Origin of the sequence: Actinomadura sp. NPDC048394 (assembly GCF_040651755.1) — a bacterium.
GTDB lineage: Bacteria > Actinomycetota > Actinomycetes > Streptosporangiales > Streptosporangiaceae > Spirillospora > Spirillospora montaniterrae.
Genome location: NZ_JBEZJL010000037.1, coordinates 1 through 101,335, shown reverse-complemented (window position 1 = coordinate 101,335; position 101,335 = coordinate 1). Strand labels below are relative to the sequence as shown.

Genomic DNA, 101,335 nt, shown 5'->3' with positions numbered 1-101,335 from the left:
AGGACCTTCAGCAAGCCCTATCCTCCCAGTTCAGGAGCACTTTTCTCATGTCAACGACCAGCCGGAATCAATCCGCCATGAAAGCGCGAGGTTAGCCGAGGCCGGTCTCGTCCGGTCCGGTGTGGGTGACGTGGGCGTGAACAGATGAGGGAAGGGCGTTTCCGGTGACGGTGCGCCAGAGGTCGTGCAGGGTTTCGACGCCCAGTTGCCGGGTGAGGCGCTGGAGAATGTAGGGCGCGGGCCCGGTGGCGGGGTGGGGATAGTCGTCGAAGAGGGCGACGCACCGGATCGTCCATTCGAGGGCTTGGCGAGGGGCGCCGCGGTCTGCGGCGAGCAGCCCGAGCTGCCCGTAGCCGCGGGCCATGCCGGGCCGGTCACGGAGTTCTTCTTTGATGGCGACGGATTGCCGGTACAAGTGTTCGGCCTGGTCCAGGTCTCCCTGGTCCTGGGCGGTGGTGCCGAGCTGGTGGTAGGCGGACGCCATGCTGAGTCGGTCATGAAGTTCTTCGGCGATGGCGAGCGACTGCCGGTACCAGCGCTCCGCCTGCTCGAAATCGCCGCGGTCCTGAGCGACCCGGCCGAGCTGATGGTAACTGCGCAGCATTCCGGGCCGGTCGCGCAGCTCTTCGCGGATGGCGAGCGATTCCCGGTACCGGTCTTCGGCCTGTTCCAGATCCCCGTGCTCCTGGGCGATGATGCCGAGCTGATGGTAGCTGGACGCCATTCCGGGCAGGTCGCGGACTTCTTCGAGGATCGCGAGGGACTTCTGGTACCAGTGCTCAGCCTGCTCGAAATCCCTCCGGTCCTGAGCGGCCCTGCCGAGCTGGTGGTAACTGCGGGCCATTCCGGGCCGGTCGCGAAGTTCCTCCAGGATGGCGAGGGCCTGCCGGTACCAGTGCTCGGCCTGCTCCAGATCGCCCCGATGCTGGGCGGTGATCCCGAGCTGGTGGTAGGCGAAGGCCGTGCGGGGCCGGTCCTGCATTTGTTCGAGGATGGTGAGGGACTTCCGGTACCAGTGCTCGGACTGGTCCAGGTCACCCCGCAGTTGCGCGACCATGCCGAGATGGTGCTGGAAGACGGCGGTGTCGATACGTGTGTGGTCAGTGTCGGGGAGTTGCTCGTAGGCGCGTAAGAGGGTGCGGTTGACGGTTTCGGCTTCGGTGAGCTGACCGAGGATCTGGTGGCGGGTGGCTTGGCCGTCCATGAGAAACGCCCACAGATTGCCGGCCGCGGTGTCGAGCGGGGGCGGGGTTCCGGGCGGGTCTTCGAGGACGTCCACCGCGCGGTCGACCCATGCCCGCGCCTCCTCGTACAGTCCCCGCAGGTCCCAGTAGCCGCTCAGGCATCGAGCGATGATCGTGGCGTGGCCCCACTGTTGTTGGGTGAGGGCGTGGCCGAGCATGCCGGACAGATTGCGGCGATGCAGCTCGGTCACGGTCACCGCGTCCTGCGCGTTCTCGCTGTTCCACTGCCCGCTCAGCCACCGGGCGAGAACGGTATAGGCGTCCAGCAGGGCCCGTTTCGCGGCGGCGTGCTCGGCGTCGAAACCGTCAGGGTCGAGCCGGCGCCAATGCGCGGCCAGATAGGACGGCAGCGCCGGGTGCAGGCGGTACACACCCATGCCGAGTTCCGACAGCAGGCCCACCCGGTGAGCCCGGTCCAGCATCGCCTGCCATTGGTCGGTTGAGAGCCCGCGAAACCGCTCCGGACACTCGGCAGATTGCGACATCGCGTCGAGGGCGACGCTGTCGGTGGTCGCGTGGAAGAGAGCGAGGGCGGTGATGGCCTGCCGGTCGCGGTCGGGGAGGTGCGCGAAGGAATAGGTGATGCTGGCCGCCAGGCTGTTGGCCCGGTCGCCCTCATCACCCGCAGGCAACGGCTCGATCCCCTTGAGCGCATTCAGGAGATGCTCCGGCGCCGTGCCGTCAAGGCGGGGAAGGATCAGGCGCATGCTGAGCGGATGCCCGTCCAGCCATTGCACCAATTCCTCGAACGCCCGCCGCCCGCGCTTGGCCCGCGTGCCCGGATACGGCGCGAGGAGCTGATCGGTGTAGAGGACGGCCTCGTCCCGGTTCAGCCCGCCGACGTCGATACGGCGGATCCGGGAGCCGAGCCATTCCTCGGGGCCACGGCTGGTGATCACGATCGCCGAGCGGCTCCGGGCGGCTACCCGATGCAGGAAATCACGCAGCTCGCCGGCCTCGTCCTCGTCCAGCGGCGGGGTGGCGCCGGTGGGGTCGGGCATGGAGCGGGCGGTTTCGAAGTTGTCCCACAGCCACAGCACCCGATAGTCGGCCAGGAACTGCTCGATCGTCCTGCGGCGCTCCAATGGGGTCAGGGCGGCGAAATCGGTGCCGAATACCCGCAGGCCGAGGCTGGTCACCAGGCCGTCCAGGCCGAATGAGGAAACGCCCGGTTCGAAGGAATCCCAGAACACCAGATCTGGCCGGTCGACCCCGCCGGTGTCGCGCCACCACCGCCCGAACGCCTTGGCCAGTTCCGTCTTCCCCGTCCCACCGGGACCGTGCAGGACGACGACGTGCTGAAGGCGCGCCGCCGTGTCCAGGGTGAACAGCAGACCGTCCCGGCCGACGAATTTCCCGTCCGCACCCAGCCCATCGCCGTCCGGGGACTCGTCGTGAATCCGAGCGCGGACCTCGGCCAGCATGGCCGCCTGGGATGCCGGCTGCGGCCGTTCGGTGACGAGGCCGGGAAAGGAGATGTCCCGGCGCATGTAATGGACGGGGACCATCCAGTCGTCCAGCGGCAACCGTCCTTTCGGGCTGGGACGGAGGTTGGCGACGTGCAGGTGCCGGCGTGCTCTGGTGACGGCGTCGCCGACGCTGTCACCGGAGAAGAGACGCTCATAGAACACGGCCATGAATTCGGCGGCGGCGACGGCGTAGACGCTGTAGGCCATGGCGACCACCGAGGCGGTGCCTTCGCGCAGGAGCCGCGTCGCGACCGCGGCCTCCACCTCGCTGCCGAGTTGCGCCGACTGGCAGGCGTTCAGCACGACGACGGGAACCCGCCCGGCGGCCAGGACGACCGCGACGCGCTCGGCCGCGACGAGGTCGGCGCCGCCTTCGGGTTTCTCGAACGCCAGCATTCCCCGCTCGCCCGCGGCCCCGTATTTCGCGGAGCCGTGTCCGGCCGGCAGGGAGGGCTCGCGGGCGAAGACGCCATGGCCGTCGAAATGCACGACCTGGAACGGCTCCCCGCGATCCACCGCGTCCTGAAGGACCGACTCGAATCGGCTGAGAGTGGGCGGCCGCAGAACGGTCAGCTCGACCGTGCCGCGGACGGACTCCAACCGTTCCAGCAGGGGCCGGGCGACCATCTGGTAACCCACGTCGGCCGTGCCGTCGGGCCGGGACAGGACCATCAGCACCCGCAGCCGCGATCCCGCCGGATCAGCGGGTTCGAAGGACTCGGTCAGGTCCGCGGACGGCATGGTCCGGATCAGCGGGACGCCTTCCAGCGCCAGCGGAGTCGGACGGCCCGGATCGCGCATCAATTCCCATGGCAGGCCGAGAAACCGTGCCGAAGCCGATTGGAGGACGATCTCCACGTCCCTGCGGCTCCTGGCCGCCACGTACGCCTCGCGGGCCGGGCCGGACTCTCCGAGCAACGCGGTGAACAAATCGCCGCCCCAGGCTGCCAAGCGGTCCCGGATGGCCGCGCCACGCTCCTCATAGACCGCGAAGGGGGCGGTCAGGTAGTCCTCCAGATACCAGCGCAGGTCCTCGAGAGCCGCATCGTCCAGCGGCCACGGCATTTCCCGGGAAGTGACGACCTGGCTCGCGAACTCCTCCCCCGCCAACCGGACCTGCACCGAGACGCGGCCGTCGGCGTCGACGGACACCAGGAGCCGGCTCCTACGGCGACCATCGCGCACATCGCACCCCGTTATCGCTCCCGGCCGTCCCGCGACGAGATCCGCGGCGGGATCCGCAGCGGGATCCGCGGCCGGCGCGAGATCTATCGCGCCGACCGGGCTCCAGCGTCACCTCGCAGAATAGACACTCCTATTCCTCGGAATCCGCCGAACGGCTTCCGGACGCCTGCCGTTCGGCCTGCCGCCGGAACAGTTCCTCGACGGCGCTCGGCAGGGTCGTCTCGAAGTCGATCAGTTTCGCCCAGGTCGGGGTGATGACGACGCGGACCATGCCGTCGTGGTAGAGCGAACGCACCCCCGCCTCCCATTCGACGCGTTGCTCGGCCGTCATCTGGTAGGTGCCGCTCGACTCGAGGTATTCGTCCGGGATGCCGTCGGTGACGTCGAGCTCGGCCCGGCCGCGGATGAGCAGCATCTTGGGCGGGTGCACCTCGGTGTCGATCGTCAGGGCGACCGCCGGGTTCTCGCGGAGGTGGGCGAGCTTCGGGGCGTTCTTCGCGGTGCATATGACGATCTCGGCGCCGTTCCAGCTGAACCCGACGGGGACGTTCCGCGGCGTGCCGTCCTTGGCGACGTACGCGAGGCGCGTCAGGTCGCGGGCCAGCAGCTCCCGGCTCAGCGGGCGGTTCAGGATCTCGGTGGTCTCGTCCGGTGTGGTCATTGCAGGTCTCCTTCTAGCTCTGGACGGGGAGGTCGTAGAAGCGGCGGGCGCTGGAGCCGATGCGGTTCAGGTCGGTGCCGTAGATGTGCAGGGAGACGGCGGTCTCGTCGCCGATGTTGCGGACGCGGTGGACGTCGCCGGGCGGGGCGAAGGCGCTGACGTCGCCGGTCAGGTTCGCGTTGTGGCCGGCCTCGATCAGGGACGTGCCGTCGTCGGAGAGGGTGTACAGGTCCTCGTGCTCGACGCCGGTCAGGACGCCGAACACGCACCAGGTCACGTGGTCGTGGACGCGGGTCAGCGCGCCGGGCCGCCAGGCGATCGCGACCATCGAGAACGAGCCGTCCGGCTCCACGTGCAGGCGGTGGCTGCTGTACGTGCCGCGCTCGCCGGCGAGCTGGTCCGCGGTGAGCAGGGCGGGCGAGGGCAGGTGCTCGCGGAGCGCGTCCCCCACGTACGACGCGGTGTCGCGCCAGCCGGCGTCGCGGGCGACGGCCGCGCGGACCGCGATGACCAGTTCGTCCAGCTCCGCTGCGGGGCGCGCGGTTAGGGTGTTCATGGTGCCTCCCTGTCGGGTGTGCTTCCAGCGTCCGCCCCGAGGGGATCCGCGGTCATCCGTGCCGGCCGCAGAGCACCACGGATGCCACCACGGAAAGGGGACACGGGTGGCGGAGCGGATCTCCGAGCGGGAGGCCGAGGTGCTGGCCGCGCTCGGCGCGCGGCTGTCCAACGCGCAGATCGCGAACCGGCTGCACATCTCCGTGCGCACGGTGGAGAGCCACGTGTCGTCGCTGCTGCGCAAGTACGGCATGGCCGACCGGTGGGCGCTGGCGGAGCTGGCCCGCGCCGGGGAGCGGGAGCCGGGCCGGGTGGCCGGGCTGCCGGTGTCCGGGACGACGTTCGTGGGCCGGGCGGCCGAGCGCGCCGCCGTGCTGGCCGCGGTCGAGCAGGCCCGGCTGGTGACGCTGCTGGGCCCGGGCGGGGTGGGCAAGACGCGGCTGGCGGCGGTGGCGGCAGAGGAGGCCGTGGCGCTGTTCCCGTCCGGCGGGGCCTTCGTGGATCTGGTGCCCGTGCGCGACGGGTTCGTGGCGCGCGCGGTCGCGACGACGCTCGGGGTGACCGAGGGCTCGCATCAGCCGTTGGAGGAGGCGGTCGCGGCGCGGCTCGGCACCGGGCGGTCGCTGCTGGTGCTGGACAACTGCGAGCACGTGATCGACGAGGCCGCCGCGTTCGCCGAGCGGATCCTGGCCGCCTGCCCGGGCACCCGCGTCCTCGTGACCAGCCGGGAACGTCTCGGCATCCCGGGCGAGCGCAGCGTGCCGATCGCGCCGCTGCCGCTGGGTTCGGACGCCGAGCGGCTGTTCCGCGACCGGGCGCTCGCCGCGGACCCGGAGTTCGTGGCCGACCCCGCGGTGGTCGCGGACCTGTGCGCGCGGCTGGACGGCATGCCGCTGGCGATCGAGCTGGCCGCGGCCCGGGGCGCGTCGCTGGGCCCCACGGGACTGCTCGCGGCGCTCGACGACGCGCTGCGGCTGCTGTCCGGCGTACGCGGCGGCGACGAGCGGCACCGTTCGCTGCGCGCGGTCCTGTCGTGGAGCTATGACCTGCTCGACGAGGAGGAGCAGGCGCTGTTCCGGCGGCTCGGGGTGTTCGTCGGGGCCTTCGACCTGGACGCCGCGACCGCCGTCGGCGGGGACCGCGCGGGCGTCGCGGACCTGCTCGGCCGGCTGGTCGACAAGAGCCTCGTGGTGCACGTCCGCGGGCGGGTCAGCCGGTGGCGGCTGCTGGAGACCGTCCGCGCGTTCGCGCTGGCGCAGATGTCGGCCGCGGGCGAGGAGGACAAGACCCGGGCGCACCACCTCCGGTGGGCCGCCGGCGCGGCGTCCGCCACGGAGGCCAGGATCGGCGACTCCACCTGGCGCGAGGACTTCGACGCGATGGCCGCGGACCTGCGCGCCGCGCTCGCGGCGGCCGGCGGCCCGGGCGAGGTGACGCACCGGCTGGCGAGCGCGCTGGCGCACCTGACCTACGCGCGCCGCCACCTGCTGGAGTCCTACGCCCACCACCGGACGGCTGCCGCGGTCGCGCCGGACGCGGCGTCGGCGGCACGCGACCTGCGCGCCGGAGCCGGGTGCGCGCACGTCAGCACCACGTCCAACCAGCACGTCTACGAGTTTCTGCTGGAGGCGGCCGAACAGGCGGCGCGGGCCGGCGACGACCGCGGCCGCGCGATCGACCTGGCCCGCGCGGTCGAGACGGCCTGCCGGTACCCCGAGGCGTTCGAGACCGGCGTCCCGTACGAGCGTCTGCGCGGCCTCCTCGACGAGGCGGTCTCGGCCGCACCCGCCGATGACCCGAAGGTCGCGGCGCACCTGGCGGTCGCCCGCGCGTGGCTGGCCGGCCCGGTGAAGGGCGCACCCGACCCCGCCCTCGCCGCCACCGCCCTCGCCACGACCAGGGCGGCCGCGGACCCGGTGCTGGTCAGCTCCGGCCTGTGCGCCGCCGGGACCGCCGCCCTGCACGCCGGACGGCTGCGCGAGGCCGACCGCGTCACCCGCGAACGCCTCGCGCTGCTGCCGTCCATGGACCGCGACGACCCGTACTGCGCACCGGAGATCTGCAACACCTACGGACGCGCCTGCATCTACGCGATCATGACCGGCGACCTGCCCGGCGCGATGGCCGCCGCCCGCGCCGGCATCGATGACGACCTGCTGCGCGACACCCACATCACGGCCAGCCGCCTCGTCCAGCCGCTCGCGCTGACCGGCCGCTTCCACGACGCGATCGAGCACGCCGAGCGGATGCTGGACCAGTGGGAACGCGCCGGACGCCCCGCCCCGCTCTGGATGCTGCCGGCCGTGAGCCTGACGGTGCTGGCCAGCGCGATGCTGGACGAGCCGGAGCCCACGGCGGTGGCGCGGTGGCGGGCGCACGCCGCGGAGATGGCCGGCGGCACGCTCGGCACGGCACCGGTCGCGGCGTTCGTCGACGCCCGCCTCGCCCTCCACGACGAGCGGTACGGCACGGCCGAACCCCTCGTACGCAGGGCCTTCACCGTCGACGCCCCGCTGGACAACTACCTCGCCTACGCGCGGGCGGCGGGCGCGGAGCTGGCCGTGGCCGCCGACCTGCCCGACGCGGCGGACCTGCTGGCGGCCGCCGCCCCGCTCGCCGAAGAGAACGCCTGGGCGGCGGCCTGCCTGGCCCGTGCCCGCGGGCGCCTCCACGACGACCGCGCCGAACTCGCCCGCGCCCTCACGGCGTTCCAACGCCTGGACGCACAGGCCGAAAGCGCCCACACCCGAGCCCTCCTGGCGCATCGGTAACCGCCCGGCCGTGTGCCGCGTGGAGCGGAAACGGGCGGAGGTCACGGCTCATCGGGGGTCGAGGGGACGGAACTCCGGGGGCCTCTTCTCCAGGTAGCTGGTGACGCCCTCGGCCGCGTCGGGCTGGTTGAAGGAGGCGACCATCAGGTCGTCGGCTTCGGTGACGGCGGTGGCGAAGTCGGTGTCGAGGGCCCGCATCACCTGCCGTTTGATGACGCTCATCGAGGTGGGCGAGCAGTAGGCGGCCAGTTCGGTGGCGTAGCCGACGGCGGCGTCCAGCAGCGCGTCGGGTTCGACGACCCTGTCGACCAACCCGAGCGCCCAGGCCTCCTCGCCCTTGACGATGCGGCCCGACAGCAGCAGGTCGAGGGCGCGGCTGGTGCCGACGAGGCGCGGGAGCAGCCAGGCGATCCCGTACTCGGCGATCAGGCCGCGGCGGGCGAACGCGGTGGTGAGCTTGGCGTCCGGGGTGCTGAAGCGGATGTCGCAGTAGAGCGCCTCGACGAGGCCGAGCCCCGCGGCGGCGCCGTTGATCGCGGCGATCATGGGTTTGCGGACGGTCAGCGGGAAGGTCCGCGGCCGGGCCCGCTCGACCGGCCCGACCTCGCCGGCGGTGCTGACCTCCTGGAGGGCGTCGAGGTCCGCGCCACCGCAGAAGCCGCGTCCGGCGCCGGTCACCACGATCGCGCGGACGCCGGGGTCGGCTTCGGCGTCGTCGAGCAGCGCGAAGTAGCGCTCCTCCAGCTCGTCGTTCCAGGCGTTGAGGCGCTCGGGCCGGTTCAGCGTGAGGAGCAGCACGGGCCCGCGCCGCTCCGCGAGGACCGTCTCATGCGTGTTCGGGGGCATCTTCGTTTCCTGTCGTCATGCTCGTCGCCGATCGCGAGGGTCGAGGGGGAGCCTTCCCCGTGTCAGGCACCGGCAGGGGTGCGGTGCTTGCGGAGTTCTTGCAGGGCGATGGCGCGCTTGTGGACCTCGTCGGGGCCGTCGGCGATGCGGAGGGTGCGCAGCTGCGCCCAGGCGTTGGCGAGCGGGAAGTCGTCGGTGACGCCGCCTCCGCCGTGCACCTGGATGGCCCGGTCGACGATCTTCAGCGCCATGTCCGGCGCGGCGACCTTGATCGCGGCGATCTCGGTGCGGGCGGCCTTGTTCCCGGCGGTGTCCATCATCCAGGCGGCCTTCAACGTGAGCAGCCGGGTCCGCTCGATGTCGATGCGGGCCTCGGCGATCCAGTCGCGGATGTTGGCGCTGTCGCTCAGCCGGTGCCCGAACGCGACCCGCTCGTCCGCCCGCCGGCACATCAGCTCCAGGGCGCGTTCGGCGACGCCGATCGCGCGCATGCAGTGGTGGATCCGGCCAGGGCCGAGCCGCGCCTGGCTGATCGCGAAGCCCTCGCCCTCGCCCTTCAGGACGTCGCTCGCCGACACCCGCACGTCCTCGAACAGGATCTCGGCGTGGCCTTCGCGGTCCATGTACCCGAACACCGGGAGGCTGCGGACGATCGTGATCCCCGGCGCGTCGATCGGGACGACCATCATCGACTGCTGCCGGTGCGGCGGGGCGTCCGGGTCGGTCTTGCCCATGACGATGAGCACCCGGCAGTTCTTGTGCATGGCGTTGGACGCGAACCATTTGCGGCCGTTGAGGACGTAGTGGTCGCCGTCGCGCTCCATCCGCAGCTCGATGTTGGTCGCGTCGGAGCTGGCGACGCCGGGCTCGGTCATCGCGAACGCCGAGCGGATCGTCCCGTCCAGCAACGGCCGCAGGTACTTCTCCTTGTGCTCGTCGCTGCCGAACAGCGTGAGCACCTCCATGTTCCCGGTGTCGGGGGCGGCGCAGTTGGTGGCCTCCGGCGCCAGGTGGGCGCTGCGGCCCATGATCTCCGCCAGCGGCGCGTACTCCAGGTTGGTCAGGCCCGGGCCCCACTCTGGGTGCGGGTGGAACAGGTTCCACAGGCCGCGCCGGCGCGCCTCGGCCTTCAGCTCCTCGACGATCCGCGGCTGGTGGTGCGGGTCCCCCGCCGCGCGCATCTGCTCCTCGTACACGGCCTCCGCCGGGTAGACGTGCTCGTCCATGAACTCCAGCAGGTCGGCGCGGTACCGCTTCGTGCGGTCGGAGAAGTCGAACGGCTCCACGGCGGGGCTCCCCTCCAGGTGACGTGCCGCCATGTCTACTTGAATCTGCCTTCAAGTTCAAGTGCGGTCCGGTACGCCGGCGCTGCTAGCCTTCGACCGACGAGTGCGCGACCGGACAGAGGCGAAGACCGGCAGTGGTTCCCGAAGAGACCGATCCCGGACGCAGGACCGGCGGCGAGCGGCAGGCCCGGATCACGCCGCGCAGCAAGCGCGGCGTGCGGACCAGGAACGCACTGATCCAGGCCGCGCGGGAGGTGTTCGAGCGCGACGGCTACCTCGACGCCCGCATCACCGACATCTCCAAGGCCGCCGGCGCCGCGGCCGGGTCCTTCTACACCTACTTCAACGACAAGGAAGAGATCTTCGCCGCGCTGGTCGAGCAGGTGCAGGAGGAGATGCTCCACCCCCACCTGCGCGAACGGACCGGCGTCAGCGACCCGCGCGGCGTCATCGAGGCCGCCAACCGCGAGTACCTGCAGATGTACCGGCGCAACGCCCGCCTCATGGCGCTGTTCGAGCAGGTCGCCCAGATCAACGAGAACTTCCACCGGCTCCGCCTCGAACGCGGCACCGCCTTCGCCGAGCGCAACGCCAAGATGATCCAGGAGCTCCAGGAGCGCGGGCAGGCCGACGCGTCCATCGACCCCCTGGTCACCGCGTACGCCCTGTCGGCCATGGTCAGCCGGATGGCGTACATGGTCTTCGTCGCCGGGCTGCCCATCGCCTTCGACGAGCTGGTGGAGACGCTGAACACGCTGTGGGTCAACGCGCTGCGCCTGGACCCCGCGGCCTGACGTCCACACCTGACGTCCACACCCGGACGGCCGTGGATCCGCGCCCGCACCACCTGAAACCCGTGCCCATGACGCGTAGATCCGCGCCCGCGGATACATGGACTTGAGTTCGAATTCAAGTATTGTCCTGCCCCGCCCGGCGCTGTTTCATGACGGCACCCGGCGCGCCGCACCGGGAGGCCTCACGGCCACCGCCCACCCCCACAGCCCGGACGGCCCCCGCCGTCGTGCCATGGGCTGCGCGGGCCCACCCCCAAGGAGAGACATGCGCCACTCGGGCAGGAAACCGACGCCCTGGCGACGGCTGGCGGTGGCGGCCGCCGCCGTCATCGCCGCGGCCGCCCCGGGCCTCGCCGTCCCGGGCACCGCCCAGGCCCGGCAGCAGTCCGCGCCCGCCGCACGGCCGGGGGACCTGATCAGCGCGGAGCCGTCGCTGTTCCGGGTGATGCCCGGCATCCCGACGCTCACCAAGGCGTGGAAGGTCCTCTACCGCTCCACGGACGTCAACGGGAACCCCGACGAGGTCTCCGGGACCGTCATCGTCCCGGACGACGGCCGTACCGGCACCCGCCCGCTGCTCACCTACGCGGTCGGGACGGTGGGCATGGGCGACCAGTGCGCGCCCTCGGCCAACTTCCCCAAGGGCACCAACGTCGAGGCGAGCGAGATCAACGCCGCTCTCCAGCGCGGCTGGGCCGTCGCCGTCACCGACTACCAGGGCCTCGGCACCCCCGGCGACCACACCTACCTCGTCGGCCGGCCCGAGGGCACCGCGGTGCTGGACGCCGCCCGTGCCGCGCAGCGGCTGCCCGAGGCGCGGCACGCGGGCGTCACCGCGGACTCCCCCGTCGCCGTCATGGGCTATTCCCAGGGCGGGCACGCCAGCGCGTGGGCCGCCGAGCTCGCCCGCACCTACGCTCCCGACCTGCGCATCAAGGGCATCGCGAGCGGCGGCGTCCCCGCCGACGAGCTCAAGGGAGCGGCTGGCGGCGGAGGCGTCGTCGGCCTGGAGCTGATGGTGGCCATCGGCCACGACGCCGCCTACCCCGAGCTCGACCTCGACGGCTACCTCAACGACGAAGGCCGCGCCGTCGTCACCAAGCTGCGCGGCGGCTGCGTCCTCGACAACGCCCTCGCCACCTTCGGCAAGTCCCTCGACGAGCTGACCGTGCGCGACCCGCTCGCTTCTCCCGACTGGCAGGCGCGCCTGGCCGCCGACCGGCTCGGCACCCGCGCGCCCGGCTACCCGGTGTACCTGTACCACGGCACCGCCGACGAGATCGTCTCCTACGACCTCGGACAGCAGCTCCGCTCGGACTGGTGCTCGCGCGGCAACGTCGTCCAGTGGCAGTCCATCCCGCTGGCGAACCACGCCGCCGCGGCCGTCGCCGGCGGCACCCCCGCCCTCGACTGGCTCGCCGCCCGCATCGCGGGACAGCCCGCGCAGGGCAACTGCGGCTGACCGTCCCGGTACGCCCGAACCGCCGCTGACCGGTCACCGGCCGGTCAGCGGCGCTCGCGGTCGCGGCGTTAGGCGTGGACGCCGGCGCGGGAGATGGGCATGTACGTCGGGGCGGCGTCGGTGGTCAGGAACGTCCGGACCAGTGCACGCACCGCCTCGGGGTGCTCCATCAGCAGCAGGTGGCTGGCGTTCGGCAGGACGGCGAGTTCGGCGGTGGGCAGCGCCCGGTAGAGCGCCACCGTGTGGTCGAGCGTGACGAGGTCGTCGTCCCCGGCGAGGACGAGGGTCCGGGCCGTCACCGCGCGCAGGTCGGACGGGTCCGGGGCCGGCTCGGTCGCGGCCGCGTCCGCGATCTTGCGGACGACGACCGGGAAGTGGTCGCGGCCGTCCGGGGACACCTCGGCGTAGGCGTCGACGATCGGGGCGGGCAGCGGCCCCTCCGCCGACGGCTTGAAGATCATTCCGTCGAGGTCATAGGCCGTGCTGATCAGGACGAGGCGTTCGACGAGGTCGGGGCGGAGCATCGCGGTGCGCAGCGCCACGCTGCCGCCGGCGCTGTAGCCGACCAGGCGGGCCGGGCCGCCGACCACCCGGTCCAGGAACGCGATGGTGTCGCGCGCCATGGCGTCAATGGTGATCGGGCCGGGCGCGTCGGGGGTGCGGCCGTGGCCGCGCCGGTCGGGCAGGTAGACGCGGAAGGCGCCGGCGAGGCCGTCGAGGTTGCCGGTGAAGCAGCGGCCGTCGGTCATCCCGCCGTGCAGCAGGACCACCGGGTCGCCCGCGCCGCGCTCGTCATGCCACATGTGAACGATGTCGGTCATGCACTACATACGGGACGGCGGCTCCGGAGTCATCGGCAGGCCGAACAGCGGGAACAGCGAGGGGTCGAGATACGTGGTCAGGGCGCCGATCAGCCCGTCCCGGGGCTCGATGACGACCAGGCCGAACGCCCGCCCGTCCCGGTACTGCGCGACGGCGGGCGAGCCGTTGGCCGCCGTGCGGACGAGCCGGTCATCGGCGCACGTCCCGCCCGCGCCGAGCAGCGCGGCGCGGATCGCGTCCCGGCCGGCGAGCCACCAGGCGAACGGCGGCATCGACATGGTGGCGTCCCGGTGCAGCAGCGCCACCAGGCCGTCGACGTCGTAGGAGGTGAACGCCTTGACGTACCGGTCGAGGAGGTCCTCGTCGATCTCGCCGCCCGCGCCGGTCGTGCCCATCGTGCTCGTCGCGCGCCGGTCGGACATCGTCGCGCGGGCGCGCTGCAGGGCGCTGTTGACCGCCGCCGGGCTGCTGCCGAGCAGCGCGGCGGTCTCGTCCGCCGACCAGGCGAGCACCTCGCGCAGGATGAGGACGGCCCGCTGGCGCGGCGGCAGGGCCTGCAGCGCGGCGACGAACGCGAGCCTGACCGTCTCGCGCTGGACGGCGAGGTCGGCCGGGTCGGCCGGGTCGGCCGGGCCGCCGCCGGACGGCAGCACGAGCCGGTCGGGGACGGGCCACACGAACGCGCCGGGGTCCAGCGGCGCGCCGAGGGAGCCCCCGGTGGACGCCGGGCCGAGGTCCATCGCGAGCGCGCGCCGCTGGACGGCGCGGGCCATGTCGAGGCACACGTTGGTGGCGATCCGGTACAGCCAGGTGCGCAGGGCGGCCCGGCCCTCGTCGAACCGGCCGGCGTTCTTCCAGGCGCGGACGAAGGTCTCCTGGACGGCGTCCTCGGCCTCGGCGGCGGAGGCGAGCATCCGGTAGCAGTGGGCGGTCAGCTCGATCCGGTGCGCCTCCAGCCGGTCCTCGAACCCCATCCGGCCACACTAGCCGCGCCCTCCGCGCGAGGGTGCCGCTCCGGCCGCGGTCAGGGACCGGCCCCGGCCGGAGCGGTTCCGCCCTTCTCCGGCGGCCCGGCGCGGCCCGCCTGATGGACCACGATCGCCGTTTCCACCGACGGGTAGATCGGGATGATCCGGGTGAAGCCGGTGTTCCGCAGGACGTGCCGGACGTGCTGGTTCACCGCCGCGACGGCGAGCGTGCCGGCACGCCGGCCCTGGTCGTCCGCCCGCGCCTGCCCGTCCGCCCGCGCCTGTCCGTCCGCCCGCGCCTGTCCGTCGGCTCGCGCCTGTCCGTCGGCCCGGGGCGTCTGGCCGTCGGCCCTCGCCCGATCGCCGGCGCTCGCCCGGCCGCCTCGATCGTCCGGTCCTGGCTGCCGCGACGGTCGCAGCAGGCGGTGGACGCCGGCCAGCACGCTGAGGCCGTTCGAATCGACGAACCCGACGTGCGAGAAGTCCAGGATGAGGTGGTCGGCGCCGTCACCGATCAGGGCGGCCAGGTGACCGCGCAACTGGGCCGCCGAGGCGACGTCCAGATCCCCGGCCAGGGTGACGACGGCCAGGCCGGAGCTCGCCGGCTGGAAACGGCTTTCCACTATCAAGCCCATGGCCCGCACCCCCCGAGGTCAGCGCGAGGCGAGGCGCCGCAGGGCGTGGGCGACGGTGGGGCTGACGCCGATGTGCTGGTCCAGGCCGGTGCGGGCCAGGATCCTGCGGCACACCTCGGGCGGCCTGGCCACGACCATGTCTCCGCGCTGGGACCGGGCCGCCTTCCATATGGCGATCAGGGCGTTCAGGCCGGAGGAGTCGCAGAAGCTCACCCGGTCCAGGTCGAGGACGAGCCGCGGCCGGGCGAACGGCGCCGCCGCCGAGGCGGCCCGTTCGCGCAGCACGTCGGCGGTCAGCACGTCGATCTCGCCGTGGACGTGCAGGACCGCGCAGGACGCGGCGTACTCGGTATGGATTCGCAACCGGCCTTGGGGTGCTCCCTCGAGGGAAGCGGCCATCTGCGTCATCCCGTCTCACCTCCATGTTGACCGGCTGTGTACCCGCCCGTAGCCGGAGCACTCGCGATCTATGGAGAGAAGCACCACGTGTGATCTACGAAACCCTGTAGTGATCGGGGTAGATTTTCGAAGCGACAGCGGGTACTGTTCCTGCTATCGAGAACAGATGAGTCCATGAGAAGCGGCAGCGGACGAGCTGCCGGACGTATGGATGAAGACCGGCCGGGGCGAGCCGGGGCCAGCGCAGTGCAAGGGGCTCCGGCGCCGGCCGGGACCGGCGGCCCGCGGGGCCGCCGGGAGCAGCACAAGGAAACACGCAGTACAGGTAGTCACGCAGTACAGGTAGTGATGTCGAGGAAAGGAGGGTTCGACGCCATCGGGATCGCCCGCAGCAGGCTCCAGTCACGCCGCGCGGGTACCGCAGCTCCACGGATTGGACGGTGGTCTACGGTCACGCATACGCGATCCCCGCGTCCCCGCCCTCGTCTGGGCGGCAGGCGCGGAAGACCGGTTCGTCAGAGCCGGTAGATGGTGTTGTACCTCTGGGCCCCGGCGCCGCAGTCTGGCGCCGGGGCCCCTGTTGTCGTCGCTGCCCCTCCGAGGCAGTACGGAAGGTTCAGTGAAAGCACCCGAGCCGGCCAGGGCCGGCGACCAGCAGGACCGGCACGACCCGCAGGACGAGAACGACCCGCAGGGCGAGAACGACCCGCAGGACGCCGGCGGGCTCCAGGACAAGTTCGACGACGAGGACTACCCCGCCTACAGCATGGGCCGCGCGGCCGAGATGCTGGGCGTCACCCCGGCGTTCCTCCGCAGCCTGGACACCGCCCGCCTGATCGTCCCGCAGCGTTCCGCCGGCGGGCACCGCCGCTACTCCCGCTACCAGCTGCGCGTGGCGCGGCGCGCCCGCGACCTGGTGGACCAGGGCACCGCCCTGGACGCGGCCTGCCGCATCATCATCCTCGAAGACCAGCTCGCCGAAGCCCAGCGCATCAACGCCCGGCTGCGGCAGGAGCGCGCCCCCCGGCAGAACTCCGAGTAGCACGCCCCGCCGCGGGCCGGCCTCGTCCCGGCTAGTCCGCGGTCCGGCGCTGCGGGCCGGCTCCCTCGGGGACCTCCTTGTGAAGGTGCGGGATGTAGACGAGCTTCTGCGTCCGGCCGTCGAGCAAGGTCGACTCGACGAGCTCCAGGTCGAGCTCGGCCCCGCCGTGCAGCAGGGCCGCCTCGCCGGCGCGGCCCGAGACGGCGGGGAACACGAGGACCTCGAGGCGGTCGACGAGGCCGGCGGCGAGCAGGGCGCGGTTCAGCGAGATGCTGCCGTGCGAGCGCATCGGGACGTCCGTGGTGCGCTTCAGCCGCTCGATCGCCGTCACCGCGTCCTCGTCGAGGACGGTCGAGTTCCGCCAGCCGAGCGGCTCCTCCAGCGTGCCGGAGAACACGATCTTCGGCAGCTCGGTCAGGCGGTCGAAGTAGGGCTCGTCGAACACGTCCACGAACTCGCGGAACTGCCGGAACGTCGTCGCGCCGAAGACGAGCACCTGGTCCTGCGCGAAGGTGCGCACCCGGTCCTCGCGGACCTCGGGGCCCTCCTTCCCCCAGTATCCGGGCCAGCCGTTGGCCATGCCGTAGCCGTCCAGGCTGCAGAAGAAGTCGACGGTGAAGGTGGTGCTCATGGTGGCGCTCCTGTCCCTCGCGCCGCCCCGGGTGGGCGGCCTTCACCTCCTCTACGAACACGACCGCCCCGATCCGACACACCGCCGCGGACGATTATGGGAGAGGCGCCGGAGCGTATTGCGCCGTGGGCATGCCGGGGCGGACGACCAGTTCGGTGCCGGGCTCGCCGGTGCGCAGGATCTGCTCGATGGCCGCGGCGACCTCGTCGGCCGCGAGCATGGGGATGCCCGCGGCGTGGAAGCGGTCGCGGGCGCCGGCGGTGAGCGGGGTGTCGACGAGGCCGGGGCACACGGCGCCGAGGCGGATCCCCTCCCGCGACAGCGGGACGGACAGGGCGCGGACCAGGCCGATGACGGCGTGCTTGGTCATGGTGTAGATCGGGTCCTGCTCGACGCCCTGGAGCGCGGCGAGCGAGGCGGTGACCACGATGGACCCGCCGCCGTTCCGGCGCATGACCGGGAGCGCGGCGCGCAGCCCGTAGACGACCGAGTGCTGGTTGACGCCGACGACCGCCTGGTACCGGCCGAGGTCCAGGGTGGCCGGGTCCTTGTCCGCGGAGTTGGTGCCCGCGTTGAGGACGAGCACGTCCAGCCGGTCGCCCGCGGCCGCGACGGCTCGCACCGAGGTCTCGGGGTCGGTCAGGTCGCCGACCACCGCGTCCCCGCCGAGGGCGGTGGCGACGCGTTCGACCTGGGGGTTGCGGTCCACCAGGACGCAGCGCGTCCCGGACGCCGCGAGCCGCCGGGCCGCCGCCTCGCCGATGCCGCCGGCCGCACCGGTGACGACGGCGGTCCGCCCGAGGCCACCGGTCGGGCCGGTTCCGGTCGGGCTGGGGCGAGCGCTCATGAGGTGTATCCGCTCGACTCGGCCAGGTCGGCGGCGTCCTTCATCAGGTCGAGCACGATGGGACCGAACGCGAGCAGCTTCTCGTCGTCGCCCGCGCGCTGGTAGCCCTGCTCCAGCACCACGCCCAGCTTCCATTTGGCGAGGACGAGGTAGTAGTCGATGTCGTCGACCTGGCGGCCGGACACCTCGGCGTAGTGCGCGAGGAGCCGGTCGCGCGACGGCATCCCGCGCAGGTCGACGTAGCTGGCCTCGGACGCCTCGGGGGCGCCGGTGTCCTCCGGCCAGCTCTGGATCATCCAGGCGAGGTCGAGCTTGGGGTCGCCGACGGTGCCCATCTCCCAGTCGACGATGGCCGCCAGCCGAGCGGGCGCGCCGTCGCGGAACATCACGTTGGCGAACTGGTAGTCGCCGTGCATGATGCCGGGGACGTAGTCGAGGGGGCGGTGGGCGCGCAGCCACGCGGCGGCGACGTCGAAGCCGGGGAGTTCGCGGCCCTTGATCCGGTCGAGGAAGCGCGTCCAGCGGTCGACCTGGCGCTCGTGGAAGCCGTCGGGGCGACCGAGGTCGTGCAGGCCCTTCGCCTTCCAGTCGACCCGGGACAGCAGCGCGATGCCCTCGGCGAGCTGGTAGCCGAGGCCGGCGCGGGCCTCCAGGTCGGTGTCGAAGGGGGCGGGCCAGCTCGTCCGGCCCATGGGGGACCAACCGTCGACGAACCCCATGAGGTAGAAGGGGCGGCCGAGCACCGAGGCGTCCTCGCACACGGCGATCGCCCTGGTGTGCGGGACGTCGGTGCCGTCCAGCGCCTCGACGATGCGCCATTCCCGCAGGATGCCCTTGTCGCGGTCCGGGGGCGCCTCCGGCGGCGGGATCCGGATGACGCAGCGCTCGCCGCCCCGGACGACCTCGTGGATCTCGTTCTGCGTTCCGCCGGACAGCAGCCGGTGCTCGACCGGGGCGCCCGTGCCGGGCAGCCCGGCGCCGTCCATCCAGGCGGCGAGCCGTTCGAAGTCGATCACTGGTACTCCACCTCGGTGTCGGTGCGGCCGGCGGGCGCGCGTCCCGGGTTCCGTCCCATTGCGCCCTCCTCTCGAGAGTGAGAATATCATTCTTGCAACAGAGAATACTATTCTGATCTTGGACGGTGGGCACCCGTGCAGCTCGGCGACCAGTTCCACCTCGGCATCGTCACCGCCGGCCTCACCGCGACGATGGACGCGCTGACCTCGGTGTTCGGCTGCGAATGGGGCCCGGAGGTCGGCGGGCCGACCACCGTGCGGCTGCCGTCCGGGGACGCCGTGCTCGACCTGCGCTGCGCCTTCTCGACGTCCGTACCGCGGCTCGAACTCGTCCGGTCCATCCCGGGGACGCTGTGGGAGCCGGCCCCTGGCGGCATCCATCACGTCGGCTTCTGGTCCGACGACGTGGCCGCGGACACCGCGGAGCTGGCGCGCAACGGCTACGTGCTCGAGGCGAGCAGGAACGGCCCCGACGGACGGCCGTTCTTCACCTTCCAGCGCAGCGCGACGGGGTTCCGCATCGAGCTGATCAGCACGGCCGCGCGCGCCGGCCTGGAGCAGTGCTGGGCGTCCCCGGCCCAGCGGACGGCCCCGGCCCAGCGGACGGCGGAGAGCGATCGTCCGTGACCCCTGGGGGCGGGACGGAAAGGATGGTGTGATGACCGAACCACATGAGGTGCGCACCCCGGCCGAACTGTTCGACCTGTCGGGAAAGGTCGCGCTCGTCACGGGCGGCAGCCGCGGGCTGGGCCGCGCGATCGTGCTCGGCTACGCCGCCGCCGGCGCGGACGTGGTGATCGCCAGCCGGAAGCTCGACGCCTGCGCGGCGGTGGCGCGGGAAGTGGAGGCGCTCGGCCGCGAGGCGCTGCCGATCGCCTGCCATGTCGGGCACTGGGACGAGCTGGACGCGCTCGCGGAGCGCTCGTACGAGCATTTCGGCCGGATCGACGTCCTGGTCAACAACGCGGGAATGTCGCCGCTGGCGCCGTCGTCGGCGCAGACGAGCGAGGAGCTGTTCGACAAGGTCGTCGCCGTCAACTTCAAGGGGCCGTTCCGGCTGTCGGCGGTCGTCGCCGAGCGGATGGCGGCGGCGGACGGCGGCTCGGTCATCAGCGTCTCCAGCACCGGCGCGCTGCGGCCGTCGCCGACCTTCGGCCCGTACGCCGGGTCCAAGGCCGCGCTCAACGCGATCAGCGTCGCCTTCGCGCAGGAGTTCGCCCCCAAGGTGCGCTTCAACGTCATCTCGCCCGGCGGGTTCTATACCGACATCTCCAAGGAATGGGCCGTCCCGGGCCGCGACGAGCCCGGCCAGCTCCTACGACGCTTCGGCTATGCGAACGAGATCGTCACCGCGGCGCTGTACTACGCGAGCGACGCGTCTTCGTACACGACGGGCTCCCTACTCAGGGTCGATGGCCTTGGCCCCGTCTGACCCGCGGCGGTGATCGCGTGGACGAGAATCCGGCGTCCGGCCGGGTGGGCGACGTCGCGAGCCGGATCGCGCAACGATCCCTCGCCAAGCGCGGCGCCGGCTACGCCGACGAGGTGCGGCGCCTGCTGGACGCGGCCCTCGACGTCATGAAGCAGCGCGGCACGACATCGCGTCCGCGCGTCGCCGACATCGTGACCGCGGCCGGACTGTCGAACGACGCGTTCTACCGGCACTTCCCCTCGAAGGACGCGCTGGTCGCGGCCCTTCTCGAAGACGGAACGGAGCGCCTTTACAGCTATGTCGCGCACCAGATGGGAAAGGAGCCGGCGCCGGAGGGAAAGGTGCACCGCTGGGTTCGGAGCGTGCTCTCCCAGGCTCACGCGGAAAGCGCCGCGACCACGCGGGCGGTGCTGTGGAACGCGGGCGCGGTGAGCGAGATCATCGGCTCCGCACCGCCGGTTCCGAGCGACCGTCTCGCCGAACTGCTGCGCGAACCGCTGCGCGAACTCGGCAGCGCCGATCCCGCCTTCGACGCGTCGCTGGCCGCCTATACGGCCTTCGGCAAGCTCGGAAGTTACGTGTGGAGCGAGACCCAGCCCACGGACCACGACATCGAGCGCATCACGGCCTTCTGCCTCCGCGCGCTCACGCCTCCCAATGCTCAGTCCACGGTCAGCAAGGCATAGAGGAAATAGAAGAACACGCCGAACGACAGCGCCGCCATCATGGCGAACTGCACGCACGCTCCGCGCCGCCGCCCGGCCAGCGACACCACGATGCCGGCGATCGGCGAGAGCAGCGCACCGCCGATCGCCAGGATCAACAGAATCCTGCCGACCCAATCCCAGAACGAATCGACATAGACATCGCCGTCGAAGAGCGCCGAGCCCGCCCAGAACGCGATGGGGAAGGCCAGCCACCAAGCGGTCAGACCAACGATGAGCCGTGACGTGACCCGTCCGCCGGACGGAACGCCGGCCAGAGCGGGATCATCAGGCACCATGCCCCCGATCCTAAGCGCGACGGCGCTATGGCTTTCCAGGCGTATCGGACCGCGAAGAGCGGCGCGGAAGTACCATTGGCCGCCATGCGAAAGCGGCTGATCGCCTTGGTGGCGGCCCCATGGCTGGTGGCGGGATGCGGCGCGGCGAATTCGGCGGTGCACGGATACCACCGGTACACCGATCCCAGCGTGGCGATGGAGCCGACCATCCATGCGGGCCGGACGTTCGACGCGCGTCCCGTCGACCACGGGGACTACCGGCCGAAGCGCGGCGACGTCGTCGTTTTCACGATGCCGTCCTGGCTGAACGGGCGCGACACGGCGCAGGTCAAACGGGTCGTGGCGATCCCGGGCGACCGGATCGCCTGCTGCTCCGGCGATGGGCGGGTCGTTCTGAACGGCACTCCGATTTCGGAGCCGTACCTCGCGCCGGACGCCCGCGAAACGCCTTTCGGACCGGTCTCCGTACCGGCGGGCCGGCTCTGGCTGATGGGCGACAACCGCGGGTCGTCAGCGGACTCCCGCGTCCATCTCGGCGACGGCGGCAACGGCACCGTGCCGGCGACCGCCGTCATCGGCGTCGCCGTGCTCAAGTAGCCCGACGTTTCGCACCGGGATGAATCAGTGGCGCCCCGCCCCCGCCGGACGTGATCATCGCGGCATGGTCTCGAACATGATCGACGCGGCGGCGGCGGGCACCTGGCGGCTCGGCGACCTGGTGGTCAACCGGATCGGCTTCGGCGCGATGCGCCTGCCGCAGACCGGCACGGCCCTCATCCCGGACGCGGTGCCCCGCGACCGCGAGCAGGCGGTCGCGGTGCTGCGCCGCGCGGTCGAGCTCGGCGTGAACCACATCGACACCGCCGCCTTCTACTTCTCGCCGCTGCGGTCGGCGAACGAGCTGATCAACACCGCGCTGGCGCCCTACTCGGACGACCTGGTGATCGCGACCAAGGTCGGCCCGGCGCGGGACGCGTCCGGCCGGTGGGCGCCGCACGCGATGACGCCGGACGCGCTGCGCGGCCAGGTCGAGGAGAACCTCCGCCAGCTCGGCCGCGACCATCTCGACCTCGTCAACCTGCGCGTCCTGCGGAGGCACGGCGAGTTCGCCGAGCGGTTCGGCGCGCTCGCCGAGCTGCGCAAGGCCGGGCTGATCCGGCATCTCGGGCTGTCGAACGTCGGCCCGGAGCATCTGGCGGAGGCGCAGGCCATCGCGCCGGTCGCGTGCGTCCAGAACCCGTACGGTTTCGGCGCCTTCCCCGAGCAGGAGCGGATGCTGCGCCTGTGCGGCGAGCATGGCGTCGCGTTCGTCCCGTTCTACTCGCTGGCGGGCACCCGCGAGGAGGAGGGCCGGTCCGGCGACGACCACCCGGCCATCAACACCGTCGCGCGCGCACACGGGGTCTCCCCCGCGCAGATCCGCCTGGCCTGGACGCTGCATCAGGGCCCGCACGTCCTGGCGATCCCCGGCACCGGCGACCTCGCCCACCTGGACCAGAACGTCGCCGCCGCCGCCATCCGCCTCACCGACGAAGACCTCACCACCCTCAACACCCCCTGATCAGGCGGCGTGGGACGGGGGTCTTTGGCTTGTGCGGGGAGCCCGCGGGGTGCGGGCGGGGTTATAGGTGGTCGCGGGCCGCGCGGGAGACGGGGGCGGTCAGCATGGCGACGCCCGCGTCCACCAGGTCCGCGGCGAGCAGGTCCGCGTCGGCGGGACGGCCGGCCTGGACCTGCCGTTCGTGGTTGGCGAGCGTGTGCAGGAACAGCCCGATGAAGAAGTCCAGCCGGTGGGCGCGCACGGGCGCGGGCAGCTCGTCGATGCAGGCGCTGATCCGGGTGTGGAGCTGGTAGAGGGCGCGGGTCCAGTCCTCGGCGCCGAGGTCGTAGGGCGCCATCTTCTCGACGTACAGGGCGTTCGCGACGAACCGCAGGAACCAGCTCGGACGGTCCGGGGTGCCGAGCCGCTCGATCATCGGCCGGACGAACACCTCGACGAGGGCGCGCAGGTCCTTGCCGCGCCCGCGGTCGTCGACCTCGGCGAGCCGGCGCAGCTGGAGCTCGTTGGTGGGTGCCAGCCGGTACCGGTAGATGGCGGTGACCAGCTTCTCCTTCGTGCCGAAGTGGTAGGCGACGGCGGAGGTGTTGCGCTGCCCGGCGGCGGCGGCGATCTCGCGCAGGGAGACGGCGTTGACGCCGCGCTCCGCGAACAGCCGCTCGGCGACCTCGATCAGGCGGGTCCGGGTGTCGGCTGCGGGCACGCGTCCAGTCTGCGGGGCCGGGCCGGTCAACGCAAAACCCACGTTTAACGCATGTGCTTTAATCGTGGGCGTACCACGGAAGGAGCCCCCCATGCCCGAACCGAGCGCCGCGCCCGCACGGCCCCGCGCCTCCCGCGACGCGCCGGACGTGATCGTGATCGTGCTGGACGACCTCGGGTTCGCGCAGTTCGGCGCGTACGGGTCGGACATCGCGACGCCGAACGTCGACCGGCTCGCCGCCGGCGGCCTGCGCTACAACCGCATCCACGTCACCGCGATGTGCTCGCCGACCCGCGCGAGCCTGCTGACGGGCCGCAACCACCACGCGGTCGGCATGGGGTTCCTGGTGGACCTGCCGGTCGACCAGCCCGGATACACCGCGCGGATCCCGCGGTCGGCGGCGCCGCTCCCCCGCGTCCTGCGCGACGCCGGGCACTCGACGATGGCCGTCGGGAAGTGGCATCTCACGCCGCGCTGGGAGCGGTCGGCGTCGGGGCCGTTCGACACGTGGCCGCTCGGGTCCGGCTTCGAGCGCTACTACGGCTTCCTGCAGGGCGACGCGAACCACTGGGCGCCGTGGCTGGTCAGCGACAACCACTACGTCGAGCCGCCCGCCGGGCCCGGGGACGGCTACCACCTCAGCGAGGACCTCGTCGCCACCGCGCAGCGGATGATCCTCGACCAGAAGCATGCGACCCCGGACAAGCCGTACTTCCTGTACCTGCCGTTCGGTGCGATGCACTCGCCGCACCACGTGGCGCCCGAGTGGTCCGAGCCGTACCGGGGCCGGTTCGACCACGGCTGGGAGCGCTGGCGGGAGGAGGTCTTCGCGCGGCAGGTCGCGTCCGGCGTCGTCCCGGCGGGCACGGTGCTGCCGGAGCGTCCGCCGTGGATCCCGGAATGGGACGCGCTGAGCGCCGGCGAGCGGCGGGTGTTCGCCCGCATGCACGAGGTGTACGCGGGGTTCCTCACCCACACCGACGCGCAGATCGGCCGGCTGCTGGACTTCCTGGAGCACATCGGACGGCTGGACGACACGCTCATCGTCGTCATGTCCGACAACGGGGCGAGCGCGGAGGGCGGGCAGCTCGGCACCCCCAACGAGCACCGCTTCTCCGCCCGCATGGGCGACACCCACGAGGACAACCTCGCCGCGCTCGACGAGTGGGGCTCGCCGGAGACCTACCCGCACTACGCGTGGGGCTGGGCGTGGGCGGGCAACACGCCGCTGCGGCTGTGGAAGCGCTACACCTGGCTCGGCGGGACCCGCGTCCCGCTGATCATGCACTGGCCGCGCCGCATCGCCGCGCGCGGCGGGATCCGCGGGCAGGTGGTGCACGCCGTCGACCTGATGCCGACGATCCTGGAGGCGTGCGGCGTGCCCGCGCCGGACGTCGTGGACGGGGTCGCGCAGCAGCCCGTCGACGGCCGCAGCCTGGTCCCCACCTTCGACGACCCGGACGCGCCGTCGCCCCGCGAGACGCAGTACTTCGAGATGCTCGGCTCCCGGTCGATCATCCACGGCCGCTGGAAGGCGACCACCGACCACGTCTCGCGCGGCGTCCTGGACGAGGAGCGGCTGATCCGGGGCAGCCGCGACTTCGCGACGGACCGCTGGTCGCTGTTCGACCTGTCCGCCGACTTCGCCGAGGCCACCGACCTCGCCGCCGAGCATCCGGAGATCGTCGCCGACCTGGAGGCGCGGTGGGCGGCCGAGGCGGAGCGCAACAACGTGCTGCCGTTGCAGGACTCGCTGCAGGACCGCCTCGCGCACATGGTCCTCCCGCCGTACGGGCTGCCGAGCAGGGCCGTGTACCGGCCGGGCGGCGGGCCCGTCCACGACGAGTCGCTGCCGCTGCTGACCGGCGGGTTCACGCTGACGGCCGACGCCGAGATCGCGGCCGGCGGCGCGGACGGCGTGGTCTGCGCGCTCGGCGACCGCATCGGCGGGTTCGTCCTGCGCGCGGACGGCGGCCGGCTCGCGTTCGCGTGCTCCCGCGCCGGCGACCTCGACCGCGTCACCGCCGCCGGTCCGCTGCCGGAAGGCCGCCACCGGCTCGGCGTCCGCGTCCACGGCGGCACGATCACGCTGCTCCTCGACGGCGAGGAGATCGCGTCCGGAACCCTCGGCGGGGAGTGGCCCGTCGTGTTCCAGCACGGCGGCGCAGGCCTGCGCATCGGCCACGACGCCGGGCTGCCCGTCGAGGACGGCTACCGGCCCCCGGCCCGCTGGAACGGCACCGTCCACGAGATCGAGATCGACACCGCGCCCGTCCCGGACCCCACCCCGCAGGACGGCCTGCGCACCGCCCTGCACAGCGACTAGACGCGCGAAGGCCGGACGGGCGGCGAGCCCGTCCGGCCTTCGCGCCGGGTTCAGCCTGCGTGGCGGGTCTGCTCGGGGACGTTGAAGCCGTTGACGCGGACGTCGGGCTTACCGGACGTGGCGGAGTAGCGGGCCGTGATGGTCTGCTGCTCGCCGGGCCAGAGCGTGACGTCGTTGTCGCTCCAGCGGATCGGCAGCACCTGCTTGCCGCCGGCGAACAGGTCGGCGCGGGTGAACAGGGCTGGGGCGCCGCCGTGGCCGACGTTGCGGACGGTCACGCTCGTCACCATCTCGCCGCCCTCGCGGCGGGTGGTGGCCTGGACCTTGATGTCGGCGGGCTTGAGGGAGCGCAGGCCGGTCAGGTCGGCGTAGCCGTCCTTCTGGAAGACCGCGAACCCGTTGGACGGGGTGTACTTGCCGGGCGCGTGGGTCTTCGGCCAGTCGACCTGGTCGGCCTTGGTGGACAGCCAGTACACGTTGCGGCTGACGACCTCGGAGCCGCGGGTGAGGGTGAGCTTCTCGAAGTAGGTCTTGGAGATCCCGGCGGGGACCTTCGGGTGCAGGACGGTCCGGACGTCCTGGCTGCCCAGGGCTCCGACGGGCGCGCTCGCGGTCGCGCGGACCTTGCCGTCGAGGTCGATGATCTGCGCAGTGGCGCGAAGGCCGTCCTGGCGGGCGCCGGTCAGGTTGGCGACCTTGATGGAACCGTCGTCGTACGAGTACATGACGTGGACGGGCTCGTTGGCCTTCTTGGCGCCGAAGTAGACGCCCGGCTGGTCGAAGTCGGAGCCGTACATGCTCCACTGCAGCGACGGCCACGCCTTGTTCAGCATCCAGTAGATGATTCCGGTGCTGGGGTTCGCCTTGTCGGTGGAGTTGCCGATGTACGACTCGAACTGCGCGCGCGTCACCTCGTACTGGCCGAGCTGGACGGTCTTCTGGTACGAGCCGGCGTCCTTCCAGGGGCCGTACCGGTGCCACAGCGGGGTGTTGTAGACGCCCATCCGGGACAGGCGCGTGTAGTCGGAGTAGAAGAACGTGTGGTACATGTCCTGGCCGGCGGTCTGGCCCTGCGCGGTCGCCGGGTCCCAGATCTTCTTCTGCTCATCCGGGGAAAGGAAGCGGTTCAGCGAGTCCTGCGTCGGGATCGTGTTCCCGGTGCTGACCTCGGTGTCGAAGCCCCAGGCGCTGCCGGTCATGCTGAGCGTCGGGTCGTTGGTGTTGACGGTCTCGCGCTTGTTGTTCCACAGGGCGTTCGGCGGGAAGTAGTTGTAGCCGCCCTCCTTGGTGCCGGCCGGCCCGAGCTTCGGCGACGACTTGTACTCCGCCGCGGCGACCTGCGGGAGCCGGAAGTCGGCCTTCGCGAACGCCTTGAGGAAGAGGGCCTCCTTCTCCGCGTCGGGCGCATCGTCGCTGCCCTGGAAGAAGGTGAAGACGCTCGGGTGGTCGCGGAGCCGCTCCGCCATCCTGCCCGCCTGGTTGGACGCGTTGGCCTTGACGTCGTCCGACCAGGTCGACGACTTGCCCTCCCACAGCGCGCAGCACTGCCAGCCCGGCATCGCGAGAACACCGGCCCGGTCGAGCTGGGCGAACATGTCGTCCGGCGGGAAGTTGCCCTCGAACCGGACCGCGTTGAGGCCCATGTTCCGGATGTAGGAGATCTGGTTCGACACGTTGGACGGGGAGTAGCGCAGGAACAGGTCCGGTGACCATCCGGCGCCGCGGATGACGAGCGGCTTGCCGTTGACGATGAACTGCCGGTAGCCGTCCTTGCCGTGCGTCTTGCCGGGGACGGGCTTGGTGAGCCGGGACGTGACCGTCCGGATGCCGAAGTCCTCGGCGGCGGTGCTGGAGACCGTCCCGCCCACGGACGCGTCCAGCGCGAGGTGGTACATCGGCTGGTCGCCCATCTGGTACGGCCACCACACGGCCGGGTTCTTGAGGTGCAGGCCGGGGCAGTCCGCCTTGGTGATCGTGACGGTGCGGGTCGCGTGCGCCGGCACCGTGGCCGTGGCCTTGCAGGCGATGCGGGTGGAGCCGTGCGTGATCGTCCCGGACACGGTCACCTGCTGCGGCGTCCCGGTGTTGTTGCGCACGTCGGCCTTGACGGTCAGGTCGGCGGTGGACAGGTCGGCGGCGTCGTCCTGGAGGACGTGCGCGTTGCGGACCGAGACCGGGCCCTCCTGGACGATCTGCGGCGCGTACTGCAGCCCGGTGTTCTGGTCGGGCGCCATCGGGTTCCAGTCGACCTGGTTCTGCGTCAGGTACCGCATGGGGGTGTCGAACTTGGTGATGTCCTCGTCGTTGCGGGAGACGTCGAGCGCGATCGCGTTCGCCCCGTCCCGGACGTAGGGCGTGATGTCGTACTCCAGCCGCGCGTACGAGCCCTGGAGCTGCGCGCCTTCGGCGATCCTCTTCCCGTTGATCCAGAGGTCGGCCTTGCCGGAGACGCCGTTCATCACCAGGAACGTGCGGCCGTCCTTGCGTGGGTGGACGGTGAGCTGCTCGCGGTACCACCAGTTCGCGTCGAACTGCTCGGCCGGGACCTTCTTCATGTTGTCGTTGTCGAAGATGTTCGGGTAGCGGCCGTTCTCCAGCAGGCCCGCCATCAGCGTCTCGGGGCGCGACAGCGGCAGCCAGCCCTTCGTGGAGTACTCCGGCTTGGAGATCTCGGCGCCGGTGTCGCGGGTGTCGGCGGACGACCGGATCGCCCAGCCGGAGGTCAGTTCCGTCGTCCCGGAGGACCGGATCTTCTGCGCGGTCGTCCGGTGCGGCGAGAACGCGTGGGTCGGCATTCCGTGGGTCGGCATTGCGTGGGCCGGCATCGCGGGGGCCAACGTCCCGGCGAGGGCGAGCGCGGCGCACAGCGCCGTGGTTCGAGTCCTGGACCCGCTCATGTGTCCGTCACTCCTTCGTGCGGCAGGAGCCGGGGCGCTTCCCGGCGGCTGGTGTGCCTTCATGCTCGTGCCGGGGGCACCCGCCGGGCCGTAGGGCCAGGACGCCAATGGGGGTAGTGCTAGGTCCACTTCGCGGTGAGGGCGGTGGCCTCCAGGAGCCGCCTGGTCTCCGGGTGGCTCGCGCCGTCGAGCGCGTGCGCGGGCACGTCCTCGACGATCCGTCCGGCGTGCAGGACGACGATCCGGTCCGCGATGCGGCGGGCGACGCGGAGGTCATGCGTGACCAGGGCGATCGTGATGCCGTGGTCGCGGCGCAGGCCGGTCAGCAGCCGCAGGACGCGCTCCTCGGTCAGGACGTCCAGGCCGCTGGTCGGCTCGTCGGCGAGCAGGACGTCGGGCTTCTGCGCGAGCGCGCGGGCGATCGCGACGCGCTGGCATTCGCCGCCGGACAGGGTGGCGGGACGCCGCGCCGCCATGGCGGGGTCGAGGCCGACGTAGCGCAGCAGGTCGTCGTCGTAGGGGCCCGCTTCCGCGATGGCCTGCCGGACGGTGTGCCGGGGGTCGAAGGAGGCGAGCGGGTCCTGGAAGACCAGGCCGGTCCGGCGGCGGACGGCGCGCCGGTCGCGGTCGCGCAGCGCCCAGACGTCCCTGCCGCCGCGCAGGACGGTGCCGGCGTCGGGACGGTCGAGGGCGGCGAGGGCGCCGACGAGCGTCGACTTGCCGGAGCCGCTGCGTCCGACGATCGCGACGGCCTCGCCGGGACGGACCGCCAGGTCGGCGCCGTCCAGCGCGACGGTGGTGCGGCGCCGGGACCGCAGGACGCGCCGCAATCCCCGGACGGAGACGGCTTCACCGTCGCCCGGCGGCGACGCCTCCGCCGCGACGGGTGCGGCGGTGGCGGCCGCGACCAGGTCCCGGGCCAGGTCGCTCCGCGGATCGCCGAGGATCCGCTCGGCGGGCCCCTGCTCGACGACGCGGCCGTCGCGCATGACGGCGATGTCGTCGGCCCAGCGCGCGGCGGCGGCCAGGTCGTGGGTGATGAGCAGGACGGCGCGGTCGCGGGCCTCCGCGCGGACGAGGTCGAGCACGGCCGCCTGCGTGACCGGGTCCAGGGCGGTGGTGACCTCGTCGGCGATGAGGACGGGTGGTCCGTGCACGGTGGCGAGCGCGAGCGCGACGCGCTGCGCCTGCCCGCCGGACAGCTCGAACGGGTGCGCGGCGGCCAGCGCCGGGTCGAGCCCGAAGCGGGCCAGCGCGGCGCCCGGGTCCCCCGTGCCGTGCGCTTTGACGGTCTCGGTGAGGTGCCGCCGGACGGTCACGGTCGGGTTGAGCGAGGCGAGCGCGTCCTGGAAGGCGTACCCGACGTCCCGCCCGCGCACCGGAGGCCGGCCGTTGACCAGGACGGTCCCGCCGTGCGGGTGCAGGCCGGCGATCGCGCGGGCGGTGAGGGTCTTGCCGCTGCCGCTCGGCCCGACCAGCGCGAGGACGCGCCCGGCCGGGACGGCGAGGTCGAGGCCGTGCACGACGCGGCGTCCGGGGACGTCCACGGTGAGCCCGTTGATCGTCAGGCCGCCGGCGGTCACCATGTCCTGCCTTCGTCGGAGGGGCCGGCGACCGCGCCGGCGACGGCGTTGACCGCGACGATGGTGGCGACGACGGCGGCGGCCGGGATCGCGACCGTGTACCACTCGCCGGTGAGCAGGTGCGACTGCGCCTCGGTGAGCAGGTTGCCCCAGCTCGGCCGGTTCGGCGGGACGCCGAGGCCGAGGAAGCTGAGCGTCGACTCGGTCAGCACGGCGTGCCCGACCTCGAACGCGGCGATGGACGCGACGGGCGGCAGCGCGCCGGGCAGCAGGTGCCGCCACATCACCTGCCACCGGGACAGGCCGAGCGCGTAGGCGGCGCGGACGTAGAGGCGCTCGCGGCGGCTGCGCAGCTCGGCGCGGACGATGAGCGCGACCGGCATCCAGCTCGTCAGCGCGATCGCCGCGACCACCAGGCCGAGGGACGGGCCCGCGACGGCGGCGAGCGCGAGCACGATGACCAGCAGCGGCAGCGCGAGCAGCACGTCGGCGGTGCGCGCGATGAGGCCGTCGAGCCAGTGCGGCGCGACCGCGGCGAGCCCGCCGACCAGCAGGCCGAGCCCGACCGTGATCGCGGCGGCGGTGAGCCCGACCAGCAGGGACGTGCGGGCGCCGTAGAGCATCCGGGTCCACAGGTCGCGGCCGAGCAGGTCGGTGCCGAGCGGGTGGCCGGGCGAGCCGGGCTTCAACGACGTCGCCGAGGTGTCGGTGGCGACCGGGTCGAGGGAGGTGAGCAGCGGCGCGAGGGCGGCGAGCAGCACCAGCGCCACCAGCACGGCGACGGCGGCGAGCAGCGCGGGACGCCGGGGCCGCAGCCGGACGGCGAGCAGCCCGCGCACGCGGGCCGGCGCGGAGGCGGGGGCGGAGGCGGGGGCGGGGGCGTCAGGCGGCATCGGCACGTCCCGTCCGGGCGCGCGGGTCCAGCGCCGCGACGATCAGCTCGGCGGCCAGGTTCGCGGCGATCACGATGAGGCCGGTGACCAGCACGATGGCGATGAGCAGCGGGTGGTCCTGGGCGCGGGCGGCGGTGATCGCCTCGCGGCCCATCCCGGGCCAGGAGAAGATCACCTCGGTGGCGTAGACGCCGGCGATCAGCGTGCCGACGCCGACGCCGAGCCTGGCGGTGAACGGCACCAGCCCGGGCCGCATCAGGTGCCGGACGACGACGGTCCGCCGGGGCAGGCCGCGGACGCGGGCGTTCTGCACGTGCGGCGCGTCCCGGAGCCGTCCGACGCCGTTCTCGACGAGCCGCACGTACACGCCGAAGTGGTGGCCGAACGCGAGCGCGCAGGCCGGCAGCACCAGATGGGCGAGCAGCCCGTACGCGGTGACCGGCTCCCCCGGGCGGCTGACCCCGCCGGACGGCATCAGGTGCGTCGCCGCCGCGAACGCGTACAGCAGCAGCAGCGCGACGACGAAGCCGGGCATGCCGCCCATCACGAACAGCAGGAGGTCGATGCCACGCCGCAGCCACGCCCGCCGGGTGAGCGCCGCGACGAGCCCGACCGCGAGCGCCGCGGCGAAGCTCAGCAGGACGGCGGCGGCGGTGAGCAGCAGCGTCCACGGGACGGTGTCGCCCAGCGTCTCGGTGACCGGCCGCCCCGACATGTACGAGGTGCCGAGGTCGCCGCGCAGGGCGTGCGACGCCCACCGCCAGTACCGGACGGGCGGCGGGTCGTCGAGGCCCATCTCCCCGCGCAGCTCGGCGACCGCCGCCGGGGACGGCGGGCGCCCGCCCGATCGCGCCTCCAGCACGGACGCGGCGGGGTCGCCGGGCGCGGCGTCCAGCAGTCCGAAGCACACCACCGACAGGGCGAGGACGACCAGCGCCGCCGTCGCCAGCCGGCGCACCGCACGCAGGGCCATCTAGTTGTAGCGCCAGGTCTCGGCGTTCCAGAAGAACCCGTAGCCGTGGTGGCCCAGCGTGCGCTGCGCGGGCCCGGTCAGGTCCTTCGGGACGGCGTTGATGGTCTTGAGGTAGGAGATCCACATGAACGGCGGGTCGTCCTGGAGCGCCTGCTGGAACGCGGTGTAGGCGGCCTTCCGCTTGGCGGGGTCGAGTGTGGAGCGGCCGTCCTCCAGCGCCTTGTCGGCGGCGGGGTTGCTGTAGGAGCCGTAGTTGGAGCCGCCCTTGGCGAGCGCCTGCGACGAGGCGAACGGCCCGTACACCGAGGAGTCGGGGTCATAGGGCGTGCCCCAGCCGACGACCATGCCCTGCAGGTCGCCCCAGTGCTTGCGCACCCAGTCGCGTGGACGCGGGCGCGGGTCGACGTCGAACCCCTGCTGCTTGAGCTGCGTGGCGGACACGTTCAGGATCGCGACGCGCAGCGAGTCCTCGGCGAAGGTCGTCAGCTCGAACTTCACCGTCCTGCCGTTCTTCGCCCACAGCCCCTGGGCGTTCTTGGCGTACCCGGCCTCCTTCATCAGGGACGCCGCCTTGGCGGGGTCGAACGCGAACCCGGGGGCGGCGGCGTACGGGCTGGTGTCCAGCGGCCCCTTCGCCGGGGTGCCGTAGCCGAGGACGACGCTCCCGGTGATGGCGTCGCGGTCGACCGCGTGGTTCATCGCCTGCCGGACGCGGCGGTCGGCGAACACCGGGTCCTTCATGTTGAACATGAGCGCCCGGTAGTCGGCGGTCGGATACACCTCCAGCCGGTGCCCGCCGGCCTTGCCCGCCTGCTGCGGCGCGAGGTTCGCGGCGTCGACCTCGCCGTTGCGGAGCTGGATCAGGCGGGCCGAGTCGTCCGGGACGTACTTGACGACGACCTTCTTCAGCCCCGGCCTGCCCTCGTAGTAGCCGTCGAACGCGGTCAGCTCCGCGTACTGGCCGTGCTTGTACGCGGTGAGGGCGAACGGGCCGGTCCCGACGGGCCGCTGCCCGAACCCCGGGTCGGTGAGCTTCTTCCCTTGCAGGAGGTGCTTCGGCAGCATGCCCATCGACACCGCGTCCAGCATCGGCGCGAACGGCTCGTCGAGCCTCAGCCGAACCGTGGACGGGTCGGGCGCCTCGACCGACCTCACCATCGTGAAGTTGCGCGACAGCGGCGAGTCCGCGCCCGCGTCGCGGACGCTCTCGATGGTGAACTTCACGTCGTCGGCGGTGAACGGCTTCCCGTCCTGCCAGGTGACGCCGGGCCGCAGCGCGAACGTGTAGGTCCTGCCGTCGGGCGCGATGTCCCACGACCTCGCCAGCGCGGGGACGACCTTGTTGTCCCTGTCGTGCCGGGTCAGCCCGCGGAACACGAGTTCGGTCACCGGGTCGGTGTGCTCGTCCTGCAGACCGGGGTTGAACGTCTCCGGCTCGTCCCCGATCGCGTAGGTGAGCGACCCGTCCCCCTTCCCCGAGGCGGGCTCGTCCCCCTGCCCGCACGCGGACGCGACCGCGGCCGCCAGGACAACGGCCATCACCGCCATAACCGGACGTTTCACCATGCCGGGCATTATTGCAAACTCTATGCAGTAGCGAACCGCACGCATCTACTGCCGGGGCCGGCGCGGGCCGCCGCACCCGCCCCGGCGGGCCGGGACGGGCCGGACGCGCGCGGCGGGCTCGGGGGCGGCGCAGCGGGCTCGAGGGCGGCGCAGCGGATCCGCTTTCCTGGCGCGGTCCATCCTTCTTTCCGTCGGCCCGCGAACGCCCTGAAAGGTGAAGGAAGCGAGCGCAATTAGAGGGCACGCGCGGGCCGCCTCCCGCCCCCAGGCGGACAATACGGATAAATTCGGACAGCAGAATTACATTCGGCCGAGGCCGAGACCGCCGTCCACCGGAAGTTGATCCGCATCCACCCCCGCAGTGGTGCGCTAAAGGACCCGGCGTGGTGCGCTAAAAGGCCCGCCGAGCTGCCCTTTCGCCGGGACGGGCGGCCGAAAGCGGACAGCAACTCGAACGTGACTTTCATGTCGAGATCGAAGTTCGCGAAGCGCCCCGGTCAAGCCCCGAAGGGGTCCTCTTGCGGACAGTTGACCGCCTCCTCCGTCACACCGGTCACAGCAGTCACACAGTTCAATGGAGCCGAAGAATATTCCCCACCAACCAGATAGGTTTGATTTAGAAAATGAGCGGCTGGATTTCTCGGCGACTCCGTGGTTAACGTGTTCCCGTTCGCCGAGAAGCACCGGCCGGCGCCGGAACGGGCGAACCCGATCAGGGCGGCATTCGATCTTTGCGTGCGTAGGGCGGCACTCTAAACGCGCAATGAGAGCGGAGATCCTCATGGTGGATTTCAATTTCAGTGTCTTCTCGGCTGCCCCGGCGGCCGCGGACGAGGACACGGCTCTCACCGATCTCCTCGCGGCGGCGATCGGCCGGGCGCCCTCCCCCGGGCGGTGGCGGACCGGCCGGGCCGGCATGTGGCGCACCGCCGTCCCGGACGGGGCGCCCCGCCGCTCGCAGGGCTGGAAACTGCACGTCACGGCCACCCCAGCGGCGGCGCCCGAGGTCCTCGGACGCTGCCTGGAGGTGCTGCTCCGGGCCGGCTCGGGGTTCAAGTTCGCCGCCACGACCGACTACGTCGCGGCCCTCAACGCGCGCAACGCGCCGCGCGGCCATTCGGGCAAGTTCATCACCGTCTACCCGGAAAGCGATGACGAGGCCGTCCGGCTCGCCGCCGCGCTGCACGAGGCGACCGCCGGGCTGCCGGGCCCCCGCGTCCTTTCCGACCGGCCCTACGCGCCCGGCAGCCTCGTCCATTACCGCTACGGCGCTTTCACCGAGGACCGGCGGCTCACCAATGACGGTTTCTACGCCTGGATGATCATCGACCCGGAGGGGAATCCGGTCGAGGATCGGCGCGTCGGCCGCTACACCCCTCCCCCCTGGGTCAGCTGTCCCTTTCCCGACAACGGCAGCGGCGTCACCCGCGCGGAAGGCGGTTCCCGAAAGGACATCGTGATCGGCGGCCACTTCGCGGTGAAGAACGCGATCCGGCACACCAACAAGGGCGGCGTGTACCGCGCCGCCGACGTCCGGACCGGGGACGCGGTGGTGCTCAAAGAAGCCCGGCCGCATGTCGCCGCCGATCTCGAAGGCCGCGACACCCGCGACCGGCTGCGCGCGGAGGCGCGCGCACTCGAACGGATCCGGGACCGGCGCATCGCGCCCCGCCCGGCCGGATTGTTCACGCAGAACGGGCACCTCTTCCTCGCGCAGGAGATGATTCCGGGAACGCCGCTGCGGGAATGGACGGCCGATTCCATCCGCGAGGCCGGCTGGGGCCCGCACCTCGCTCCCGCGCTGGAGATGGCGCGCCGGCTGGCCGACCTGATGATCGAGGCGCACGCCGCCGGGCTCGTCCTGCGCGACTTCAACCCCAACAACGTCATGGTCCGCCCGGACGGCGCGCCGGTCCTGATCGACCTGGAGCTGGCGGCCGTGGCCGGCAGCGGCGAGGAGGTGCCGCTGCGGGCGGGCACCCCCGCCTTCAGCGCCCCGGAGCAGTTCGACGGCGCGCCGCCCCACGCGACGGCGGACTACTACAGCCTCGGCGCGACGCTGTGCTACGTCCTCACCGGCGGGCCGCCCTACTTCCTGGACGAGCACCCGCGGCCCCGGCCGCTGACGCAGCGGCTCACCGAATGGCTCGCGGCCCGCACCCAGGGCCTCGACCTGCCGGAATCCGTCCAGGCGGTGCTCGTCGAGCTGATGGCGGACGACCCCGGACGCCGCTGCACGCCGGCACGGGCCCGCTCCGTCCTTGCCTCGTGCGCACCGTCCCCCGCCCCCGTCCGGGGCGGCAGGGACGCCGGGCCGGGCGCCGTGCCCGACGTCGCGCCGGACGCGTGGCTGCGCGAGGCGTGCGAGCAGGCCGTCAGGGGCATCACCGGCCGGCTGCTCGCCGCCATGGAACCGGAGTCGGCGCAGGCGCTGTGGCCGATGTCCTGCGTGCATGGCGCGCCCGACCCGTGCAGCGTCCAGCACGGCGCCGCGGGATGCATGGGCGCGCTGGTGCGGTACATGCGGCACACCGGCGATCCGCGCCTCCCGGACGCGTCCGCCACGGCGGCGCGCTGGATGCTGGACCGCCTGCGGGACGGCACCCGGCGGCCGTCCGGCCTGTACTTCGGGACGGCCGGCGTCTCGTGGGCGCTGCTCGACGCGGGCCTGGCGCTCGGCGACGAGGGCCTCGTCGAGGAGGCGGTCGCGGTGGCGGAGGCGCTCCCCGCCGCCGCACCCGGCCCCGACGTCACGCACGGCACCGCGGGCATCGGCATGACCGCCCTGCACCTGTGGGCCCGGACCGGCCGGCCGCTGTTCGCCGAGCGCGCCCTCGCCGCCGCCGACGCGCTGGCCGCGTCGGTCGAGGAGGGCCCGGACGGGCTCGTCTGGCGGACCCCCGCGCACGTGGAGTCGAAGCTGGCGGGCAAGTCGTACTACGGGTTCGCGCACGGCATCGCGGGCGTCGGGTACTTCCTGCTCGCCTGCGCGGAGGCGACCGGCCGCGCCGAGCACCGGGAGCTGGCCGTCCGGGTCGGGGACGGCCTGCTGGACGCGGCGGTCGTCACGCCCCGGTCGGCGATGTGGGGCGCCGGGACCGGCGACCCGCCCACCGCGCCGTACTGGTGCCACGGCGCGTCCGGAATCGGCACGTTCCTCGTGCGGCTCGGCGCCGCCACCGGCGAGGCGCGGTTCCTGCAGGCGGCCGACCTGGCCGCCCGCGCGGTGACCGACCAGTCGTGGCGCGCGGTGCTCGGGCAGTGCCACGGCCTCGCGGGCAACGGCGACTTCCTGCTCGACATGGCCGACATCACCGGCGACGCGCGGCACCGGGCCGCCGCGTGGCGGCTCGCCCGGATCATCCTCGCCAACCGCGCGCACCGCGACGGCCGGATCGTCCTGCCGGACGAGCGCGGGGACGTCTCGATGAGCTGGGGCGAGGGCCTGAGCGGGGTGCTGGCGTTCCTGGTCCGGCTGCGGTACGGCGCGGAGCGGCTCTGGATGGCGGACGCCGCGCTCGCGGCGAGCGCGGCCGAGGACGCGGTGGCCGGGGCGGCCGTGCGGGGGTCGGCGCCGTGAACGCGCCCGTGAACCACATCGCGGACGGCACCCCGGACGGCACCGTGAACGGCACGGCGGACGCCGCCGTGCCCGCCCTCCCCGGGATCCCGAGCCGGTTCGGCCTCGCCTTCTCCGCCGGCGGCCGGTGGGCCGCCTGCCTGAGCGCCGTCGACGACCACGTGACGCTGGAGCGGTGGAACCTCGCCCGCGCCGTGCCGTCCCGGCGGGTGTTCGGCGCCGGGACCATCGCCTCGGGCCCCGGCCGCCGGGAGCCCGTCGACCGGCACAGCCGCCCGCTGCCGCTGGACGACGGCCGCCTCCTCGTCGTGCGTCCCGGCGTCGACGCGCACGGCCTGCCCGCCGGCCACGGGACGGTCGTCGCGGCGCAGGCCGGGCACGGCGGCACGACCGTCGGCCGGTCGTGGTGGGTCCCGTCGATGCTCGCCGGGTACGCGCTGGCGAGCCCGGGCGCGCCGCAGACGGTCGTCCTCGTCACCGTCGAGGACGAGCACCGGTCGCGGATCTGGGAGCTGTCGCTCGCCACCGGCACGCTCGAACCGGTCATGGCGGTCCCCGGCGCGCTGTCGGGCGGCGTGTGGCTCGACGGCGGGCGCACGCTCGCCCTCGACCAGGCGACCCCGGACCACCGCGCCGACGGGATAGCCGTCGACCTGCGCGACCGCTCCTGGCGGCGGGTCTGGTCGGTGGCGGACGCGACGGCCGACCGGATCGTCGCGTGCGACCGCCGCTCGCGGACCCTCGCGGTGACCACCGGCCGCCCCGGCGCCGAGTGGACGGGCGGGCTGCGGATCGGGCTGTGGTCGCCCGGCGGCGGGCGCGTCCGGTTCCCCGCCGCGCTCAACCGGCCGGGCGCCGGCATGGTCCCGCTGACCTTCGACGACACCGGCGCGCGCCTGCTGCTGAGCGAGGTCGCGGGCGCCGCGTCCCGGCTCCTCGTGCACACCCGGGCGGACGACGGCGTCGAGCCGGTGGCCCTCCCGCCCGGGCTGGCGGGGCCGCCCGCCTCGTGGACGGGCGACCGCATCCACCTGCGGTTCTCGGCGCCGCACCTGCCGCCGACGCTGGCGACGGCGCACCGCCCGCCGCGGACGGGGTGGGCGCCGGTGCGGCGCGCGCCCGACGTCGCGGCCGCCTGGCGGACCGCCGAGCTGGTCGAGCTGGCGGGCCCCGCGGGGCCGATCGAGGCGATCGTCTACGGCGGTCCGCGCTGGCGCGAGCGGCGGCACCTCGTGCTGGCGCTGCACGGCGGCCCGCTGTCGGCGTGGCGGTTCGAGTTCGACCCGCTGTTCCAGCACCTCGCCGCCGCCGGCATCGCGGTGGTGGCGCCCAACCAGCGCGGGAGCACCGGCTACGGCGAGCGGCACCTGCGCGCGGTCATCGGCGACTGGGGCGGGCCCGACCTGGAGGACGTGGTCCACCTGGCGCACGGCCTCGCCCTGCCCCGGCGGGACGCCGGGCTGCCGGAACCGGTGGTGCTCGGCGGCAGCTACGGCGCGTTCCTCGCGCTGCTGGCCGCCTGCCATCGCCCGGACCTGTGGTCCGGCTGCGTGGCGCTCGCCCCGTTCACCTCCGCCGCCGGGCTGCGCCGCGACGCGCCCGGACCCGTCCGGGACCGGGTCGCGCGCCTCACCCGGCCCGGCGGCGACCCGGCGGCGGACGGCGCGCCCACCGGCGACGCGGCAGCGGGCGACGCGGCGGAGCCGGGCGCGGAACGCGACGTCCTGCGGGCGTGCGCCGCGCTCACGGCGCCGCTGCTGCTGGCGCACGGGACCCGCGACGAGGTCATCCCCGTCGCGCACTCCCGGGCGCTGCGGCGGCGCCTCCTCGAACTCGGCAGGACCGAAGGGGCCGGCCTCGACTACCTCGAGGTCGACGACGGGCACACCGCCGTCGTCCAGGCATGGTCCCCGGTCCTCCGGACGGAGGTGGTCCGCTTCTGCCTCGCGGCGGAGCGGATCTCGGCATCGACAGGCGAAGGGAGGTGAATCGAATGGAGAGCATCTTCGAGGGCGACCTCGTGGCGGAGCTGCAGGAACTGCCCGAGACCGACCCCATCGAGATCGAGGGCGTTCAGCTCAGCGGCACGTGCGCGTGCGTCGGCCTGCTGACCCTGCTGAACTCCGTGTGCGTCGGCATCTCCTGCGCGTGATGTCCGGCACCCTCCGCGGGCCAGGGCGCATGAGGTGACCCCCGTCCGCAGACACCGGTCACGGGCCGGCCGGAAGGCCGGTCCGTGACCGGACCCACTTGCCACTGTAACCCGACACCCGCCGAAACCCGAGCCCACCGCGACCCCATGCCCGCCGAACGCGAACGGAGCCGACGAGCGTGCCCGAGCCAGAGCCCGCCGCCGGCGGGTCCCCGCCGCTCGCGGGAGCGCCCGCCGCGCCCGCCGCGCTGCGCCGGGACGGGAGGCGGCTGCTGCGCGCGGCGGCGCGCCGCTTCCGGACGCTCCTCGGCCTGCTGGCGGCCGTCACGGTCGTCCGCGTCGCGGCGACGCTCGCGACCCCGGTCATGCTCGGCCGGGCGATCGACGCGGTCCGCTCCGGCCGGGGCCTCGGCGCCGCCATCGCCGGGCTCGCCCTCGTCCTGGTCACCGCCGCCGTCGCGGACGCCGCCGAGGAACTCGCCGGCACCTACTGCGGCAGCCGCATCACCGCGTGGCTCCGGCACCGCCTCATCGGGCGGGTCCTGGAACTCGGCGTGCCCGGGCGGCGCCGCTTCCCCGCCGGGGACGTGCTGGCGCGGCTCACCGAGAGCGCGGGCGGCCCCGCCGCGTTCCCCGCCCTGCTGCTGTCCGGCGCCGCGACGCTGGTGACCACCGCCGGCGCCGTCGTCGCCCTCAGCCTCATCGACTGGACGCTCGCGCTGGTCTTCGCGCTCGGCGTCCCGCCGGCCGTGCTGGCGCTGCGGTCGTTCGTCGTCAAGGCCGGCGAGCCGTTCGCCGACTACCAGCGCCACCAGGCGGAGATCGGCACGCGGCTGCTCGACGCCCGGCAGGGCGCCCGCACCATCCGGGCCTCCGGCACCGCGGGCCGCGAGGTCCGGCGGATCCTGCTGCCGCTGCCGCAGCTCGGCGCGGCCGGCCGCCTGACCTGGGACGCGCAGGGGCAGGTCGGCTGGCGGCTCTCGCTGCTCGCGCCGCTGCTCCAGGTCGCGGTGGTCGGCGTCGCCGGGATCCGCCTCGCGACCGGCGACGTCACGGCGGGCGGGCTCGTCGCCGCCGCGTCCTACACGTCCCTGGCGGCCGGCGCGGCGGCGCTGTTCGACACCTTCGTCGCGCTGCTGAACTGCGAGGTCGGCGCCGGACGCGTCGCGGAGGTCCTCGGCGCCGAGCCGGCCGTCCGGCCGCCGGCGCGGCCCGTCCCGCTGCCGGACGGTCCCGGCGCGCTGCGGCTCCGCGGCGTCACCGTCCGGGTCGGCGGCCGGACGGTGCTCGACCGCCTCGACCTCGCGGTGCCGCCGCGGACCGCCGTCGCGGTCGTCGGGACGTCCGGGTCCGGTAAGAGCGTGCTGGTCGCGACGGTCGCGCGGCTCGCCGACCCCGACGAGGGCCGCGTCGAGCTCGACGGCGTCGACGTCGCGGACGTCGCGCTCCCGGAGCTGCGGCGCGCCGTCGCGTACGCCTTCGAGCGCCCCGCGCCGCTCGGCGCGACCGTGCACGACATGATCGCCTACGCGCGGCCGGGCGCCACCCGCGCCGAGGTGCGCCGCGCCGCCCGGACCGCGGCGGCCGACGGGTTCGTCCGGGCGCTGCCCGCCGGGTACGACACCCCGCTGGCGGAGGCGCCGATGTCGGGCGGCGAGCTGCAGCGGCTCGGGCTGGCCCGCGCGGCGCTGGCGGACGCGCGGCTCCTCGTCCTCGACGACGCCACCAGCAGCCTCGACACCGCGACGGAGATGCGGGTGACGCGGGCGCTGCGGGAGGTCCTCGCGGGACGCACCAGCCTGGTGGTGGCGCGCCGTCCCGCGACGGCGGCCCGCGCGGACCTCGTCGCCTGGCTCGACGCGGGCCGGATCCGCGCGCTCGCGCCGCACGCCGAGCTGTGGACCGACCCCCGGTACCGCGCCGTGTTCGCCGCCGAGCCGCCGGACGCGGCGGTGCCGTACGCCGCCGCGCCGGGACCGGCCGCGTGACCGCCCCGCCCGCCGCCCTGCTGCTGCGCCGCCACCTGCGCGGGCGGGGGCCCGCGCTGCGGCGGCTGGCCCTGTGGTCGGCGGTCGAGAGCCTACCGTCGTTCGCGTCCGGCCTGCTGCTCGCCCGCGCCGTCGACGACGGCTTCCTCGCCCGGCGGCCCCTCGCCGGGCTCGGCTGGCTGGCCGCGCTCGCCGCGCTCCAGGCGCTCGGCGCGCTCGGCACCCGGCGGATCTACCCGTCGCTCGCCGCCACCGTCGAGCCGCTCCGCGACTCCCTCGTCGCGGCCGTCGTCGGCGGCGCGCTGCGCCGCACGATCGACCGGGCGGCCGGCCCCGCGTCCGGCGGCGCAGGCGCCGGGATCTCGCAGGTCACCGAGCAGGCGGAGGCCGTCCGGGCGCTGCTCGGGACGGCGCTGCGCAACGTCCGGCAGCTGCTCGCGGCGGGGATCGCCGCGCTGCTCGGGCTGACGCTGCTCGCCCCGCTGCCCGCCCTCGCCGCCGCCCTGTCGGTGGCGCTCGCGCTGGCGCTGTTCGGCGCGCTGCTCGGCGTCCAGGTCCGCCGGTACCGGGCGGTCGTCCGGTACGGCGAGCGCATCGGCGAGACCGCGACCGAGATCGTCCAGGGCGTCCGGGACGTGGTGGCGTGCGCGGCCGAGCCGCGCGCGGCCCGGACCGCGGGCGAGGCGATCGACGCGCAGGCCGGGGCGCTGCGGTCCTTCGCCCGGTCGCGGCTCGTCCGCCTGCCGGTGCTCGCGCTGGGGGTGCACCTGCCGCTGCTCGCGCTGCTGGCGCTGTCGCCGCGGCTCGTCGAGCAGCACCGGCTCACCACCGGGCAGGTGGCGGGCGGGGTGAGCTACCTGGTCACCGGGCTCCAGCCGGCGATGGTGCTGCTGGTCGACGCCGGCGGGACGCTGCTGCTCAGCCTGGCCGTGGTCCTCGGCAGGCTCGCCGAGGTCTGCGCGGAGCCGGCCCGCGCGCCCCGGCTCGCGGCGCCCGCCACCGCCACGTCCTACGACCTGGAGGCCGAGCACGTGACGTTCGCGTACTCGGCCGAGGCCGCGCCGGTCCTCGACGACCTGTCCCTGCACATCCCCGAGGGCACCCACCTGGCCGTGGTCGGGCCGAGCGGGACGGGCAAGTCGACGCTCGCCGACGTCCTGTCCGGCCTCGTCCGGCCGCGGCGGGGGCGCGTCACGCTCGGCAAGGTGCCGCTGCCCGACCTGGACGGGGCGCGGCTCCGGCGGGCCGTCGCGCTCGTCCCGCAGGAGAGCTACGTGTTCGCCGGAACGCTCCGGGAGAACCTCGCCTACCTGCGCCCGGACGCCACGACCGCCGACCTCGACAAGGCCGTGGACGCGATCGGGCTGGCCGGGACCGTGGACCGGCTCGGCGGTTACGACGCGGCCGTCCCGCCCGGCGGCGGCACGCTGTCGCAGGGGGAGCGCCAGCTCGTCACGCTCGTCCGCGCGTATCTCGCCGCCGCGCCCGTGACGATCCTCGACGAGGCGACCTGCCACCTGCACCCGGCCGCCGAAGCGCGCGCGGAACGGGCGCTGGCGGCGCGCGGCGGCACGCTCATCGTCATCGCCCACCGCATCAGCTCCGCCCAGCGGGCCCAGCGCGTCCTGCTGCTGGACGGCGCGTCCCCGCAGCTCGGCACGCACGGCACCCTGCTCGCCGCCAGCCCCCTCTACGCCGAGCTGGTCGGCCACTGGCAGACCTGACCGTCACCACCTGCGGCGGCCCGGATGCCGGCGGTCGTCAGCGCCGTGCCTGCTGCGGGACGGTCACCCGCGTCGTCGCGCGGTGCCAGGCGGCGGCGAGCAGCTCGTAGGAGCGGACGCGGTCGGCGTGGTCGTGAGTGATCGTCGTGATGAGCAGCTCGTCGGCGCCGGTGACGCGCTGGAGGGTCTGGAGGCCGTCCACGACGGTGCCGGGCGCGCCCGCGAACTGGGTGTCGACGCGGTCGGCGACCAGGTCGAGGTCCTCGGGACGCCAGTCGTGCGCGGCGGCCTGCGCCGGGGTGGGGAACGGGATCGCGGCGAGCCGGGACCGGATGCTGTGCACCCACAGCGCGTACGGCGACGCCAGCTCCCGGGCCTGCTCGTCGGACGGTGCGACCACCACGTCGGCGGAGACGATGACGTACGGCTCGGCGAGCACGTCCGACGGCCGGAACGCGGCCCGGTACGCCTCGACGGCCTCCAGCACGTTGGACGGGCTGACGTGGTAGTTCGCCGCGAACGGCAGCCCGCGCTCGCCCGCGACGCGGGCGCTCTGGCCGCCGCTGCTGCCGAGGATCCACAGGTCGAGCGCGGCGCCCTCGCCGGGGTTGGCGTGCGCCTCCTGGCCGTCCCTGGCGTAGGTGCCGGCGAGGAGCGCGGCGATGTCGTCGACGACGGCGGCGAAGTCGGGCGACTCGGCGCCCGGCTGCTGGAGCAGCGCGCCGTGCAGCCCGAACGCGGCGGACCCGGCGAGCCGCGTGAAGTCGAACGGCGCGGGGATGAGCAGGCCGTCGACGATCTCGGCTTCGCGGGCGGGCGCGGCCGGCGGCGCGGGACGGGCGGCGGCCTCGGCGCGGCGCTGCCCCGAGCGGCCGAGCCCGAGGTCGATCCGGCCGGGGTGCAGCGCGTCGATCGTGCCGAACTGCTCGACGATGGACAGCGGCGTCCAGTGGCCGGTCTGCACGGCGCCGGAGCCGACGCGGATCTGCGACGTGACCGCCGCGACCGCCTCGATGAGGATCTGCGGCGCGGCGCTGGCGACGCCGGGCGCGAGGTGGTGCTCGGCGAGCCAGTAGCGGCGGTAGCCGGCGGCCTCGGCGCGGCGCGCCAGGTCGAGGGTGTTGCGGAGCGCGTCGCGGGCGGTGCCGCCGGCGGGGACGGGCGCGAGGTCGAGGACGGACAGCGGGATCACGGGCGCCTCCCAGCGGCGGTCGGGACGGGCGGGGTCGCGGCGGGCGGGGCCGGGACGGGCGGGAACGGCCGGCTCGGGATCTCCCTGCGCAGCACCGGCGCGACGTCGCTCTGGAACAGCTCCAGGGACGCGCGGTGCAGCTCCTCGGGGAGCCCGTCGGGGTCGGCCTGGACGTGCATGACCTCGTGCCCGAGCCGGTCGTGGTAGCGGTGGACCTTGTCGATGACCTGCTGGGGGCTGCCGATGAGCGCGGAGCCGCGCGCGACGGCGTCCTCGATCGAGTCGAAGACGGGCGTGACGCCGTTGCGGCGGAACAGCGCCTGCCGCGCCTCGAACACCGGCCGGTACACCTCGATGGCGTCCTGGGACCGGGGCGCGACGTACAGGCCGGCGCTGCCCGCTCCGACGAGGGCGTCCGCGGGGTCGTGGCCGTGGTGCGCCCACCGCTCCCGGTAGTAGGCGACGAGTTCGGCGTACGGCTCGACGGGGTTGGTGACGTTGGCGGAGAACAGCGGGTCGCCGTAGCGGGCGGCGAGTTCGACCGACTCCTTGCTGGTGGCGCTGCCGTGCCAGACGCGGACGGGGCGCTGGAGCGGGCGCGGCAGCACCTCGGCCTTGTCCAGCGGCGGGCGGTGCCTGCCCCACCAGGTGACGGTGTCCTCGCGCCACAGCCGGCGGAACAGCTCGTAGCCTTCGCGGTTGCGGTCCCACTGGTCCTCGGCGGTGACGTCGAACAGCGCGGCCTGCGCGGTGCCGTTGCCCTTGCCGATGATCAGTTCGAGGCGGCCGCCGGACAGGTGGTCGAGGGTGGCGTAGTCCTCGTAGGCGCGGACGGGGTCGAGGAGGCTGAGCGTGGTGACGGCGGTGAACAGCCGGATCGTGGACGTGCGGGCGGCGATGTGGCTGAGCACGACGGGCGGCGACGACGACAGGAACGGCCGCTCGTGCCGTTCGCCGACGCCGAAGCCGTCGAAGCCGAGCCGTTCGGCGAGGACGGCGTGCTCGACGACGTCGCGGAGCCGTTCGGTGACGGGCTTCAGGGCGCCCGTGCGGGGGTCGGGCGCGTGCACGATGAGGGTGATCGCGAGGAACTTCATGCGGTCGCGTACCGGTTGGCGGGACGGGACAGGCCGAGGTGGCCGCGCAGCGTCGTCGTCTCGTACGCGGTGCGGAACGCGCCGCGCCCTTGCAGGACCGGGACGAGCCCCCGCGCGATCCCCTCCAGGTCGGACGGCAGGACGCCGGGGCGCAGCCGGAACCCGTCGAGGCCCGCGTCGCGCCAGTCGAGCAGCAGGTCGGCGAGCTCGCCGGGGGTGCCCGCGAAGATCTCGGCGTCGGAGGCGAGGGCGGCGCCGTCCAGCTCGTCCAGGCGGGCCTTGCGGGCGAAGGCGGCGCCGGGCGCGTCGTCGAGGAACACGACGAGGTCGGCGAAGATCTTGAGGGGTTCGCCGGCCCGGCCGACGGTCCGCTCCGCCTCGCGGACCTGCGCGATGATCGTGACGGCATCGGGCCGCGAATGCGGCGTGATGTAGACGACGTCGGCGCTCCGTGCGGCGAACTCGTAGGGGCCGACGTCGTGCGCGAGGGCGGTGACGAGCGGCTGGCCCTGCGGCGGGCGCGGGGTGATCGAGGGGCCGCGGACGCTGAAGTGGGCGCCCTCGAAGTCGATGTAGTGCAGCTTGTCACGGTCCAGGAAGCGGCCGGTGGCGGCGTCGCGGATCTCGGCGTCGTCCTCCCAGCTGTCCCAGAGCCGCCGCACGACCTCGACGAAGTCGGCGGCCTCCCCGAACAGCTCGGCGCTGAACGCCTTGCCGTCCGGGGTCGCGAACCAGGGCTGGTCGAACTCGGGGAAGGTGCGGCGGCCGAAGTGGGCGGCGTCGGAGAGCCGCGCGCCCGCGACCTGCGGCCGCCAGCCCGCGCGCCCCCGGCTCGCGTAGTCCAGGGACGCGATGCCGATGGACACGTGGAACGGCTCGGTGTGCGTGGTGATCGTCGTCGGGACGAGCCCGATCCGCGACGTGGCGGGCGCCAGCCGCGCGGCCACCAGCACCGCGTCGAGGCGGCCCCGGACCTGGTCGGTGCGGTCGTCGGGCGCGGTCGGGTCGGACGACTGGAGGCCGAGCGCGTCCTCGATGGTGAGGAAGTCGAGCAGCCCGCGCTCGGCCTCGGCGGCGAGGCCCGTCCAGTAGCGGGCGGTGAACAGCGCGCCGGGGCGGGCGGCCGGGTCGCGCCAGGCGGCCGGGTGCCAGCCGGCGTCGGTGAGCGCGGCGGACAGGTGCAGGCCGGTCATGACGCCTCCCTTTCCGATCGGGTGGAGTGGACGCGCGGGACGCGCAGGCCGAGGTGGTCGCGCAGCGTGGGCCCGGTGTAGTCGGCGCGGAACACGCCCTTCTCCTGCAGCAGCGGGACGACGTGCTCGACCAGGTCGTCGAGCCCGCCCGGGGTCACGTGCGGGACGAACACGAAGCCGTCGGCGGCGTCGGTCTGCACGAACTCGTCGATCCGGTCGGCGACCGAGCGGGCCGTGCCGACGAACGTCTGCCGCCCGGTGGCCTCGATGACCACCTCGCGGATGCTGAGGCCGCGCTCGGCGGCGAGGGCCCGCCAGCGGCGGACGGTCTCGCCGCGGTCGCCGCGGAACTGCGCGCGGCCCTTCGAGACGCCCTCGTCGAGGTCGGGTTCGATGTCGGGGAGCGGGCCGTCGGGGTCGTAGCCGGACAGGTCCCGCCCCCAGTAGCCCTCCAGGAACGCGATGGCGTTCTGCGGCGAGACCTGCGCGCGGCGGATCTCGGCGGCGCGCTCGGCGGCGTCCTCCTCGGTGTCGCCGAGCACGTAGGTGACCGCCGGCATGATCTTCAGGTCGTCGGGGTGCCGCCCATAGCGGGCGAGGCGGCTCTTGACGTCCTTGTAGAAGGCCCGGCCGTCCTCCAGCGTGCCGTGCCGGCTGAAGATGACGTCGGCGTCGGCGGCGGCGAACTCGCGTCCCTCGTACGAGTCGCCCGCCTGGATGATGACGGGGTGGCCCTGCGGCGGGCGCGGCACGTTGAACCGGCCGGCGATGTCGAACTGCGGGCCGTGGTGCGCGAACGCGCCCGCGCCGGGACGGACGAACTCGCCCTCCTCCGGGTCGGCGACCAGGTCGCCGTCCGCCCACGAGTCCCACAGCTCGCGGGCGGTGTGCAGGAACTCGGTGGCGCGGGTGTAGCGGTCGGCCTCCGCGAGGTAGCCGCCGCGCCGGAAGTTCTCGCCGGTGAACGCGTCCCAGCTCGTCACGACGTTCCAGGCGGCGCGGCCCCCGCTGAGGTGGTCGACGGTGGCGAGGCGGCGCGCCACCTCGTAGGGCTCGTTGAAGGTGGAGTTGACGGTCGCGGCGAGGCCGAGGCGGGTGGTGACGGCCGACAGCGCCGACAGGACGGTCAGCGACTCGGGCCGTCCCGCCACGTCGAGGTCGTGGATGCGGCCCTTCATCTCCCGCAGCCGCAGGCCCTCGGCGAGGAAGAAGAAGTCGAACTTGCCGCGCTCGGCGGTCTCGGCGAGGTGGACGAACGAGCCGAAGTCGATCTGGCTGGCCGACCGGGGGTCCGTCCAGACGGTGGTGTTGTTGACGCCCGGGAAGTGGGCCGCGAGGTGGATCTGCTTGACGGGCATCAGCGGGCTCCCGCCGTGAGGCTCGCGAGGGCGGCGGACACCTGCGGGGCGACGGCGTCCGCCCAGGTGCCGAGCACCTCGGCGGCGTCCGGCACCTGCGACTCCAGGAACGCCAGCCCAGGGGTCGGGACGGTCGCGCCCAGTTCCACCAGCAGCGGCCGCAGGTGCACCTCGACGGCCAGCGAGTGCTTCGGGTCGCCCATCACCAGCAGCGGAAGCGCGACCGTCGACGCCAGCGCGCCGCCGGGAAGGCGGTCGAGGAACACCTTCAGCAGGCCGGTGTAGGTGGCCTTGTAGGTCGGGCTCGCGACGACCAGGACGTCCGCTCCGGCGACCCGGTCGAGCGCGTCCTGCACCTCGGGCGCGGGCGACGCGTCGAGCAGCGCGGGAGCGAGCGCCGACAGGTCGACGGGGTCCGGCTCCCCGGCGTGCCCGATCCGTCCGGCGACCGCTTCGGCGGCCTGGACAGCGATCTGCAGCGTCCGGGACTTCGGACGCGGGTTCCCCACCAGGACGGCGACGCTCACGACCGGTCCCCCTGCCCCGCGGCGCGCTCGTAGGGGATCTTCTCGCCCGCCTCCACGGCGACCGGCAGCCGGTTCTCGGCGGGCGGCAGCGGGCACGTCGCGAACTCGGTGTACGCGCACGGCAGGTTGTGGGCCCGGTTGAAGTCGAGCGCCACCGTCCCGTCCGCGGCGGGCGGCGCGACGAACAGCGCCCGGTTCGCGGCGTAGGTGGTGACGCCGGACGTCGCGTCGGTGAACAGGACGAGCAGCTCGCCGGGCGCCCTGCCGTTGAACGCGGTGAGCGCGAGCGGCCGGCCGTCCAGCTCGAACTCGATCCGGCCGGGCGCGTCGTAGACGTGCTGGAGCCCCTCGACGGCGGCGCCGACGGTGGTCGGGCGCGGCGCGTCGAACGCGACGTAGCGGCCGGTCACCGCCCAGCGCGGGTCGGGCGGGAAGGCGGGCGTGCCGCGGAACGCGGTGCGCAGCGGATGGTCCGGGTGGCGGGGCCGGACGATGTCGTTCCCGCCGCGCTTGGCCACCTCGATCGCCACGTCGCCCCAGAGCGCGGTGACGCCGCCGCGCTCGGGCAGCACGCCGAACCGGTGCTCCCCGCGCACGGTCTCGCCGTCCACGGTCAGCTCCTCGCCGTCGCCGAGGACGACGGTCACGCCCTCGGGCCCGGTCGTCCAGACACCCGGCGCGTCGGGGAGGCGGCGCGGCTCCTCGTCGAGGAAGTGCAGGCCGGTGATCGCGAGGAAGCCGTGCGGGTCGGCGAGCCGCGCCTCCTGCGCGGCGTGCCAGGCCCGCCACTCCTCGGCGAACGCGTCCGCCGTGCCGGTGGTCGTGGTGGTCTGTACGGTCATGTCCGCTCCTCCAACAGCCGTGCGCCTGCGGCGCCGTTGCGCGCGTCCCCGCCGGGGATGGCGGCGAGCAGTTCGCGGGTGTACTCGTGGGCCGGGTCGCCGAAGAGGGCGCCGGTCGCGCCGGTCTCGACGACCCGTCCGGCCTTCATGACCGCGACCCGGTGCGCGATCTGCCGGACGACCGCGAGGTCGTGCGAGATGAACAGGTAGGCGAGGCCCGTGCCGTCCTGCAGCTCGGCGAGCAGGTCCAGGACCTGCGCCTGGACGGACACGTCCAGCGCCGAGACGGGCTCGTCGCACACGACGAGGTCGGGTTCGAGGGCCAGCGCGCGGGCGATCGCGACGCGCTGCCGCTGCCCGCCCGACAGCTCGGCGGGGCGGCGCTCCAGCGTCGCGGCGGGGAGCGCGACGCGGTCGAGCAGCTCGCGGGCGCGGGCGGCGCGGGACGCCCGGTCGCCGACGCGGAACGCGCGCAGCGGCTCGGTGATCACCTCGCCGATCGAGAACCGGGGGTCGAGCGAGGCGTACGGGTTCTGGTAGACGAGCTGGGCGCGGCGCCGCAGCCGCCGCAGCGCCGCCCCGCCCGCGGCGGTGACGTCCTCGCCGTCGAACACGATCCGGCCGGACGTCGGCGGGACGAGCCGCAGGATCATCCGGGCGGTCGTCGACTTGCCCGAGCCCGACTCGCCGACCAGCGCGAGCGTCCGGCCCCGGTGCAGGGTGAGGCCGACGTCGTCGACGGCGCGGACCGTCCGGCCGCGCGGCAGCGGGAAGTCCTTGACGAGGTGCTCGGCGGTGACCAGCACATCGGCGTCGGGCTCGTCGGGCTCCGGCGGGGCGGTGGGCCGGGGGCGCGCGCGGACGGCGGTGAGGCTCGGCGCGCTGTCCAGCAGCCGCCGCGTGTAGGCGTCCTGCGGGTCCTCGATGATCCGCCGCGCCGGGCCCGACTCGACGACGCGGCCCTGCGACATGACGGCGATCCGCGCGGCCCGGTCCGCCGCGACGCCGAGGTCGTGGGTGACGAGCAGCACGGCGGTGCCGAGCTCCTCGGTGAGGTGCTGGAGGTGGTCGAGGATGCGGCGCTGCACGGTGACGTCGAGGGCGCTCGTCGGCTCGTCCGCGACGATCAGCTGCGGCCCGGCGGCGATCGCGACGGCGATCAGCGCGCGCTGCCGCATGCCGCCGGACAGCTCGTGCGGGTACTGCCGCGCCCGCACCGCCGGCTCCGGCATCCCGGCGCGCTCCAGCGCCTCGACCGCCGCGGCCGGCGCCGTCCGGCGGGTGGCGAGCCCGTGCAGCCGCAGCACCTCCGCGACCTGCTCGCCGATCCGCTTCACCGGGTTCAGCGCGACGCCCGGGTCCTGCGGGACGAGCCCGATCCGGGCGCCGCGGACGGTGCGCAGCTCCCGCTCGGACAGCGCCGCGAGGTCGCGTCCCGCGAACCGGACGGTCCCGGCGTCGAGGGAGGCGTTCGGGGCGAGCAGCCGCAGCACGGCGTGCGCGGTGGTACTCTTGCCCGAGCCCGACTCCCCCACCAGCGCGACGATCTCCCCCGGCCGGACGTCGAGGTCCGCGCCGCGCACGGCGTGCACCCGCTCCGTCCTGGTCAGGTACGAGACGGACAGGCCCGCCACCTCCAGCAGCGGGGTCTCCTGCGACTCGGTCACCGCCGCCCCCACTCGCCGTCGAGGGCCCGCGCGATCCGGTTCGTGGCGAGCACGGTCGCGGCGATCGTCAGGCCCGGCAGCGCGGTCATCCACCAGGCGTTCGCGAGGTAGTTGCGGCCGTCGGAGATCAGCGTCCCCCACTCCGGTGCGGGCGGCGCCGCGCCGTAGCCGAGGAAGCTCAGCGACGACACCGCGAGCACGGCCGTGCCGAAGTCCAGCGTCGCGAGCACCAGCACCGGCCCGATCGCGTTCGGCAGGACGTGCCGTCCGAGCACCGCGTACCAGCGCGTCCCGCAGGACCGGGCCGCCTCCACGAACACGGCCTGCCGGACCCGCAGCACCTCCGACCGCATCACCCGCGCGAACGTCGCGACGCTGGCGACGCCGACGGCGACCGCGACCTTCACCGTCCCGTAGCCGAGGGCGGTGACCAGCGCGAGCGACAGGAACAGCGCGGGGATCGACAGCAGCACGTCGACGAACCGCATCAGCACGTCGTCGATCCAGCGGCCCGCGAACCCGGCGAGCAGGCCGAGCAGCCCGCCGGCGGCGAACGACACCGCGACGGCGATCAGCGTGGCCTTCAGCGACAGCGCCGCGCCGTGCACGACCCGCGCGTAGACGTCGCGGCCGAGCTCGTCGGTGCCGAACCAGTGCGCCGCGCCGGGCGCCCGGAACGCCTGCGCCGGCACCCCGGTCAGCGGGTCCCGCGAGGTGAACAGGCCGGGCCAGAACGACGCCAGCACCACCGCCGCGATCACGAGCACGGACAGGACGAGCCCCGGCTGGCGCAAGAAGAACCGGACGGTGCGGGCGGTGCCGGCGCGGCGGCGCACCGCCCGCTCGGGCGCGCCGGGCTCCGGCGCGGCGTCGAGGACGCCGAGGGCGTCGAGGGTGCTGCTCATGCGGGCCTCCAGCGCCGGCCGCCCGCGGCGGCGATCCGCGGGTCCAGCAGCGGGTAGACGAGGTCGACGATGAGGTTGGCCAGGACGAAGACCAGCGCCCCGAACACCACGACGCCCTGCACGAGCGGGATGTCCTGGGCGGCGACCGCGCCGGCGGTGACCCGGCCGAGGCCGTTGCGGGAGAACACCGTCTCGATCACGACGGAGTTGGCCATGAGCTGCCCGACGAGGACGCCGACGACCGTCAGCGCGGGCAGCGACGCGTTGCGCAGCGCGTGCCGCAGGTGGATCCGGGGGCGTCCGGCGCCCTTGGCCCGGGCGGTCTGGATGTACGGTTCGTCGAGCGCGCCGAGCAGGCTCTTGGCCAGTACCTGCGCCACGATGGCGCCGGTCGGGATCGCGAGGGTGACGGCGGGCAGGATCAGCCCGCGCAGCCCGCCGTTCCCGAACGCCGGGAGCAGCCGCGCCCGGAACGAGAAGATCTCGACGAGCATCAGCCCGGCCCAGAACGTCGGGACGGACACCCCGAGCGGCGGCAGCGAGAGCAGCAGCTGCCGCAGCCAGCGCCGCGCGGTGTACGTCGCCGCCAGCGCGAGCCCGCCGCCGAACAGCACCGCGAGCGCCAGGCCGGCGGCGACGAGCTGGAGGGTGGACGGCAGCGCGTCGCCGATGACGGACGTCACCGGCCGGCCGCTGGACACCGAGTCGCCGAAGTCGCCGCGCAGCGCCCGGCCGAGGTAGTGGACGTACTGCACCGGGACCGGGTCGTCGAAGCCGTACTCGCTCCTGAGCCGGGCGATCTGCGCGGGGTCGACGCCCGCCTGGTCGGCGCCCGCCCCGGCCATCGCCGAGACGGGGTCGCCGGGCAGCAGGTCGAGGACCAGGAACGACACGGTGTAGGCCGCCCACAGCACTCCGGCCGCCTGGGCGAGGCGCAAGGCCGCGTAGCGTCGCATCCCTAGCCGATCCAGGCGTCGTGGAGCTGGATGCGGCTGGACGCGTCGAACAGCACGCCGTGGACCTTCTTCGCGACGCCCAGCTCCGTCTGCAGCTCGACGACCGGGATCGTGTAGGCGTGCTCGACGATCTGCCGCTGCGCCTGCGCGACGAGGTCGAGGCGCTTGGCCTGGTCGGGTTCGGCGGCCTGGCCGTCGAGGAGGCCGTCGAGGCCGGTGGCCGGCAGCTTGTAAGGGTTGGCGAGCTTGGACGAGAACGAGCTGCGCAGGATGTCCGGGTCGGCGCGGGTGACGTTGCCGAACAGCAGGTCGAAGTTGCCGGACGTCTGGAGCTGGGCGAGCTGGGCGACCGGCTGCTCCTTGAGCGCGAGCTGCACGCCGATCGTCTTGAGCTGCTGCTGGAGCAGTTCCAGCGCGGGCTTGTTGGTGGCGGCGACGGGCGCCCACGTGGCGGTGATGCTGAGCTTCTTGCCGCCCTTCTGCAGGACGCCGTCGCTTCCGGGCGTCCAGCCGTCGGACTGGAGCAGGGACTTGGCCCGCGCGGGGTCGTGGGAGAGCGCGGCTCCGACGTTGACGTAGCCGGGCGTGGTGTGGGCGAGGACGCTGGTGGCGGGCTGCGTGCCGGTGGGGAAGACGGTCTGCGCGATCTGCTGCCGGTCGACGCCGAGCGCGATGGCCTGCCGGACCTTCTCGTCGGTCAGCGGCGAGCGGGTGTTGTTCGGGCTGAGGCCGAAGACGACGCCGGGATTGGCACGTGCCAGCAGCTGCACGCCGGACGACTTGAGCGCCGACTCGTCGGCCCGCCCGACGCTGCCGATGGCGTCGACCTGCCCGGACTGGAGCCCGCCGGTCCGCACGCCCGACTCGGGGAGGATCTTGAACACGACGCGGTCGAGGTAGGCGGCGCCCTGCTTCTTCCACAGCGACGAGCCCCACGCGTAGCCCTTGCGGGCGGCGAGCGTGATCGACTGGCTCGGCACGTACTTCTGCAGCGTGAACGGCCCGGATCCGACGATGCCCTCGGCGCACCGCTGCTGCGGCGTCTTGCGGACGCTGGCCGCCGCCTCGATGCCGAGCGAGTGCGTGGCGGTGGCCTGGAGGAACTGCGCGTTCGGCTGCTTGAAGCGGACCTTGAAGGTGAGGTCGTCGACGACATCGGTGCCCTGGTAGCCGCTCAGGTAGCCCTCGGCGAGCAGCCCGAGCGGGCCGAGCTTCGGGACGGCGTCGAAGTTGGCCTTGACGACCTCGGAGGTCAGCGCGGAGCCGTCGCTGAAGGTGACGCCGGGCCGCAGGTGGAAGGTGAACGTGCGGGCGTCGCGGCTGATCGTCCAGCTCTGCGCGAGCCAGGGCACGATCTTGCCGGTGGACGGGTCCTGGTCGGTGAGCGAGTCGACGAGCTGGCGGACCGAGTAGATGGTGTCGTTGCTGCCGACCTGCTGCGGGTCGGTGCAGCCCGCGTCCGATCCGACGGCGAAGGTCAGGGTGCCGCCGGTCCGGGGCGTCCCGGCGCCGGCGCCGGACCCGCCGCCGCCCGAGCCGCACGCGGTCAGCGCCGTCAGTCCGGCCGCCAGCACGGCGGCGCTCCTCCACGGGCTCGGCGTCGCTCTCACGTGGATCTCTCCCATCCGGGGGTCTGCTGATCGGGGCCAACGTAAGCGGGCGATCATGTATCCGTCAATACCGACCAACAAAGTAGGAAATAGTCAGCCGAGCCGGCGGAACGCGCTGGCATGGAACACCAGCGGCGGCACGTCCGGGGCGGCGTCCAGGTCGTGCACGCGGAACACGACGATGTCGTGGTCGCCGGAGCGGAACCGCTGCTCGATCGTGCACTCGTACCAGGCGGCCGCGCCCTCGACGAGCACGCCGCCGCCCGGGGTGGACCGCCACGCGACCCCGGCGAACCGGTCGCCGGTGCGGGCGCCGAGCCGCCGCCCGACGTCCTCCTGGTGCGCGCCGAGCACGCTGATCCCGATGCGGGGCAGCTCGCGCAGCAGCGGCCAGGTCGTGGACGTGTGCGCGACGCACACCGACACCAGGGGCGGGTCGAGGGACACGGGGACGAACGAGCTGGCGGCGATGCCGGCGGGCCGCCCGCCCGCCAGGCCCGCGACGACCGCGACGCCGGTCGGGTAGGCGCCGTAGACGCGGCGGAGGTTCAGGTCGAGCGCCGTCATCGCGGCGCCCGCCCCGCGCGGGGTCCGGGTGAGGGGCAGGGGGACGTCAGGGCCACGGTGGGGCCTTCCTTTCGGGAGGGAACTCGCCGGTCAGGAACTCCCGGCCGACCTCGGCCTGCCGGTACGCGACCGGGTCGCGGAGCGTCCGGGCGTAGCGCCAGAACCGGGCCAGGCCCGGGCGCGCGCGGGGAGAGCCGGCGCCGGCGAGCTCGAACACGCGCGAGGCGACCGCCAGCGATGCCTGGACGGCGGCGATCTTCGCGGTCGCGGCCAGGACCGCCGGCTCGCAGTACCGCCGCTCGGGCGATGCCGCGCCGCCGGGGGCGCCGATGCCGGGGGCGCCGATGCCGGGGGCGCCGGCGCTGTGCAGAGCCGGGGCGAGGTCGTCGACGGCCAGGTCCGCGAGCGCGCGCGCCGCGCGCACCTGCGCGAGCAGGCCGCCGTAGGCGCCGGCTAGATAGGCGTCGCCGGTGCGCCGCGCCTGCCCGAGCGGCCAGGGCCGGGTCCGGCCGACGGCGTGCGCGCGGGCGGCGTCGAGGGCTCCTTCGGCGATGCCGATGGAGACCTGCGCGACCATCAGCTGGATGGCGGAGGCCATCAGCGACAGGGCGGCCGGGCCGGGCCGTCCGATGACGTCGTCCTCGCTCACGGCGGCGGCGGAGAAAAGGACCGTTCCGTTCTGCGCGGCGGCGGTCCCGCCCTCGGCGCGCGCGACGCCGGGACCGTCCGGATCGACCAGGACCATCAGCGGCTCGCCGGTGTCGGCGCGGGTCGCGCCGAGGGCGAGCTGGTCGGCGAGGAGGGCGCCGGCGGTGATCGCCGTCGTGCCGTCGAGGGCGAAGCCGCCGTGCGCGCGCGGCGTCAGCGTCAGGGCGGACGTGTCGCGCGGGTCGGGAGCACCGCCCCAGAGCCGAGAGCCGGCGGCGGCACTCGCCCAGACGCGCTCGCGGTTCTCACTCGTGCCGTAGAGGGCGGGCGTCCAGGACAGCAGGTAGTGGTGCCCGAGGAACAGCCCGATGTCGCCGTTGACGGCGGCGACCTCGCGGACGACCTGGTAGGCGGTGCACCAGGTGGCGCCACCGCCGTGCGGGGCGGGGATCAGCAGCGCGGGCAGCCCGGCCCGCCGGAGGGCCTCCGCGCCGCGCGCCTGCGGGCGCCCGGCGTGGCGGCCGTCCGGGTCGTCCACGCCGGGGCCGGACGCGGTGGTCCGGGCCAGCGCGAGCCAGCCCGCGTGGTCGCGCGGCGAGGCCTGCTGCGCGGGCTGGTCGCAGGTGGTGGTCACGGTGGTCTCCCAAGGGCCGGGAGCGTCCCGGCGGACGCGGGGAGTGTAAGCACCCATCGGGCGAGAAATCAACTAAAACAGTAGGAAATACATGTTTACGGACGGGCGGCGCCCTGGCCCGGCCAGCCCCGGCGGTCCTCCGGCGGCAGCAGGAGCACCTCCATCGCCCGCGCGCACGACTGCGCCTGCGCCAGGAACCACGGGACGCGCGCGTCCGTGATGACCTCGGGCGTCGAGCGCAGCGCGAGCGCGTACGGCGCGTGGCCGGACCGGTCCAGCAGCGGGACGGCGAGCGTCCGCACCCCCTCGGCCGACTCGCCGTCGTTCATCGCGTGCCCCGCGGCGCGGACCCGCTCCACCTCCGCGCGCAGCTCGTCCACGTCCGCGATGGTGCGGCCGGTGAGCGGGCGCAGCGGCGCGAGCCCGGACAGGTCGTCGGCGCCCGGCCGCGGCCAGGCCAGCAGCACCTTGCCGAGCGCGGTGGAGTGCAGCGGGCGGCGCAGGCCGACGCCGTCCTCGGTGCGCCGCACGGTGCCGCCGGCGAGCAGCACCGCGTGGTCGCCGCTGCGGATCGCGAGATCGGCCGTCGTCCCGGTGACCCGGGCCAGGTGCTCCAGCTCCGGCGCGACCCGGTGCAGGCCCTGCCGGTGGAACGACAGCAGGCCCAGCTCGGTGACCGCCGGGCCGAGGCGGTAGCGGGCGGACGCGTCGCGGGCGAGGAACTCCGCGCCCGCCAGGGTCTGCGCGAGCCGGTGCGCGGTCGAGGTGCTGAGGCCGAGGCGGCGGGCGATGCCGGACGCGGTCAGCGGCGCGGCGCCGTCGCGGAAGCAGAGCAGGACGTCCAGCGCGCGCCGCACGGCCTGCCCGCCGGGGGGAGTGTGTGCCATGTTTCCCACCTTATGGGATCTACATTGAGTTGGTAGGGATTGTTGGCAATACTCCCGGCATGGCCGACACCCCTCCCGCGGACCTCTGGTTCACCCGCTGTCCCGTCCCCACCGCCACCGGCATCGCCGCAGACCAGGGCTGGCTCGCGGCGGAGTTCGCCGCCGACGGCATCGCCGTGCGCTCCCTCCAGGACGCGGGCGCCGGGCCCGACCGCGGCGAGCACTTCCGCCACCGCCTTCCCACGCTCGTCCGCGAGGGCGGCAACGTCCCCGCACTGTGGGCCAGGTCCACCGGCGCGCCGACCCGGCTCGTCGGCCTCACCTGGTTCGAGGAGCGGCAGGTCGTGCTGGCCCGGCCCGGCGCGGGCCTGCACGGCCCGCACGACCTGAAGGGCCGCCGGCTCGCCGTCCCGCACCGCGCCATCGAGATCGACTTCTGGCGGGCGATGGCGCTGCGCGGCTTCGACGGCGCGCTGCGCCAGGCCGGCCTCACCCTCGCCGACGCCGACCTCGTCGACCTCGACGGCGACGCCCTCCCCGGGCAGTGGGAGGCCGAGCTCGCCGCGCTGCGCGACGGCCGCGTCGACGCCGTCTACACCAAGGGCTCGGTCGCCGTGGAGACCGCCGCCCGCTACGGCGCGGAGGTCGCGATCGACCTCGACGCCCTGCCGGACCGCCGGTGGCGGGTCAACAACGGGACGCCCCGTCCCATCACCGTCGACCAGCGGCTCCTCGACGACCACCCGGACCTCGTCGTCCGGTTCCTCGCCGTGCTGCTCGGCGCCGCCGACTGGGCCCGCGACCACCCGGCCGACCTCGCCCGCATCCTCGCGGACGAGACCGGGTCCGGGGCGGAGGGCGTCGCCCGCGCCTACGGCGACGGCTTCCACCGTGAGCTGCACGCCGCGCTCGACGACGACCGCCTCGCCCTGCTGGCCGGCCAGGAGGAGTTCCTGCGCCGGCACGGCTTCCACGACGCCCCGGTGGACGTGTCCGCCTGGGCCGATCCCGCACCCCTCGCCGCCGCGCGCGACCTCGTCCCGCGGCTCGCCTTCGTCGCACAGGAGCATCCATGAAGCGCTTCCCCGCCCTCCCGGCCCTGGCCGCCGGCGCCCTCGCGGTCCTGCTCGCCGCCGCGGGCTGCGGCGGATCGGACGACGCCGGCGCGTCCGGCGGCGGGACGGTCACCATCCGCGTCCCCGACCCGGGCAACTCCGGGGTGCTCGCCGCCGGGAAGAAGGACGGCAGCCTCGACAAGGCGCTGTCGGCGGTGCACGCCAAGGTCAAGTGGACCGGCAGCGCCGGGCCGTTCGCGCCCGCCGCGCAGGAGCTGAACGCCGGCGAGCTCGACTTCGCGCAGGGCTCGATCACCTCCGCGATCGCCGCGCTCGCCCAGAAGCCCGGCTTCAAGCTGTTCGCGCAGATCGCCCCCGACAAGATCGGCGAGGGGATCCTCGTGCGCAAGGACTCCCCGATCCGGACGCCCCGCGACCTCGTCGGCAAGTCGGTCGCGGTGAACAAGGGCGGCACCGCCGAGTACCTGCTGCTCAAGGCGCTCGCCGCGTCCGGGATCAAGCCCGACCAGGTGAAGCGCGTCTACCTCAACCCCGCGCAGACCGCCCCGGTGTTCAACTCCGGGAAGGTCGACGCGTGGGCGGTGTGGGCGACGTACTCGCTGCCCGAGATGGCCTCGACCGGCGCGCACTTCCTGGTGAACGGCGGGCAGATCGGGTCGCAGAACTACTCGGTGTGGGCCGTCCGGACGAAGCTCGCCGACGCGCACCCCGAGGTCGTCAAGGCGTTCTACCAGTACCTCCACGACCGGGGGCAGGACCAGATCAAGAACCCCGGCGCCTACGTCAACGTGTTCACCAAGGCGGGCCCGCAGGCCGTCAGCGGCGATGCCGAGCGGCTCACCGTGCAGAACCTCGCGCAGGGCGCGACCGCCCAGCCGATCGGCGCGGCCGACCTCGACGGGTTCGCGAGCGTCGCGCGGTTCTTCGCCGACCAGAAGATCACACCGACGGCGGTCGACGTCAAGCCGTACGTGGTGGCGCTGCCCGGGAGCGGGACGTGACCGCCGCCCCGGCCGAGACGCGTCCCTACCCGGACCTCGTCGTCCCGCGCCCGCGCATCCCGCGGCCGCGCCGCCGCGGCGTGAGCGTCGCGCTGCGCACCCTCGGCCCGCTCGCGCTGCTCGGCGGCTGGTGGCTGGCGTCCGCGACCGGCGTCCTCAGCCCCGACGTGCTCGCCTCGCCCGCGACCGTCGCGGACGCCGCCCGCGAGCTGTGGGCGGACGGGCAGCTCACCGACGCGCTGCGGGTCTCGCTGACCCGCGCCGTCCTCGGCCTGGCGTTCGGGCTGGCCACCGGGCTGCTGCTCGGCGTCGTCACCGGCTTCTCCCGCCTCGGCGAGGAGCTGCTCGACTCGCCGCTGCAGCTGCTGCGCGCGCTGCCGTTCCTGTCGCTCGTCCCGCTGTTCATGGTGTGGTTCGGGATCGGCGAGTCGGCGCGGGTCGTGCTGATCGCCGTCGCCACCACGTTCCCGATGTACGTCTCGACCGCGGGCGGCGTCCGGAACGTGGACCGCCGGCTGCTGGAGGCGATGCGCACCTTCGGCCTCGGCGGGTGGCGGCTCGTCCGCGAGGTCGTGCTGCCCGGCGCGCTGCCGTCGCTGCTCGCCGGGTTCCGGCTGTCGATGACGCTCAGCGTGATCGCGCTGATCGCCGCCGAGGAGATCAACTCGACGTCCGGGATCGGCTACCTGATGACGCAGGCGCAGAGCTTCTCACGCACCGACATCCTCTCGGTCTGCGTGCTGGTGTACGGGCTGCTCGGGCTGGCCGCCGACCTGCTCGCGCGCGGCGCCGAGCGGCTGCTGATGCCGTGGCGGGCGAAGGGGGCGGCGCGATGAGCACCGCGGTGCATCTGCGAGGGCTGCGCCGGGTCTTCGGATCCCGCGCCGTCCTGGACGGCGTCGACCTCGACATCGAACGCGGCGAGTTCGTCGCGCTCCTCGGCGCGAGCGGCACCGGCAAGACGACCCTGCTGCGGATCCTCGGCGCCCTCGACCGGCCGGACGGCGGCACCGTCCTGGTCCCCGAGGCCCGGACGATCGTGTTCCAGGAGCCGCGGCTGGTGCCGTCCAAGCGCGTCCTCGGCAACGTCGTCGTCGGGCTGCCGCGCGGCGCCGCCGTGCAGGAGCGGGGGCGGCGCGCGCTCGCGGAGGTCGGCCTGGCCGACCATTCCCGGGCGTGGCCGCACACCCTGTCCGGCGGTGAGGCGCAGCGCGTCGCGCTGGCGCGCGCGCTGGTCCGCGAACCGGAACTGCTGCTGCTGGACGAGCCGTTCGCCGCGCTCGACGCGCTGACCCGGCTGCGGATGCAGGACCTCGTCGGGGACCTGGTCCGCACGCACCGCCCGGCGGTGCTGCTGGTCACCCACGACGTGGACGAGGCGATCCGGCTGGCCGACCGCGTCGCGGTGCTGAAGGACGGGCGGCTCGTCACCGACGAGCGGGTCGCTGCGCGGCGTCCCCGCGACGCCGCCGACCCCGAGTTCACCGCGCTGCGCCGCCGGCTGCTGGCCGACCTCGGCGTCCGCCTCCCGGCGCCCGAGCCGGGCAACGAACAGGAGAAGGCCGGACGGCCCTCGGAAGGAGCGATACGTTGACCCGCTTGCATGTCGTGGCGCCGACCCGCGCGCCCGGACGGGCGGTGCTCCCGGATTTCGTCACCGACGTGCGCCCGCGCGCCGTCGAGCCGGAGCACCGCGCGGTGGGCCGCGCCGCCGAGCTGGGCGGGCTGGACGGCGTGCTCGTCCCGTTCGATCCCGGCGGCCACGACCCGCTGGTCCTCGCGGCGGCGGTGCTGCGCGACACGCGGCACGTCCAGGTGGCGGCCGAGTTCCATCCGGCGATCGCGACTCCCGTCTACGCGGCGAAGCTGTCGGCGTCGCTGCAGCGCTACACCGGCGGGCGGCTCGCGTGGCGGCTCGCCGTCGACCTCGATCCGAAGGTCGCGCGCGCACACGGCGACTTCCTTGACGGCCCGGCCCGCTACGCCCGCGCCGACGAGTTCCTCACGATCGCGAAGGGCGTGTGGGGCGAGCGCCCGTACACCTTCGAGGGCGAGCACTTCCAGGTGCTCGATGGCGGCTTCCCCGGTTCCCGCGTACCGCGCCCGTTCCCGCGCGTGTACCTGTCGGGGACGTCCCCGGAGGCCCTCGCGCTGTCCGCCAAGCACGCCGACGCGCACCTCATCGGCCCCGACGACGACCCCGGCCTCGTCCCGGACGGCGTCGACGCGGCGCTGCGGCTGCGCGCCGACGTCCAGGACGAGACGGCCCTCGCCGAGGAGATCCGGCGCCGCGCCGAGGCGGGGATCTCCGAGTTCTTCGTGGAGCCGGCGGCGACGCCCGGCACCGCCTACCGGCTGGCGCAGCGCGTCCTGCCCCTGCTGCGGAAGGAGACCGAAGGTGTCGGTTGACATCTACTGGCGCATCGCGATGGAGGGCGACGCACCCGCGCTGCGGCTCGGCGACATCACCCGCGGCGGATTCGGCCCGTACCTGCCGGGCGCCCTCGGCCCCGGCCTGCGCGGCGGCGCGCCGGACGGGTACGGCCCGGTCGACTACATGGGCGAGGTGGCGCGGGCGACGGAGCGGTCCGGGTTCGTCGGCGGGCTGATGCCGTCGTTCCCCGAGACCGACGACCCGTGGGCGGCGGCCGCCGCGCTCGCCGGGGAGACCACCGCCTACCGGTTCATGATCGCGTTCCAGCCCGGGTTCCTGCACCCGGTGCAGGCGGCGCGGATGTCGGCGTCGCTGCAGGCCGCGACGGGCGGGCGCGTCGTCTACAACATCATCTCCGGCGGCGGCGGGCCGCAGCAGCTCTGGTGGGGCGACAAGGTCGCGCACGACGACCGGTACGCCCGCACGTCGGAGTTCCTCGACGTGCTGAAGGGCGTGTGGGACGGCCCGTTCGACCACGAGGGCCGCTTCTACCGGGTCGAGGGCGCGGCGCTCCCGCCGGAGCTGCGCGGGCAGCCGTTCCCCGAGATCTTCTTCTCCGGCTCGTCGCCCGCCGCGATCGCCGCCGCGGGCCGGCACGCCGACTACTACCTGTCCTGGCTGGAGCCGTTCGACGCGCTCGCCGCGAAGTTCGCCCTGGTCCGCGAGCACAGCGACACGCCGCCGAAGTTCGCCGTCCGCGTCGACGTCCTCGCCCGCGAGACGGAGGAGGAAGCGTGGGAGGAGGTCCGCGCGGGCTGGGCGCGGCTCGGCGACGCGCAGCGCACCCCGGACGCGTCCGAATCGGTCGGCTGGCAGCGGGGCCGGGCGTTCACCGCCGGCGCCGGCGACGACTTCCGCGACCTCGAAGTGCAGCCCAACGTGTGGGGCGGCTTCAACCGGCTCCGGCCGGGCCCGCTGTTCGGGCTCGTCGGCGACTACCACCAGGTCGCCGCCCGGCTCGACGAACTCATCGACCTCGGCGTGGACGCCTTCATCCTCGCGGGCGTCCCGCACCTCGAAGAGGCCCAGCGCGTGGGCCGCCACGTCCTCCCCCTGCTGAAAGGAAAGATCGCATGAGCCTGCGCGTCGGCTACTTCCCGCAGAACAACTCGCTGTGGGTGCTGCGGCACCGCGGCGTCCTGGAACGGTCCGTCCCGGACGTGGAGTGGGTGGACCTGCGGTCGCTGCCCGCCGGCGACCGCCCCGCGCCCACCGAGGGCCTGCCGTCCGGGCACGGCGACCACCTGTTCGACGGCGGCTACGACTTCATCGGCACCGGCTCCACCCCGCCCGTCACCGCGCAGGCCAAGGGGCACGACGTCGTCTACGTCGCGATCTCCGGGCCGCGCGTCGAGAACGGCCGGATCGTCGTCCCGGACGACTCGCCGATCGCCGGGCCCGCCGACCTCAAGGGGCGGCGCGTCGCGCTCGGCCACGGCTCCTGGCAGACGACGCTGCTCCTGCTCGCGCTGGAGAAAGCGGGCTTGACCTGGAGCGACATCGAGCCGGTGGACGCCTACGGCAACGCCGCCGAGCTGTTCCTGAACGGCGACGTCGACGCGTGGGTCGGCTCCTACCCCTACCTCACCGACGTCGAGAAGCAGCGTCCCGTCCGGACCGTCATCGAGACGCCGGGCCTGTTCAGCCACCGCTCGCTGTGGTTCACCAGCCGGGCGTTCGCGACCGAGCGGCGCGACGACCTGGCCGCGATCGTCGCCGCGCTGAAGGAGTCGGACGCCTGGATCGAGGCGAACCCGCGCGAGGCCGCGAAGCTGTTCGCCGACGACGACGGCGGCGACCTCGACGCCTGGGAGCACGCGCTGCGCACCCGCCCCTGGGGCCTGAACCCGGTGGACGAGGGCTTCGTCGCCGAGCAGCAGCACGCCGCCGACCTCTTCCACGCCAACGGCCTGATCCCGCGCCCGGTCACCGTCGCGGACGCGGTCCTGCCCGAGATCAACGAGCTGGTCGCCGCGCCCGCGTCCTGACGCCGCCCGAGGCTCCCGGCCCGTTCCGGGACCCCTCCCGGCCGTCCGCCGTTACGTTGGCCGCCAAGCGAGAGAGGATGGATGACATGGCGGTGCGGACGCGGAGCTCCCTCGGCAAGGTCGACGTCCTCCCGAAGGGGATCGGGAGCCTCACGTCGGGACATCCCCCGGCGCAGACCGGGACGCTGTTCGTCATGGGGACGAACGGCGGGATGCGCGTCGCCCCGGACGCGGGCTTCGACGTCGTGTTCGGCCGCTGCGAGCCGGACGTCCACGTCTGCGTCGGCGCGAACGACCCGCACGTCAGCCGGCGGCACGGCTACATCACCCGCGAGCACTCCCGGTGGGTGCTGTACAACGTCGGGAAGCTCGCGATCCGGTTCCCCGGGTCGCGGCTGGTGCTCGGCGGGCACCGGGCCGAGCTGCCCGCCGCGTACACGCCGCTGTTCATCGTCACGCCGGAGCAGGAGCACCTCCTCGAGGTGCGGATCGCGGCGGGGGCGGCCGGGCGGGGCGCCGGGAGCCGGCACGACGTCGACACCTATGACCCGGGCGGCTGGGAGCTGAGCGACCTCGAACGGCTGGTGCTGGTGTGCCTGGGCCAGCGCTACCTGCGGCAGGAGCCGTGGCCGCAGCCGCTCACCTGGGCGCAGGTCGCCGACGAGCTGGGGGCGCTGCGGCCGGGCGAGCGGTGGAACGCCAAGCGGGCCGCGCGCATCGTCACCGAGGTGCGCCGGCGGCTCAGCGCCCGGGTCGACGGGCTGCTGGAGGAGGACGTCCCGCCGCCGCTCGGCAACACGCTGAACCACAACCTGATCAGCGAGCTGCTGGTCAGCGCCACGATCGTGACCGCCGACCTCGCGCTCCTAGACGGCCCGGACGGCCTGGCATGACCGCCCCCGCCGGAAAGCCCCCGCACCCAACCTGACCAGACCGCCGCGGGCACCGCGCCCAACCTGAGCGGACCGGTGCGGGCGCCGCGCTCAGCCTGAGCGGGCGGGCGCGGGCGCCGCGGCTCAGCCGGAGCGGGGTGGTGCGGGGAGGGAGCGGGCGGCGGACGCGGCGAGCCCGGTCGCCAGCGAGCACCGCTGCTTCGCGGGGGCCTCGCCCTGCACGACGAGGTAGACCGTCTCGACCGCCTTGTCGCCGTACCGGTCGGGGTGGGTGCGGTAGACGAGCCGGGCGAGGCACGACCCGTCGCCGTCGCCGTCCGGCTCGACGTAGGCGGGGAACCCGCCGAGCACGGTGGGGCGGCCGTCCTGCGCGGTGAGGGGCTGCCCCTGGTCGAACCGCAGCTTGACCTGGATGTCGCGGGTGGTGCTGTGCCACGAGCAGCCCCACCGGGCGTAGTCGACGTCCGGATCGGTGGCGTCGATCCCCGGCACGATGTCGAGCGCGCGCGCGTCGAGCAGCGTGCACGCGTCCTGCTGGGCCAGGGACGCGGCGGGCAGCGGCGGGGAGCGCCTGGGAATGGGGCCGCGGTTCAGCACGGCGGTCGCCCCGGCGGCGGCGACGTCGGCGATGGCGCAGAGCTGCGCGGGCCCGCCGTCCTCCTGGTGGGCGATGACGTCGATCGCGGTGCCCGCGTCCTTGCCGGGCAGCCGGAGGATGCGGGCGCATTCGTCGCCGTCGAGGGGCTCCTCGTCGACGCGGACCCGGCCCGCGGTCTTCACCCGGGCCCCTTGCTCCGTCCCCGCGTCGTCGTCGAACTCCACCCTGACGTCGACGACGCCGCCCTTGTGCGACGACACGACGACGTCGCACCGGTCGAAGTTGCCGTAGTGGTCGTCGAGGTCGGTGTCGCCGAACCGGCCGAGCGCGGCGGCGGCGGTCAGCGCGCAGGGGTCGGCTGTGCGCGGGTCGCCGATGAGGGACGCGTCCGCCGCCGTCCGGGCCGGGTCCGCCTCGGGCTGGTCGGCGCGGCCTCCGCCGGAGAAGAGCGGTGTCAGCGCGAGCGCGACGGCGGCCGCCGCGACGGCCGCTGCCGCCGTGAGGAGCCGCGGATGGCGCCGCGCGAACGCCGTGCCCTTCCGCCACGTGGACGCGGAACCGCCGGTCAGGTCCCAGTCGGCGTCCGCGTCGCCGGCGGCGAGGCCGCCGGACGGGCCGTCCAGGGTCGGGACGAGATGCAGGGGAAGCTGGGGTTCCGCCGGGCCCGCCGCCTCGTCGAGCAGCGCGCGCGCCTCGGCGGGGCTGGGACGTTCCGCCGGGTCGTCCCGGACCATCGCCGCCACGATCCCGGCGAGCGGCTCGCCCGCGTCGCCGGCCGCGTCCCCGGCCGCCGGGCCGCGGCCGTCGCGGGCGGGCGGCTCGCCGGTCGTCAGCGCGAGGACGGTGGCGCCGAGCGAGTACACGTCGGACGCGGGCTCGGGCCGTCCCGCGACGACCTCGGGGGCGGCGAACGCCGGGGTGTGGCTCACGGCGCCGTTCGGGGTGATCGTCTCGCGGCCGCCGGTCCGGTAGGCGGCGCCGAAGTCGGTGAGCTTGGCGGTGCCGTCCTCGGTGACGACGATGTTGCCCGGCTTGACGTCGCAGTGCACGATGCCCTCGGCGTGCAGGGCGGCGAGGGCGTCCGCGATCTGCGCGCCGACGCGGGCCGCGGCCGCGGCGGGGATCGGCGGCCAGTCGGCGAGGCTCCCGCCGGGCACGTACTCCATGACGAGCCAGGACGCGGCGCGCCCGCGCGCCCCCGTGCGGACCGCGTCGTAGAGCGTCACGACGTGCGGGTGGCTGAACCGGGCGAGGGCGCGGGCCTCGGCCCGCAGCCGGCCGAACGCGGCGTCGTCGCCGCCGAGCAGCGCCCGCTTGAGCACGACCGGGCGGCCGAGGCGCTCGTCGGCGGCCAGCCAGACCTCGCCGGTCCCGCCGCGTACGGGACCCTTGACCAGCCGGTAGCGGCCGGCGATCTGCGCTCCCAGACGCACCGTGACTCCTCTCGCCGGGGGGCCGCACGGTCACGCGTGATCGAACCTACAGTGTGACCGGCCGGACACACGCGGTTTCCGTCCAGGGCCGCCCCGTGCGCCCGCCCCGCGCCCTGCCCGGGCCCGCCACGCGCCCTGCGGCGGTGCTTCCATCCGGGGGTACAGAGTTGTAGCGTTTACTGTTTTGAATCGTTCGCGATTAGTTAAGGTAATCTGGGGTCCATGTGCGCATCGCAGACCCCGACCACCGCCGAGGAACTGCGCGGTGCCGGCCTGCGGGTGACCGCCGCCCGCGTCGCGCTGCTGGAGACCGTCCGGGAGGGCGACCACCTCGACGTCGAGGGGATCGCCGCCGGAGTCCGCGACCGCGTCGGCCACATCTCCCTGCAGGCCGTGTACGAGGCCGTCCACGCGCTCACCAAGGCCGGCCTGGTGCGCCGCATCGAGCCCGCCGGGAGCCCCGCCCGCTTCGAGGGACGCGTCGGCGACAACCACCACCACCTCGTGTGCCGCAACTGCGGGGCCGTCAAGGACGTCGACTGCGCCGTCGGCCACCCGCCCTGCCTCGACCCGGTCGACGACGCCGGGTACCTCATCGACGAGGCCGACGTCACGTTCTGGGGCCTGTGCCCGCGGTGCCGCCGCCAGGCCGACTGACACCGCCCGGCCGACCGACACCGCCAAGCCGACTGAACAGGCGGGCCGGCGAGGAACCGCCCCGACCCGCAAGCGAAACGACGGCCGGGCCCAGTCCGCGAGGACCGGGCCCGGCCGCCGTCACGTCACCTCAGGCGGCGCCTCCGGAGGGCGTCACCGCAGGTCGTACCGGTCGAGGTTCATGACCTTGTCCCACGCCTTGACGAAGTCCTGGACGAACTTCTCCTTCGCGTCGTCGGAGGCGTAGACCTCGGCGACCGCGCGCAGCTCGGAGTTCGCGCCGAAGACCAGGTCGACGCGGCTGCCGGTCCACTTCAGCTCGCCGGAGGCGTCGCGGCCCTCGTAGGTCTCCGACTCCTCGTTCGTCGCCTTCCACACCGTGCCCATGTCGAGCAGGTTCACGAAGAAGTCGTTCGTGAGCTGACCGGGACGGTCGGTGAGGACGCCGAGGTCCGACTGGCCGTGGTTGACGCCGAGGACGCGCAGCCCGCCGACGAGCACCGTCATCTCGGGCGCGCTCAGCGTGAGCAGGTTCGCCCGGTCGACGAGCAGGAACTCGCCCGGCAGGATGTTGCCCTTCGCGAGGTAGTTGCGGAACCCGTCGTGCGTCGGCTCCATCACCTCGAACGACTCGACGTCGGTCTGCTCCTGCGACGCGTCGGTGCGGCCCGGCGTGAACGGCACCTCGATGTCGTGGCCGGCGTCCTTGGCCGCCTTCTCGACGGCGGCGCAGCCGCCGAGCACGATCAGGTCGGCCAGGGAGATCTTCTTGCCGCCGGTCTGCTCGGCGTTGAACGCCTCCTGGACCTGCTCCAGCGTGCGCAGCACGGTCGCGAGCTCGGCCGGGTTGTTGACCTCCCAGCTGCGCTGCGGCTCCAGCCGGATGCGCGCGCCGTTGGCGCCGCCGCGCTTGTCGGTGCCGCGGAACGACGCGGCCGACGCCCACGCGGTGGCGGCGAGCTGGGACACCGTCAGGCCGGAGTCCAGCAGCCGCGCCTTGAGGGCGGCGACGTCCTGCGCGTCGACGAGCTCGTGGTCGACCGCCGGGACGGGGTCCTGCCAGACCAGCGTCTCGCTCGGCACCTCGGGGCCGAGGTAGCGCTGGATGGGCCCCATGTCGCGGTGGGTCAGCTTGAACCAGGCGCGCGCGAACGCGTCCGCGAACTCGTCGGGGTTGTCCTTGAAGCGGCGCGAGATCGGCTCGTAGATCGGGTCGAAGCGCAGCGACAGGTCCGTCGTCAGCATGCCGGGCGCGCGGTTGAGGGTGCCGTCCTCGGGGTCGGGCACCGTGTTCGCGCCGGCGCCGTTCTTCGGCCGCCACTGGTGCGCCCCGGCGGGGCTCTTCTCCAGCTCCCACTCGTACCCGAAGAGGATCTCGAAGAAGCTGTTGTCCCACTTGGTCGGGGTGGGGGTCCAGGTGACCTCGAGGCCGCTGGTGTGCGAGTCGCGGCCCTTGCCGGTGCCGTGGCTGTTCTTCCAGCCGAGACCCTGGTCCTCCAGCGGGGCGCCCTCCGGCTCGGGGCCGATGGCGTCCGCCGGCCCGGCGCCGTGCGTCTTGCCGAAGGTGTGGCCGCCGGCGATCAGCGCGACGGTCTCCTCGTCGTTCATCGCCATGCGGGCGAAGGTCTCGCGGATGTCGCGCGCCGCGGCGAGCGGGTCCGGGTTGCCGTTCGGGCCCTCCGGGTTGACGTAGATGAGGCCCATCTGCACCGCGGCGAGGGGCTTCTCGAGCTCGCGCTCGCCGCTGTAGCGCTCGTCGTCCAGCCACGCGGTCTCGGGGCCCCAGAAGACGTCCTCCTCCGCCTCCCAGGCGTCCTCGCGGCCGCCGGCGAAGCCGAAGGTCTTCAGGCCCATCGTCTCCAGCGCGACGTTACCGGCGAGGATCATCAGGTCGGCCCACGAGATCTTCCGGCCGTACTTCTGCTTGACCGGCCAGAGGACGCGGCGGGCCTTGTCGAGGCTCGCGTTGTCCGGCCAGCTGTTCAGCGGGGCGAAGCGCTGCTGGCCCGCGCCGGCGCCGCCGCGGCCGTCGCTGACGCGGTAGGTGCCCGCGCTGTGCCACGCCATCCGGATGATCAGCGGCCCGTAGTTGCCGTGGTCGGCGGGCCACCAGTCCTGCGAGTCGGTGAGCACGTCCGCGATGTCCTGCTTCACGGCGTTGAGGTCGAGGCTGTTGAACGCCTCCGCGTAGTTGAAGTCCTCCCCGAGCGGGTTCGTCACCGGCGGGTTCTTGGCGAGGAGCTTCAGGTTGAGCCGGTCGGGCCACCAGCCGCGGTTGCCGCCGCCCTGGGTCGGGTGCGGGGCGCGCTGGTGCGCGACGGGGCACTGGCCCGCGGCGGCTTCGGTGTTCTCGGACATGGGTTCCCTCCAGGGCTACGCGAGGTTGGCGGATGAGGAACGGTGGGCGGTGGAGCAGGCGGGGCACAGGCCCCAGTAGATGACCTCGGCCTCGTCGATCGAGAAGCCGCCGTCGTCGGAGGCGGTCATGCAGGGCGCCTCGCCGGTCGCGCAGTCGGCGTCGGCGATGGTCCCGCAGGACCGGCACACGATGTGGTGGTGGTTGTCGCCGACCCGCGCCTCGTAGCGCGCGACGGAGCCGGCCGGCTGGATGCGCCGGACCAGGCCCGCCTCCGTCAGCGCGCGCAGCGAGTCGTAGACCGCCTGGTGGGAGACCTTCGGCAGGTCACCGCGCACGGCGCTGATGATCGATTCGGTGTCGGCGTGCGGATGCGCGTGCACCGCGCTCAGCACCGCGACCCGGGGACGGGTCACGCGGAGAGCGGCCCCGCGCAGCATCTGCCGGTATTCCACGGTCGTGGCCACGTCGCACAGGTTGCCTCGTTTTCTTGAACGAGTCAAGTGTTTGCAGGAACCCTGTTCTTGACCATGTCAGGTCGAGGGCCCGGATCCGCCCCGGACGGCTAGGCTGCGCGCCCGTGGAGAACGATGCGCAGGTCGCGGTGCGGGCGGCGCTGGCGGGCGCCGCCGTCGTGCGGGACATGTACGGGACGTCCCTCGACCGCGTCGGCAAGCCCGGCGGCGACTTCGCCACGTCCGCCGACCTCGCGGCGGAGAAGGCGATCATGGACGTCCTCCGGGCCGCCCGCCCGGACGACGCCGTGACCGGGGAGGAGAGCGGCCGCACCGGCTCCGGCGACCGCATGTGGCTGGTCGACCCGCTCTGCGGGACGCTGAACTACGCCGTCCGCAGCATGCTCGTCGCCGTGAACGTCGCCCTGCGCGCCGGTTCCGCGACCGTCGCGGCGGCGTCCGCCGACCCGTTCAACGGCGAGGTCTTCTGGACGGACGGCACCCGCGCCCGCGTCCGCGCCGGCGGGACCGACGCGCCGCTGGTCCCCTCGCCCGCCTCGAACCTCGTGGACGTCAACCTCGACCCGCCCTTCCCGAACGCCCCGGGCTTCCGCGCGGTCGATCTCCTCGCGGACGCGGGGTTCGCGGCCCGGTTCCGTCCGCGCGTGGTGTCCACGACCCTGGCCGTGGCGTGGGTGGCGGCGGGACGTCGCGCGGCCTACGTGACCGATGGGCATCTGCGGGACAGCGTGCATTTCGCCGCCGGCATCGCGCTGTGCCAGGCCGCCGGCTGCGTCGTGACCGGCATTGACGGCCGGCCGCCGCACACCGGCCCCGGCGGCCTCATCGCCGCCGCAGACCCCGAGACCCACTCCACCCTCCTTGACCTCATCAGTACCCTCAGCAACACCCGATGAAGCCCCAAGATCGGCCGCATTCTCCTCACGGCCTCAGGTCGTCAGGACGTGAGGTCGAGGACGAAGCGGTACCTGACGTCGCCCGCGGCCAGCCGATCCAGTGCCGTGTTGACCTCGGCGACGGGCAGTACTTCCACGGTCGCGGTCAAGTCGTGGGCGGCGCAGAAGTCGAGCATCTCCTGGGTGTCGGCGATGCCGCCGCTGCCCGCGCCCGCCAGCCGTTTCCGCCCGAACCGAAGGGCCTGAGGCGTGAAGGACAGCTCCGGCACGATGCCGAGCGTGCACAGGGTCCGGTCGAAGCGGAGCGCCGTCAGGTAGGGCGAGAGGTCGTGCGCGAAGGGCACGGTGTCGAGGATGAAGTCGAACCGCCCGCGCTGCCCGGCCATGGCCTCGGCGTCAGTCGACACCACCACGTCGTCGGCACCGAGTTCCAGCATGTCCTTCGCCTTGCCGGGTGAGGTGGTGAAGCCCACGACCTCGGCGCCGAGCGCCTTGGCCAGCTTCACCGCCACGTGCCCGAGCCCGCCGAGGCCGATGATGCCGACCGTCTGCCCCGGGCCGACCTCCCAGCGCCTGAGCGGCACCCAGGTGGTGATCCCCGCGCACATCAGCGGCGCGGTCCCGGCCGGGTCGAGCCCCTCGGGGCGGCGGTACACGAACGCCTGGTCGGCCACGTACTCGTCGCTGAATCCGCCCTGGGTCAGGGACCCGTCGCGGCGGTCCCGGCCCCCGTAGGTCAGTGTCGGGAACTCCGCGCAGAACTCCTGATCACCGCTGCGGCAGGCCTCGCACGCCCCGCACGAGTCGACGATGTTCCCCACACAGACCGGATCGCCGACCCGCAGACCGGTGACCGCGCCGCCGACGGCCACCACCTCGCCCACGATCTCGTGGCCCGGCACCAGCGGAAAGATGTCCGGCCGCTCGTGGCCCGGCCGGGGCCGCACGTGCTCCAGGTCGGTGAAGCACACCCCGGCGTGCGTCACTCGCAGCGCGACGTCGGTGGGTCGCAGCTCACGGCGCTCGAAGCGCCAGGGCGCCAGCGCCGAGCCGGGTGCCTGGGCCGCCCAGCCGTTGACCGTCCGCATGGTGGATCTCCTCTCGTTCACGACGCCGCCATGCTGTCGCCGGACCGCGCCGTTCCACCATCGGTGGCCGATGCCTGGGAATCGCAGGGCCACCCTCGTACGGGACGGCCCGACGTAGCCTGAAGCGATGGACGACGCCGCTCTCGCAGAATTCCTCCGGGCTCGCCGAGCCCTGGTCCGGCCCAAGGACGTGGGCCTCGACGACGCCGGCGACGCCCGTCGCCGCGTGACGGGGCTGCGGCGCGAGGAACTGGCCTTCCTGGCGGGGGTGAGCGCGGACTACTACGTGCGCCTGGAGCAGGGACGTGGCCACCGCCCCTCGGAGAGCGTCTTGGAGTCGTTGGCTCGGGCGCTGCGCCTGGACGAGGAACTGACGGAGCACCTGTACGCTCTGGCCCGCCCGGCACCGACCGCCACGCGCACCCGGGAGAGGGTGCCGGACACGGTGCAGGAACTGCTGGACGCCTGGACGACGACACCGGCCACGGTGACCAGCCGCCGGATGAACGTCGTCGGATCGAACGCCCTGGCGTGCGAGCTGGCCCCCTGCTACGTGCCCGGGACCAACCTGCTGCGCGCGGTGTTCCTGGATCCCGGGACGCGGGAGACACATGTGGACTGGAACGCGGCGGCGTCCGAGGCGGTCGCCAACTTCCGGGCCCGGATCGGAACCGAGCGGGACGACCCCGAGCTGACGGAACTCATCGGCGAACTCTCGCTGCGCAGCCAGGAGTTCCGGGAACTGTGGGCCCGCCACGACGTCCACACCACCACGGCGGGCGCGAAGAGCTTCCGGCACCCGGAGCTGGGTGTGATCAGCCTCCGCTTCCACGCGATGCCGCTGGAGGACGGCCAAGTGCTCACCGTCCACCACGCCCGGCCCGGCTCACCGGACGAGCAGTCCCTGGCCCTGCTCGCCACGATGGCCGCGACCTGACCGAGGGCGCCGGCCACCCTCGCCGCCCGCTGAGCGCGTCACTCGGAGCCGGTGACGCGGGCGAGCACCAGGCCGGAGACGATGAGGGCGAGCGCGGTCATGCGCCCGGCCGTCAGCGGATCCTTGTGGACGGCGACGCCCAGCGCGATCGCGCCGACCGCGCCGATGCCGGTGAAGATCGCGTACGCGGTGCCGACCGGCAGGGTGCGCATCGCCTGCGCCAGCAGCCAGACCGCGGCCACCATGAGGGCGAGCGAGACGAGGGTCGGCAGCGGCCTGGTGAAGCCCTGGGTCGGCTTGATGCTCTGCGCCCAGGCGATCTCGACCAGCCCCGCCAGCCCGAGGACGAGCCAGCTCATCAGTACTCCTTCCCGAGGTCGCGGGCGGTTCCGAGCGCGGCGGCGTGCAACGCGTCGTGCTCGGCGCGCCGGTGGGCGAGGGCCGGGTCGACGCGGGAGTTGGCCAGCTCGGCGGCGATGAACGTCGCGTCCTCGACGGCGAAGTGGCCGGCGAAGAAGTCGCGGAGGAAGCGCTCCTGGTGGTCGAAGCGGGCCTTCGGCGCGCCGGGACCGTAGGCGCCGCCGCGGGCCGTCGCGACCACGAAGCGCCGCCCGGCGAGCGACATCCGCGGGAAGGTCACCTGGTCGAGCCACGCCTTCAGCGACGACGGGACCGAATAGTTGTACATCGGGGTCGCGATCAGCACGACGTCCGCGGCCACCAGCTCGGCCAGCAGCGGCTCGACGATCTCCCACGCGGCGGCCTGCTCCGGCGTCCGGACGGCCTCCTTGTACCGGTCGACGTCGGTGATGCCGTGCGCCAGGACGTGGTCGCACAGCTCGGTCCACGCCTCGCCGATGTGCGGCACGGGCTCGGCCGCCAGGTCCCGGTGGACGTACGTCCCGCCGGGGTGGGCGTCCCGCCACGACCCGGCGAAGGCGTCGCCGATCTCGCGGCTGATCGAACGGCGACGGGCGCTGGCGTCCAGGTGAAGCAACGTGGCCATGAGGAGCCTCCCTTAACTGGACACAATGTCCGCTTGATGTGGGCCCGACCGTAGCAACGATGTGGACACTTTGTCCACATCGCTACTAGAGTCGCCGCCATGGAGTCCCGTACCGACCTGCTCAGCGGCCGTCCCGCCGGCGGCGGCCGGCCGCGCGAGCGCGCGGACGCGGCCCGCAACCGCGCCAAGGTCCTCGCCGCCGCCGCCGACCTGTTCGCCTCCCGCGACCCGCGCAGCGTGACCATGGACGACATCGCCAAGGCCGCGGGCGTCGGACGGGGCACGCTCTACCGCCGCTACCCCGACACCGTCTCGATCGCCCGGGCGCTCCTCGACGACCACGAGCGCGCGCTCCAGGAGCGCCTGCTGCGCGGCGACCCGCCGCTCGGCCCCGGCGCGCCCCCCGGCGACCGGCTGGCCGCCTTCTACGCCGCGATGGTCGAGCTACTGGAAGACCACATCGCGCTCGTCCTCGGAGCCGAGCAAGGCGCGGCGCGCTTCGCCGCCGGCGCCTACGGCTTCTGGCGCGCCCACGTCCGCATGCTGCTGACCGAAGCGGGCACCCCCGCCCCGGCCGCCCTCACCGACGCGCTCCTCGCCCCCCTGGCCCCCGACGTCTACACCGAACAACGCCGCCAGGGCCTGACCCCCGCCGAAATCACCACCGCCCTAACCCACCTGGCCCACGCCACCACCCGTTGACATGCGGGCCCAGATCCACTTGCCGCCGGCCGGGTCGTGGGTGGCGCCGCAGCGGGTCGCGAGCGCCTGGACGATGTGCAGGCCCCAGCCGCCGTTGTCGTCGAACGCCTCCTCGGACAGGTCCAGGTCGTCGAGGGTGAGCTTCCGGAGCGGCTTCGGACGCGGGACGCCGAGACCCGAGTCCCAGACGGCGATGATGACCCCCTGAGCGTCCCGGCTGAGCTGGAAACGGATCTCCTTGTGCGGCGTCTCATACGCGGCATTCGTGACGAGCTCGGACACGATCAGAAGCGCATCGTCGAGAATATGAAAATAGTCCCATTTGCGCATCCAGGCGTCCGCCAGCGTACGCGCCAGCCCCACCGTCGCCGGCGTCCCCAGCAGCGGAATGATCAAATCCCCCGTCGCCGTCATCACCATCGTCCCCACCCTCGCCAACGTTTTCGATTTCCTGTGGCAAGGATCACCCGATCGTTCTACGTTGTGCCTGTAGTCCCCCGATCCGGATACAGGGAGAGAGCGATGCCGATCGTCCGCGACCCCCTCAACCCGAAGCTCTCGATGTGGCACTTCCTGGCCTTCTACCTGCGGTTTTGGCGAGAGAAGATGGGGCTGTCACTCACCCAGTGCGGCGAGATAATGGGCGTGCAGCGCGGCACTGTATCCAACTTCGAGGCAGGACGCCGCCGCCCGCAGGAAGACCATATGCGGGCACTCGACAAGCATTACGGAACCGGGTGGCTTTTTCAGCTTTTGCTCTGGTTCGCCCGAATGGCCCACGATCCGGACTGGGGACGCCAACTCGTCAAGTACGAGGAAGAGGCCCACATCATCAGGACCTATCACGGCCAGGTGATCCCGCTCGCCCTCCAGACCGACGAGTACACCTGGGCCTACGTCCAGTCAGGGACGCCCAAGGACTTCGAGGCGGAGATGGCCGAGCGAGTGGCGCGCAAGAAGTCGTTCTTTGCTCGCGGGACCGAGGTCGAGATGTGGGCCATCCTCGACGAGAGCGTGTTGGCTCGCGAGGTTGGCGACAGCCAAGTGATGAAAAAGCAGCTCGAGCACCTGCTGTGCATGGCTGACCTACCGCAGGTGAGCCTGCGCATCATCCCGTTCAAGTCGGGTGCTCACCTCGGCGTCGACGGTGCCCTGCAGGTCCTGAGTCTGGAGAGCCGTGACATCGCCTACTCCGCCGCGCAGAACGGGGGTCGCTTGATCGAGACGCCTGGCGAGGTCCGCGAACTGTCCGTTAAGTTCGATCGCATAGGAGCGGCGGCGGCCTCCCTGGAAGCCTCCCGCGACATCATCAAGCGGTACCTGGAGAATTGCCAATGATCGTGAAGTGGCGCAAGAGTTCCTTCAGCGGCGGGGCAGACGACCAGCACTGCGTTGAGGTCGGACGTCTTGTTCCGAGCACCGGGATTGCCATCCGTGACTCGAAGAACCCGGAGGGTGGTCACCTCGCCCTCACGTCCACCCAGTTCGCGGACGTCATCACCCAGATCAAGCAGCACACGGAGCGGTAAGCCATGGCCGTTCACTGGCGCAAGAGTTCACACAGCGGATCGGCAAACGACGATGTGTGCGTTGAGCTGGGACGTCTTGCGCCGGGGGCTGGCATCGGCGTGCGGGACTCCAAGAACCCGGACGGCGGACACCTCACCCTCACGTCCACCCAGTTCGCCACTCTCCTGACGCAGATCAAGCACACCCCCTCCGCCTGACCCGCACTCCCCACGACACCACTCCCCAGACGGCCCGGCGGCCCTACCGCCGGGCCGCCGCGCAGCGGTGACCAGCGCGGAAACCAACTGACGTCCCCATGGCACAAGTGTGATCATGAGCCGGTGGACATCGCGGTGCAGTGGGTGCGCGTCTACTGGACAAAGGCTTCCCGCGGAGGGCCAGGAGCCGTCCGACGCAGCGTGCTCCCCGAGGCCTTCCCGCTCCCAGAGGCCGAGCCGCCCTTCGTCCACGAAGTGCGGATGCTCGAGCGGAACGGCTTCTCTCCCAGCGCGACCGTCACCAGCGGGCACCCGCCGAAATCGCAGGTCGAGATGACCGAAGCCGACAGCTGCCTGCGCGTCCTCCCGGTCCGGGACGCACCCGAGTGGGCGAGCAACGGGCTCGACGTCGCCTGGCGGCCGGCAGCCGTCACCATGCGGCCCCGACAGACCCTCCGCTGGCAGATCAACCACCGCCTCACTGCCGAAGGCGGCTGGTACTACCGGCTCGACACCCTCAACGTCTCCTACGGCAACCGCACAACCGAAGTCTTCATTCGCCCACCGACTCACCGAGTCGACGAACGCTCCCTTCTCTGACGCGAACCGACGATCGACCATTCGCCCGGACATCCGTCCTGCGAACGGCCCGTAGCCCGCCTGGCGGCCACGGAGGCACGCTGCTCCCGCGCACACCGGACCCCGGAGCCCCCGGCGAGCCGTCTTCAGGTGCCGCGGCCGGCGCCGAGATCCACCGGGCCTGCGGAAACCTTTGATGACGGTTTACTTTGCCAGGACTTGAGACACATCTTGCGGTGCTTAAGTTTGCATTTGCCCACCCCGGTTGTGCCCTGAGACTAGGCGGCATGTAGGGGGAGACATGACGAAGACGAAGGAACGGGAGCGGGCGGAGGTCGAGCCTCCCAAACGCCGGCACCGCGTATTCCCCTGGGTCTTCCTGGGGGTGCAGATCATATTCCTGGTCTGGATCATCACGGGAGCGAACTCCGGTGGCGACTGCCCAGCTGGGCAGCAGAACGCCTGCGACGCCGGGACGACGATCGGAGTAGGACTCATAATCGGTCTCTGGGTCGCCGTGGACATCATTCTCGCGCTGACCTACCTCATGTTCCGCGTCTTCCGGAAGTAGGCGGCTCTGAAAGGAGAGCACGATGACGAAGTCAGCCTTACTTCTCGGAGTGCTGACCGTTCTGGCCCTGGTATTCGCATCGGCGTGGACGTCCCAGGCCGCCCCCGCACAGGCGCAGCCGCACGGCGCGGCGGCCGCGGTCGCGGTCGCGGTCAAGCCGGGTCCGGTCAAGCTGGACGCCAAGCGGGCCCAGGCTCAGGACAGCGTTCTCAACACCGGCACACCGCTCAGCTGCGTCCGGGTCACGGTGACCAACCAGTCCGGGGACGACGTCGACGTCAACCCGCTGTACTTCTCGATCACCGACACCGGCAACACGAAGCACGACCCCGGTTCGGCCCTCGGTGAATACGACGGAGAGATCGCCGCGACGACGCTCGCTCCGCACGAGAACGTCAAGGGCCTGGTCTGCGCTGAGGGGCACTTCCAACCCAAGGTGGTCGCCATGACCGACGCGCTGTTCTCCGAGATAGCCCGCGCCGACGTCCACTGACGGCCCCACCGGTTCCGGCGTCCTGGTCGGGGCTTGGGCTTGGCCGGTCTGTAGCCCCCAAGGCCTCGACATAGTCGCGTTATGTCCGTTCTATTCATGCTGGGTCGAGTCGGAGGGTCATCCCGATGGCGAGCAGATCGCGGCGGCAGGCGATCTGGCCGTGGCCGTCAGGGCGTTTCAGGCGCATCCTGTGAAGTGCGCAGAGTGGGCGCGCGCGTGGGTTCTGGCCGGCGAGGAGGAATGCATGGAGAGCGCGCCGAGCAGGACGGCGATGTTCGCGGCCGTGTCGCGTGGATTGTTCCGCCTGGAGACGGCGTCGCCGTGGGTACTGGATGACGTGCTGGCCCTGGTGCTTGCCGGCCCGGTATGGCGGGAGCTGCGAGACCGGTTCGATCCGCTGTTCCCCGGCCCGGTCCGTCGCGAGTCCCGCGCGGCTGTCTGCACCCGCAGCCGGTATGCCGAGGACCGGCTGGCTGCCGGCGCCTTCACGCAGTACGTGATCCTTGGCGCGGGGCTTGACTCGTTCACGTGGCGGCGGCCGGATCTGCTCGGCTCGCTGACGGTGTTCGAGGTTGATCATCCTGCTTCCCAGGCTTGGAAGCTCGAGCGGGTCAGGGAGCTCGGCCTGCCGCTCAGCGACTCGCAGGTGTTCGTGCCGGTTGATTTCGAGGCCGAACCGGTTCGGGATGTTCTGGGCGCGGCCGGGTTCGACTGGGCGCAGCCGGCGATGTTCTGCTGGACGGGTGTCGCTCCCTATCTGACGGCCCAGGCGATCGAGTCGATGTTGCGCACGATCGCGGCGGCTGCTCCCGGGTCTGAGGTGGTGTTCTCCTACCGGGCCGAGGACTGTGCGCTGGACGACGTGGGGACGGAATTCGCTCGGATCTACACGCCGATCGCGGTTTCTGTCGGCGAGCCTCTTCAGCCCGGCTGGCCGGTGATCGAGATCGAGAGGCTGATCAGCCGGTGCGGGCTGAAGGTCGTGGACCATCCCGCACGTGCAGACCTCCAGCGGCGGTACTTCGCCGGCCGTACCGATGGGCTGCGGCCCTATACCTTCGAGACCCTGGTGACCGCGCGGGTCACCTGAGCGAGCGCAGCCGCGTCCGGCAACTTCGCCCTCTTCGAGGGCCGGGCGGTGAAGGTACCGCAGAGGAGTGGTGCAGGGCCCCGATCTGCCAGTGGCCGCGGATCCAGGCGGCACAAGGAACTCGGCGTGCTCGCGCTGGGTGTGCAGCGCGCCGGCGCAGATGACGCACCCGGCCAGGTCCAGTGGCTTCAGCAGCGGCGCAAACCGGGTTGATCTCCACCGCGGCTGCCCTCCCGGGGGAGTCCGGCTTCCCCGGATCAGCGCTTCGCTCATGCGGCGGCGAGGCTGAACCGCTGCTTCTCGGAGTCGATCGCCACGATCCTGACCGAGACGCGGGTACCGACGTGCCAGCACTGCTGCGGCGCGAGCCCGGTGACGCCCTCGGACTCGACGAACGAGCCGAACGGGCGGGCTTCTCGCCCGCGCGGTGATCAAGTGTGCGCCGGGTACCCGTCCTGTGCACGGCCATTGGCCGACCCGGCAGTCATGCCCCGATGGTAATCAGAACCGCCCCGGCCGTACACCACCACGCGCAGCCTGGGCTAATGGATTCGTTCGTGCGGATGATGTGAAGCGGTAAGTTTTCACTGGAATTCGTCCAACGACTCCTGTACCCCACGGGGCGTTTACACGGTTGCCGACATTGACCCGAAGCGGTCAATTCACAGTGGTCACGGGCGCGGCTACCTGGGACGAATGCGGATGATCATTCTATCGCTTCTTCCCAGCGGTTACCAGGGTCGAGCACGGGTAAGGCAGGCAGCCTCTTCACGTGAGACGCAATCACGAAAAGGAGGAATGCGTCCATGAAAAGGACTGCCTTTCAGCTGTCCGCCATCGCGATCGCGCTGGTGACGGCCCTGCCGCTCACCGTCGCACCGGCCTCGGCACGCCAGCGGACGGTGCCGGAACCGCTCGCTCGCATCCCCGTCACGGGGACCGCTGACGACGGGTCGACGTTCACCGGAACGCTGGTCCCGACGGCCTTCACGTCCGAGGGGCGCCAGCTCAACCTCAACGGGACGCTCAGCGGGACGATGCGCAACGCGTCCGGCGCCACCACCGGCACGGTCGACGCGACCCCGGTGTCCGTGCCGGTCGCGCTGCCGGCCGCGACGTGCCCGATCCTGCACCTGACGCTCGGCCCGCTGGACCTCAACCTGCTCGGCCTGAAGGTGCACCTCGACCGGGTCGTCCTGGACCTCACGGCGATCTCCGGCCCGGGCAACCTGCTCGGCAACCTGCTGTGCGCGATCGCCGGCCTCCTCAACGGCGTCGGCGACATCGCCGGGCTCCCCGCGCTGATCGCGCAGCTGAACGCCCTGCTCGGCCTGACCGGCTAGCCCTTCCCGCCCCAATGACGGCCACGGGCCCCCACGCGCAGGCCGGGGGCTCGTGGCCCGCTCCCTTCCGGCGCCGCGAGACCGGCCGGTAGGATGCCGCCGCTTTCGTCACTTCCGCGCCGCCCCGGCCGGGAAGGCGAACGATGCGGCGGGAGGCCGGTCATTCAGATTCCCATCCTGACGCGCCGCCGCTGGATTCTCGCGACGCTCGTCCCGGTCATCGTCGTGGCGGCCGTCGTCGTCGGTTTCGCGGTCCGCGGCTCCTCTGATAGCGCGTCGGTCGAATTCGTGCTGGGAGCGGGTACCGCTGAAAGCGGCAGCGGACCGCAGCGAAAAGTGTCCGGGGAACTGCAGACCATGACCACGGACCAGCACGGGAACATCGCCCTGTTCACCCGCGATTCCCAGGGCTACGAGCTTTGGACGGCCGATCCCGGCGGAGCCGTCAAGCGGGTGCGCGTCCCCGCCCTGGACCGCTTCGGCGCCGCGGCGCTGGACCAGGCAGTTCAGGCGGCCGCCGCGCCGGACGGCAGTCTCTATCTGGCCCTCGACGGAGAGGGCCTGTGGAAGGTCACCCGGGACGGCCAGGCGACCAGGGTCGTCGCGACGGGCCGCGAGCGTCCCCTCAGCGACCGGACGCCCCCGGAGCGGGTGCCCCCTCTGGCAGTGAACGGAGTGGCGGTCGCCGACGACGGAACCGTGTTCTACAGCGACCGCCAGAACCAGCGCAATTCGCTCCTCGTCCACCGCCTGCGTTCGGGTCAGACGACGAGAATCGCGGGCACTCCCCTAAGCGCCGTGCAACAAGTCCCGAAGCGGGATCCGAATCTCCTCGACCCCAAGACCGGCGCCCCGGCCGAAGACACCTACATTCCCGAGTACGGGAACGCGCCGCTGGCGTGGAACGCCGGAAACCTGTACGTGCACACCGGTCACGGCATCCTGAGAATCGCCGCTGCGACGGAACGGATCTATCCCGTCGTCGGGGCCCGCGACACGGCCTCCCTCAAGCGTCCGGAATCGCCGTTCAAGCCGTTCGGCAAAGCGATCAACGGATATGTCGACGCCCCGCGCGCCGGTGACGCGGGGCACTTGTCGAGCATCGCGGTGAACCGGGCCACCGGCGACCTCTACTACGGCGCCGGCGACCCCCGCCCCGGCAACGGCGCGGCGGGGATCTCCGCGAAATTCCGGTGGAGTGGCGACCTCACCGCGTCCCAGCGCGACTTCCGCGACTCATTGCGCAACGCTCAGCAGACCATCTACCAGGTCGGCCGGAATGGCGACCTGTCCGCCGTCACTGCCGGAGCCGAAGCGCTCTCCACCGCGAACGGCTACCTGTACCTCGCCGTCGACACCTGCCCGTCCGCCGAGACCAAGTGCAGCACCGCGAACTCCCAATCCGCCGTCCTGCGGATCCACCTCCCCAAGACGGACAACTGACAACGGCACAGTGGCCCGTGACGCACGCCGCTACACCCCACGCGTTCAGGCCCGGGGAGGGCGCGGGCCCCAGAACGGCCACGCCCATTCCGCGGGATCGCCGAGGGAGACAGCCGTCAGGTCCATGCCGACGCCGGTCAGCTCGGCGACGAGCAGCTCGGCCAGCGGCCAGGACTCGTTGACCTCGCCGTAGCCCAGATTCACCACGGGCCAGCGGTCCGGATCCGGGTCGAGGGTGTCCCAGCACAGCGTGTCGCGTCCCTCGGTGCTGCCGAAGTACAGCAGGCCACCGGGCTCCGGATGCATCGTGTAGCGGCGCTCGGGCCTCGCGGGATTCACACCCTCCGCGGCCCATTCCTGGTGATAGTCGTCCGGGCCCTCCTCGAAGCCGGCCACAAGGTCGTCTGGAGCCTCGATGAAGATGCCGTTGACGACGAACGGCCCTTCGTCACGGCCGTACGTCTCGTGGATGCGTTTGTAGTCGGCCGGCAGCCGGGGGACGCCCAGCCTGCGCTCGATGGCCTCCCAGTCGTAGGCGGCGGGCGGGTGGCCCGGCCCGATGATGGTCCGCAACTGGGCCAACGGGTCCCGCACACCGTCCTGCACCGGCTCGGACGGAGCCGCGACCGGATGCCCGGCACGCGTGAACGTGCGCTCGCGCGGAACGGGAGGCAGCGACAGCACCGGTAGGTCGAGGCGTCCGTCCAGCCACTCGTCGAGGAACTCGGCGGTGGTGAGGTTGAGCTGCTGGCGCCCCTCGCCGTCCAGCACCACCGGCCATCGGGCGGGATCGTCGCCGATCGGCAGCCACCAGCACGTCTCGTGGCCGGCGAACACGCCCCACAGCCGCGCGTCCGGATGCGGCCGCTCGCGCTCCTCGGCCTCCATGCCGAAACCGTCATCATCGCCCGGGACGAGAAGCCGCAGCACGCCCGCAAGAGTGCCCGGCCCGGTCCGTGAGATCAGCTCGACGTAGTCGTCCGGGCAGGAACCGTCCGGAAACCGCGGCTCCCGATCAGGTCCTCCGTCGTCCGGAACCCGCCGGAAGGTCGCGGCCAACCTCTCCCCCGCCCGCCGCAGACCGGCCGAGCCGGAATCACGATCGTCCACCCGCCGGACCCTACCGACGCCCCCAGACATCCCGACCCGATCAAGGCGTGCCACCAGCCGCACGTGGGCGTCGGGTCAGGGGGCGGGGGGTGGGCAGAGGAAGGGGGATACGGCGGACCAGAACTCGTCCGGTTTCGCGCTGTGGACGCGGTGCCCGGCGTCCTCGACGGTCACCAGCCGGCAGTCGCGGACGGCCCGGCTCATCCGCACCAGCGCGTCCACCGGAACGTGGCTGGACGGGCCGCCGCTGACCAGCAGAGTCGGCGCGCTGATGGCCGGGAGGGCGTCCCACCAGCCCGGATCGGGCGTCCTGAACTCCGTGATGACCGGCTCGATCAGGCGCCAGTCGAACGGCGGCGGATCCGCCGGCTCGGTCACCGGACCGACCGGCTCCCCCGGCACGTCGGGCGGCGGCGGAGCGTCCTCGACGGCCAGCCGCCGGACGCGTCCGGGCGCCCGCTGAGCGACCAGGACCGCCACCGCACCGCCCATCGAGTGGCCGACGAGGTCCGCCCGGTCGATCCCCCGGCCGTCGAGGAAGCCGAGCACGTCGTCGCGCATCGCCGCCAGCGAGTACGTCTCCGTCCACGAGCTGGCGCCATGTCCGCGCAGGTCGAGGGCGATGACGCGGCGTCCGCGGGCGGCCAGCCGCGCCGCGAAGCCGTCCCATGTCGCGGCGCCGCTGCCGAGCGCGTGCAGGAGGACGACCGGAACGCCGCGGTCGCCGCCGATCTCGCGGAACGCGAGCGTCACGTCCCCGACCGCCAGCTCACCGTGGTCGCCCCCCATGATCGCCGATCTTAAGCGAGGAGCGTCCACCGTCGGCCGCGGGCGAGGCGGCCGGGGCCGTGCGGCACGGCCCCGGCGCGCGAGGGTCAGGCCGCGTCGTCGTCGGTGACGACGAGGCGGGCGAAACCGTCGCCGATCTCGGCGTTCCCGGGTGCGGACGCGACCACCTGATAGGACTGGGCGGCCGCCGCGGCGGTCGTGTCACCGGCCAGCGGCACCTCGAAGGACGCCGACGTCGCCCCCGCCGGGACGACGACCCGCCGCGCGACCTGCGCGATGACGGGTGCCGCGCCACTGGTGATCGACTGGACGTTCACCGTCACCGGGACGGCGCTCTTGCGCGACAGTGCGAGCGTCATCGTCGCGGTGCCCGGGCCATCGCCCTCGGGGACGGTCAGGTCCCGCACCGACACCTGCGGCAGCGCCGACGCATCGGCCCTGCCGGTGCCGGCGCCGGTGAAGGCCAGGTCGGCGAGGTACACGCCGCCGGCGCCGCTCGCCGCGGAGAGGCGGACGGAGGCGACCGAGGACAGCTTGACGCCCTTGAGCGCGGACAGCGGGATCCGCACCGTCCGCAACCAGGTCTTGGGCAGCGGCGAGACGGTGCCGGGGAACGGGGTGAGCGCGTCGCTCACGTCCGACAGCCGGACGCTCGTGCTGCCGCCCTTGTCGTCCGCGACGGTGACGGTCAGGTCCGCCGCGGTGGTGGATTCGTCCAGCGCGGCGCGGAACGTCAGCGCGTCGTACCGCTTGACGTTCGCGGACCTGGCGGGGACGGCGGCCGTGACGTTCCCGGTGGGGTCCGTCCAGGTGAAGTGCAGGACCGGTGTGGCCGGCACGTTGGGCGCGTAGGTCGCCGGCGTCCACGAGGGCGCCTGCGAGGTGGTGAGCCGGGTCGCGCAGGACGGCAGGCCGCTCTGGATGGAGCGATCCAACATGCTCGCGCAGATCGCGCCGGCGGCCGCGCCGCCCACGGTGACCGAGCCCGGCAGCGTCGTGAACGCGGCGACGTCGGAACGTTCCTTCGCCGGGGCCTGGGCGACGGTGTGCACGACCGCGCGGCCCGCCGAGGCGGCCGTGCCGCCGCTGCCGTCGAACAGCGGGAGGAACGCGTCCTCGCCGCCCTGGACGAGCCGGAAGAACCCGGCGATGTAGGCGGTGCCGACCTTGTACTGCTCGGCGGCCGACAGCCGGGTGGGCGCGGTGTTCCCGCAGACCGGATCGGCGTTGTTGGACCAGTCGTCGCCCGCCGGGAAATGCGCCGTCCCCGGCGTCCACTCGGTGTTGAAGAAGTTGTGGTCGGCGCCCATGACCAGCTGGGCGGCGCGGAACGAGCGGTCGCCGGCGTCGGCGTACAGCGTGTCGTCGTAGAAGTGCTGTCCCTGCTGGTTGGAGACGTCGCCGTCGCAGTACGGCAGCAGCACCGCCATCGGGATGTTCGGCAGCGTCGCCCGCGCGAAGTCGGTGGGCGCGAGCGGCAGTACCGCCTTGATGCCGTAGGGGTGGTCGCGGCCGTCGTTGAGCAGGGCGGCCTTGACCACGCCCTCACCGCCGCGCGAGTGCCCCATCAGCCCGATGTCGTTCATGTCGAGCCGGTCGTCGAAGATCGGGCCGAGCGGGCCCTTGCCCTTGGTGCCCTGGGCGAGCAGGTCCAGGTGGCGCATCACCAGCTCGCCGCGGGCGAGCGCGCCGCGGTCGTCGCTGTAGGGGTTGTCGGCCGCGTTGACGCCGTTCGCGCTGATCGACACGACGGTGTACCCGTGGCTGGCCAGGACCTTCGCGGGCTCCTGGTACCCCTTGTAGCTGTCGATCGGCTTCTGCCCGCTTGGGCAGGGCCACTGGGAGTTCGACGTCGTCCAGGCGACCGGGTCGTAGCAGGCCGAGTGGCGTCCGTGCAGGAACAGCACGAGCGGCCCCTTGCCCCGCTTGTCCGGCAGGTACGCCTCCGCGCGGATCTCGGCCTTGCGGCCGCCGAGACCGGAGAGCTCCATCGCGGTGTCGCCGAGGTCGTAGCCGGTCACCTTCACGCTGTACGGGCCCGGATCGGCCGGGTCGACCGGAAGCCTCCCGCCCTTGACGGACGGCGCCGGCGCCGGTGCGGCCTTGGCCGACTTCGGCGCCGCGGCCGACGGCACCTCGCCGTTCCAGGCGACCTCGACCGACGACGGGTCGGCGGCCTCGGGGGCGGCGGTGACGAGGGTCAGGGTCCGGCCGTCGGGGGACTCCTGCGCCGGGCCGAGCGACCTGCCGTCCACGGCCAGTTCGGGGACGGCGTCGCGGACGGGCAGCGGCGCGTCCAGCCGGAGGGTCAGGCGATGCCCGCCCTGCACGGTTTCGACCGTCCAGGCCGGGGGGTTCGGTGCGGCGTCGGCCGGGGAGACGGACAGGACGGCCGCCGCGAGGGCCGTCATCACCACGGCCGCTCGCCGGCCGCGTCTGTGCACGCGCATGCAGTGCCTTTCGAGGACAGACCCCGAAACATCGCGCAACGGGTGCGTTACACGACGTCAGAAGGGGTTTGTGAGGTTTGCCCTCGCATGGGACCGCAGCCACCGGCGCGATCGCGTTACGCGATCATTGCCACCCCGTTAACCTCGCGATCACCCGGGCCGGGGGCCTCCACCGGACGGCCACCGGCCCGGCCGCCGCCCCGGCCGGGGTCGCCCGCGATGCCGCGGGCAAGGCGGGGCCGTTACCGTGTTCGGCATGGTCGGAACGGGATTTGTGACAGACGGAGCGGTCGGCGACGGGATCGCCACGGTCGCGGACGACGGGACGGTGCTCGACACCTGGTTCCCCGAGCCGCGGCTCGCCGGGGACGCCGGCAAGGGGACGCGGCGGCTGGACGCCGGCGAGGCGCGCGCGGTGTTCGGCGCGGACGTCGAGGTCGGGCCGGACGCGGCTCGGCGTGTCGAGACCGTCGCGGTCCGGACGGAGATCGGCAGCCTCGCCGACCCGCCGGTGGACGCGCACGACGTGTACCTGCGGCTGCACCTGCTGTCGGCGCGGCTCGTCACGCCGCACCGGGTGAACCTGGAGGGGATCTTCGGCCTGCTCGCGACGGTGGTGTGGACGAGCGCCGGGCCGTGCGCGGTGGACGGTTTCGAGCGGGTCCGGACGGCGCTGCGGGCGCGCGGCCAGGTCACGGTGGACGGGGTCGACAAGTTCCCGCGGATGACCGACTACGTGGTGCCGTCCGGGGTGCGGATCGCCGACGCGTCGCGAGTGCGGCTGGGCGCGCACCTGGCGGCGGGCACGACGGTGATGCACGAGGGGTTCGTGAACTTCAACGCGGGGACGCTCGGCGCGTCCATGATCGAGGGCCGGGTGTCGGCGGGCGTGGTCGTCGGCGCGGACTCCGACGTGGGCGGCGGCGCGTCGATCATGGGGACGCTGTCGGGCGGCGGCAAGCAGGTCATCTCGGTCGGGGAGCGCTGCCTGCTGGGCGCGAACTCCGGCATCGGCATCTCGCTGGGCGACGACTGCGTCGTGGAGGCGGGCCTGTACGTGACGGCGGGCACCAAGGTGGCCCTGCCGGACGGGAGTTCGGTGAAGGCGGCGGAACTGTCCGGGCGTTCGGGGCTGCTGCTGCGCCGCAACTCCGGCACGGGCGCCGTGGAGGCGCTGCCCCGGAAGGGCGGGACGATCGCCCTCAACACCGACCTCCACACCAACAACTGAGGGCCGCGTGCGGGCTCCCCCCTCTGGAGCCCGCACGCCGCCCGCAGTCGCCGGCGCGGGCTCAGCGGGCGCCGCTCAGCGGGTGCCGCTCAGCGGGTGCCGCTCAGCGGGTGCCGCTCGGCGCCTGCGCGCCGAACGCGGCGGGGACGTCGTCCAGCCGCGGCACGGTGATCCGGCGCAGGTACCGGTTGAGCGCGGGGTGGACGGCGCCGCCGGGCGGGGCGACGAGGCGCAGGGCGCCGCCGGCGGCGCGGACCGTGAAGCGGGTCTTGGTCAGCAGGCCGGTGCCGTGCTGGTCGATCGCGTCGACCTCGGTGAGGTCGACCACCAGCTTCAGGGGGCGCGCGGAGAGCACGGCCGTGGTCAGGATCCGCGCCTCGGCGGTCACGGCGGTCTCGGCGACCAGCCGTCCCCGCATCGTGAGGATCGTCGTGCCCTCGCGGGCGGCGGTCTCGACGGCGAGGTCGGGGCGGCCGGCCTCACCGGGCCCCGTGTCCGGTGTGACCTGCGACGTGGCGGGCTGCGCGAGCATGGCGGAGTACCCTCCTCACGGGACGACGACCTCGACGGCTGACAGAGCTTACGCCAAAGATGTTACCGGAAAAATAATTCGGCAAAGGTTCGTCGTATCATGGCGATGTGGCCGGCACCACCGGACCTTCGGCGTGGGGGCAGCGTCCGGGCCTCTCGCACGCCGGGCGTCCGGGGAGAGCACCCGACAGCGAGGCGCAGATGGAGATCGCAGAAGCACGGCGGAACGGGAAGCCGTGGACGTTCCTGACCAACCACGCCCGCGTCCTGATCTGCATCGCCCGGGACCCCGAGCTGCGCGTCCGGGACGTGGCGGACCGGATCGGGATCACCGAGCGGGCGGCGCAGCTGATCATCACGGATCTGGAGGAGGCGGGGTACCTCGTCCGGACCCGCGTCGGCCGCCGCAACACCTACACGATCAACGCCGACCGGCCGTTCCGGCATCCGGCCGAGGCCGGCCACGACGTGCAGGACCTCATCGAGGTGTTCCTCGGCGAGGGCTCGTACGCCTGACCGGCCCGGCCGTCACCCGCGGGCGGGGCCGATGCGCAGCCGCGACGGGCCGATGCGCAGCCGCGACGGGCCGGGGCCGCCGAGCGTGAGGCGGCGGGTCACCGGGCCGCCGGGCGGGGACGTCCACGGGTCGGCGCCGGCGGGGGCCTCCGGGACGTACTCGGGGAAGTCGCCGCTCATGACGTCGAGGGTGAGGCGGTGGCCGGGGCGGAGCCGGTAGGCGATGTGCTGGAGGTCGAGGACGGCGGCGGCGCGCGGCGCGTCGAGGCGCAGCTGGCCCTTGGCGATAAGGAACGCGTCGCCGCCGGGCCCGGTGTCGAGCAGGCGGGCGTGGACGTGCGCGCCGGCCGGTGCGTCGAGGTTCAGCGTCACCGTCACGGCGCCCAGGAGGTCGGTGTCGCCGGTGCAGGCAGGGCCGGTGAAGCGGAGCACGTCGTCGCGGTCGCCGACGGCGCTCAGATCGGACCGGTCGAAAAGGGCGGCGAAAGGGTTCGCGCCCTGGGACGGGACCGGATCGGACGGGTCGTGCGTCCATGCGACAACGCTTGGCTCGGACGGCGGTTCGACCGCGAGGCCTTCGGGCGCCAGGAAGTACTCGAATTCGGGAGCCTCGCGCGGCGGCCAGGTCTCGCTTTCCCGCCATTCGCCGTGGCAGATCTCGTAAGTGACGCGGGGCAGTTCTTCGGCGGAGCCGTTGAGGACGGCGTCGAAGAACTCGATCGCGGGGTCGAGGTAGCCGGGCAGCATCCGCCGCAGCGCGCCGGCGTCGGCGGCGTGGTCGTCGGACGGGGCGACGGGCGCGTCGCGGAGGCGGTAGTTCTCGTGGTCGATGGCCTCCAGCCGCAGCCGCAGGTGGGAGGCCCATCCGGGATGCCGCGACAGCGCCCGGACGTCATGCCAGGACCAGATGGCGCAGTTGTCGAACCAGCCGATCGTGTAGAGCGCGGGAACCGGACGGCTCTCGACCAGCGCCTTCACGGGCGGCGGGACGAACCGGGACTCGCCGGAGAACTCCGCGTCGAAGTTCGCGGAGCGTTTCCCGATCCGGTCGAAGAAGTCGTCGAAGGGCGCGCGGAGCGGGCGGCGCGTCCAGTCGGGCTCCCATTCGTAGCGGTCGGCGTCCACGTAGTGCGTGGCGAAGTACATTTTCCGGCTGGTCTGCTCGACGTCGCGGGTGCCGTCGCCGTGATCCAGGACGGTGGACAGCTGGGAACCGGTGACGCGCGGCGCGATCGCCCGGAGCGCGGGATGGCCGCCGATCGCGGCGGCGATCGCGGTGAAGCCGTAATAGGAATCGCCCCACATGACGACATCGCCATTGCACCAGGGCTGTTCCGTGACCCATTGAACGGTGTCGTATCCGTCGTCGACCTCGTGGACGGCGAACTCGGCGGCGCCCTCGGACCGGTACTTGCCCCGGACGTCCTGCACGACGGCGGTGTAGCCGCGCGCCGCGAAGTAGCGGCCGATCAGCGGCATGAAGCAGTAGGCGCCGTCCTTGTCGTACGGGAGCCGGATCAGGACGACCGGCCCCGGGGACGGCGACGACGGCGACGGGGACGCGGCGCGGTAGACGTCGGCGGCCAGCCGGACGCCGTCCCGCATCGGGACCATGGCCTGGTCGGCGTCGGCGGGCACGGCGGCGGGGCCGACCCGTTCGATGTTCAGCACGTGTTCTCCGGAAGGGGGGTGAGGGGGCGCCTCAGCTGGACGGGTCAAGGGCGCGGCGGTCGCGGGCCACGCGGTCGAGGTCCCAGCCGGGCGCGGGAATCGAGTCGAGCAGGAGGCGGGTGTAGGGGTGCCGCGGTTCGCGCAGGATCGTCTCGGTGTCGCCGCGCTCGACGATGCGGCCGTGCCGCATCACGACGGCGGTGTCGGTGATGTGCCGGACGACGGCGAGGTCGTGGGACACGAAGACGTAGGCGATGCCGGTGTCGCGGCGCAGCCCGTCCAGCAGCGTGAGGATCTGCGCCTGGATGGACACGTCGAGCGCGGCGACCGCCTCGTCCAGGACGAGGACGCGCGGCCGGATGCCGAGCGCGCGGGCGATCGCGGCGCGCTGCCGCTGCCCGCCGGACAGGTCGCGGGGCAGCGACGCGCCGGCGCGCTCGCTGAGCCCGACCTGGTCGAGCAGCTCGGCGACGCGGGCCCGCCGGTCCGCGGCGGAGCCGGGCAGGTGCAGCCGCATCGGCTCGGCGATGGACGCGGCGATGCTCTGCCGCGGGTCGAACGACCCGTACGGATCCTGGAAGATCATCTGGAGGAGGCGGGCGCGGCGGAGCCGGGCGCGCCTGGACCGCCCGGTGACGGGCTCGCCGTCGAGCAGCACGGTCCCCGACGTCGGCGCGTCGAGGCCGGCGAGGATCCGCGCGGTGGTCGTCTTGCCGGAGCCGGACTCGCCGACGATCCCGAGGGACGCGCCGGGCATCAGCTCGAAGCCGACACCGTCCACGGCGGTGACGTCGCCGAACCTCTTGACCAGCGACGACACGGCCAGAACGGGTTCGGACGTCATCGCGTCACCTCCTCGGGCCGGACGCACGCGACGGCGGACGTCCCGTGCGGGCGGGCGGCGGGCACGGACTCGGCGCAGTCGTCGCCGGCGAGCGGGCAGCGGTCGCGGAACGCGCACCCGGACGGCGCCTCGGCGAGCGAGCGGGGCCGTCCCCGGATCGCCCTGATCTCGGTCCGCTCACCGTGCACGGACGGGCTCGCCTCCAGCAGCGCCTTCGTGTACGGGTGCGCGGGCGCGGAGAACAGCGCGGTGCCCGCGGCCTCCTCGACGATCCGTCCCGCGTACATGACGTAGACGCGGTCGCAGATCGCGGCGGCGAGGTCGAGGTCGTGCGTGACGAACAGCATCCCCGTGCCGCGGGTGCGCTGCATCTCCTTGAGCAGCCCGATGACCTCGGCCTGCGTGGTGACGTCGAGCGCGGTCGTGGGCTCGTCGGCGAGCAGCAGCTCCGGCCCGGTGGACAGCGCGCCGGCGATGACGACGCGCTGCAGCATGCCGCCGGAGAACTCGTGCGGGTGGCGCCGCAGCGCGCCGCGCGGGTCCCGGATGCCGACCTGTTCGAGCAGGTCGAGCGCGGTGGCGGCGGCCTCGCGTGACGGCACGCCGCGGGCCCGCAGCCCCTCGGTGAGGTAGTCGCCGACGCGGCGCACCGGGTTGATCGCGGCGCGCGGGTCCTGGAAGATCATCGACGCGCGGGTGCGGCGCAGGTCGCGCAGCGCGGCGCGGCCCGCGGCGAGCACGTCGACGCCGCCGACGGTCACCGACCCGGTGGCGCGCGCGCCGCGCGGGAACATGCCGAGCGCGGAGCGGGCCGTCAGCGACTTCCCGGACCCCGACTCGCCGACCAGCCCGACCGTCTCGCCGCGCCCGACCCGGACGGTGACGCCGTCCAGCAGCGGCACCGCGCCGTCTCCCGAGCCGATGGCGAGGCTGAGCCCGGCGATGCCGAGCGCGTCCGCGCGGGCCGCCGTCTCCGGCGCGGTCTCCTTGTCCTGCACGGTCACGTCCCCTCCCCTCTCCTCGCGATGGACCCGCCGATGTGCTCGCCCAGCACGTTCACGCTGACGACGGTGAGCAGCACGGCGAGGCCGGGGATCAGCCCGCTCCACGGCGAGCCCTGCAGGATCGCGCTCTGCGCCTGGCTGATCATCGAGCCCCAGTCGGCGGCGGGCGGGCGGACGCCGAGCCCGAGGTAGGACAGCGACGCGAGGTCGACCATCGCGTAGCCGAACGACAGCGCGCTCTGCGCGAGCAGCACCGGCATCATGTTCGGCAGCAGGTGCCGGACGGTCGTCCGCAGCTCGCCGAAGCCCATGGCGCGGTAGCTCTCCATGTACGGGCGGGCGCCCTCCTGCAGCGCGACGCTCCGGACGACGCGTCCGAGGAACGGCGTGTAGCTGACGGCCAGCGCGCAGATCGGGGCGGTCAGCCCGGGCCCGAACACGGCGACGACCAGCATCGCGAGCAGCAGGCTCGGGAACGAGAACACGATGTCCATGGCGCGGGACAGGACGGCGTCCACCCAGCCGCCGGCGCGGGCGGCGAGCAGCCCGGCCGCCGTGCCGAGGATCCCGGACAGCAGCACCACGCCGAGCGGTGCGAGCAGCGACAGCCGCGCCCCGTACATCAGCCGGGACAGCACGTCGCGTCCGGTGGAGTCGGTGCCGAGCAGGTGCCCGGCGGTGCCGGGCGGCGCGAGCGAGTCCAGCAGGCTCGTGGCGTTCGGGGAGTGCGGCGCGAGCAGCGGGGCGAGCGCGCCGGTCACGGCGGCGACCAGCAGGAACGCGACCGCGAGCGTGACGCCGAGCGGGCGGCGGCGCCGCCGTCTCGCGGCGCGCGCCCGCAGCGCGGGGATCGTCAGGGTCATCTGCGCGGCCCTCCCGCGGTGACGCGCGGGTCAATGAAGGGCAGTGCCAGGTCGACCAGCGTGTTCACGGCGACGAACAGCAGCACCCCGAGCAGCGAGACGCCCTGCACGACCGGAAAGTCCCGCCGCGACACCGACGTGACGAGCAGCGACCCGACGCCGTCCAGGCCGAACGCGGTCTCGATCACGGCGGTGCCGACGAACAGGCTCGCGACCAGCACCCCGATGACGGTGAGCAGCGGCCCGAGCGCGTTGCGGACGACGTGCCGGCGGATCAGCGGGGCGCCGTCCACGCCGCGGCTGCGCGCCGCGGCCACGTGCTCGCGGCCGAGCTCGTCGGCGAACGCGGCGTTCCCGACGCGGGCGAGGACGCCGAAGGCGGCGATCGCCATCGCGACGGCGGGCAGCGTCAGGTGCCAGAGCCGGTCGGTGAGGCCGGTGCCCGCGCCGGTGGACGGGAACCAGCCGAGCCCGACCGCGAACACCGACAGCAACACGATCGCCGCGACGAACGGCGGCGTCGCCGTGGTCAGGGACGCGGCGATGGTCGCGATCCGGTCGGTGATACCGCCCTTGACCGCCGACACCAGCGCCACGCCCGTCCCGACGGCGATCGCGAGCACCGCCGAGTACGCGATGAGCAGGCCGGACACGCCGAGCCGGCTCCCGATCAGCGACGTCACGCTGGTCTGGTAGGTCAGCGACCGGCCGAGGTCCAGGTGGACGGCGTCGCCGATCCACGCGAGGTACCCCTGCGCGAACCCCTTGTCGAGCCCGTACGCGTGCCGGAGGGCGTCGATCTGGTCGGGGGTGAGGCGGCGCCCGGACGTCACCGCCAGCACCGGGTCACCGGGGACGAGCCGCAGCGCCCCGTAGATGAGGACCGACGCGACCAGGACCGTCAGGACCGCGCCGAGCGCGCGCTTCCCGATCCAGGGCGCGAGCGTGCGGGCGGTCATCCCTTGCCGCCGAGCGTCGTCGCCCACGGGACGTACAGGTAGTTCTGCCGCGGGACGAGGCCGGTCAGGCCCGCCTTGTAGTACACGTTGACGTACTGCGTCGCGATCGGGATGTTCACCAGGTCGTGCGCCATGATCGCCTGCGCCTTGGTCACCTCGCGGGCGCGCGCCGCCGGGTCGGCGGTAGCGATCGCGGTCCGGATCGCGGTGTCGTAGTCCTCGTTGCTGTATCCGGCGAAGTTGTAGAAGTTGCCGGTCGTGAAGAACTGGTAGTACGTCAGCGGCTCGGGGAAGTCGAGGTAGCCGCTCGACAGGAACAGGTCGACGCCCGCGCGGGCCTGCGGCGAGGCGAACATCGCCCCGTACTGCTCGGCGGTGAGCGGCTTCAACTGGACGTGCATCCCGGCCTGCGAGGCGGCGTCGGCGATCGCCGTGGCGGTCCGCGACTCCTCGTCGATCGCCGTCGTGTACGCCAGGACGATCTTCTGCTTGGCCTTCGCGGACCCGGCGACGAGCTTCTTCGCCTTCTCCAGGTCCTGCGCGGGCTGCGGCAGCGCGTCGTAGGCCTGCTGGTAGACGTCCTTGCCGTAGCCCCACGCCGCCGGCGGGACCAGCGCCCGCAGCGGCTGCGCCGCGCCCTGGTAGACCGACTTGATGATGCCCTTGTAGTCGATCAGCGCCTGCACGGCCTGCCGCGTCGCCGGGTCCGACAGCGCGCCCTTCTGGTTCAGGACGGACAGGAACGTCGGCGACAGGCTCTGCCCGAACAGCAGGTTCCCCTTGTTCTTCAGCCGGACGTGCGCGGCGCGCGGGACGCTGAACTGGCCGTCGACGTCACCGCTGTCGAGCGCGGCCGTCTGCGCGGACGGGTCGGTGATGAAGGTGAACTTGAGGTTCTTCACCTTCGGCTTCACCTCGGTGTTCCACCAGGAGTCGTTGCGGGTCAGCGTGATGTTCTGGCCCTGCGTCCAGCTCGCGAGCTTGTAGGGGCCAGTGCACATCACGCCGTGCCCGGCCGTCCCGAACGACTTGCCGGCGGACTCCGCGAACGCCTTCTCCACGACGTCGAACGCGGGAGTCGCGAAGAAGTTCGGGACGAGGACGTCCGGCTGCTTCAGCTTGATCGTGACCTCGCGGGCGCCGGTCGGCTCGATGCTCCGCAGCCGCTCCGCCCAGCCGATCCAGGACGAGCCGAGCTTCGGGTCGAGGATCCGCTTGACGCTGTAGACGACGTCGTCGGGCGTGACGGGCTTGCCATCCCAGAACGTCACGCCCTCGCGCAGGTGGATCACGTAGGTGAGGTCGTCGGGATGGTCGACGGACGTGGCGAGGGCCGGGACCCGCTCATAGTTCGGGCCGAAACCGAACAGCCCCTCGCACATGTTCGCCAGCGGCGTGCTGACGGACTCGATCGCGGACTGCGCCGGGTCGAGCGTCGGCGGCTCGCCGGGCGGCAGGTTCCAGGTGACGGTGTCGACGTCCTTGACCGGGGCCGGGACGGACGTGGTGAGGGACGGGGCGGCCGCCGCCGCGGACCCGCCGCCGTCCGCGCACGCGGCGAGGGTGCAGGAACCGGCGAGGATCGCGGTGATCGCGGCCAGGCGTGAACGTGTCATCGGGTGGACCCTTCGGATGGTGGGCGGGCCGGGACCGGGAGGGGAATCGCAGCGTGGTTCGTTCCGAGTTGATTGTCAATACCGCAAAACAAAACGGCGGAAGGTCGGGCCGAGGGCGTCCTGGGTCTCGTTATGAGGGAACGCGGCGCTATCCTGAAGCGCGCATTGTCCTTCCGTTCAGCAGAACTATCGAAGGCGAAAAGGAGGGCCGTTGGGACGGCCGAGCCTCGCCGCCGAGCGGCGCGAGCAGATCCTGCGGGCCGCCGCCCGGTCAGTCGCCCGGCACGGCCTGGCGGGCAGCACGCAGGAGCGGATCGCCGCGGCGGCCGGGATGAGCCGCTCGCACGTCCGGCACTACGCGGGCAACCGCGACGAGCTCATCGACGCCCTGTGGGACCACGTCATCACCCCGTACTTCGCCTCGATGCGGGACGCGCTGAACGACCGGGAACCGGCCGCGCGGCTGCCCGCGCTGGTCGACTATCTGTTCGGCCCGCAGATGGCCCGCAACGAGGACGACCTCGTCATCGAGGCGCTCATCAGCGGCGCGATGCACGACGTCCGGCTCCGCGGCCGGATCTACGAGAGCTACGCCCGGCTCGAACGCGAGATCGCCGGGACGATCCGCGACGCCGTCCCGGGCTGCGCCCAGGCGGAGAGCCTGCAGCTCGCCTACGCGCTGATCTGCATGGCGTTCGGGCACTCCACCCTCGCGCCGCTGCCGTTCCCGGCGACCCGCCAGGCCGGCATGAAGGCCCTGGCCGCGCAGCTCCTCGCCGGCCTGGAGGCCGGACACCGCGCCCCGCCGCCGACCGGCTGAGCGGGCGACTGGGCGGGCGCCCCCGTGGCCCGCCGCGCCGTGCGCGTTCACGTCCAGGTCCATGCGCGGCTCCTCGTCAGGGCCCGGTGGTCAGCAGCGTGACGAGCCGGTCGACGAGCGGGGTCATCCGCTCGCTGTTCCAGCGCTCGGGCGCCTCCAGGCTGGAGACGTAGAAGCCGCGGAACACCAGGTGCAGGACGTCGGCGGCGAACGCGGCGTCGGCCGCGCCCGCGTCGCGCGCGGCGTCGACGAGCCCGTCCAGGTTGTGGCGCGCGTCGTCGCGGATGAGCTGGAGCGCGTCCGACCCGCGGCCGCTGCGGCCGAGGATCTCCAGGAACAGCCGGCGGAGCACCTCGTCGTTGCCGGTGGTCGAGCACGCCCAGCGGGCCAGGACCGCCAGCCGCCCGGCGGCGGGGGTGCCTTCGAGGGCCTGGTCCAGCTCGGCGTCCCAGTCCCGCATGGCGTGCTCTATCGCGTTGCGCAGCAGCGCCTCCCTGGTGGGCAGGTAGTTGGTGACGAGGGTCGTCGAGCCGCCGATCCGCTTGGCGACGGCCCTGATGGACACGCCGTCGAGACCGTCCGCCGCCACGATGTCCAGGGTGGCGTCGGCGATGGTCGCGAGGCGCTGGTCGATATCGATCTCCACCGGCATGCCCGCAGGGTAACGCCGGAGAACGCGTCATACAACACCGTTGTACATCAGCGTTGCATGACGTACGCTCCTCGCCATCGCCGGTGCCCTCCGGCCCCACGACCTCCCGACGAGCCCGAGGAGCAGGCATGGAACTGTGGCAGTTGCCGGTGACCGAGGTCGCCGCGCTGATCCGCGAGCAGCGGGTCTCGGCCGTCGAGGTGGCGGAGTCGTGCCTGGCCAGGGTCGAGGCGGTGAACCCCGAGCTGAACGCGCTCGCCGACGTCCACCCCGAGGAGACCCTCGCCGACGCGCGCCGCGCGGACGCCGCCGTCGCCGCCGGCGAGGAGCTCGGCCCGCTGCACGGCGTCCCCGTCTCCACCAAGATCAACACGCCGCAGCGCGGCGCCCTGATGAGCCACGGCGTCGCCGCCATGGCCGGGATGACGGCGACGCACGACGACGCGTCCGTCGCCGCGCTCCGCGCCGCCGGCGCCGTCTTCCTCGGCCGCAGCAACGCGCCCGCGTTCTCCGTGCGCTGGTTCACCGAGAACGAACCGCACGGCCGCACCCTCAACCCGTGGAGCGCCGGGCACACCCCCGGCGGGTCCAGCGGCGGCGCCGCCAGCTCCCTCGCCGCCGGGATGACGCCGCTCGCGCAGGGCAACGACATCGGCGGCTCGATCCGCTTCCCCGCCGGCTGCTGCGGCGTCGTCGGCGTCCGCCCGACCGTCGGGCTGATCTCCAACTGGATCGCCCCCGAGGACACCGGCCCCGAACCGCCCCTCACCGTCCAGGCGTGGGCCGTGCAGGGACCGATGGCCCGCACCGTCGCCGACGCGCGGCTCGCCCTGCACGCCATGGCGGGCGCCGACCTGCGCGACCCGTTCGGCGTCCCGGCCCTGCCCGCCGCCGCGCCGCGCACCGGCGGCCCGATCCGCGTCGGCGTCGTCCGCGACGTCGGCATCGCCAAGCCGCACCCGTCCGTCGACGCGGCGGTGAGCGAGGCGGCGCGGTGGCTCGCGGACGCCGGCTACGAGGTCGAGGAGATCGAGCTGCCGCTGCTCGCCGAGGCCGCGCGGCTCTGGTCGCTGTTGCTGTTCGAGGACCTGCGCCCCGGGTTGCCCGGCATGCTGGAGATGGCCGACGAGCCCCTCCGCGTCCACATGCGGTACGCGTTCGAGCACGCCGCCGGGCTGTGGGGCGAGGAACCCGGCATCACCGCCTACGTCACCGGCTGGGCGCACCGCGCCACGCTGATCACCCGGCTCCAGGAGATGCTCGGCACCGGCATGCTCCTGCTCACCCCGATCTCCGCCGAACCGCCCTTCGAGCAGGACGCCGACATCCTCGACCCGGACCGCGGCCGGAGCATCGTCGACGCGCAGTGGCCGATGACGTCGCTGCCCGTCCTCGGGTTCCCCGGCGTGTCGGTGCCCGCGGCGGTCGCGGACGGCCTGCCGATCGGCGTCCAGCTCATCGGCGGCCGGTTCGCCGAGGACCTCGTCCTCGACGCGGCGCAGGCGATCGAGGACCGCGCGCCCCGCATCACCCCGCCCGCCTTCTCCTGATCCGTCTCAGTCCGGGCGGCGACGTCCCGCATTGCGGTGATCGGTACGCCGCCTGGGCGGCGGCCTGCGATGATGCGGGCCATGAGCAGGAAGAGCACGGCCGGGCCGGACCTCGACGACATCTCGTGGCAGATCATCGAGCAGCTGCAGGAGGACGGCCGGCGCTCCTACGGGGCGATCGCCAAGGTGGTCGGCCTGTCGGAGGCGGCCGTCCGGCAGCGGGTGCAGCGGCTGACCGAGGCCGGCGTCGTCCAGATCGTCGCGGTCACCGACCCGCTGCTGGTCGGCGGGCACCGGCAGGCCATGGTCGGGGTGCGGGTCTCCGGACCGCTCGAACCGGTCGCGTCCGCGCTGTCGGACATGCCGGAGACGATCTACGTGGTGCTCTGCGCGGGCGGCTTCGACATCCTCTGCGAGATCGTCTGCGACGACGACGCGCACCTCGCGGAGGTGCTGGCGTCCCGCATCCGCTCCATCCCCGGCGTCGCGGGCACCGAGACGTTCGTCTACCTCCAGCTCCGCAAGGAGAGCTACCGCTGGGGCACGCACCGACCACTAAATCAGTAGCCTCCCCCCGGTGTAGCAACTCGATTAGTGAAATCTTCGCCGCAAGCCGCTAAATTAGTGGCATGTCGCAGGCCACCGCCGCTGATCCCGCACGCGCGCTCGTGCACGCCGAACCCGTCCCCTTCTGGCTCGACGACCCCGCGCGCCCCGCGGCCTTCCCCGCCCTCGCCGGCGACGAGCACGCCGACCTCGCCGTCGTCGGCGGCGGCTACTGCGGCCTCTGGACCGCCCTGCTCGCCAAGGAACGCGACCCCGGCCGCGACGTCGTCCTCGTCGAGGCCCGCGAGGCCGGCTGGGCCGCGTCCGGACGCAACGGCGGGTTCTGCTCGTCCAGCCTCACCCACGGCTTCGGCAACGGCCTCGCCCGCTGGCCCGCCGAGCTCGCCGAACTCGAACGGCTCGGCCTGCGCAACCTCGACGAGATCGAGGACACCCTGCGCCGGCACGGCATCGACTGCGACTGGGAGCGCACCGGCGAGCTCAACGTCGCCACCCGCCCCCACCAGGTCCGCGAACTGCGCGAGGAGGCCGAGGCCATGCGCCGCCACGGCCTGTCCCCCGAGTTCCTCGACACCGAGCAGGTCAGGGCCGAGGTCGACTCCCCCACCTACCTCGCCGGACTCCTCGACCGCGACCGCACCGCCCTCGTCAACCCCGCCCGGCTCGCCTGGGGACTGCGCGACGCCTGCGTCCGGCTCGGCGTCCGCATCTACGAACGCACCCCCGCCACATCCCTCGCTCCGCACGGCGCGGGCATGGCCGTCACCACCGCCTACGGCCGCGTCCTCGCCCGGCGCGTCGCCCTCGCCACCAACGCGTTCCCCTCGCTCGTCCACCGGGTCCGCCCGTACGTCGTCCCCGTCTACGACTACGCGATGGTCACCGAACCGCTGACGGACGCCCAGCTCGCCACCGTCGGCTGGCGGAACCGGCACGGCATGGCCGACTCCGGCAGCCAGTTCCACTACTACCGGCTCACCGCCGACAACCGGATCCTCTGGGGCGGCTACGACGCCGTCTACCACTACGGGTCCCGCGTCTCGGCGGACCTCGACCAGCGCCCCGACACGTTCCGCGTCCTCGCCGGCAACTTCTTCCGCACGTTCCCGCAGCTCGAAGGCGTCCGGTTCACGCACACCTGGGGCGGTGTCATCGACACCTGCACCCGGTTCTCCGCGTTCTTCGGCACCGCCGCGCAGGGCCGCGCCGCCTACGCGCTCGGCTTCACCGGCCTCGGCGTCGGCGCCACCCGCTTCGCCGCCCAGGTGATCCTCGACCGCCTCGACGGCCTCGACACGCCGCGCACCCGCCTCGCCATGGTCCGCACCAAGCCCGTCCCGTTCCCGCCCGAACCGCTGCGCTGGCTCGGCATCGAACTCACCCGCCGCTCCATGGCCGCCGCCGACCGCAACGGCGGCCGCCGCAACCTGTGGCTCCGCACCATGGACACCCTCGGCCTAGGCTTCGACAGCTAACCGCCCTCGCCACCCCGCTTGTAGGCTTCCCGGGGCGAGTAGCGAGGAGACCCCATGGCCCTGCGTCGCCGCGGCCGCCTCGCTCTCGGGGTGGCATGCGCCGTCCTCCTGATCGCGAGCGCGATCACCGTCCGGCTCGTCCTCACATGGGACCCGAGAGGACCGGACGTGAAGGACACGCGCGCCTGCCCCGGAAGCAACGTCTCCCTCGCCGAGGTGACCGGGCACTTCGGGCTCGTGATCCCGCCGGACGCGACCGACGTGCGTTTCTCTTCCGACCTGCATCCCTTCTTCGGCGAGTACAGCCTCCGGCTGTCCTTCCAGACCACCACGTCCGGCCTCCGCGCCTTCCTCGACCGTTCCGGTCTGTCGACGTCCGGCACGGAGGATGAGGCGGACACCGAGCCCGCGCCGCTGGACGGGCCGAGCTGCGGCTTCGGGTCCGCGTCCTTCCACGCTCCCCGCTACTACGGCGGAGAGCGCCCAAGCGAAGGCGGCCCAACCCAGCGCCAAGCAGCCGTGGACCGCCGCGATGCCGCCCACCTCCGCGTAGTGGTATCCGCCATGGACCTGTAGCCCGACCACCTTCCCCTGGGTCGCTCACAAACGCCCATGACTTCGATTTCGTCTTGCGCGCCCGAGTCTCTGTAGCCAGCCCACGTGTCTTCGGGAGATCGGAGAAAAGGGTGTTCGGGTGGTGGGGTGGCGCTTGCGTACGGGGCCGCCCCTCCAAAGTCAAGGGCGCCTTCGGCGTCGCTACGCGATGGACTTCGTCCACCCTTGACTTTGGAGCCTCTGCGGCCCCT

At 73.3% G+C, this 101,335-nt stretch carries 93 protein-coding genes; 43 read left to right on the top strand and 50 right to left on the bottom strand.

Annotated features, from left to right (window positions below; genetic code table 11):
- Positions 1-91: 91 nt before the first annotated feature.
- The 3 genes from AB0C78_RS26745 to AB0C78_RS26735 all read right to left on the bottom strand — a co-directional run bounded on the left by AB0C78_RS26745 (position 92) and on the right by AB0C78_RS26735 (position 5,115).
- Positions 92-3,865, bottom strand: a complete 3,774-nt coding sequence (locus tag AB0C78_RS26745; RefSeq protein ID WP_360752719.1) for a tetratricopeptide repeat protein — start codon at positions 3,863-3,865, stop codon at positions 92-94.
- 163 nt (positions 3,866-4,028) lie between these two features.
- Positions 4,029-4,559 (bottom strand): pyridoxamine 5'-phosphate oxidase family protein, encoded by a 531-nt coding sequence (locus AB0C78_RS26740; protein WP_360752717.1) that lies wholly within the window; start codon positions 4,557-4,559, stop codon positions 4,029-4,031.
- Positions 4,560-4,572: 13 nt separating this feature from the next.
- A complete protein-coding gene (locus AB0C78_RS26735; protein ID WP_360752715.1) occupies positions 4,573-5,115 on the bottom strand; it encodes a cysteine dioxygenase family protein in 543 nt (180 codons plus the stop codon).
- 106 nt (positions 5,116-5,221) lie between these two features.
- Here AB0C78_RS26735 and AB0C78_RS26730 point away from each other — a divergent pair, with 106 nt between their 5' ends.
- Positions 5,222-7,885, top strand: a complete 2,664-nt coding sequence (locus AB0C78_RS26730) for a LuxR C-terminal-related transcriptional regulator (RefSeq protein WP_360752713.1) — start codon at positions 5,222-5,224, stop codon at positions 7,883-7,885.
- 48 nt (positions 7,886-7,933) lie between these two features.
- Here the strand turns inward: AB0C78_RS26730 and AB0C78_RS26725 are convergent, their stop codons facing one another.
- Together AB0C78_RS26725 and AB0C78_RS26720 are read right to left on the bottom strand one after the other, a co-directional pair.
- Complete coding sequence (locus tag AB0C78_RS26725) at positions 7,934-8,731, bottom strand: enoyl-CoA hydratase-related protein (protein WP_360752711.1); 798 nt, start codon at positions 8,729-8,731, stop codon at positions 7,934-7,936.
- 62 nt (positions 8,732-8,793) lie between these two features.
- Positions 8,794-10,050 (bottom strand): acyl-CoA dehydrogenase family protein, encoded by a 1,257-nt coding sequence (locus AB0C78_RS26720; protein WP_360752708.1) that lies wholly within the window; start codon positions 10,048-10,050, stop codon positions 8,794-8,796.
- A 101-nt stretch (positions 10,051-10,151) separates the two neighbouring features.
- Here AB0C78_RS26720 and AB0C78_RS26715 point away from each other — a divergent pair, with 101 nt between their 5' ends.
- The gene (locus AB0C78_RS26715; protein ID WP_360752706.1) at positions 10,152-10,811 is read left to right on the top strand and encodes a TetR/AcrR family transcriptional regulator; all 660 of its coding nucleotides are present in this window, start codon (positions 10,152-10,154) and stop codon (positions 10,809-10,811) included.
- Between the two features lie 265 nt (positions 10,812-11,076).
- Positions 11,077-12,273 carry a lipase family protein gene (locus AB0C78_RS26710; protein ID WP_360752703.1) on the top strand — a complete coding sequence of 399 codons (1,197 nt, stop codon included), beginning with the start codon at positions 11,077-11,079 and terminating at the stop codon, positions 12,271-12,273.
- A gap of 68 nt (positions 12,274-12,341) precedes the next feature.
- Here the strand turns inward: AB0C78_RS26710 and AB0C78_RS26705 are convergent, their stop codons facing one another.
- Genes AB0C78_RS26705 through AB0C78_RS26690 form a run of 4 tightly spaced genes read right to left on the bottom strand, consistent with a single transcriptional unit; the run spans position 12,342 to position 15,106 of the window.
- Complete coding sequence (locus AB0C78_RS26705; protein WP_360752701.1) at positions 12,342-13,094, bottom strand: alpha/beta hydrolase; 753 nt, start codon at positions 13,092-13,094, stop codon at positions 12,342-12,344.
- 3 nt (positions 13,095-13,097) lie between these two features.
- A complete protein-coding gene (locus tag AB0C78_RS26700) occupies positions 13,098-14,069 on the bottom strand; it encodes a sigma-70 family RNA polymerase sigma factor (RefSeq protein WP_360752699.1) in 972 nt (323 codons plus the stop codon).
- Positions 14,070-14,119: 50 nt separating this feature from the next.
- On the bottom strand, positions 14,120-14,698 hold the full coding sequence (locus tag AB0C78_RS26695) for an STAS domain-containing protein (protein ID WP_360752697.1): 579 nt from the start codon (positions 14,696-14,698) through the stop codon (positions 14,120-14,122).
- Positions 14,699-14,716: 18 nt separating this feature from the next.
- Entirely contained in the window at positions 14,717-15,106 is a 390-nt protein-coding gene (locus tag AB0C78_RS26690; protein WP_360752695.1) for an STAS domain-containing protein, read from the bottom strand.
- 610 nt (positions 15,107-15,716) lie between these two features.
- On the opposite strand from AB0C78_RS26690, the gene AB0C78_RS26685 reads away from it, so the two are divergent.
- A complete protein-coding gene (locus AB0C78_RS26685) occupies positions 15,717-16,139 on the top strand; it encodes a MerR family transcriptional regulator (protein ID WP_360752692.1) in 423 nt (140 codons plus the stop codon).
- A 31-nt stretch (positions 16,140-16,170) separates the two neighbouring features.
- Here AB0C78_RS26685 and AB0C78_RS26680 read toward each other — a convergent pair whose 3' ends face one another.
- The 3 genes from AB0C78_RS26680 to AB0C78_RS26670 all read right to left on the bottom strand — a co-directional run bounded on the left by AB0C78_RS26680 (position 16,171) and on the right by AB0C78_RS26670 (position 18,633).
- Positions 16,171-16,770 carry a dihydrofolate reductase family protein gene (locus AB0C78_RS26680; protein ID WP_360752689.1) on the bottom strand — a complete coding sequence of 200 codons (600 nt, stop codon included), beginning with the start codon at positions 16,768-16,770 and terminating at the stop codon, positions 16,171-16,173.
- A gap of 94 nt (positions 16,771-16,864) precedes the next feature.
- Positions 16,865-17,617, bottom strand: coding sequence for an SDR family NAD(P)-dependent oxidoreductase (locus tag AB0C78_RS26675; protein ID WP_360752686.1), 753 nt, complete (start codon positions 17,615-17,617; stop codon positions 16,865-16,867).
- Positions 17,614-18,633 carry a phosphotransferase family protein gene (locus tag AB0C78_RS26670; RefSeq protein WP_360752683.1) on the bottom strand — a complete coding sequence of 340 codons (1,020 nt, stop codon included), beginning with the start codon at positions 18,631-18,633 and terminating at the stop codon, positions 17,614-17,616. Before AB0C78_RS26670 ends, AB0C78_RS26675 begins: the two co-directional genes overlap by 4 nt.
- Positions 18,634-18,768: 135 nt before the next feature.
- Between AB0C78_RS26670 and AB0C78_RS26665 the strand changes: the two genes are divergently transcribed.
- Genes AB0C78_RS26665 through AB0C78_RS26655 form a run of 3 tightly spaced genes read left to right on the top strand, consistent with a single transcriptional unit; the run spans position 18,769 to position 20,751 of the window.
- The gene (locus AB0C78_RS26665; RefSeq protein WP_360752680.1) at positions 18,769-19,260 is read left to right on the top strand and encodes a VOC family protein; all 492 of its coding nucleotides are present in this window, start codon (positions 18,769-18,771) and stop codon (positions 19,258-19,260) included.
- A 31-nt stretch (positions 19,261-19,291) separates the two neighbouring features.
- Positions 19,292-20,065 carry an SDR family NAD(P)-dependent oxidoreductase gene (locus AB0C78_RS26660; RefSeq protein ID WP_360752678.1) on the top strand — a complete coding sequence of 258 codons (774 nt, stop codon included), beginning with the start codon at positions 19,292-19,294 and terminating at the stop codon, positions 20,063-20,065.
- A gap of 17 nt (positions 20,066-20,082) precedes the next feature.
- Entirely contained in the window at positions 20,083-20,751 is a 669-nt protein-coding gene (locus AB0C78_RS26655) for a TetR/AcrR family transcriptional regulator (protein WP_360752675.1), read from the top strand.
- Here AB0C78_RS26655 and AB0C78_RS26650 read toward each other — a convergent pair.
- The gene (locus AB0C78_RS26650) at positions 20,727-21,068 is read right to left on the bottom strand and encodes a hypothetical protein (RefSeq protein ID WP_360752673.1); all 342 of its coding nucleotides are present in this window, start codon (positions 21,066-21,068) and stop codon (positions 20,727-20,729) included. The genes AB0C78_RS26655 and AB0C78_RS26650 overlap by 25 nt on opposite strands.
- A gap of 84 nt (positions 21,069-21,152) precedes the next feature.
- On the opposite strand from AB0C78_RS26650, the gene lepB reads away from it, so the two are divergent.
- A complete protein-coding gene (gene lepB, locus AB0C78_RS26645) occupies positions 21,153-21,665 on the top strand; it encodes a signal peptidase I (protein WP_360752670.1) in 513 nt (170 codons plus the stop codon).
- A gap of 64 nt (positions 21,666-21,729) precedes the next feature.
- A complete protein-coding gene (locus AB0C78_RS26640) occupies positions 21,730-22,629 on the top strand; it encodes an aldo/keto reductase (RefSeq protein WP_360752667.1) in 900 nt (299 codons plus the stop codon).
- Between the two features lie 61 nt (positions 22,630-22,690).
- Here AB0C78_RS26640 and AB0C78_RS26635 read toward each other — a convergent pair whose 3' ends face one another.
- On the bottom strand, positions 22,691-23,329 hold the full coding sequence (locus AB0C78_RS26635; protein ID WP_360752664.1) for a helix-turn-helix domain-containing protein: 639 nt from the start codon (positions 23,327-23,329) through the stop codon (positions 22,691-22,693).
- A gap of 91 nt (positions 23,330-23,420) precedes the next feature.
- Here AB0C78_RS26635 and AB0C78_RS26630 point away from each other — a divergent pair, with 91 nt between their 5' ends.
- Positions 23,421-25,655, top strand: a complete 2,235-nt coding sequence (locus AB0C78_RS26630) for an arylsulfatase (RefSeq protein ID WP_360752661.1) — start codon at positions 23,421-23,423, stop codon at positions 25,653-25,655.
- Positions 25,656-25,705: 50 nt separating this feature from the next.
- Here the strand turns inward: AB0C78_RS26630 and AB0C78_RS26625 are convergent, their stop codons facing one another.
- From AB0C78_RS26625 to AB0C78_RS26605, 5 genes are all read right to left on the bottom strand, one after another.
- Entirely contained in the window at positions 25,706-28,552 is a 2,847-nt protein-coding gene (locus tag AB0C78_RS26625; RefSeq protein ID WP_360752659.1) for a sugar-binding domain-containing protein, read from the bottom strand.
- A 119-nt stretch (positions 28,553-28,671) separates the two neighbouring features.
- A complete protein-coding gene (locus tag AB0C78_RS26620; RefSeq protein ID WP_360752656.1) occupies positions 28,672-30,138 on the bottom strand; it encodes an ABC transporter ATP-binding protein in 1,467 nt (488 codons plus the stop codon).
- Positions 30,132-31,028, bottom strand: a complete 897-nt coding sequence (locus AB0C78_RS26615) for an ABC transporter permease (protein WP_360752652.1) — start codon at positions 31,026-31,028, stop codon at positions 30,132-30,134. The genes AB0C78_RS26620 and AB0C78_RS26615 overlap by 7 nt, the downstream gene beginning before the upstream one ends.
- A complete protein-coding gene (locus tag AB0C78_RS26610) occupies positions 31,018-32,001 on the bottom strand; it encodes an ABC transporter permease (protein ID WP_360752650.1) in 984 nt (327 codons plus the stop codon). Before AB0C78_RS26610 ends, AB0C78_RS26615 begins: the two co-directional genes overlap by 11 nt.
- Positions 32,002-33,567: an ABC transporter substrate-binding protein gene (locus AB0C78_RS26605; protein ID WP_360752648.1), complete on the bottom strand. Its 1,566-nt coding sequence runs from the start codon at positions 33,565-33,567 to the stop codon at positions 32,002-32,004. It abuts the gene before it with no gap.
- Between the two features lie 781 nt (positions 33,568-34,348).
- Between AB0C78_RS26605 and lanL the strand changes: the two genes are divergently transcribed.
- The 5 genes from lanL to AB0C78_RS26580 all read left to right on the top strand — a co-directional run bounded on the left by lanL (position 34,349) and on the right by AB0C78_RS26580 (position 43,011).
- Positions 34,349-37,147, top strand: a complete 2,799-nt coding sequence (gene lanL, locus AB0C78_RS26600) for a class IV lanthionine synthetase LanL (RefSeq protein ID WP_360752645.1) — start codon at positions 34,349-34,351, stop codon at positions 37,145-37,147.
- Positions 37,144-39,135 (top strand): alpha/beta fold hydrolase, encoded by a 1,992-nt coding sequence (locus tag AB0C78_RS26595; RefSeq protein ID WP_360752642.1) that lies wholly within the window; start codon positions 37,144-37,146, stop codon positions 39,133-39,135. Before lanL ends, AB0C78_RS26595 begins: the two co-directional genes overlap by 4 nt.
- A 5-nt stretch (positions 39,136-39,140) precedes the next feature.
- Positions 39,141-39,299 carry a VenA family class IV lanthipeptide gene (locus AB0C78_RS26590; protein ID WP_192809407.1) on the top strand — a complete coding sequence of 53 codons (159 nt, stop codon included), beginning with the start codon at positions 39,141-39,143 and terminating at the stop codon, positions 39,297-39,299.
- Positions 39,300-39,478: 179 nt separating this feature from the next.
- Positions 39,479-41,287, top strand: a complete 1,809-nt coding sequence (locus AB0C78_RS26585) for an ABC transporter ATP-binding protein (protein WP_360752639.1) — start codon at positions 39,479-39,481, stop codon at positions 41,285-41,287.
- Positions 41,284-43,011, top strand: a complete 1,728-nt coding sequence (locus AB0C78_RS26580) for an ABC transporter ATP-binding protein (RefSeq protein WP_360752637.1) — start codon at positions 41,284-41,286, stop codon at positions 43,009-43,011. Before AB0C78_RS26585 ends, AB0C78_RS26580 begins: the two co-directional genes overlap by 4 nt.
- A 37-nt stretch (positions 43,012-43,048) precedes the next feature.
- Here the strand turns inward: AB0C78_RS26580 and AB0C78_RS26575 are convergent, their stop codons facing one another.
- The 13 genes from AB0C78_RS26575 to AB0C78_RS26515 form a co-directional block, all read right to left on the bottom strand.
- Positions 43,049-44,203: an LLM class flavin-dependent oxidoreductase gene (locus tag AB0C78_RS26575; RefSeq protein WP_360752635.1), complete on the bottom strand. Its 1,155-nt coding sequence runs from the start codon at positions 44,201-44,203 to the stop codon at positions 43,049-43,051.
- Positions 44,200-45,300: an LLM class flavin-dependent oxidoreductase gene (locus tag AB0C78_RS26570; protein ID WP_360752632.1), complete on the bottom strand. Its 1,101-nt coding sequence runs from the start codon at positions 45,298-45,300 to the stop codon at positions 44,200-44,202. Before AB0C78_RS26570 ends, AB0C78_RS26575 begins: the two co-directional genes overlap by 4 nt.
- On the bottom strand, positions 45,297-46,493 hold the full coding sequence (locus AB0C78_RS26565) for an LLM class flavin-dependent oxidoreductase (RefSeq protein ID WP_360752629.1): 1,197 nt from the start codon (positions 46,491-46,493) through the stop codon (positions 45,297-45,299). Before AB0C78_RS26565 ends, AB0C78_RS26570 begins: the two co-directional genes overlap by 4 nt.
- Entirely contained in the window at positions 46,490-47,851 is a 1,362-nt protein-coding gene (locus tag AB0C78_RS26560) for an NtaA/DmoA family FMN-dependent monooxygenase (protein ID WP_360752627.1), read from the bottom strand. Before AB0C78_RS26560 ends, AB0C78_RS26565 begins: the two co-directional genes overlap by 4 nt.
- Positions 47,851-48,378 carry an NAD(P)H-dependent oxidoreductase gene (locus AB0C78_RS26555; RefSeq protein WP_360752626.1) on the bottom strand — a complete coding sequence of 176 codons (528 nt, stop codon included), beginning with the start codon at positions 48,376-48,378 and terminating at the stop codon, positions 47,851-47,853. Before AB0C78_RS26555 ends, AB0C78_RS26560 begins: the two co-directional genes overlap by 1 nt.
- A complete protein-coding gene (locus tag AB0C78_RS26550) occupies positions 48,375-49,220 on the bottom strand; it encodes a DUF1684 domain-containing protein (RefSeq protein WP_360752623.1) in 846 nt (281 codons plus the stop codon). The genes AB0C78_RS26555 and AB0C78_RS26550 overlap by 4 nt, the downstream gene beginning before the upstream one ends.
- Entirely contained in the window at positions 49,217-50,887 is a 1,671-nt protein-coding gene (locus AB0C78_RS26545) for an ABC transporter ATP-binding protein (protein WP_360752620.1), read from the bottom strand. The genes AB0C78_RS26550 and AB0C78_RS26545 overlap by 4 nt, the downstream gene beginning before the upstream one ends.
- Positions 50,884-51,792, bottom strand: coding sequence for an ABC transporter permease (locus AB0C78_RS26540; protein ID WP_360752617.1), 909 nt, complete (start codon positions 51,790-51,792; stop codon positions 50,884-50,886). Before AB0C78_RS26540 ends, AB0C78_RS26545 begins: the two co-directional genes overlap by 4 nt.
- A complete protein-coding gene (locus AB0C78_RS26535) occupies positions 51,789-52,748 on the bottom strand; it encodes an ABC transporter permease (protein ID WP_360752615.1) in 960 nt (319 codons plus the stop codon). Before AB0C78_RS26535 ends, AB0C78_RS26540 begins: the two co-directional genes overlap by 4 nt.
- A gap of 2 nt (positions 52,749-52,750) precedes the next feature.
- Positions 52,751-54,322, bottom strand: coding sequence for an ABC transporter substrate-binding protein (locus AB0C78_RS26530; RefSeq protein ID WP_360752612.1), 1,572 nt, complete (start codon positions 54,320-54,322; stop codon positions 52,751-52,753).
- Positions 54,323-54,451: 129 nt separating this feature from the next.
- Positions 54,452-54,925, bottom strand: coding sequence for a flavin reductase family protein (locus AB0C78_RS26525; RefSeq protein WP_360752610.1), 474 nt, complete (start codon positions 54,923-54,925; stop codon positions 54,452-54,454).
- Positions 54,926-54,971: 46 nt separating this feature from the next.
- The gene (locus tag AB0C78_RS26520; RefSeq protein WP_360752607.1) at positions 54,972-56,207 is read right to left on the bottom strand and encodes an acyl-CoA dehydrogenase family protein; all 1,236 of its coding nucleotides are present in this window, start codon (positions 56,205-56,207) and stop codon (positions 54,972-54,974) included.
- A 95-nt stretch (positions 56,208-56,302) separates the two neighbouring features.
- Positions 56,303-57,094: an IclR family transcriptional regulator gene (locus tag AB0C78_RS26515; RefSeq protein ID WP_360752604.1), complete on the bottom strand. Its 792-nt coding sequence runs from the start codon at positions 57,092-57,094 to the stop codon at positions 56,303-56,305.
- A gap of 59 nt (positions 57,095-57,153) precedes the next feature.
- Between AB0C78_RS26515 and AB0C78_RS26510 the strand changes: the two genes are divergently transcribed.
- From AB0C78_RS26510 to AB0C78_RS26475, 8 genes are all read left to right on the top strand, one after another.
- Positions 57,154-58,170, top strand: a complete 1,017-nt coding sequence (locus AB0C78_RS26510; RefSeq protein ID WP_360752602.1) for an ABC transporter substrate-binding protein — start codon at positions 57,154-57,156, stop codon at positions 58,168-58,170.
- The gene (locus tag AB0C78_RS26505; protein ID WP_151542047.1) at positions 58,167-59,171 is read left to right on the top strand and encodes an NrtA/SsuA/CpmA family ABC transporter substrate-binding protein; all 1,005 of its coding nucleotides are present in this window, start codon (positions 58,167-58,169) and stop codon (positions 59,169-59,171) included. The genes AB0C78_RS26510 and AB0C78_RS26505 overlap by 4 nt, the downstream gene beginning before the upstream one ends.
- A complete protein-coding gene (locus tag AB0C78_RS26500; protein WP_360752599.1) occupies positions 59,168-60,007 on the top strand; it encodes an ABC transporter permease in 840 nt (279 codons plus the stop codon). The genes AB0C78_RS26505 and AB0C78_RS26500 overlap by 4 nt, the downstream gene beginning before the upstream one ends.
- The gene (locus AB0C78_RS26495; RefSeq protein ID WP_360752596.1) at positions 60,004-60,765 is read left to right on the top strand and encodes an ABC transporter ATP-binding protein; all 762 of its coding nucleotides are present in this window, start codon (positions 60,004-60,006) and stop codon (positions 60,763-60,765) included. Before AB0C78_RS26500 ends, AB0C78_RS26495 begins: the two co-directional genes overlap by 4 nt.
- Positions 60,762-61,580, top strand: a complete 819-nt coding sequence (locus AB0C78_RS26490) for an LLM class flavin-dependent oxidoreductase (RefSeq protein ID WP_360752594.1) — start codon at positions 60,762-60,764, stop codon at positions 61,578-61,580. Before AB0C78_RS26495 ends, AB0C78_RS26490 begins: the two co-directional genes overlap by 4 nt.
- Positions 61,570-62,682 carry an LLM class flavin-dependent oxidoreductase gene (locus AB0C78_RS26485; protein WP_360752592.1) on the top strand — a complete coding sequence of 371 codons (1,113 nt, stop codon included), beginning with the start codon at positions 61,570-61,572 and terminating at the stop codon, positions 62,680-62,682. Before AB0C78_RS26490 ends, AB0C78_RS26485 begins: the two co-directional genes overlap by 11 nt.
- Positions 62,679-63,593 carry an ABC transporter substrate-binding protein gene (locus tag AB0C78_RS26480; protein WP_360752589.1) on the top strand — a complete coding sequence of 305 codons (915 nt, stop codon included), beginning with the start codon at positions 62,679-62,681 and terminating at the stop codon, positions 63,591-63,593. The genes AB0C78_RS26485 and AB0C78_RS26480 overlap by 4 nt, the downstream gene beginning before the upstream one ends.
- 86 nt (positions 63,594-63,679) lie before the next feature.
- On the top strand, positions 63,680-64,486 hold the full coding sequence (locus tag AB0C78_RS26475; RefSeq protein WP_360752586.1) for an FHA domain-containing protein: 807 nt from the start codon (positions 63,680-63,682) through the stop codon (positions 64,484-64,486).
- Between the two features lie 123 nt (positions 64,487-64,609).
- Here AB0C78_RS26475 and AB0C78_RS26470 read toward each other — a convergent pair whose 3' ends face one another.
- On the bottom strand, positions 64,610-66,517 hold the full coding sequence (locus AB0C78_RS26470) for a serine/threonine-protein kinase (RefSeq protein ID WP_360752584.1): 1,908 nt from the start codon (positions 66,515-66,517) through the stop codon (positions 64,610-64,612).
- Between the two features lie 222 nt (positions 66,518-66,739).
- On the opposite strand from AB0C78_RS26470, the gene AB0C78_RS26465 reads away from it, so the two are divergent.
- The gene (locus AB0C78_RS26465; protein WP_151542054.1) at positions 66,740-67,174 is read left to right on the top strand and encodes a Fur family transcriptional regulator; all 435 of its coding nucleotides are present in this window, start codon (positions 66,740-66,742) and stop codon (positions 67,172-67,174) included.
- Between the two features lie 153 nt (positions 67,175-67,327).
- On the opposite strand, the gene katG is transcribed toward AB0C78_RS26465, so the two are convergent.
- Positions 67,328-69,532 (bottom strand): catalase/peroxidase HPI, encoded by a 2,205-nt coding sequence (katG, locus tag AB0C78_RS26460; RefSeq protein WP_360752582.1) that lies wholly within the window; start codon positions 69,530-69,532, stop codon positions 67,328-67,330.
- Positions 69,533-69,547: 15 nt separating this feature from the next.
- Positions 69,548-69,970: a Fur family transcriptional regulator gene (locus AB0C78_RS26455; protein ID WP_151542085.1), complete on the bottom strand. Its 423-nt coding sequence runs from the start codon at positions 69,968-69,970 to the stop codon at positions 69,548-69,550.
- A 140-nt stretch (positions 69,971-70,110) separates the two neighbouring features.
- Between AB0C78_RS26455 and AB0C78_RS26450 the strand changes: the two genes are divergently transcribed.
- Entirely contained in the window at positions 70,111-70,902 is a 792-nt protein-coding gene (locus AB0C78_RS26450; RefSeq protein WP_360752579.1) for an inositol monophosphatase family protein, read from the top strand.
- Positions 70,903-70,943: 41 nt separating this feature from the next.
- Here AB0C78_RS26450 and AB0C78_RS26445 read toward each other — a convergent pair whose 3' ends face one another.
- Positions 70,944-71,990, bottom strand: coding sequence for an NAD(P)-dependent alcohol dehydrogenase (locus AB0C78_RS26445; RefSeq protein ID WP_360752577.1), 1,047 nt, complete (start codon positions 71,988-71,990; stop codon positions 70,944-70,946).
- A 127-nt stretch (positions 71,991-72,117) separates the two neighbouring features.
- Between AB0C78_RS26445 and AB0C78_RS26440 the strand changes: the two genes are divergently transcribed.
- On the top strand, positions 72,118-72,927 hold the full coding sequence (locus tag AB0C78_RS26440) for a helix-turn-helix transcriptional regulator (protein ID WP_360752574.1): 810 nt from the start codon (positions 72,118-72,120) through the stop codon (positions 72,925-72,927).
- Between the two features lie 38 nt (positions 72,928-72,965).
- On the opposite strand, the gene AB0C78_RS26435 is transcribed toward AB0C78_RS26440, so the two are convergent.
- Positions 72,966-73,286: a multidrug efflux SMR transporter gene (locus AB0C78_RS26435; RefSeq protein ID WP_360752572.1), complete on the bottom strand. Its 321-nt coding sequence runs from the start codon at positions 73,284-73,286 to the stop codon at positions 72,966-72,968.
- Positions 73,286-73,933, bottom strand: a complete 648-nt coding sequence (locus AB0C78_RS26430; RefSeq protein WP_151542059.1) for an NAD(P)H-dependent oxidoreductase — start codon at positions 73,931-73,933, stop codon at positions 73,286-73,288. Before AB0C78_RS26430 ends, AB0C78_RS26435 begins: the two co-directional genes overlap by 1 nt.
- A 99-nt stretch (positions 73,934-74,032) precedes the next feature.
- Here AB0C78_RS26430 and AB0C78_RS26425 point away from each other — a divergent pair, with 99 nt between their 5' ends.
- Positions 74,033-74,635 (top strand): helix-turn-helix domain-containing protein, encoded by a 603-nt coding sequence (locus tag AB0C78_RS26425; protein ID WP_360752569.1) that lies wholly within the window; start codon positions 74,033-74,035, stop codon positions 74,633-74,635.
- Here the strand turns inward: AB0C78_RS26425 and AB0C78_RS26420 are convergent.
- Positions 74,603-75,055, bottom strand: coding sequence for an ATP-binding protein (locus AB0C78_RS26420; protein ID WP_360752567.1), 453 nt, complete (start codon positions 75,053-75,055; stop codon positions 74,603-74,605). The genes AB0C78_RS26425 and AB0C78_RS26420 overlap by 33 nt on opposite strands.
- A 102-nt stretch (positions 75,056-75,157) precedes the next feature.
- Between AB0C78_RS26420 and AB0C78_RS26415 the strand changes: the two genes are divergently transcribed.
- The 9 genes from AB0C78_RS26415 (at position 75,158) to AB0C78_RS26375 (ending at position 81,881) form a co-directional block, all read left to right on the top strand.
- Complete coding sequence (locus AB0C78_RS26415) at positions 75,158-75,973, top strand: helix-turn-helix transcriptional regulator (protein ID WP_360752565.1); 816 nt, start codon at positions 75,158-75,160, stop codon at positions 75,971-75,973.
- A complete protein-coding gene (locus AB0C78_RS26410) occupies positions 75,970-76,164 on the top strand; it encodes a DUF397 domain-containing protein (protein WP_360752562.1) in 195 nt (64 codons plus the stop codon). Before AB0C78_RS26415 ends, AB0C78_RS26410 begins: the two co-directional genes overlap by 4 nt.
- Positions 76,165-76,167: 3 nt before the next feature.
- Positions 76,168-76,362, top strand: coding sequence for a DUF397 domain-containing protein (locus tag AB0C78_RS26405; RefSeq protein ID WP_360752559.1), 195 nt, complete (start codon positions 76,168-76,170; stop codon positions 76,360-76,362).
- 123 nt (positions 76,363-76,485) lie between these two features.
- Positions 76,486-76,962, top strand: a complete 477-nt coding sequence (locus tag AB0C78_RS26400; protein WP_360752557.1) for a hypothetical protein — start codon at positions 76,486-76,488, stop codon at positions 76,960-76,962.
- 280 nt (positions 76,963-77,242) lie between these two features.
- Positions 77,243-77,512: a hypothetical protein gene (locus AB0C78_RS26395; protein WP_151542065.1), complete on the top strand. Its 270-nt coding sequence runs from the start codon at positions 77,243-77,245 to the stop codon at positions 77,510-77,512.
- Between the two features lie 22 nt (positions 77,513-77,534).
- Positions 77,535-78,005 (top strand): hypothetical protein, encoded by a 471-nt coding sequence (locus AB0C78_RS26390; RefSeq protein ID WP_360752554.1) that lies wholly within the window; start codon positions 77,535-77,537, stop codon positions 78,003-78,005.
- 244 nt (positions 78,006-78,249) lie between these two features.
- Positions 78,250-79,095, top strand: a complete 846-nt coding sequence (locus AB0C78_RS26385; RefSeq protein WP_360752552.1) for a class I SAM-dependent methyltransferase — start codon at positions 78,250-78,252, stop codon at positions 79,093-79,095.
- Positions 79,096-79,901: 806 nt separating this feature from the next.
- Positions 79,902-80,438 carry a hypothetical protein gene (locus AB0C78_RS26380; protein WP_360752549.1) on the top strand — a complete coding sequence of 179 codons (537 nt, stop codon included), beginning with the start codon at positions 79,902-79,904 and terminating at the stop codon, positions 80,436-80,438.
- Between the two features lie 93 nt (positions 80,439-80,531).
- On the top strand, positions 80,532-81,881 hold the full coding sequence (locus AB0C78_RS26375; RefSeq protein WP_360752546.1) for a hypothetical protein: 1,350 nt from the start codon (positions 80,532-80,534) through the stop codon (positions 81,879-81,881).
- Positions 81,882-81,926: 45 nt separating this feature from the next.
- Here the strand turns inward: AB0C78_RS26375 and AB0C78_RS26370 are convergent, their stop codons facing one another.
- The 3 genes from AB0C78_RS26370 to AB0C78_RS26360 form a co-directional block, all read right to left on the bottom strand.
- Positions 81,927-82,811: a hypothetical protein gene (locus AB0C78_RS26370; protein ID WP_360752543.1), complete on the bottom strand. Its 885-nt coding sequence runs from the start codon at positions 82,809-82,811 to the stop codon at positions 81,927-81,929.
- A 255-nt stretch (positions 82,812-83,066) separates the two neighbouring features.
- Positions 83,067-83,780, bottom strand: coding sequence for an alpha/beta fold hydrolase (locus AB0C78_RS26365; protein WP_360752541.1), 714 nt, complete (start codon positions 83,778-83,780; stop codon positions 83,067-83,069).
- An 86-nt stretch (positions 83,781-83,866) separates the two neighbouring features.
- On the bottom strand, positions 83,867-86,230 hold the full coding sequence (locus tag AB0C78_RS26360) for a hypothetical protein (protein ID WP_360752538.1): 2,364 nt from the start codon (positions 86,228-86,230) through the stop codon (positions 83,867-83,869).
- 274 nt (positions 86,231-86,504) lie between these two features.
- Here AB0C78_RS26360 and dapD point away from each other — a divergent pair, with 274 nt between their 5' ends.
- Positions 86,505-87,461, top strand: coding sequence for a 2,3,4,5-tetrahydropyridine-2,6-dicarboxylate N-succinyltransferase (dapD, locus tag AB0C78_RS26355; RefSeq protein ID WP_360752535.1), 957 nt, complete (start codon positions 86,505-86,507; stop codon positions 87,459-87,461).
- Between the two features lie 103 nt (positions 87,462-87,564).
- Here dapD and AB0C78_RS26350 read toward each other — a convergent pair whose 3' ends face one another.
- Positions 87,565-87,993, bottom strand: coding sequence for an STAS domain-containing protein (locus AB0C78_RS26350; protein ID WP_360752533.1), 429 nt, complete (start codon positions 87,991-87,993; stop codon positions 87,565-87,567).
- Positions 87,994-88,100: 107 nt separating this feature from the next.
- Here AB0C78_RS26350 and AB0C78_RS26345 point away from each other — a divergent pair, with 107 nt between their 5' ends.
- A complete protein-coding gene (locus tag AB0C78_RS26345) occupies positions 88,101-88,508 on the top strand; it encodes a winged helix-turn-helix domain-containing protein (protein ID WP_360752531.1) in 408 nt (135 codons plus the stop codon).
- A 12-nt stretch (positions 88,509-88,520) separates the two neighbouring features.
- Here AB0C78_RS26345 and AB0C78_RS26340 read toward each other — a convergent pair whose 3' ends face one another.
- The 6 genes from AB0C78_RS26340 to AB0C78_RS26315 are packed head-to-tail and all read right to left on the bottom strand — an operon-like array spanning position 88,521 to position 95,465.
- Positions 88,521-90,179 carry a CocE/NonD family hydrolase gene (locus tag AB0C78_RS26340; RefSeq protein WP_360752528.1) on the bottom strand — a complete coding sequence of 553 codons (1,659 nt, stop codon included), beginning with the start codon at positions 90,177-90,179 and terminating at the stop codon, positions 88,521-88,523.
- Between the two features lie 31 nt (positions 90,180-90,210).
- Positions 90,211-91,023: an ATP-binding cassette domain-containing protein gene (locus AB0C78_RS26335; RefSeq protein ID WP_360752525.1), complete on the bottom strand. Its 813-nt coding sequence runs from the start codon at positions 91,021-91,023 to the stop codon at positions 90,211-90,213.
- Positions 91,020-92,027 (bottom strand): ABC transporter ATP-binding protein, encoded by a 1,008-nt coding sequence (locus tag AB0C78_RS26330; RefSeq protein ID WP_360752523.1) that lies wholly within the window; start codon positions 92,025-92,027, stop codon positions 91,020-91,022. The genes AB0C78_RS26335 and AB0C78_RS26330 overlap by 4 nt, the downstream gene beginning before the upstream one ends.
- Positions 92,024-92,890, bottom strand: a complete 867-nt coding sequence (locus tag AB0C78_RS26325; protein ID WP_360752520.1) for an ABC transporter permease — start codon at positions 92,888-92,890, stop codon at positions 92,024-92,026. Before AB0C78_RS26325 ends, AB0C78_RS26330 begins: the two co-directional genes overlap by 4 nt.
- Positions 92,887-93,849 carry an ABC transporter permease gene (locus tag AB0C78_RS26320; protein WP_360752517.1) on the bottom strand — a complete coding sequence of 321 codons (963 nt, stop codon included), beginning with the start codon at positions 93,847-93,849 and terminating at the stop codon, positions 92,887-92,889. The genes AB0C78_RS26325 and AB0C78_RS26320 overlap by 4 nt, the downstream gene beginning before the upstream one ends.
- Entirely contained in the window at positions 93,846-95,465 is a 1,620-nt protein-coding gene (locus tag AB0C78_RS26315) for an ABC transporter substrate-binding protein (RefSeq protein ID WP_360752516.1), read from the bottom strand. Before AB0C78_RS26315 ends, AB0C78_RS26320 begins: the two co-directional genes overlap by 4 nt.
- Before the next feature lie 211 nt (positions 95,466-95,676).
- Here AB0C78_RS26315 and AB0C78_RS26310 point away from each other — a divergent pair, with 211 nt between their 5' ends.
- Positions 95,677-96,285: a TetR/AcrR family transcriptional regulator gene (locus AB0C78_RS26310; protein ID WP_360752513.1), complete on the top strand. Its 609-nt coding sequence runs from the start codon at positions 95,677-95,679 to the stop codon at positions 96,283-96,285.
- A gap of 76 nt (positions 96,286-96,361) precedes the next feature.
- Here AB0C78_RS26310 and AB0C78_RS26305 read toward each other — a convergent pair whose 3' ends face one another.
- The gene (locus tag AB0C78_RS26305) at positions 96,362-96,937 is read right to left on the bottom strand and encodes a TetR/AcrR family transcriptional regulator (protein WP_360752510.1); all 576 of its coding nucleotides are present in this window, start codon (positions 96,935-96,937) and stop codon (positions 96,362-96,364) included.
- 128 nt (positions 96,938-97,065) lie between these two features.
- Here AB0C78_RS26305 and AB0C78_RS26300 point away from each other — a divergent pair, with 128 nt between their 5' ends.
- From AB0C78_RS26300 to AB0C78_RS26285, 4 genes are all read left to right on the top strand, one after another.
- Positions 97,066-98,487 (top strand): amidase, encoded by a 1,422-nt coding sequence (locus AB0C78_RS26300; protein WP_360752507.1) that lies wholly within the window; start codon positions 97,066-97,068, stop codon positions 98,485-98,487.
- Positions 98,488-98,568: 81 nt separating this feature from the next.
- Positions 98,569-99,054, top strand: coding sequence for an Lrp/AsnC family transcriptional regulator (locus AB0C78_RS26295; protein WP_360752505.1), 486 nt, complete (start codon positions 98,569-98,571; stop codon positions 99,052-99,054).
- Positions 99,055-99,116: 62 nt separating this feature from the next.
- On the top strand, positions 99,117-100,529 hold the full coding sequence (locus AB0C78_RS26290; protein WP_360752502.1) for an FAD-dependent oxidoreductase: 1,413 nt from the start codon (positions 99,117-99,119) through the stop codon (positions 100,527-100,529).
- 54 nt (positions 100,530-100,583) lie between these two features.
- Complete coding sequence (locus AB0C78_RS26285; RefSeq protein ID WP_360752499.1) at positions 100,584-101,105, top strand: hypothetical protein; 522 nt, start codon at positions 100,584-100,586, stop codon at positions 101,103-101,105.
- Positions 101,106-101,335 lie beyond the last annotated feature (230 nt).

What these genes read in the sequence shown, in the direction of transcription:
- AB0C78_RS26375 (WP_360752546.1), top strand. Translation starts at nt 80,532, where the DNA reads ATGCCGCCGCTTTCGTCACTTCCGCGCCGCCCCGGCCGGGAAGGCGAA.
- AB0C78_RS26305 (WP_360752510.1), bottom strand. Translation starts at nt 96,937, where the DNA reads ATGCCGGTGGAGATCGATATCGACCAGCGCCTCGCGACCATCGCCGAC.
- AB0C78_RS26315 (WP_360752516.1), bottom strand. Translation starts at nt 95,465, where the DNA reads ATGACACGTTCACGCCTGGCCGCGATCACCGCGATCCTCGCCGGTTCC.
- AB0C78_RS26565 (WP_360752629.1), bottom strand. Translation starts at nt 46,493, where the DNA reads ATGACCGGCCTGCACCTGTCCGCCGCGCTCACCGACGCCGGCTGGCAC.
- AB0C78_RS26385 (WP_360752552.1), top strand. Translation starts at nt 78,250, where the DNA reads ATGGAGAGCGCGCCGAGCAGGACGGCGATGTTCGCGGCCGTGTCGCGT.
- AB0C78_RS26380 (WP_360752549.1), top strand. Translation starts at nt 79,902, where the DNA reads ATGAAAAGGACTGCCTTTCAGCTGTCCGCCATCGCGATCGCGCTGGTG.
- AB0C78_RS26335 (WP_360752525.1), bottom strand. Translation starts at nt 91,023, where the DNA reads ATGACGTCCGAACCCGTTCTGGCCGTGTCGTCGCTGGTCAAGAGGTTC.
- AB0C78_RS26390 (WP_360752554.1), top strand. Translation starts at nt 77,535, where the DNA reads ATGACGAAGTCAGCCTTACTTCTCGGAGTGCTGACCGTTCTGGCCCTG.
- AB0C78_RS26700 (WP_360752699.1), bottom strand. Translation starts at nt 14,069, where the DNA reads ATGGGGTTCGAGGACCGGCTGGAGGCGCACCGGATCGAGCTGACCGCC.
- katG (WP_360752582.1), bottom strand. Translation starts at nt 69,532, where the DNA reads ATGTCCGAGAACACCGAAGCCGCCGCGGGCCAGTGCCCCGTCGCGCAC.
- AB0C78_RS26415 (WP_360752565.1), top strand. Translation starts at nt 75,158, where the DNA reads ATGCCGATCGTCCGCGACCCCCTCAACCCGAAGCTCTCGATGTGGCAC.
- AB0C78_RS26455 (WP_151542085.1), bottom strand. Translation starts at nt 69,970, where the DNA reads ATGCTGCGCGGGGCCGCTCTCCGCGTGACCCGTCCCCGGGTCGCGGTG.
- AB0C78_RS26570 (WP_360752632.1), bottom strand. Translation starts at nt 45,300, where the DNA reads ATGAAGTTCCTCGCGATCACCCTCATCGTGCACGCGCCCGACCCCCGC.
- AB0C78_RS26365 (WP_360752541.1), bottom strand. Translation starts at nt 83,780, where the DNA reads ATGGGGGGCGACCACGGTGAGCTGGCGGTCGGGGACGTGACGCTCGCG.
- AB0C78_RS26740 (WP_360752717.1), bottom strand. Translation starts at nt 4,559, where the DNA reads ATGACCACACCGGACGAGACCACCGAGATCCTGAACCGCCCGCTGAGC.
- AB0C78_RS26695 (WP_360752697.1), bottom strand. Translation starts at nt 14,698, where the DNA reads ATGGGCTTGATAGTGGAAAGCCGTTTCCAGCCGGCGAGCTCCGGCCTG.
- AB0C78_RS26295 (WP_360752505.1), top strand. Translation starts at nt 98,569, where the DNA reads ATGAGCAGGAAGAGCACGGCCGGGCCGGACCTCGACGACATCTCGTGG.
- AB0C78_RS26720 (WP_360752708.1), bottom strand. Translation starts at nt 10,050, where the DNA reads ATGGCGGCACGTCACCTGGAGGGGAGCCCCGCCGTGGAGCCGTTCGAC.
- AB0C78_RS26630 (WP_360752661.1), top strand. Translation starts at nt 23,421, where the DNA reads ATGCCCGAACCGAGCGCCGCGCCCGCACGGCCCCGCGCCTCCCGCGAC.
- AB0C78_RS26525 (WP_360752610.1), bottom strand. Translation starts at nt 54,925, where the DNA reads ATGACGGCGCTCGACCTGAACCTCCGCCGCGTCTACGGCGCCTACCCG.
- AB0C78_RS26465 (WP_151542054.1), top strand. Translation starts at nt 66,740, where the DNA reads ATGTGCGCATCGCAGACCCCGACCACCGCCGAGGAACTGCGCGGTGCC.
- AB0C78_RS26620 (WP_360752656.1), bottom strand. Translation starts at nt 30,138, where the DNA reads ATGGTGACCGCCGGCGGCCTGACGATCAACGGGCTCACCGTGGACGTC.
- AB0C78_RS26440 (WP_360752574.1), top strand. Translation starts at nt 72,118, where the DNA reads ATGGACGACGCCGCTCTCGCAGAATTCCTCCGGGCTCGCCGAGCCCTG.
- AB0C78_RS26710 (WP_360752703.1), top strand. Translation starts at nt 11,077, where the DNA reads ATGCGCCACTCGGGCAGGAAACCGACGCCCTGGCGACGGCTGGCGGTG.
- AB0C78_RS26405 (WP_360752559.1), top strand. Translation starts at nt 76,168, where the DNA reads ATGGCCGTTCACTGGCGCAAGAGTTCACACAGCGGATCGGCAAACGAC.
- AB0C78_RS26640 (WP_360752667.1), top strand. Translation starts at nt 21,730, where the DNA reads ATGGTCTCGAACATGATCGACGCGGCGGCGGCGGGCACCTGGCGGCTC.
- AB0C78_RS26690 (WP_360752695.1), bottom strand. Translation starts at nt 15,106, where the DNA reads ATGACGCAGATGGCCGCTTCCCTCGAGGGAGCACCCCAAGGCCGGTTG.
- AB0C78_RS26550 (WP_360752623.1), bottom strand. Translation starts at nt 49,220, where the DNA reads ATGACCGTACAGACCACCACGACCACCGGCACGGCGGACGCGTTCGCC.
- AB0C78_RS26605 (WP_360752648.1), bottom strand. Translation starts at nt 33,567, where the DNA reads ATGGTGAAACGTCCGGTTATGGCGGTGATGGCCGTTGTCCTGGCGGCC.
- AB0C78_RS26425 (WP_360752569.1), top strand. Translation starts at nt 74,033, where the DNA reads ATGGAGTCCCGTACCGACCTGCTCAGCGGCCGTCCCGCCGGCGGCGGC.
- AB0C78_RS26610 (WP_360752650.1), bottom strand. Translation starts at nt 32,001, where the DNA reads ATGGCCCTGCGTGCGGTGCGCCGGCTGGCGACGGCGGCGCTGGTCGTC.
- AB0C78_RS26725 (WP_360752711.1), bottom strand. Translation starts at nt 8,731, where the DNA reads ATGCCCCCGAACACGCATGAGACGGTCCTCGCGGAGCGGCGCGGGCCC.
- AB0C78_RS26300 (WP_360752507.1), top strand. Translation starts at nt 97,066, where the DNA reads ATGGAACTGTGGCAGTTGCCGGTGACCGAGGTCGCCGCGCTGATCCGC.
- AB0C78_RS26660 (WP_360752678.1), top strand. Translation starts at nt 19,292, where the DNA reads ATGACCGAACCACATGAGGTGCGCACCCCGGCCGAACTGTTCGACCTG.
- AB0C78_RS26535 (WP_360752615.1), bottom strand. Translation starts at nt 52,748, where the DNA reads ATGCGACGCTACGCGGCCTTGCGCCTCGCCCAGGCGGCCGGAGTGCTG.
- AB0C78_RS26540 (WP_360752617.1), bottom strand. Translation starts at nt 51,792, where the DNA reads ATGAGCAGCACCCTCGACGCCCTCGGCGTCCTCGACGCCGCGCCGGAG.
- lepB (WP_360752670.1), top strand. Translation starts at nt 21,153, where the DNA reads ATGCGAAAGCGGCTGATCGCCTTGGTGGCGGCCCCATGGCTGGTGGCG.
- AB0C78_RS26505 (WP_151542047.1), top strand. Translation starts at nt 58,167, where the DNA reads ATGAAGCGCTTCCCCGCCCTCCCGGCCCTGGCCGCCGGCGCCCTCGCG.
- AB0C78_RS26325 (WP_360752520.1), bottom strand. Translation starts at nt 92,890, where the DNA reads ATGACCCTGACGATCCCCGCGCTGCGGGCGCGCGCCGCGAGACGGCGG.
- AB0C78_RS26625 (WP_360752659.1), bottom strand. Translation starts at nt 28,552, where the DNA reads ATGAGCGGGTCCAGGACTCGAACCACGGCGCTGTGCGCCGCGCTCGCC.
- AB0C78_RS26360 (WP_360752538.1), bottom strand. Translation starts at nt 86,230, where the DNA reads ATGCGCGTGCACAGACGCGGCCGGCGAGCGGCCGTGGTGATGACGGCC.
- AB0C78_RS26675 (WP_360752686.1), bottom strand. Translation starts at nt 17,617, where the DNA reads ATGAGCGCTCGCCCCAGCCCGACCGGAACCGGCCCGACCGGTGGCCTC.
- AB0C78_RS26510 (WP_360752602.1), top strand. Translation starts at nt 57,154, where the DNA reads ATGGCCGACACCCCTCCCGCGGACCTCTGGTTCACCCGCTGTCCCGTC.
- AB0C78_RS26445 (WP_360752577.1), bottom strand. Translation starts at nt 71,990, where the DNA reads ATGCGGACGGTCAACGGCTGGGCGGCCCAGGCACCCGGCTCGGCGCTG.
- AB0C78_RS26650 (WP_360752673.1), bottom strand. Translation starts at nt 21,068, where the DNA reads ATGGTGCCTGATGATCCCGCTCTGGCCGGCGTTCCGTCCGGCGGACGG.
- AB0C78_RS26480 (WP_360752589.1), top strand. Translation starts at nt 62,679, where the DNA reads ATGAGCCTGCGCGTCGGCTACTTCCCGCAGAACAACTCGCTGTGGGTG.
- AB0C78_RS26320 (WP_360752517.1), bottom strand. Translation starts at nt 93,849, where the DNA reads ATGACCGCCCGCACGCTCGCGCCCTGGATCGGGAAGCGCGCGCTCGGC.
- AB0C78_RS26495 (WP_360752596.1), top strand. Translation starts at nt 60,004, where the DNA reads ATGAGCACCGCGGTGCATCTGCGAGGGCTGCGCCGGGTCTTCGGATCC.
- AB0C78_RS26290 (WP_360752502.1), top strand. Translation starts at nt 99,117, where the DNA reads ATGTCGCAGGCCACCGCCGCTGATCCCGCACGCGCGCTCGTGCACGCC.
- AB0C78_RS26705 (WP_360752701.1), bottom strand. Translation starts at nt 13,094, where the DNA reads ATGACCGACATCGTTCACATGTGGCATGACGAGCGCGGCGCGGGCGAC.
- AB0C78_RS26680 (WP_360752689.1), bottom strand. Translation starts at nt 16,770, where the DNA reads ATGAGCACCACCTTCACCGTCGACTTCTTCTGCAGCCTGGACGGCTAC.
- AB0C78_RS26420 (WP_360752567.1), bottom strand. Translation starts at nt 75,055, where the DNA reads ATGGTGATGACGGCGACGGGGGATTTGATCATTCCGCTGCTGGGGACG.
- AB0C78_RS26735 (WP_360752715.1), bottom strand. Translation starts at nt 5,115, where the DNA reads ATGAACACCCTAACCGCGCGCCCCGCAGCGGAGCTGGACGAACTGGTC.
- AB0C78_RS26615 (WP_360752652.1), bottom strand. Translation starts at nt 31,028, where the DNA reads ATGCCGCCTGACGCCCCCGCCCCCGCCTCCGCCCCCGCCTCCGCGCCG.
- AB0C78_RS26435 (WP_360752572.1), bottom strand. Translation starts at nt 73,286, where the DNA reads ATGAGCTGGCTCGTCCTCGGGCTGGCGGGGCTGGTCGAGATCGCCTGG.
- AB0C78_RS26285 (WP_360752499.1), top strand. Translation starts at nt 100,584, where the DNA reads ATGGCCCTGCGTCGCCGCGGCCGCCTCGCTCTCGGGGTGGCATGCGCC.
- AB0C78_RS26430 (WP_151542059.1), bottom strand. Translation starts at nt 73,933, where the DNA reads ATGGCCACGTTGCTTCACCTGGACGCCAGCGCCCGTCGCCGTTCGATC.
- AB0C78_RS26560 (WP_360752627.1), bottom strand. Translation starts at nt 47,851, where the DNA reads ATGCCCGTCAAGCAGATCCACCTCGCGGCCCACTTCCCGGGCGTCAAC.
- AB0C78_RS26475 (WP_360752586.1), top strand. Translation starts at nt 63,680, where the DNA reads ATGGCGGTGCGGACGCGGAGCTCCCTCGGCAAGGTCGACGTCCTCCCG.
- AB0C78_RS26590 (WP_192809407.1), top strand. Translation starts at nt 39,141, where the DNA reads ATGGAGAGCATCTTCGAGGGCGACCTCGTGGCGGAGCTGCAGGAACTG.
- AB0C78_RS26410 (WP_360752562.1), top strand. Translation starts at nt 75,970, where the DNA reads ATGATCGTGAAGTGGCGCAAGAGTTCCTTCAGCGGCGGGGCAGACGAC.
- AB0C78_RS26395 (WP_151542065.1), top strand. Translation starts at nt 77,243, where the DNA reads ATGACGAAGACGAAGGAACGGGAGCGGGCGGAGGTCGAGCCTCCCAAA.
- AB0C78_RS26350 (WP_360752533.1), bottom strand. Translation starts at nt 87,993, where the DNA reads ATGCTCGCGCAGCCCGCCACGTCGCAGGTCACACCGGACACGGGGCCC.
- lanL (WP_360752645.1), top strand. Translation starts at nt 34,349, where the DNA reads ATGGTGGATTTCAATTTCAGTGTCTTCTCGGCTGCCCCGGCGGCCGCG.
- AB0C78_RS26515 (WP_360752604.1), bottom strand. Translation starts at nt 57,094, where the DNA reads ATGGCACACACTCCCCCCGGCGGGCAGGCCGTGCGGCGCGCGCTGGAC.